This is a genomic window from Shewanella scandinavica (genome assembly GCF_031932065.1).
GTDB classification, from domain to species: domain Bacteria; phylum Pseudomonadota; class Gammaproteobacteria; order Enterobacterales; family Shewanellaceae; genus Shewanella; species Shewanella baltica.
Genome location: NZ_JAUOES010000008.1, coordinates 1 through 115343, shown reverse-complemented (window position 1 = coordinate 115343; position 115343 = coordinate 1). Strand labels below are relative to the sequence as shown.

The window sequence follows — 115343 nt, the reverse complement described above, 5'->3', positions numbered from 1 at the left end:
ATCCAGAGCACCGGCTTGGAATAAGGCATCAAGTTTGTTTTGATCGTCAATCACTACAGCGGGCGCTTCAACGACACGATGTTGTGCTTGTACCGCCGATACTTTGATCACAGCGCGGCCTAAGTTACCTTTCAGTAATTTCAAACCACCATTGCCTTGGAAAGGTGATGCGACAGAAGTTAACACTTCAGTATCTAAACTGGTTGTTGGACCATCGACCCAGCGCAATTCACCGTCGAGCAGTTTTGGCTCTTGGGTATAACGGCGTAAACCAAAGCCCGCAACGGTGTTCACATCTTCATGCAATAGACCCGCATCGAGTAATTCTTTGATTAAGTACGCCATGCCGCCTGCTGCGTGGAAATGGTTGATATCGGCGTGACCGTTTGGATATACGCGCGCCACTAATGGCACGGCATCGGATAATTCAGAAAAATCATCCCAGTTCACGATAATACCGGCAGCGCGAGCCGCGGCGACGATGTGCATGGTCAAGTTAGTAGAACCGCCAGTAGCCAAAAGTGCCACTATGCCGTTCACCACAGACTTTTCGCTGACCACTTCACCGATTGGGGTATATTGAGTACCCATTTCGGTTAAACGACACACTTGCTTAGCCGCCATCTTGTTTAAGGCTTCACGCAGTGGATCATCAGGATTCACAAATGACGAGCCGGGTAACTGCAGGCCCATCACTTCAAGCATCAGTTGATTCGAGTTTGCCGTGCCGTAGAAGGTGCAGGTTCCTGCACTGTGGTAAGACTGGGCCTCGGCTTCTAACAATTGCGCACGATCCACTTTACCTTGGGCAAATTGCTGACGAATACGGGCTTTTTCTTTGTTCGGGATACCTGATTTCATCGGTCCAGCCGGCACGAATAACATCGGTAAGTGACCAAAGCTTAAGGCGCCGATAAGCAAACCAGGAACGATTTTATCGCAAATGCCGAGCAGTAAAGCACCGTCAAACATGTTGTGAGACAAGCCCACAGCCGTTGCCATAGCAATCACTTCACGACTCAGTAAGCTCAATTCCATACCGGGTTGACCTTGAGTCACACCGTCACACATGGCCGGCACACCGCCCGCCACTTGTGCAACACTGCCGACTTCCTGACAGGCTTTTTTAAGCAATTCAGGATAGCTTTCATAGGGTTGGTGCGCAGATAACATATCGTTAAATGCCGTCACTATGCCGATGTTCGCCTTATTCAATTGACGCAATGCATTTTTGTCGTCTGGATTACAGGCGGCAAAACCATGGGCTAAGTTGCCACAGCTCAATGAGCTACGGTGTACACCATGGTTACGGGCATCATTCAATGCGGCGAGATAACCTTCACGTGACGCTTTGCTACGGGCAATAATTCTGTCGGTAACAGCTTGAACTACTGAGTGCATCTTGACTCCTTAAGCGCTCCAGAACACATCAACGGGCGTTTTACGCTGCGCTAATACGGCTCTGATAGGCATAGCATGGACATCATCACTTTCTAACGCTTGACGATATACGGATAATTTCTGTTCCCCGACCAAGTGCAGATAAATTTGTCTGCTGTTCAGAATCGCACTCTTAGAGAGCGTTATTCTGCCGTGGGGCGCTGTGGTGGGGTTAGTCGCCACACACAGGGCTTGGGTTGTGAGCGCATTTTCAAGCTCAGCGCTACAGGGAAACCAAGAACAAGTATGACCATCGTTACCCATGCCTAATACCACCACATCAAAAGGACGTGGGAAATTAGACAAAGACTCGGCGGCCATATCGGCGCCCGCTTCTGCGGTCGAAAACATGTTTTTTAAACCGCGGAATTTGGCATTCGACGCACGGTTTTGTAATAAATGTTCACGCACTAGACGTTCATTAGAAGCATCGGCGTCGGCTTCAACCCAGCGCTCATCGGCGAGAGTGATATAAACATCACTCCAATCGATGGACTTCATGCTCAATAGTTGAAATAACTTAAGCGGCGTCGAACCACCGGAAACCACTAGGCTCGCTTTTCCGCGGGCATCAACGGCTTCCTGTAACTGGCTTGCAATCTTGCTGGCCAGTTGCTGTTCTAACGCACTTGGCGTATCGAAAGATTTGAATACGGTTTCTTTAATCATCAAAGTCTCCTACTCGTCCCACGAACGGCCATCTTTGGTGATCAAAGCAACTGACGCAACTGGACCCCAAGTACCCGCAGGATAAGGTTTTGGTTTTTCGTTGCTTTGTTCCCACGATTGGATAATGCCATCCACCCAAGTCCATGCCTGCTCGACTTCGTCGCGGCGCACGAACAGCGCTTGATTACCGAGCATAGCTTCGAGTAATAGACGCTCGTAGGCATCGGCGATACGTTCATTTTTGAAGGTATCGGAGAAGCTCAAATCGAGTTTAGTGGTTTGTAAACGTTGTTTCTGCTCCAAACCTGGCACTTTGTTCATCATCTGGATTTCAACCCCTTCATGGGGTTGCAGACGAATAGTCAGCTTGTTCGGTGGCAGATTACGGTAGCTTGAGCGATACAAGTTATGTGGTGGGTTTTTGAAATACACCACAATTTCAGAGCTCTTAAACGGCATACGTTTACCGCTACGTAAATAGAAAGGTACGCCCGCCCAACGCCAGTTGTCGATATCCACACGAATAGCCACAAAGGTTTCTGTGTGTGATTGAAGGTTGGCGCCTTCTTCTTCTAAATAACCCGGTACTGGGCTGCCCTTTAAGAAACCGGCACTGTACTGACCGCGCACGGTATTTTCATACACATTGTCTGAATTAATCGGACGCAGTGATTTAAGCACTTTAACTTTTTCATCACGAATGCTGTCAGCGTCTAAGTTGACCGGTGGATCCATAGCAACCAGCGTTAACACTTGCAGCAAATGGTTTTGGATCATGTCGCGCATCTGACCCGCTTTGTCGAAGTAACCCCAACGGCCTTCGATACCCACTTCTTCTGCTACCGTAATTTGGACGTGGTCAATCGTACGGTTGTCCCACTTAGAGGCAAATAAAGAGTTGGCAAAACGCAGGGCAATCAAGTTCTGTACGGTTTCTTTACCTAAGTAATGGTCGATACGGTAAACCTGACGTTCTTTGAAGTAAGCGGAAACTTGATCATTGATAACGCGAGAAGAGTCTAAATCTGAACCGATTGGCTTTTCGAGCACCACACGTGAATCGGGGTGGATAAGATCTTGTTCATGCAAACAACGGCAAATGTCGCCGAATATCGCAGGTGGCGTAGCAAAGTAACTGACCATGACGCGCTCTTCTGGTTTGAGCAGTTCATGGAAGGCACTGTAGCCCGCTGAATCGGTAAAGTTAGTGCCTATATAGTGGCAGCGGGACAGGAAACGTTGGAGAGTCTCTTCGCACAAAGGCTCTTTCACGAAGGTGTTTAATGCAAGCGTGACTAATTCGATAAACTCTTCTTGAGTAAACTCATCTTTCGCGACACCGATCACTTTCGTATCTTTATCGAGAAGTTCAGCTTTATCTAGCTGGTATAAAGAAGGTAACAACTTGCGTCGTGCCAAATCGCCTTTAGTACCAAAGAGTACGAAGTCACAAGCTTTGGCGCCTGATGTTGTTTTGCCCATTGCGTTACGATCTCCTTTGTATGTCGTGTCCCTTCATGTCGATGAAGAAATCCACACTTTTGTTGTAATATAACAACAGAATTTGTTAAATGCATCTATTTTTATAAATATTAACATTCTAGCTAACTAGGCACTTACAGCATTAATCTGATATGCTTTTTGTGCTTAAATTACTGAAGGTAGTAAAGTCTTATTTCAAAATTGTACTGAAAAGTTACTACATAGAGTCTCTTTGTGGGCCGCCAGCCTTGATCTGTCCCCACAAAACAAAAATAAATAAAATTACATTCTCAATTTAGCGGACATACGCGTATGAATACCCTAGAAAAGGTTCAAAAAAGCCTCACCCATTTTAGTAAATCAGAACGCAAAGTTGCAGAGGTGATCTTAGCATCACCACAGACAGCTATACATTCTAGCATCGCCACACTGGCTAAGATGGCAGATGTCAGTGAACCTACTGTGAATCGTTTCTGCCGCCGCTTAGATACTAAAGGCTTCCCTGATTTTAAGTTACATCTAGCGCAAAGTCTTGCGAACGGTACTCCTTATGTGAGCCGCCACGTTGAAGAAGATGATTCGACTGAGTCGTATACGACAAAAATCTTCGAATCTTCAATGGCTTCGCTTGATACCGCACGTCAAAGTTTAGATATTTCAGCCATAAACAAAGCGGTTGATATACTCACTCAAGCTAAGACTATTTCCTTTTTTGGCCTAGGCGCATCCGCTTCTGTTGCCCATGACGCCCAAAACAAATTCTTCCGCTTTAATGTGCCTGTCATTTGTTTTGACGATGTTCTAATGCAACGCATGAGCTGTATAAACAGCAATGAAGGTGATGTTGTTGTATTAATTTCCCACACAGGCCGCACTAAGTCATTGATCGAGATAGCACGTTTAGCGAGAGAAAACGGTGCAGCTGTAATTGGTATTACCGCCCGCAACTCGCCTTTGTCGATGGAATGTACGCTGCCCGTGACAATGGAAGTGCCAGAAGATACCGACATGTATTTACCTATGGCCTCGCGTTTAGCCCAATTAGTCACTATAGATGTATTGGCAACCGGCTTTACCTTACGCAGAGGTCCACGTTTCCGCGATAATTTGAAACGGGTGAAAGAGGTGTTAAAAGAGTCTCGCATCAATAAAGATCCGATACTGTAACTCACTTCCTTTTCTAAAAATGGCTAGTGTTGATCCTTAACCTAGCCATTAATCGTGCAAATATCAGCGATACCTCACAATTTTCATACATAACTTTAGATCAATTTGATTGTAACTTTACTACATAATCTGGAATTGCATGGTAATATAGGCCCAAGATTTTTTTTAACTTTAACGGAGTATCCTTATGTTCCGCAGAACCAAAATCGTCACCACTCTAGGTCCCGCTACCGATCGTGATGATAATCTACGCCGCATCATCGCGGCAGGTGCAAACGTTGTACGTCTTAATTTCTCCCACGGTTCCCCTGAAGATCACTTAAAACGAGCGACTCAAGCGCGTGAAATCGCTAAAGAGTTGGGCGTTCATGTGGCCATTCTTGGTGACTTACAAGGCCCTAAAATCCGTGTTTCTACTTTCAAGGACAATAAGAAAGTACAACTGGTATTAGGTCAAGCCTATGTACTTGATGCCGAGTTAGCCAAAGGTGAAGGCGACGAGACCCAAGTGGGTATCGATTACAAGCAATTGCCAGACGATGTGACTGTTGGTGATATCCTGATGTTAGATGATGGCCGTGTTCAATTACGCGTTGAGCGTGTTGAAGGCCGTAAAGTGCATACCACAGTGACTGTGGCAGGCCCTTTATCTAACAACAAAGGTATTAACAAACAAGGCGGCGGACTTTCTGCTGCTGCGCTGACCGAAAAAGACAAGGCTGACATTCTCACTGCAGCAATGATCCAAGTGGATTATTTAGCCGTGTCTTTCCCGCGCAGTGGTGCTGACTTGGACTATGCACGCGATCTTGCCCGTCAAGCAGGTTGTAATGCGTTGATCGTTGCTAAAGTTGAACGTGCTGAAGCGGTTGCGACCGATGCCGCTATGGATGATGTTATCTTAGCGTCTGACGTTGTTATGGTTGCCCGTGGTGACTTAGGTGTTGAAATTGGTGATGCTGCACTCGTTGCAGTGCAGAAGAAGTTAATCGCCCGTTCACGCCAACTGAATAAAGTCGTCATCACGGCCACTCAGATGATGGAATCGATGATTTCAAGCCCAATGCCAACCCGCGCCGAAGTGATGGACGTGGCGAACGCTGTGCTTGATGGTACCGATGCTGTGATGTTATCTGCTGAAACTGCTGCCGGTGACTTCCCAGAAGAAACCGTTAAGGCAATGGCAAACGTGTGTGTTGGCGCTGAATCTCACCCAAGTGTGATTGTGTCTAAGCATAGATTAGATGTGCGTTTCACTTCAGTTGAAGAAACCATTGCGCTATCAACTATGTATGCAGCAAACCACCTAGAAGGCGTTAAGGCGATTATCGCTCTGACTGAATCGGGTGCAACACCACAGTTGATGTCTCGTATCAGTTCTTCACTGCCAATCCTGGGTTTATCACGTCACGCAACAACCTTAGCCAAAATGGCCTTGTACCGCGGCGTGTTGCCAATTTACTTCGATTCAACTATCCACCCAGCCGATGAGCTAGCGCAAAAAGCGTTAGAAGCATTAACTGCGGCTGGTTATTTGAATAGCGGTGATATGGTATTAATGACCAAAGGCGATGCAATGGAAACGATTGGCGGCACTAACACCTGTAAAGTGTTGATCGTAGCTTAGGTTGCTTAAGTTTCTTCTAACAACTCAAGCGCGTTAGAAAAAAGCCAATAAAAAACCACCTCATGAAGGTGGTTTTTTTATATTGACTGTTTTTTGTAAGTGCAGATTTCTGTTGGTGAAGATTTGTTGGTCTCTCATTTCAGAGGGAAATCCAAACGGCCTAAGCGGCTTAGCTATCGAACTTAACACCGCTTAGACCAAACTGCACTAACATTAAAAGCTAACATTAAACGCTAACATCAAACACTAGCAATCACTATAACGCTTCGAAATCATTCACATTAATTGCCGCTAAGCGCAGCTTATCAGCATGCTGCAATTTCTGCTCTTCATCGGCAGTGATAACGCCTGTCTCGAGTGCTTTTGCAAACAAGACGAGATTAGGCACTTTGGCTGGCAGTTCACCGGCACGCTGCGCTTTCTTCAGCTTTTTATAAATATCTTTACAGGCATATTGCGCAACAAATGCTTGCTCAACTTCTGCAATACCGCCCTTATCCCCTTCAAATTCAGGACATAAGAAAGTAATACGTTCACGAGCAGGGCCAGGCTTCAACATGCCGCCGACTAAATCGGTCGCCATTTTGTCGCTCGGTGCAGTGAAGTGATTACCCAGCGGGAAGATTAAGCCGCGCAGTAACCATGCCACAGGACGGCTCGGGAAGTTACGGATCGTGTATTCCAGAGCTTTCGTCGCTAAGTGCAAACGATTGGCCATTACATAACGTACTGCGGGTAAATCGTCCTGTTGACGGCCATTGTCTTCAAATAGCTTCAAGGTTGCTGAGCCTAAATACAACTGGCTGAGCACATCGCCCATACGTGCCGACAGCATTTCTTTGCGTTTTAAATCGCCGCCCATGATCAGCATGGATAAATCTGTCATTAAGGCTAACGCAGACGAAATACGCGACATATCTTTATAGTACTGCTTAGTTTCACCGCTCACTGGCGCACTGCCAAAACGGCTACCACTTAACGCGCTAAACAAAGCACTGAAAGCATTACGCGTGGCATAACCCATGTGGCCCATTAATAGCGCATCAAAACGCTCTAAGGCTTCATGTTGGTTTTCCATCGCTGCGGCTTCCATTTCGGCAAGCACGTAAGGATGGCAGCGAGTCGCACCTTGACCAAAAATCATCAAGGAGCGGGTTAGAATGTTCGCGCCTTCCACAGTGATCGAAATTGGATTCGACATATAAGGGTGGCCTAAATAGTTTTTAGGTCCTAATTGAATGCCCTTACCCGATTGAATATCCATGGCATCGTTCATCACAGAACGGCCTAGCTCAGTCATGTGGTACTTAGCAATCGCAGTCACAACCGAAGGTTTAACTTTAAGATCGATACCCGTAGTCGTTAAACGACGTGCGGCTTCCAACTGATAAGTGTTGGCAATAATACGTGCCAGCGCTTCTTGCACCCCTTCAAACTGGCCAATCGCCATACCAAACTGATGACGCACATAACTGTAAGCCGTTGTCGTCTTTGTCGCCATGTGACCAGAAGCCGTTGCCAGTGCAGGCAATGAAATACCGCGGCCCGCCGACAAACACTCAACCAGCATACGCCAGCCTTTACCAGCAAACTCAGGGCCACCGATAATCCAATCCAGCGGGATAAACACTTCTTTACCTTGGGTGGTACCGTTCATAAACGCCATACCTAGCGGATTATGACGACGACCAATAACCACACCAGGATGATCCGTTGGGATCAACGCACAGGTAATGCCTAAGTTTTTCTTATCACCAAGCAAGCCTTCAGGATCGCGCATTTGGAACGCTAAACCCAAAACCGTCGCCACTGGCGCCAGCGTGATGTAACGTTTATCCCAAGTCAATTTTAGCCCGAGCATCTCTTCGCCATTGAAGGTATCACGGCACACAATACCCACATCGGGGATAGCGCCGGCATCACTGCCCGCTTCAGGACCGGTTAATGCAAAACAAGGGATTTCATCGCCTTTAGCTAAAGCGGGTAACCAGCGTTCTTTCTGCTCACTCGTACCATAGTGGGTCAGCAGCTCACCCGGGCCTAAAGAGTTTGGTACCATTACTGTAACAGCAGCGCTTACGCTGCGGCTGGCTAATTTGCTGACAATGGTAGAGTTAGCATAGGCAGAGAAAGCTTTACCACCGAATTTCTTCGGAATGATCAGGGCGAAGAAACCTTCTTTCTTGAAGTATTCCCACAACTCTGGTGGTAAATCTTTACGGTTATGCACTATGTCGAAATCATCGATCATCGTCAGTGCTGTCATCACTTGATTATCGATAAAGTCTTTTTCTTCAGCGCTCAGCGTCGGTTTACCGTAGCTGTGCAAGGTATTCCAGTTAGGATTTCCGCGGAATAACTCCCCTTCCCACCAGACATCACCGGCTTCCATCGCTTCGCGCTCGGTATCTGAAAGTGGCGGCAAGACCTTCTTGAAAAAACTAAAAACTGGGCGGGTAATAAACTGCATCCGGATATTTTTCACCGCAAACAACACGACAATGGCTATCAGGGCAAGAATTATAATCGTCAACATTATCAAGACCTTTTAATTAAGAAGAAACAGGGACTGATACGCCAGCCGCCATATATGGGATCACTTTACGGATCACGGCTTCGATGTCGTTATGCTCACCAAACTCAGCAGCAGCGATATCGTTTAGGGCATCGGCGGACGCCATAGTGAATACGATAGTGCCTAAGGTAAAGTGTAAACGCCAAAACATTTCAGCGGGTGGAATATGTGGCGCACTGGCCGACACGGCTTTAACAAAAGCATCGAGATGCTGGCCGTAATGGGTAGTGATAAACCAACGTAAATGCCCTTGGCTTTCGATATAGCCGCGGCCTAAAAGCTGCAGGAAGATCGTAGTGCCTTCGGTACGTAGCGCGTTTAAATCCAATAAAGGATCGACCAGCGAAGACAAAATTTCTTCGAGTGTTGCTTGTGCTGGCGCGGCATTTAAGCGATTAATTTGGTTTGAAGCCGCAGGCATAAACACGTCTAAATAACGCGCTAATACTGCACGGATCAGCTCTTTTTTAGAACCAAAGTGATAATTGACCGATGCTAAATTCACCTCAGCCTTACTGGTGATGAGTCGCAACGAGGTCTCAGAAAAGCCCCGTTCGGCGAACAGTTTTTCTGCGGCATCAAGTATTCTAGTTTTTGTATCGGATCGACTTGCCATTCCGTGACCTTGAATTAATTTAAAACACTCGTTTAAATTAAACATTGGCACCACGGATGTCAAACTAAAATTGGACAAACTCACCGCTTTCTAGCCTGCATACCCACTGCATGTCGAACATCTACGAATTAAGTGTGACTAACAAGCCCATTAACCCTTGTGCAATAAGCCTTAGCTTTAGGTAAACTGTGTAACACAAAAACAACAAGGACAAGTAGACATGGTTATTTCATTGAATCGTCGCAGTAAAATCGCACTTACAGTCGCCTTAGCGCTGGGATTAACGGCCTGTAATGATGCACAAAGCAAAACTGACAAGTCTGCTAGCACTGAAGCGGCTGTCATCAATACCGCCCCAGATAAAGCACAAGCCATTGCTTTTATTAACGATGCTGAAGCCAAAATGGCTGAATTATCAATTGAATCTAATCGCGCCGAGTGGATTTACAGCAACTTTATTACCGATGACACTGCTGCCCTCTCTGCCGCAGTCGGTGAAAAGGTCAGCGCTGCGTCAGTAAAATTTGCAACAGAGGCGGCTAAGTACGCCAATGTGCACCTCGATCCCGTTAATGCTCGCAAACTCAATATATTGCGCAGTGCATTAGTGTTACCCGCCCCGCTCGATCCTGCGAAAAATGCCGAGCTTGCACAAATAAGCTCGGAGTTAAATGGCTTATACGGCAAAGGAAAATACTGTTTTGCCGACGGTAAGTGTATGACCCAGCCTGAGCTATCGAGTTTAATGGCCGAATCACGTGATCCCGTTGCATTACTGGAAGCGTGGAAAGGCTGGCGTGAAATCGCCAAACCTATGCGCCCCTTGTTTCAACGTGAAGTGGAACTGGCCAATGAAGGCGCGAAGGATCTCGGTTATGCAAACCTGTCTGAGCTATGGCGCAGTCAATATGATATGAAACCCGATGATTTTTCACAGGAACTCGATCGTCTTTGGGGCCAAGTCAAACCCCTTTATGAATCATTGCACTGCTACGTACGCGGTGAACTCAATAAAGAATACGGCGATAGCGTCGCACCGACCACAGGACCTATCCCTGCACATTTACTCGGTAATATGTGGGCCCAGCAATGGGGTAATGTGTATGACTTAGTCGCCCCTGACAATGCCGACCCAGGTTATGATGTCACTGAGTTACTGGCAAAAAATGGCTATGACGAGCATAAAATGGTGAAACAAGCCGAAGGCTTTTTCACGTCGCTAGGATTTGCGCCATTGCCTGAGAGTTTTTGGGCTCGTTCACTGTTTGTTCAGCCAAAGGATCGTGATGTGGTTTGCCACGCCTCGGCATGGGATCTCGATAATCTCGACGATATTCGCATAAAAATGTGTATCCAAAAGACCGCCGAAGACTTTAGCGTGATCCATCACGAACTTGGACATAACTTCTATCAACGCGCTTATAAGCAGCAACCATTCCTGTTTAAAAACAGCGCCAACGATGGTTTCCATGAGGCGATTGGTGACACGATTGCGCTGTCGATCACCCCAAGCTACTTAAAGCAGATTGGCTTATTAGATGAAGTGCCTGATGCCTCTAAGGACATTGGCCTCTTACTGAAGCAAGCTTTAGATAAAATTGCCTTCTTGCCCTTTGGTCTGATGATAGATCAGTGGCGCTGGAAAGTGTTTAGCGGCGAAATCACACCTGCCCAATATAACCAAGCATGGTGGGATCTCAGGGAAAAATACCAAGGCGTAAAAGCACCGACGAAGCGCAGCGAAGCTGACTTTGATCCAGGCGCTAAATACCATGTGCCAGGCAATGTGCCATACACCCGTTACTTCCTCGCGCATATTCTGCAATTCCAGTTCCATCAAGCGCTGTGTGAAACTGCGGGCGATAAAGGTCCGGTTCATAGATGCAGTATTTATGGCAATCAAGCTGCGGGAGAGAAACTCAATAAGATGCTCGAGTTAGGTTTAAGTAAGCCATGGCCAGAAGCATTGAAAGAAGTCACTGGCAAAGAAACCATGGATGCCAAAGCTGTGCTCGATTACTTCGCGCCACTTAAAACATGGTTAGATGAGCAAAATACCGTCGCAAATCGCCAATGTGGTTGGTAATGACGCGTTAAGTCATCGCCAAATTGCATAAAGCAAAATGCCCAACGAGATTGGGCATTTTTATTCCATGTTATTTCTTCAATACTTTTTATCAAATACTGGGCCTGTTTTGGTCTAACGCCAGCCCATGCCTTTACGATTGGCTTCACGGTTTTCAAGCTTTAACTGTTCAGACTTAGTTAACATCACATACAGCGCCCCAGTGCCGCCCTGCTCAGTTTTCGCGGAATGATAGGCCAGCACCATATCCAACTGTGATAACCAACAACACACAGCGGATTTGAGTAATCCAGCAAAGGGTTGACTCTGATGACCTTTACCGTGGATCAACATCACACACCGCTCACCGTGCGCCTGCGCTGCCAGTAAATAGTTGAGTACGGCCTCGCGAGCTTGATTAAGCCGATAGGCATGCACATCGAGCTCCATCTTGATACTGTATTGCCCCATGCGTAACCGCTTGAAAACGCCGCCTTGTACCCCCTCACGCTTAAAGCTTACAATGTCATCTGGCGCTTGCTGTGGAAACGCTTTTAAATCCAGCGGCATACACGCTAAATAAGCTTCTCTTTGTAAGGCATCACGTCTGTGGATTTGTTCCGCCGTTAACGCTTTGGGCGCAAAAATCACCACAGGCACCTCGCCTTTCAGTGGCACAACTCCAGCCATTTCCTCAAAAAACAGTGCTGATTCATCATCCAGCATGGCAAGCTCCTTTACTTCACACTCTTGTACAGAAACACACTTTGTAATCATTCAAGGCTTTAGTTCAGCGGGCGGCTCCATTATAGTGACGCCATGATTGCCAGATTAGAATAAAGTAATGAAATTTTTGCCGCTAGTCCTGATGTGCCTATTGTCGCTGCCAAGCTTAGCCAATCCAGCTAAAACGCATACAAAATCCACCGATGATCAATTGATCAACGCTAATTATCCTTTATTTATTAGCGCTTTTAATCAATTGTCCCCTGAAGTGACTCGTGAGATTTATGCCGATGACGCTAGCTACTTGTCTGAGAGTCAAAGTAAAGAAATTTACTATGGCCGAGATAATATCGTCGCGATTTACCAAAAGTTTTTCGATAAAATCCGCGCTAAGAAAGCCACTATCGACGTCGATTTTCGCATCACCAAGCGTAAAATTATCGGCGATGGTGCTATAGATACTGGCTATTATTTGGTTCGATTTTACCCAGCAAAAGAAACGGGCGAACCTGTGAGTGAATTTGCGGGCAAATTTGCTATTGGTACAGAAAAAGTCTCATCCACCCAATGGAAAGTGAGCTTAGATACCAATAACCGCGCAGAACCTAGCTATTATCTGAATGCGAAACCGGTACCTAACTTATATTATGGTCGCCAATTTCCACCTTTACCTGTGGGTAAAAAATTACCCTAATGTTAATACCGATTACGTTTAAATGGACTATCTCACATTTAACTCATTTAGATAGAAATCGAATAAATTTAAACAAATACAATTAAATTAAAGATTTAGCTAACATGACTACAACTAAGCAAACCTGTCCCTGTGGCAGTGGGCTAAGCTATCAAGATTGCTGTGGTCCACTGCATACGCATGTAGACTCTGGGCAAGTGATTGCCCGTACACCTGAACAACTTATGCGCTCACGCTACTGCGCATTTGTATTGAAAAATTTTGATTACATTTTAAAAACACATCATCCAGACTATCTAAATGGCCTTACTCTCACGAGCCTCAATGCTGGTCCTCACCCACATTGGTTAGGATTAGATGTACAGAGCAGCACTGAAACACCAATCCACAATGCTCAAGCGGCGATAGCTGAACAACGACATGGCACTGTTACTTTTAAAGCTTGGTATAAGCTCGATGGTGAAATTGATGCTATCTATGAGCGATCAGAATTTATCTACCAAGCAAGTCGCTGGTATTACAGCCAAGGTCAGCAAATGACGGCTAAATTACCCGGTAGAAATGATCTCTGTATTTGCCATAGTGGCAAAAAATTCAAACAATGCTGCTTAAAATCTCGATAGGTATACAGTGCTGAACTGCACTGGAGAATGACGGTGAAGGTTTATAGTGCTGATTGAACAAGCACAGAGATGAATAATAAAGGCAACCTAGATTACAAACCTAGGTTGCCTTTTTTTTTATCGTGAGCAGCACATTTGAAATAATTGTGACTTAGTGGATTATGTGTAACTTTAGTGGGTTATGACTGAAGCGCTTTTAGCCGACAAGATAAATTGTGCAAACTCAGGCTCCCGTAATGCGGGGCTATAGAGATAGCCCTGCGCCTGATGGCAAAAGCTTTTCGCTAAAAAGGCTTCTTGTTCAAGGGTTTCAACCCCTTCTGCCGTCAAAGAAATATTCAAAGCACTCGCCATGGCGATAATGGCTGAGACTATTTCGCGGCTTTCGCGGCTCACAGTCAGATCTGAAATAAACGACCGATCAATTTTGAGTTTACTGATCGGGAACTGCTTCAAATACCGCATTGAGCTGTAACCCGTACCAAAATCGTCAATCGCAAGCCCCACGCCTAATTCAGCCAACTCTTGGCATAACAGCGTCGCATGGCGAATGTCGCCCATCAACTCAGTTTCAGTGATTTCTAAAATTAACGTTTTAGGTTTCAATCGATAACGAGTTAATAGCTGCCACACCTGCTCGAATAAATTGCCACTGAAAAACTGACGGGCCGACACATTCACGTGCATTGTCATGTCCGCGTTATGGTGTTGCCACAGGTTCAACTGGCGACATGCGGCCTCTAACACCCAGCTGCCGATGGAATTAATCATCCCCGATTGCTCGGCAATATCGATAAAAGATGCGGGAAATAACACGCCTCTTTTAGGGTGATGCCAACGGATTAAAGCTTCAGCGCCAATATAGGTATTCTGCTCCAAATCCCTCAGTGGCTGATAATACAGCTCAAACTGACGGCCACGAATGGCACTGTGTAAATCGCGCTCTATCTGTGCATCTTCTTTAAATGCGCTCAACAAAGTACTGTTAAACACTTGGATTGCAGTGCCTTTTTTCTTTTTAGCATACTGAACAGCAATATCGGCACAGGTTAACGGCGCAAACAAACTCGCCACCGAGGCGATATCAACCACAGCTAAGGCAGGCTTAGGCTCGACTTGCTCGCGACCGATTAAGATAGGCATAGCCAGATGCTGATACAGACGCGTACTAAAATAGTCGAGATCGTATACCGCGTTATCATCGGTCAACAATACGGCAAATTCATCGCTGCCGACACGGGCAATTTCGGTGGCTTTATTGATTTCGGAGAAATGTTTCAAACGGCGGGCGATTTCGATCAATAAGCTATCGCCATTCTCATGACCATAGGTATCGTTAAAACGCTTAAATCCTACTAAATCAACTAATAACAACAGTCCCTTATTGGTACGTTCAAGCACTCGATTAAAGTGGGTGCGGTTATGTAGCCCCGTTAATCCACAGCGCCAAGCGAGGCGTTCAAGCTCTGATTTGTAGTTGTGCTCATCGGTATTTTCTTCACACGAGACCAAGGCATAATGATTGCCGCGATCAGTAATAAATTGACTCAGCACGTATGTCAGCCAATAACGGCTGCCATCGACACGGCTAAACTGCACTTCGCCTTTGGCAATTTCGCCCCTAAAGATTTGCGCTAGGGTTTGCTCGGCTAATTGGGCATGCTGCTTAAAAAAAGCCAATTCACGAATATTCGCGCCGATTATCTGCTCACGGGGCATGCCAGTGATTTCACTGTGCGCCTGATTCACATACTCGACTTTTTCAGTATGCAAATTTATGAGCATACTGATCTGCCGCGATTGCTCCGTCGCGCAGCGAAATAGGCTCAGTCTTTCTTCTTTGTCGTAGCTGTGTTTCGTCGCTAAGGTCAGAGCTAATTGATCTGCCATCTGGCACGCGAGGTGGATTTCGCTGTCGTGCCAGTGAGGGGTGAATTGCGCCCGCTCGATGCAGAGCACACCTTCCAGACGACCATTGATGCGAATGGCGATGTCGAGACTCGAATTGATGTGCCGCGGGATAAAATAGCACTCTGCCAATTCACTTAAACGGGGATCGGTCAGCGTATTGCCAGCATCGATATGGCGCAGGGTTTTAAGCTCGTGCACATAACGGGGACAAGCTTGTAATAGTTTAGGCCTATGAATGTCTTGCAACATCATAGAACCGAATTGTGCAACGAGTGTTTGGGTTTGTTGATCAGCTGAAAACGTCCACACTGACACCAAAGAAACCGCTAAATTCTGGCACAACAACTCTGTGGCTAACTCTGCTGTCTTGGTGAAATCGCCCTGCTGTTTTGCAGTTGACTGAACCAAAGACTCCAATAAATGCTGATGCTGACGTCGCTTCACGCTGATTCCCTACAAAACTTCGTGTTGGGCTAAAGGTCTTTGCTACGCGCAAACGTACCTTGAAATGTGCAATTAAGCTGATTGAATTATTCTTATTTGGAGGCAGATTACACTATCTATTGTAAGTGCAGCAACATGTGGCACAATTTATTACAATTCAGTTAACAACTGCAGCATTTTTAGACAGTTAAAACGATTAAGTTCGAATTCTATCCGCTAAAAGTGCTGCACAAAAACTTATAAACCGTTTTCCAATTGGAAAATCATTTTCTCAGCGCTCACACCAAAGGTCAGCAGTAAATCGATACCCGCCGCCGTGGTCACAAACTCAGTTTGTACTTCAGCAAATCGAGCTTGGGCACGGCTCGCCATACTTTCTGCATCTGTTTGCGCGCTATCGCCAACAAAATTTAACGTCAATAAGGTATCGTGTTCATCAATGACGGCGCCGATATCGACAAAACTGCCACAATCGGTGCAAGTGTCATTCACTGCCGGATTCTGTGCTTCTATTATGCCTTTCATCTGTATTCCTTATTTATAAAGCGACTGATTAACGGCATCACTAAACTATGCTCGCTAATTTATTTGCGCGGTAAGTGGCTAACTCGATAGGTTAATCAGAATTATAGGTAATTAAGCCTCAAGATAACTGGCTTTAGCTCACGCTTATTTACTGAAATGGCGCAGATTGACTCGATTGGCATTGAAGACCACTTACGGGAAGACTGCCCTAGGCTGAAGCGAGCAGAGGCACGAGATTACGTTGGATTGCCAATTGATCGGCAAAATGCATGATTTCAACCTTAGGCGCGCTGAGTTGGCCCCTCTGCCTGAGCTGGGTGACATGATCACAGTTACTCAGGGCCTCGGCCATTGCAACGCTCTCACCGCCTCGGATCACTAACGCTTCCGGTCGCAGTGCCTGCTGTAATTGAAATGCCCGCGGACCTTGAGCCATAAAAATACTGCTGTTATCGACTACAGGTTCGGCACAAGATAAATCCGCCATTAAGCTTTGCTGCGGTGGTAATTCGAACTGACGCTGTAATTTTTGCGCCATATCAAGCTCGTTTTGCCATTGAAATTGCGCCATGTCCCGTGCGTCAACCGACAGTAACGACAGCAACAGGGCGAATTCGCCCCGTCTGTCGTTTTCTATCGCCGCGTTTAAGCGGGTGCCAATTTGGGCTTCGTTGACTAAAGGAACATCAATTTGCATAAAAAAACATCGTCAAAACAATTCGTTGTTAGTTAATCGACCATTTGATGCATAACTTTAGGAAAATTTTTAAATTGGGTATTTACATGCAAAAGGTTTCTGACTACTATGGCGGCCGCAATTGAGGAGGGGTTCCCGAGTGGCCAAAGGGATCAGACTGTAAATCTGACGGCTCAGCCTTCGAAGGTTCGAATCCTTCTCCCTCCACCATTTGCACTGTAAGTTTGTGAGTGTTGTTCGAAAATGATGTAGAGTTTTACAAAAGCGTTAAAGGTATTCGTGGAGGGGTTCCCGAGTGGCCAAAGGGATCAGACTGTAAATCTGACGGCTCAGCCTTCGAAGGTTCGAATCCTTCTCCCTCCACCATCTTTATCTCTAACGCAGATAATCATTTTCAAGTATCAAACATGGCCAATGTTTGGTTCAGCTTTGAAAGTAAAGAAAGTTTGTGGAGGGGTTCCCGAGTGGCCAAAGGGATCAGACTGTAAATCTGACGGCTCAGCCTTCGAAGGTTCGAATCCTTCTCCCTCCACCATTTCTTTCACTCTCGCATATTCTTCTTGTTCCACTTCCGCATAGTCTTTTCCAACTTAATCTGACTGTTCCAGCTTAATCTGATTAAATTCTTGGCATTTCTATGTTAAGTAAACCTCTTGGTTAACGACATTTTTTGATTTCAATTACGTCGTGCTCTACTTTAAGCTAATGCCCCCAAGCAGATCCAATAAAACCGCTTTACCCGTCCCTGTGATATGCTCTAAAAATGATCCCTTTCGAACTAACTATGATGATATCTAACACAATTCAACCGCCAGTGGACTCACACAGCGCTCACAGACTCTGCCCAACGTGGGAAGCCCATGCGATAGGCAAGATTGAAGCGGATTTTCAGCGCAGCGCCGATACCCATTTGATTAAACTTGAATTACCTATGCTCGATGGCATAGATATTTATCTTAAAGATGAAAGTACCCATCCAACAGGCAGTTTAAAACATCGCCTCGCCCGCTCACTTTTCCTCTATGCCCTATGTAACGGCTGGATCAAGCAAGGCACGCCGATTATCGAATCCTCATCGGGCAGCACAGCGATTTCTGAAGCCTATTTTGCCCGCTTACTCGGTTTACCTTTTATTGCCGTGATGCCTAAAAGTACGGCTAAAAAGAAGATTGAGCAGATCACTTTCTATGGCGGCCAATGTCATTTTGTCGATCATTCCAGTGAGATTTATGCCGAATCGGCACGCCTAGCCGCAGAGCTGGGCGGCCATTACATGGATCAATTCACCTACGCCGAGCGCGCAACAGACTGGCGCGGCAATAACAATATTGCCAATTCTATTTTCAATCAGATGGAACGCGAGCCACACACAATCCCGCGTTGGATAGTGATGAGTCCGGGTACAGGCGGCACATCGGCGACCATAGGCCGCTACATCCGCTATCAAAGGTTGGCGACCCAGCTTTGCGTAGTTGATCCGCAAAACTCGGTATTTTTTGATTTTTATCAGAGCGGCGATGCCAGCTTAATCTGTTGCAATGGCAGTAAAATTGAAGGCATAGGTCGACCAAGAGTCGAGCCATCGTTTATTCCTGGCGTTGTGGATTCTATGCTGCAAATCCCCGACGCGGCTTCCGTAGCGACGATTCATTGGTTAGAGCAACTGATTGGCCGTAAAACCGGCGCATCGACAGGCACTAACCTTTACGGCGCATTGCAACTTGCCGTACAAATGCAAGCGCGTGGAGAACAAGGCTCAATCGTGACCCTAATTTGCGACTCGGGTGAACGTTACCTCGATACCTATTACGATGCTGATTGGATTGCAGCTAACGTCGGTGATATTGCCCCCTATCAGCGCCAACTTGCGGCATTCAATCATTTTGGTCAGCTAAGCGAGCTTGATTAATCGACTCGATGAAATCCTTTGAGTTGACGGCTTTAAAGTCCACTGCTAAACGTCAGCCATAAAAAACGCCCCACAATTGTGAGGCGTTTTTTTATCGTTTATAGATTAACTGAAGGGCATTAATCAATATTCAAATACTTATGGGTTTGGATCGATAAACGCCAATTACGGGCAATACACACCTTCATCGCCAGTTCAGTCGCTCTGGGCTTTTGGCTAATCGGTTGCAGGCAAATCGTTTTCGCTGAAATATCGATGCCTTGCAGCAACTCATCCAATTCAGCAATATGATTTTCAGTGGCGATAGGATGCTTAATCTCATTGGCACGGTTCAGCACCTGCGCTAATACCTTATAGCCACCTTTCATGTTCACCTTGGGCGATACCGTCACCCAAGTGTCATCGGCACAGTTGATGTCGAAGGTGCCACTGGTTTCGATTTGGGTCGCAAAGCCTTGGCTGTGCAAGGTTTCAGTTAATTCGCGTAAATCGTACATACAAGGCTCGCCGCCAGTAATCACGATATGGCGCGCAGTAAAACCTTTAGCATCAAAAGCAGCAATAAGACTTTGCGCGCTATGGTTTGCCCAGCGACCAATGGTGCCATCGACGCTAATGACTTGTTCAGGCGAGACCTTATTGGCTTCCAGCACATCCCATGTCTGTTTCGTGTCGCACCAAGCGCATCCCACGGGACAACCTTGCAGGCGGACAAATATGGCGGGCACTCCGGTAAAGACACCTTCACCTTGAATGGTTTCAAATACTTCGTTGACTGGGTAGTTCATGCTGGCGTTCCACTTTTCTGGGGCGGCATTTATAGTGGATTTTAGCTTGAGCTGCAAGTTTTTGCGCCGACAACGCCGATTTGATGTCGTTCGTCAGAGTTTGCAACGCCTATGGCCTGAGTTACACTAACGGCCTATTTATGCGTGTTCTACGGTGAAGTGAAATCTTTTATGTCAACGAGCTTAGTGTCAAAACCCTTAGTGTCCAAAGCAGTGGTAGTATTCAGTGGCGGACAAGATTCGACAACCTGTCTTATCCAAGCCCTAACCCAGTACGATGAAGTACACGGGATCACCTTTGACTACGGTCAACGTCACCGCGAAGAAATTGAAGTCGCCAAATCCTTAGCTAAACGCTTGAAAATCACCAGCCATAAAGTCATGGATGTCACCTTACTCAATGAGTTAGCGATATCGGCGCTTACCCGTGATGCGATTCCCGTTTCACACGAGTTAATGGAAAATGGCCTGCCGAATACTTTTGTCCCAGGGCGTAATATTCTGTTTTTAACGCTTGCGGGGATTTATGCCTATCAATTAGGCGCGCAGGCGATTATCACCGGCGTATGTGAAACCGATTTTTCGGGTTACCCAGATTGCCGTAACGATTTTGTTAAAGCGATGGAGTCTGCCTTAGTTCAAGGTATGGATAAACAACTGAAGATCATCACGCCCTTAATGTGGCTCAATAAGGCACAAACCTGGGCGCTGGCGGATAAATATTCGCAACTCGAACTGGTTCGCCACCATACACTCACTTGCTATAACGGCGTGATTGGCGATGGTTGTGGCGATTGCCCAGCTTGTCATCTGCGTAAACGGGGGTTGGACGATTATCTACAGGATAAAACCGCAGTCATGGCTTCACTCGACGCTAACGAGCCTAAGGCATGACACGCAGTCCCTATTGGGTTGCGCTGATAGTGAGTTTGATATGCGCGGGTTTGTATGTCGCGGGCTTAGCCAGTCCCGCTGTCGACAACCTGCTCGCCTATCGCCGCAGTGCCATTGCTGATGGCGAATGGTGGCGCTTAATCAGCGGTAATTTATTACACACCAATCAGTGGCACCTGTTGATGAACCTTGCAGGTCTGTGGGTTGTGCTGTTTTTGCATCATTTCCACTACCATCTCAAAGGCTTAAGCGCGCTATTTCTTGTGTTATGTCTACTAGAAGGTATAGGTTTATATTTGGGCTATCCGCAATTACTCGGTTATGTCGGCTTAAGCGGTATGTTGCATGGCTTATTCGCCTACGGCGCGGTGCAGGATATCGTCCGCAAGCTGCGCTCGGGCTATCTGCTACTCGTTGGCGTGTTCATCAAGGTTGTCCACGAGCAGCTTTACGGCGCCAGCAATGATATCACCGCCATGATAGGTGCGCGCGTGGCAACCGAAGCGCATTTGGTCGGTTTAATCTGTGGGCTGATTTGCGCTTTAGTGGTGTTCATCACGTTGAAGTTTCGCCCCGTAAAAGTCGCCGCTTAATTCACCAGCACAGATTAAAAAGCCGTCACAGCATAATTGCTGGACGGCTTTTTTTGATCTTGAGTGCCGAGGTCAATCTAGGCCTTGATCAACAGATCCCGCAGATGTTTAACTTCATCACGCATCGCCGCCGCTTGTTCAAACTCTAAGTTGCGCGCATGTTCGTGCATCTTCTTCTCAAGCTTATCGATTTGATGGCTCAACTCAGTTGCATCAACTTTGTGGTAATCGGACTTAGACTCTGCCACTTTGCCATACACAGCTTTAGTGTCACGACCATCATCCACATCCATCACATCTGTAATACGTTTAACCACCCCCTTCGGAATGATCCCATGTTTTAGATTATGAGCCCGCTGTTTTTCGCGGCGCCGCTCAGTTTCACCCATGGCTTTGGCCATCGAATTAGTAATACGGTCAGCATAGAGGATCACTTTACCATTGACGTTTCGCGCGGCTCTGCCGATAGTTTGAATAAGCGAGCGTTCTGAGCGCAGGAAGCCCTCTTTATCCGCATCTAAAATACACACCAATGACACTTCTGGCATGTCCAAGCCTTCGCGCAATAAGTTGATCCCAACCAATACATCAAACTTACCTAAACGCAGATCGCGGATGATCTCCACCCGTTCGACTGTGTCTATGTCCGAGTGCAAATAACGCACTTTTACGCCATGTTCGTCGAGGTATTCAGTCAAATCCTCCGACATACGCTTGGTCAGTGTTGTGACTAATACCCGCTCATTCACCGCCACCCTTTTGGCGATTTCGGACAATAAATCATCCACTTGAATACCGACTGGGCGCACTTCTAATTCAGGATCAAGTAACCCTGTCGGCCGCACGACCTGCTCTGCAATCTCGCCTTCGCTCTTTTCTAACTCGTAGGCACTTGGCGTCGCCGACACATAAATGGTCTGCGGCATCAATTGTTCAAACTCTTCAAACTTGAGCGGGCGGTTATCTAATGCCGACGGTAAGCGGAAACCGTATTCCACGAGCGTGGTTTTACGGGAACGATCACCTTTGTACATAGCGCCGATTTGCGGCACAGTCACATGGGATTCGTCGATAATTAATAAGCCGTCAGCGGGCAAATAATCGAGTAAGGTTGGCGGCCCTTCCCCAGGAGCACGGCCAGACAAATAGCGCGAGTAGTTTTCGATACCGGAGCAGTAACCTAACTCCACCATCATTTCCACATCGTATTGCACTCGCTCATGAATACGCTGCGCTTCGATTAACTTATTGTTATCGAGTAAATATTGTTTTCGCTCACGCAGTTCTTCTTTAATGAACTCAGTGGCGGCGATAATTTTTTCCCGCGGCGTCACATAGTGAGTCTTAGGGTAAACCGTCGTACGTGCTATCCGTTTAATAATATGGCCCGTTAACGGGTCAAACTCACTTAAACGCTCAATCTCATCGTCAAACAATTCAACACGAATGGCATTACGCTCAGAATCGGCGGGGAAAACATCAATCACTTCTCCACGCACGCGATAGGTGCCGCGCTGCAGTTCAATATCATTACGCGTATATTGCAACTCACTGAGACGGATTAAGATATCACGCTGCCCCATCACATCGCCTTGGCGCAGATGCAGCAACATTTTTAAATAGGAATCGGGATCACCCAAACCATAAATGGCCGACACAGAGGCGATGAGCACCACATCTTTGCGCTCTAACAGCGCCTTGGTCGCCGACAGGCGCATTTGCTCAATGTGGGCATTTACTGACGCATCTTTCTCAATAAAGGTGTTAGATGCAGGCACATAGGCTTCTGGCTGATAGTAATCGTAGTAAGAGACAAAATACTCGACCGCATTATGGGGAAAGAACTCTTTCATCTCGCCATAAAGTTGCGCCGCCAAGGTTTTATTCGGCGCCATGATAATTGTCGGGCGACCTAACTTTTGGATCACATTGGCAATCGTAAAGGTTTTACCTGAGCCCGTCACCCCAAGTAAGGTTTGGCAAGCTAAACCCGCTTCGAGTCCATCGACTAATTTGTCTATCGCTGTAGGTTGGTCGCCTGCGGGGGCGAATTGCGATTCAAGCTGAAAAACAGATTCTGACACGCGCACATATCCTTTTAATGAGTCGCCCCATTCTAATCAAGTCACCGACTAAGCTCCACAGTTATCCTTACTGTCGCCGTTCATTACGCAGCAACACCGCCAGATGACAATTTAGTGGAAGAAACATGAAACTTTTACACCAAGTCATTTTCAACGATTTTTGCTTACAAAACACCCGCAAACTAAGCAAAAATGCCAATTTAATACACAAGAAATCAATTTCGTTCGATTACAAAATTGCAACCTGATTTACCCCCTCAACAAAAACCACTTGCTTTTAGTATGCACTTGATAATGCTTACATTTATTTTTGAACCCCAAAATAGTGCATTTTAAGTCCGCCGCCCATACGCCAAGGCTTTGACGGCCGTTTATTAGGACAACTCACAGGGTTATCCACAGATTTTGTTGATAAGTCGAAATAACCTAGAAACCACGCGGGATTGGAGGCTGTCATGCCACTGAATAACAGCCAGTCAACATTTGGTAATTTAATTACATTTGATAAATGTTGCTACTTGTTGTAGCGCGCCACGAGATTTGATAAACGAATTCACCTAAATTGAAAATTAGTGATTAATCAATTACTCGTTGGTTCACTTAGTCTGATAAATATGGGTTCACTCAATTTGATAAACTTCTCAATAAGCCCCCTAAATCGAGGGCTATTGAGTCTTTTCTACTTAGTTAATACGTTGGTCTACCAGTTCCAAATGAGCAGTTCTTGCTGCTCTCCAGAGCGTTTTGAGCCTCCTACCGTGTAACGTATTCCAAGCGTCTTCATTTGTAGTCCAGCAAATGCCTCGCGCATTTCGGGGATGTCATTCACGCTGATCACCATCTTGCCTTTGATTGTCTTCGCAAGCTCGGCCATCAAGGCATATTGCTCTAGTCCAAAATCTACACCATAACCTGCGGTACTCCAGTAAGGCGGGTCTAAATAGAACAAGGTTTCTGGCTTATCGTATCGTCTTACGCACTCAGCCCAGTCCAACCGCTCGATATAGGTTCTTGCCAAGCGTAGGTGAGCAACGCTGAGATCTTCCTCAATCCTTAACAAGTTCAAACCAGCGGGGCGAGACGCTGAACACCCAAAATTCTGACCTGATACTTTCCCGCCAAACGCCAGCTTTTGAAGATAGTAGAAGCGACTCGCTCGCTGAATATCGGTTAGTGTTTCAGGGTTAGTATTCTTCTGCCATAAAAACTCTTCACGGCTAATTAAAGCCCATTTAAAGTGCCTTATAAACTCCTCTAAATGATGTTTAATGACTCGATAAAGATTCACCAAGTCGCCATTCAAATCATTAACGACTTCCACCCGCGCTTCGTCTTTGCTGAAGAACATTGCAGCACCGCCGCAGAAGGGTTCTACATAGGTATGGTGTTCAGGGAATATCGGTAAAATCTGCTTAACTAATCTACGCTTACCGCCCATCCAAGGGATAATCGGTTTTGGCATGTGAGCCTCCTTTTTTAGGATTTTTTATGCTAGGCTCGGTTCGCCGTGTCGACGCGGTGAGGGAGCCTTGGTTGGCTCACAGGGTGCAATCCTGTGTGTTGACGGTCTAGCAGTGTTGGTAGCATTGCTAGACCGCTCTCTTTTATCAAATCTCTAATTCAACATACGTCAGGTCGGCGGCTTGGCCTTGGATCTGACCATCAACGATATACACTTTCCCACTGGTGACTGAGTCACCCAAAACGGTCTGATAACTGCCATCGGCGTGCTGTACTGTCGTGGTGCCATTCGTCACGTTAATCACAGTGGCAACACTTCGCTGGGGCCTAGGGTTTAAGTTCGCTAAGCGTTGATAGATGTTGCTCATGCTGCCACCTCATTTCGCAACAGCGTCACGGTCTGATTCACAGTAACCATCCCCGTTGACTCATTAACGCTGCCGCTTATGCTGAAGCTTTCACACACTGACTTAAACACCTCGGCACCTTTGCGAACTCCAATTAACATGCCTGGGCGCATGGGCGGTAAATCCGCCATTACCTTAGCGCGAATGCTGTTTTGCACCTTATTACCTGCGTTGGCTAATTCGGCCGTTGCGCGCATTCTTGCGGCTTGATTATCAGTGATTAACTTATCCACTATATCAGCAGTAAAGTTGTCACCAGCGGTCCCGAAACGTTTCACTTTCGCCGCCACGCCTTGTTGCTCACCACGCACAAACACCGCATTAGCATCGGGACGAATATCGAGACGCTCGTTAAATTCGAGGATCACTCCATCGTGCAAAATCACATCGGGAATAGCGCTTGAGGTATTCCAAGGCACGACTGGCCACTGAGGGATCACCGTTATAGTCTGAGTTTCATCATTCACATCGAGCATGGCCCCAATGCTATTTGCCATCATGTTAATGGCTTCAGCGGGAGTTTTAGCGGCATAACTAAAGGCGTTTGCAGGTACAGGGTAATCACTAATTTTACTGGCGACAGTCCACCCAGTATTGGCCACAATATCGGCCATTAAGCCAATAAAGCTGCGGGCTACCACGTTCACATAGTTGATGGCCTTTCTGTTCGGGCTGGCGAGTGTGGCTAAGCGACCTCGACCTGTCGCGCTATAACTGGTTTTGCCGAAGGCTTTAGATTCGCTGGGAGACTCACAAAGCAGGTAAAAGTCATAGCCGTTAATGCTTATTTTCAGCAATTCATTAGCGGCACGCTCGGCATCAATACGGGATGAAAACGCTAAGCTTCCGCTACTAGCCCATTGCGAACGGGACTGAGAAATGGATACTGATTTGAGCACCACAGCAACGCCGTCACTCACACGAACACAACTGATTTGAGGCTGCATGAGGTAACTCCTTCTGATTTGCGGTTCGATAGGGATCTTAAAATCAATTGTGGGTAAAGATGGATTTGTGCCTATCAAGCCGCCGCCATCGTCCCAGTAGCAAACGTTCGGTGAGGCCGTAAATCTAAGCTGTATTGGGCTGGTTGAGTTAATCCAAGGCTTACTGAAACGCAGCGTGACCTTACCCACTGGCGGTACGTATTTACTGGAACATACCCAACGCGCTGCATGGGGAGCCCATGCCACAATCTTGTTATCACCTTGGCTTTGAATATTGGTATAGCTAAGCGCTATCTCAGTAGCTAATTGCTCACCGATATGCAGTTTAACGGTAATTTGCTGGCTCTTGGCGGCTGCTTGTAACCACTGCATCTCAAGCATTGTCTGCTGCAGGTTTGGCACTATCCAATTGCTCGTAGCTTGATGGCTATGGGACTGAGGTACCAACCAATTCATATTGAGTAGAAAAGGTACCAACGCATTCCATTGCCACCCGAAGGCAAAAACTTCCCTAGCTAATGGCGGCGTATTCCATAACATTGTGATTTGCTGCTTTAAGCTAATGCCATCCCATACAAAAACGGCATTAGCGGCATGTGATTGACTGCGATTACTAATAGTGATTTGCTGCTCAATACTTTGACCTTGATGAAAAACTATTCCGCAAGCCACACCGATACTGCCAGCCTTAATTGGTATTTCTGGTATTTCAGGATCGGTTTCATCACCAAAGCGTAAGGTAATAGGTGACTTACGGTTGTTCCAATTTTCATCAAACCTTAGAACTATGCCAGCTAAGTCATCAACAAATTGCAACTTAATTGGTGAAACTCTGGCACGCCAAAGCTTGTCAAATTTCATACTATTGACTCATGTTGACAGTATTAGCATCAATCAACTCTGCCATTACACCATCTACAAACTTACAGTCATATACCTGAGAATCATCAAGTATACCGACTAACAGCTTATTAGAATTGGTGTATAAAAAAGGCACTAACAATTTGGCAATACCTGACGATGGACGCAGGGTATTAGTGATAATTTCACCTGTGGTTCGGTTTATAACCATGAGGCGTTCAGCATTAACATCCATGTTAACCTCAACAAGTCCCAATGGTCTGACGCCTATTGGTGGTGGTTTAATGAATAATATTTTAAACATTAGTACCATTCCTCAATATTGAGCCACATATAATTATTGTACCCACGTAACAGTTGATATTTAACACCATTAAATACCCTTTCTGTGGGCCAAGTTGCATTACCATACCCACAGAATGGCATTGCGTATAGGCCGGGAACTGTACCCCTATATGCTGGATTTTTACTGCTATATAGGGCAAGTAGACCATCCACATCAACAGCGGTACTGGGTGATGACATGACAATCATCGCTGGAAGTAATACAGGATTTATACCTTGAGATTCCAGTGTGTAATTCGAATTAGGGATTTGAATTGATAGGGCTTGAACATTAATAGTATGAGGAATTGCAAGGGAATTACCATCAACACCATACATTCTACCTGTGCCGGTATTTGAGCTAATTGCGACTGAATGCGAATAGTTAACTGCGGACATATCAGCTGTAAAATTAGGTGCACAAATGGTAAATCTAGTCACATCATTTGGATAATTACTATCAATATCACCAACGAAATAAACCACTTCGTATTGCGATGAGTTTAAGTAATTTGTATTAGTACTTTCAAATCTAGGTAAAATATAAACTCCCGCTGATGTACCAATTACAACCCACTGGCTATGAGCCGATGAGTTGTAATGCACAAACCTGTAGCTAGGGTGTGTGAAGTTATCCAGTGCCGACATTGCAGAGGCTGCACGAACATACAGCATCGTATTGGCGGTGTTCCCCCCTGTTGTAGACCAGAACTGCACAAAACCACCACTACCCTCTGTGGTAGAATTGCGAAATGCAATCTTGCTCGTTCCTGCATCTTCAAATGCAACAGACCAGCCTAAACCAGCCTTTGCACCGTAACCTGTAACTAAACAGGCTTTTAATACTGCGATGATTTCACTCGGGGTTGGGTTTGCACCTAACTGCGGTGCACCCGCATCATCCCACCTGTAAACTGTAACTGGTAATCCCATTGTAATTGCTCCTATGACTCGTTGCCGAAAAATGACAATACGGCTTTATCTGTAGTGATTTGACTGTGACCAACCTGCACATTGCGCAGCAACATAATTGGGTTTGAAGCCGCGAACGTGGCGAAACGAATCGCTTCGCCTTGCTGCCAACCGCCACCCCATGCACCTGAGCGAATGATGAAATACGGGGAATTAGTCAGTGGGTTAATGGGCGCAAAATCATTGAGTGTGTCACCTGTGGCGATTTGGCCAAGACGGCGGCCAACACAACGAAATGCGCTGGCTGAGGTCATAATCAATACCCAATCTTCATTCACTGCAGTGGTGTTTTTGACTTCAAACGGATAGTCAACCGCATTCACGTTGCCCGTAGCTGGGTCGCCATCGAGGTCCCAATTGTTGGCCCATGCTGTCATATCCCGCACGCTGCCAACACGCGCCTGCAGGTCGCCAAGAATTTGCACACTGGCTAATGTGGTACCTACCGGATATTCACGGGCTAAGGGCTTGGCCAGCACAACGCTATTGCCTGAAAACGATGAAACTAGACCGAGTTCCATAATGGTATCGCTTAGCACAAACGGCGCAGTAAACCCCGTAAAATCACTGTTAATCGTGACCGTTCCGGCCACCTTGTTTACGGTGAAATGGTCATTATTAGTGGTCCATAGGCTGGCACCATTGGCATCGGTGATATTCACAAACTGGGCATTTTCACGAATCGTAAACACAGTGCCGACAGAGCCTGTGACTTGCTGCACTTGAGTATGAGACAGCGCGACAGTGCCCCAGCGTCTGAACATATCGACAATGCCGTCATTGGGGATACGCAGTGGGTTTAGCCCATAAATTTCGGCGGGTGGTAGCTGGCGCAATTGGTCGGTAATGTCATAGCGCAGCGTGGTCAAATCCACCGGATTGGTAAATAACAGTTCAACCAAACCATCTACGATAGTGCCGCTAATGCCACTGCCCGTTATCACGCCTTGGTTGTCAGATGAGGCGCTGATAATGGCATGATCGGATATCCGTTCAACCTGCACGTAAAAGCTCTCTAACAATGGGTTAGCCACACTCAAGGCAAATTTAGCCGTAGTATCGCCTGCAGCCGCTGCAGCGGTTGATTCAACTAAACCTGAATAGGTCAGTGTAAAATCACCACGGCTTACCGTTTGCTTAGTTACCACCCCAGTAAAATAATCAATGGTCGCCAGCAACTCAGTGGTGTCATACAACTTACCGATACCGCTATTCACATTTTCAAATACATCCTGAGGAACATAGTTACTATCGGCAAACACAGCGCGAGCTTTGATACTGCCAACCGTTAGCTGCTTATTCGCTGGGAATGCACTAGCGCTTGAGTAAATGCTGTATTTGTAAGCAGAAACATAATAGAGCGAGACAGTGGGATTATAGGCAAAGCGCACATCAGGCCGTAGCGTAACGGTCACGTTCCCTGTCCCGACAGTAATCGACTGAACTAAAGCACTACTCCCTCCGAAAACGCCATAAGGATCTGTTGATACTGCAGTGACAACATCAGTGTCTATCAGTAAATCCGCTGTGGTGAAGGTATAGCTGTACGTCCCTTGGGCACTTGGCTGACTAATTACTTTGCGGATCACTTGGCTAACAGTGGCATCGCCGTTATCACTGCCACCCGTGATGGTATTGCCGGGCTTTGGCGCTAAAGTGGTGATCGCAGGCAGTAACGATAATTGAGTCGCGCCCACAGCTAAACTTACCCCGCTGGCGGCGGCAGTCAGCTTAGTTACCCCGTGGAATTTCAATGGTGATGCAGTGTTAGATAATCGCAAGCGAGTGCACTTACTCTGGCCATTGATTTGCAAACCTGGTTCTGGTGTCGCAAACGGTATCGGCGGCTCGAATACAACTGTGCCCACTGCGCCAGGCACTATGCTAGTACGAGTGACTTTGCAAAAATGGGTTTTGCGTGGCCATGCCACGTTTTCAATGCCAGGATATTCCACGGTAATACAGATAACTTGACCAACCTGCAAATAAGTGGTTTTCCAATAGTCTCGGTCATTAAAGCGATAAGACGACTGCAGGTAATCTGAGGAAAAGGAGTTTTGATTTACAAGGAATCCTGGACCACCTTCACGGATCAATTCCCCTGCAGTGACTGACGACTCAATGATCTCTTTCATATCTGTCATGCGAGACTCATCATCCAGCGCGGCAGACTCGATCATGAATACGTTAACTAATGGGTCTATCGGTGGCTCACTGATAAACACATGTGCATCAATCAAAGTGCTGGTGTCTGGCGTATCGAGCGCAGGGAACGCTTTTACAATATCGATACTTGATTGGGCATGGTCGATATCGGATATCGCTGAAAATAGCTCGTTAAGCAAGCCTGACTGCACTGCGTTCTTAGTCCGTTGGCCGCCAGCCTCATTACTTGAACCCAGTAACTCTGGCTTAAATACTTTTAAATCTAAACGGGAAATAGTCATATTAAACGGCCTTTAAACGGTGATTAACTTCAAGGTGATAGCCTCGATTTCGTCGGGGTCGGTATCGCTGTAATTGATCGCTGGCGTGCCGCTAATGGGCTGTTCTCTGTAGTCCCACATCACAGTTAATGCAGTGCCATTGATATCCAGGCTAAAGCTGTTCGCGCCCTTTGAGTTGGCGTGGGCCTCAAGGGCGTTAAACACCGCTAATGTTTCTGCATCGCTGAATAACACCACAGGGCGCCCCGCTTGTTTGGCGGCCACTTCAACATGCTGTGAGCCATCGAGAGCAAACTCAGTGCTACTCACAAAGGGCGTATAACCAAAGCGGTTAAGCCAAATAAAATGCGGTAATTGAAGCGTGTCTAAGGTGATCATGAGGTGGCCTTAATCTGTTCTAGTTCGCGCAAAAACAGCTGCTTAAACTCATCAAGCAAATCGGCTTTCACCACATTACCCGACGGCATTGCCAGCTCTAGCCGATAAATTTGTATGCTGCCGCCTGTGTTCTGATTGCTCACCGATGGCGAAGTGGTTTGGCTTGAGGGACTGCGAGTGGAATTCGTCGCGGTGCTTGCACTGCTTGATGCACGCTCGATCGCCTGTGCGTTACGTTCTGCCGATTCAGCTTCGATTTGTTTTAGCTTAGTACTGTAGATTTGCTGACTCAGTTGCAGAGCTTCTTGGGCACTGGCGACGGACTCTTTATCCTGGGCTGTGCGGGCAGCATCGAGCTGCGCCTTAAGCTCAGCCTGTTGCTGTTCATAGCGGCGTTTCTCGATAGCGGCTTGGTTATTGTTGAGCTGATCCATCTCATCTTTGAGACTGCCCAAGGTCGCGTTGATATCGTCACGCAGGCCAAGAATACGATCGCGTGTAGCATCAATGGCCGCTTGCAGTGGCTTAAGATCTTCGTCGCCTAACTCGCGTATATTCCACTTTGCCTCGCGGCTAATTTGATTGACACGAGCTAGGCTAATGCTTGAGCTTTCGAGTTCTTCAGTCCATTTACGGGTCAGTAAGGTTTCATTAATGATCTGCTTTTCGCGGATAAAAGCTTGGTTACTGAGCTGCGCCAGCACACCCCAAAAGCCAGTATTCACCCGCATATTGTTCATGATGCTTTTAGTCAGCTCATTAACTCGGGCGTTAAGTTTTTCGGTGCTATCTTCGTTAAAATTGAACTGTTTGTTTAAGTGAGCATAGGCACCCGCAAATAGGTTTACATACTCAGTGGCGCGGCCAGTGGTTTCCTCTAATTGTTCGAGTTCTTGGCGTTGCTCAATTAAGGTTTTAGTGGTCTTTTTTACCTGTTCATCAGTCTCTTGCTCACCATCTTCCAAACCGCCCATTAAGCGTTGCAATATTCTTAGCACTTCAACTAAGCGTTCTTTTTGTCGCAGGTATTCTTCCGCCGTGATGCCGCCGTCTTTATAGGCTTGTTCGAGCCTTAACATCTCGTCAGATACAGCGGCATACTTACTTTTTATCTGTTCATAATTAGCCGCTTCGAGTGCCTGAACCTCACTGAGCTGCTTAGTTTGGTCACTTAACTTGCCCTGTAAACTAATCAGATCTTGTTGGGCTTTTGCTTTGGCTTTACTCGATACCGTCGAGCTGTTCATCACATCACGGCATTGCTTCAAACGGGCTTCAGTTTCTGCCACTGCGCGGCTTAGCTTGGCTTGCTCGGGTGAAAGTTCCTTCACGCTGTCTGTATAGCCGTATTGCTTCGCAGTCAGCTCGCTCAGTTCCTTGGTTAGTCCAAGGGTGGCGGCTTGCGCTTTCAAGGTTTCTGGTACCGCAGCACCCGTCGCTTCGGCGGCTGTTAATGCCGCTTTCGCCCAGGCTAAAAACGCATCCTTTTGTTGCTCAATCGGTTCACGGTTGTTCTTAATCAGATTAAAGGCCGCTTCGGCTTTCGTATTCACCTGCTCTAAGGCATGGCTACTGGTCAGCCCTAAGTCCTTATAGGCTTGCTCCAATGCCTCGGTGCCCTTAGCCGTGGCATCTAGATAGGTTTGCTGCTCTTCAAACTTGGCGCGCAGTATTGTGAGTAACTTAACGTGGCCTTCGTATTGCTCCCCCGCCGCCTTTAACGGCACTAAGGCGGCGTCAATTTGGCGAATGAAACCGCCCATACCACCTTTAACGCCATCGAGCGTTTTAGTTTGTTCGCTTAAGGTAAAGGTCAGACGCAGCGCTTCTTCAACTGTTAATTTAATCGGCTCAACGACGTCAACGGCAGCCTGTTTGACTTCTTCCATGGCTTTAGCGGCGTTCTTCCACTTACCCGTGGCGTCGTTATAAATCAGTTTGCCTTCGTCTACCGCCTTGTTGAACTCGGCCATAGTGGTAAAGGCAACGCCCGTTTGCTCACTGAGATCCTTAAGTGAGTACTCCAACTGTTTGGCGCTAGACGCGGCAGCGCGTTTAGACTTTGCCAGTGCATCTTCAGCAATCAATAACTCTTGGTATACCCGAGCAACCTCGATCAACTCGCTAATCAGGGCTAAGTACAAACCCGCTTTAGCCGCTGCTGCCAAGGCGGTTTTAAGTTTGCCAGCAGCTAAGGCCGCGCCATCACTCGCCGCAGTGGTACCCATGATCGCGCCAGTGTAAAGACGCATCACGCCGATGGCGGCATTGGCTCCAGTAATCACATCACTAAAATAGCTACCGACTTTTAACGCGAGAAATGCCTTAGCCACAAAACCAATTTCATCACGGAAGTGGTACAGCATAGCCGCGCCATCTTGCACCGCTGAGCCTATGCTCACGATCGTGTCGCTGACTTGCTGCGCCCATTCCTTTAAACGGCCATCGGCGGCCATGGCGGCAAACTCAAGATTCAAATCACTGATCTGGCCCTTAAGCCAATCAAGTGCACCGGACTGAGCCACGAGATCATAGAAGGATGAAAGGTTATCTTTGAGGTTTGATACTTGGCCACTGAGCAAAGCCATCTGCGCCGCTGCGCTGCCATTAGCTGCTCGGCCCATTTCATCAATCAAGCCTTGGATCACATCGCGGCCAAGCTTGCCTTGCTCACTGAGTTTTTGCAGTTCGATGGTGTTCTTGCCCGTGACCTTAGCCAGCATGTCCCATACGGGCACGCCGCGCTCAATCAACTGCAGGATCTCCTCACCCTGTAGCTTTTGTTTTGCCCAGGCTTGGCCGAGTGCCAAGGTGATCCCCTCGACCTCTTGAAAACTGCCACCCAGTTTAAAGGCTTGATCCACAATCGCCTTCATGGTGCCGTTCATAGGATCGAGGCCAAAGGCTTTGGCCTTCACAAACGCTTGATTGACTTCGTTCAGTTGTAGCGGCACATCGATGGCGAATTGCTTTACCCAAGCGGTGGCTTGTTTGCCAGATTCAAAACCGCCCATCACGGCATTCATTTGCACGCCAAGACGTTCGAATTGATCGCCCGTGGCAAAGACATCCTTCACCGCTTGGGCCACGCGGTCAAAGCCCAAATAAGCACCCGCTAAGGCGGTCACTTGGCCGATCACGCCACGCAGGGAACTGGCATGATCACGGGCGCTGGCATTGCCCTTAGCTAACTGATTAGCAAACTTATCGACATTGCGGCCAGTGCCGTCAAATTCGGCGCTTAACTTGCGCTGCGCTGTGGTCAGGTTGTTGTAGTCAATGCCCGATTTCGACAGAGCATTTTGCAGCTTAGTGTGGCTGGATGATTGCTGCGCTAACTCGCGCTGCATTTGCTCCAGCTCTTTTTCGGCCACATCAATAGAGCGTGCCAACTGCACAAAAGGCGCATCCGTTTGGCTGGCACGTTGCTTTAAGTCCTGCAGTGCTAGGGCAGCAGCAGTGACAGCAAGCTCTTGTTGTTCAAGCTCATTGCGTGACCGCTTAAAGGTGTTGATCAGGTCTTGCTGGTTAGCCAGTTCATCGAGCTTATTGGCTAAGGTATTGGCTTTTTGGCTGGTCGATTGGCTGCTATCGCCTACGTCATCAAGCCCAGTTGCTAAAGGCTTGAGGTCATTAGTGAGCTGCTCTGTTTGGTTGCTGGTATTACGGCCGCTTTGGGCCACTTGCTCTAACTGCTCGCTTAACGGATCAAGGCTGTTTTTAAGTTCATCAACTTGATTCGCACCCGCTTGGCTGGCATCACTCACGCCATCGAGTTCATCAGCGAGCGCCTGCGTCTTAGGATTCGCCGCATCCGACTCGGTGCCGATGCGCTTAAGCTCATCGACTAAAGCCGCAATGTGTTGCTTGCCCGTGGCTTCTGCCACGATCCGCAAGGCGAGTTCTAAGGTTTTATCAGCCATGGCTATCTCGTTAATGCTCTCGTTAGTATCTAAATAATCGGTGTTTAAACGGCGGTTAAATGGGGATTAAAGGGCATGGCAATTGAGTACGGCCATGCCCTTGGGTTAAGCAAAACCGCTTACGCATCCAGCTCTAGGTACTCGAACGGATGATCCTTACCCGCGACTAACTGGGCTTTACCCGCAAGGGTGGCGCTCACAAACTCGCTGGCGGCAAAATCGAGCGCCGCTGTTGGCGATAAGCTGGCGTCGAAAATTTCGAGCTTAATCGGCTTGCCTGTTTCGAGGTTTTTACCTTCACCGAAGAGCCGCGCGCGGGTTTGGGCACTAATGCCACCACGAACTAGCGTGCCGGAAATGGCGTTATGTTGGCCTGTCACCGTCACCGCGCCGCCCGCTTCAATTGCGCCGCCTTTTACGGCACGCACTAGCCCTAGGGCATAGTTCACCTCATAGTCAGTGCCCAGCACTAAGGTGGTAGCGTCTTTCTTCACCACAAAACCGAGGGCGGCAAAGTTACTTTCAGGTAGCTGTATCCAACGTTGATTGGTTGGTAAGGTCACGGCTTCATCAGTTAGGGTGCCGCTGCCTGTATTCAGCACTTGGGTATCACCCAGCAGTGCCATGGCAATCAATTCGGCGGGTTGATCGTCGAATGACCATTCCACCTCAACAGGCTTGGCAATTTTCACCACGCTTAAGGCTTGGCCGTAGCTGTCTTTCTTTTTACTGCCACGTACCTTTTCATCGGCATCGGTTTTAATGGCGAGCTTAGTGGTGTTGATGGGACCAATGATCCCCGTTGATTGCCCTTGGGCATTTAAGCGGTCAACAAAGAAGTTGCCTGCGACTAATAATCCACTCATGGTGAGTTCCTCTTAGGTTGTTAAGGTTTGAATCTCAAAATCACACTTAAAGCCACGGGGTAATAACCGTGGCTTTTAGTGAAACGGGGTTTAACGGGACTGTTAACGCGCACAAAGGGGCCAAGCATCTGACCATCCACCGCAATGGACTTACCCACAATCGCGTTTAACAGGCTGACTAATAGCTCACCTGCTTGGCCTTCGTGAATAGATAAACGGCAAGCCAATACCACAAGCCAAGTCTGCTTAATTTGGCTGGTGTTGCCGCCTTGTGCGGTATCCGCCAGCGTATCGCCCATATACAGCACATGGGTGGCGGGGGTGATTTGGCTGCGCTCATCCACTTCACTTAGCTCATTAGCTTGATAGACCTTTTTCAGCTTCTGGCTCGTCACTAATGGCTCAAGCAGTTGAGTCAACGCATCACCTGCAGCAAGGTAGTTATCTTTAATCTCAAACATCAGATAAACCCCTTAGACGATGCACGGCCAAACACGCTGCCTGCACTTTCGATACTAACCACTAACTCACTTTGGTTAGCGACTTCACCCGTATCAGCTAGCCCCAAACTGATATCGCCTTTGCTCACTGCGGTTAAAAATTTCACCACAGCGGTATAGCGTTTCTCGACTTGTTCAGGGGCTTTATCGCCATACAAGAAGTAACGGGCGATATCGCAGCAGTTACGCTCCAATACGGCGGGAACAGTGGTTAACGGCAAGGTGTAACGGCCCACGATATAGCCATCAATTTCAGCCGCAGCATCACGCAATGCTTGCTCAAGCATGACGGTATTGATTTCCCCAGGCACACTGTCTTCGCGCTCGGTGAGCAGCATTAAATCCTGTGCACCAAAGCGACTCAGCATGTTGTCAGAGGTGGCGTACATGGCTCTTGTGATGGCTAAGTCGGCCATGGCTATTCACCTGCTGTGTTAGTTGCGGTGCCCGATTTATCAGTGTTTTCCGTTTCAGTGCTAGGCATTTCAGCGCTTGGATTAGCCGTTTCGTTTTCACTTGGCACAGTGACTTTTACTGCCTGAATCGCACTAACTAAGTCAGTTTTATTCATCGAGTTAACACCCGTGATCGCCAAGTCTTTTGCCAGTTCTTTCAGCTCTTTTGCTGTCAGCTCACCCAAGGCTTTCTCTTCACCATTGGGCTCTTTCACGCCTGTGAGCGTGCCTGTGATATCGGTACCTAATGTCTGATCACCGTCTGGAATGTCCACACTCCCCGACGCTGGTGCCATATCACGCACGGATACCTTAAGGCGCTGGTCAGCTTCAAACGCTGCGACTTGCTCATCCGACAACTCGGCCAGCGGTATAAGGTTTTCGCCTTTGGTAAGCGCCATGCCCGCACGGCGATAGCCAGTATGCGCAAGACAGATAACCAACAGGACTTGAATGTTCTTAGAAGGATTCGCCATTTCATTGTTACCTCACTCGATGTTGGGGTGCAGGCGCATCCTTGTGCCTGCGATTCGCTGCTCAAACTTAGGGGTGAACACCTAAAGCTGCGGCACCACTAAGATTTCAAACTTGCCCTTAAGCTCGTTGTTCACTGTGGTTCCGCCTTCATCAATCAGCTCACGCTCAAGTAGCTTGCGGGCAGCTTGTTCGAGTGATGCGGGCACCACCAACAAGTTCGGGCGAATTTTGAGCTTCTTACCGCCATCACGGGTGAAGGCCGTCATCTTCTCGTAGCTGTCCCACAGGTTGGTTGCGTTAAGGGCACGCTTGTTAGCAAAGGCCATCTGCCAGAAACCAAAGCCCGCTTCACAGCGCATATCGGTACCGAACTGGAACTCGTTATTGGTCCATACCGCTGGGTCGGTTGGATTAAACAGGGTGTTTAAATCCAGCTTGCGGCGCTCTTGGAAGATGAGTGGCTTTAATGGGCGCGTGGTATCGAGCAAGAACCATGGCTCACCCGTATAGGCACCATCAGCCACCATGTTGGCCACAGAAACATCGGCACCCGTGCCATCGTGCTTGGCATTCACAGGGTGGTCGGTGTCGAAGAAGTTTTGGCTGTCATAACAGGCAGTGGTAAAACCATCAGCTAACAGAGCAAACACCAGATCATCGGGGAACTCTTCACCTTCCTGCGCCAATGCCTGCACCATAGGTTTGTAAGTGCCAATGGTGTCGTCTTCAACATCATCACGACTAATGCCAATCGTGGTTTCAAACGTCTTGTTGGTGATTGAATAACCATGCTCTTTGATGGAGTTGATCACCCGCGCACCAATCCATTCGCGCATAGTCGGCATTGAGCCTAACCAGCCATAGGTATTGGACTTAGTATTGCTTGGCACGACTGAGGCAATTTTTAAATACAGTGGATCAGTCTTAGCTAAAGCATTTTGAAACTCGCTACGCACCATAGTGCGCAGAGCTTGTAATACTGGGGCGTTAATAGCAGCCATTATTTGTGCTCCTGATCAGCGGCGATAGCTTTAGCAAAGTCAGCGTGCGACATGCCCCAAGAATCGGCCATTTTGATTTCGTCGGCAGTCAGTGCCGCGAGTTTGGTTTCCTTGTCCTTGATAGGATCGGGAACTGTGGTGGTTTGCTTGGCCGTTAATGCGGCAATAGCCACACGCTCACCCAAGTTGGCTGTAAGCGCCGCCATGGATTGCTTGCCTAACTTGGTTAGGTAATCACGTTCGCACTCAAAGGCTTTGCCTTCATCTATCGCCGCCTTCACGGTTTGCTCAACGGTAAGCACACCGTTTTCAGCAGTTAGCGCAACCAGCTGCGCGCGCAGGGCCGCGACCGTGGCCACAGGAACGTACTGGCTTAGATCAACCGAGGGCGATGTAGCACTCAGCGCGGTAAGCTGTTGCTTTAAGCCATCAACGCTATTTGCTGCCGTGGTTAGCGTATTTAGTGCAGATAGCGCCGCGACCTCTTGCTCAGCGGTTAAAGCTGTCACGTCATCGGGAATTTCAACGCCCAAGGCAGCTAAGATTTTTTTAAGTAATGGGTTCACATGGAGTTCCTCCGTGTCGGTGGATTGGATAGGTTCGTGTGGATTGAGGCTTGTATTAAGTGCAGCCAGAGCAGCCAATGATGCGAGTGGCAACATGCCATCGACACCAGGGCGGTTAGTTAACGCGGCTGAGTGGATAAATTGCGGGCGGCCAGTGCTGGTGTCATAACCGAACACTAGGCTGAAGTACTTGTATTCTTTGGCAGTGAGATAAGCGATGGCGTTATCGGTAAAGCGCGGCTTAATAAACAAGCCCTGCCCTTGTCGATATTGCACGTCATCGATGTTGAACCAACCCGCAGCGGGTGCAGGCTGGCCATTCTTCTCTTTGTTGAGGGTTTGGTGTTCGTAGTCAATAACCAGATCACCAGTTTTATGGGGGGTATTTGCTTGCAGGGCCGCGAACGCAACGCTATCCATCAACCACTTGCCACCAGCCACATCATCAGGGCGACCATCTACGCTGGCAAAGTGGCCATCAGGCAGCGCCTGAATGTAGCCATCTTCACCAACCACAAAGGCGGCTTCTGGATTGACATTTAACTGGCTGCTTAAGGCGGCAAAGCCCAAAGCGATGGATGTTGCAGGCATAAAAAAGGCACTCTCAATTACATTGGAGTGCCTATGATGATCTCGCTTGACTCGCTAGCGGATTGGAAAGGTTTCGGGATTAGACTTATTTAACTTCATTTACAGCATTTAAGACAACTGTGGCTACAATTTTTTCTTGTTTTTGCACTTTTATCAGAAGCAACATCATGAAGTGATACAGTCAAATGCTTAACTTTGAATAGCTGCCCAGAACTCTTATGTCTATGAACTGTATAGAAGTATCGTGCACCTTCTTCTAGCGGGTCTTCGAGAAACCTTATACTGTATTCAGATTCTTCAGTCTCCTTTTGTAGAAGATAATCTCTCCATTTTTGCAGTACTTCAGTGGGATTAGACAAGCGACAATATATAAGTAATGCACCTTCTTTCTGAACTTTGGAGCCTGTTACATACCTATCAACAAGTTGCCTAAAGCCTTCCATAATATGTGTATTACTATTATCTAACTTAGCTTCTCCCAGCCAAACGAAATTATCTCTAAAATTTATCGAGAAATCACAATTCCCATTATAATATGCATCTTGCTCGGCAAGAATACCAGTAAACCGAAATGCATTAACCATTTCTAATGTAGTTCTATCTTCCGAGTCACGAGCTCTTAAGTGGGGATGCATATCAATTCTACTTATTATCAAGTCTAATGTTTCATATATACAATTTATGAATGAATCATAATCCCTTCCATATAAATCTCGCTGAAGTCCTAAAGTACAATTTGGAAGCCAAAGGTTTAAGCTACCATTTTCCACTTGTTCCAACGTCATTTGTTCAAGGCCATTCATGCTATTTCACCTCAACATCTAACTGATGAAATCTATTAAGAGAAAACAAGATGCAAACCTTACTCTCATAGTCATAAATTAACTCGCCTGTATTTGGATGTACAATTGAACCATGTAATTTAGCATCTAACAATTCTTCTACGCTCAATGGGTGCCACAAACCATTATCTACAAGAAAATAATTTACCTTTAAAAATTCAATGTGTTTATCAAGTAGGTAGTTTATTATTATTTTAACCTCATCCTCACATCCTAGTTTAACTACACCGCTTTTTATTGCTTCATGATAAATCTGATGAAAACCTATGTTGCTATAATCATTTCTTAACGCACGTTTTTTGAAATACTCAAAAACAAGCAAGACAATTTTCAGAGAGTTATCACCTCTCCAGTCATTTTTTATCAATGCTTCTATCTGACTAAAGTACATCTACACATGACTTCCAAAATATGATGACTTACAATCCTTTATCGATTGAATAAAATAATCGTAATCATTTTTAGAACAGCAATCTGATAATACCACATAACTTAGATATGGTGATGCATCACCAGTCATCCTGGAAACTCCTGGGAAATATAATTCAGAATTATATTGTTCACTTCCGATTTTATTAACTTTTTTTACGGCTATTCTAAATAATTGAATATCAGAAACCTTCTCAACTCCGGCTTTATGAAACAACTGTTGCCTAAGATCATGATGACCCAACCTCAATCGCTCATGATGAATTACATCACCTACACAAAAACCAAGTTCACATGCACGATCTTGATGGTTATGGTAAATTGCAGGGATTAAAGTGAAAAAATTTAATCTAGCGAAATTTTTAGCATCTAATTCAACTACTGTTCTCAGGTCTTTATAAAATACGTCTCTTAGTAAATTAAATGAATTGTCAGTGTCGTCCTTAGATAAATAAGCTGCAGTATCTAATTTTAGTTCAATAGTAGAATCAGATTTTCTCAAATAGACTGAATCATAATAACGTCTAGTTATTCGTCTTTTTGCTCTTATGTCAAAAACACCATCCAATGAATCAAAGACATCAGTATCTTTTAAACTAGAGACGCTGATTGGAAATGTTTCTACCATGCTTTTTACAGATGCATATACAAAGTTAATACCATCAGCATCTTCTGAAACATGTGTTAAACAAGGAAGTTCACTCAACAGTAAGTCAGTATTTTCATCAATGTAAGGATAGTTTATTGCAACAGCATCAATTGATGGTTTTACCATGGTTGCATTCTTATATATGAAAAGGAAGGCTTTATGATCTACTTCATCTACAGATACCGTTTTATTAAAGTACAAGAAGTGGTTTTTGTAGAACTCATCTAATTTTAAAAAAGAGTCCCTAACAATATCATTCATCTCGTACTCACGCCATTTATTAGCAGTAGCGGCAAGCCCTCTAGCAAAATCGAGCTTGGCATTAGTACCTAAAACTCTAAAAATACCCCATGACACTCTTTTTTCTAAAGAGTTAATAATTATATTTCTTTTAACTTCATCCATCCCTAGCTCCAAAGTCATAATTCACTTTATTTTTATAAATCACATCACTTTTTAAATGTTAAACAAAAAAATGATTACGATGCAGAATTTTTATCTTAGTTATGTTCAATAAATACGATCAGACCAATCATACCCTACTTTAAAACCCATTTAAATCCTTTGTAAAGCGTTTAAGTGGTTTAGCGATAAGCCGTTGTACCAAGTTGAGAACTAAGACGCTTAAATCGCGTTTTAGAGCTTTGCGCTTAAAGCCCTTCCACTTAGAATGGTGGCCTCACTTTGACCTCCAAGGACGGCATATGACCACCAATCCACCTAAGCTATCCCAAGCCGAACAGACTCAAACCGACAAAACTGCAATCCCCTTTAAGAAAATCATTGTTCCACTTGCAATTTTCGCAGCTTGTTTACTCGTTCCATACTTTTGGAACTTTCATGGAGCTTGGGGGAATCAAGGGGATTTTGGCGCGTTTGGGGATTTCTTTGGGGGCATACTCAATCCAATTTTAGGCTTTGCAACCGTTACTCTACTTATCTGGTCACTAAATATTCAATTAAATGAGTTGTCATTATCACGGAAAGAGCTATCTCTCAGCCGCAAAGAACTCGCCCTTACCCGCCAAGAACTAGCAGAAACCAAAGAAGAGACGGCTCTAAGTCGTAGGGCAATGGAAGCACAAGTTGAACACTTACAGAAAGAAGCAAAACTAAATGAGATAACTCGCCTTATCAACGACCTCAAAATCAAAATTAATGTACAACTTTCAGCGAAATTTGTACCCCATGCATTCCGATTAGATTCTCACATCCAAAATATACATGAAGATTTTTCTACCTTCGCGAGCATAATAAATGATCCAATTGAGCACAGTTATTTTCGGATTTGGTATATACGAAAAGCACAGCGTGAAATTCAAGTAGATAATTTTGGTCAAACTATGCCCAATCCTAATGCTAAAGGTTGGTGTGAACTTGAACGGCTAGTCACCTGCTTTTGCAGATTAATAATTAAATACGATGAAATAAGCCCAAGCGATGAATTTAATTCTGTTTACATTTATGAGGCTTACAACTATCTAGCCCCTCTTTGTGAGACATTAAGAAGTGAACAACTAATTAAAACAATGAAGGATCTTAATTTCGAATTTATAGCAATACCTAAACCACGACTCGATTTTTGAGAATCCCACGTCCATCTCAAACAGCCTGATTAGTGCCTGCGCTAAACCAAATAATCCCCCAAGATCCCTAACATAGACTGCTCATCCTCACGGCTTACGCCGAGGTATGGTCGTGCCGGAATACCCGCTGGGCCTGCAGGCATATCATCGGTGCCACCAAACTGGTGAATAGCGGCATAGATTTTATTGCTACCAATCGCTGCCCAAAAGTCGCCGCTGTCGGCAGTCACGCTGGCAGCTAGCCCGCCAGCACTGGCCTGCAGTATCTTACCGCCCTGGCGTTTAGGGTTAGCCTTAAGGTAAGCATCACTTAAGGATGCCCAAGCTTGACCTGTCGTGGGATCGGCTTCTGCTGCAAACGCTGATTCGGTGGCAGACTCTAGAACGGCGGCGATATCGTTCATTGGCTCGCTTAAGTCGTCGAGCTTATCCATCAAGCTAGTCAGCACCTGCATTACAGTGTCATTGCTGAGGGTGATATCAATCTTGCTCATGTCCCTATCCTCTTAACTTGCCTTCAAGCACTTGGTATTGGGCTTGCTGTAATTGTGCCAGTGATAACGTCAGTAGTTGCACTTCGCCCTCATTAGGCTGGCGCGTTAGCTGCCATGCGCTATTGATGATTACTTTATTCTTGCTGCCATTGCTCTCACCCGCAGCAGGATACACATACAGTAAGTGTTGATTTTCGCTGTCCCATATTACTGCCTCAGGTGTTGTCAACATCAAAGGTAATCGCTTTACCACACTAGGTTGAAGCCCGTTTTTTGCTGTAAGCTCATGCGCCCTTATCGCAAGTAAGGTTGTCGGCTCGCGCCCTAAACGCGCTGTCACTGCGGTTTGAATCGAGGGCGTCATAAAACCTAAAGCCTGTACGCCTAAGCCTGGTCGTCGTTTCTGCCCTGGATTGGCGGCAAGGACTTCATCCGTCCATTGGGCAAACTGGGCGTGGCGCAGTGGGCTATTATTGAGTGCTTGAATAAACTGCGCGCGGGTATCGAGGGATTGAATAGTGCCAAGCTTTTTAGCGACGGCCACGTCGGTACCAAAGGCGGCTTCGCCTGGACTATAGGCCCAGCCTAAATCGGGGCTCATGCTGCTGCCATCGGGCAGATCGATACGCGCATGGGGCACGGTCAATACTTCACCCGTTCCGCGCGCGACAGTCTCAGTATCAAAGCGCTGGATATAACCTTCGCCATTTTCGACAGTGATCCCCATCGCCTTAACCTGCGCTTCAGTTAACGCCCGAACGCGGCAACGACAGCCCCAACCATTGGGCGGATAGATGATGTCCCATATTGGATCGTCAAAGCGGAACACTTTACCCCTAAGCCGCGCATGGGCTGGCCGTGTCTGGCCGTCATCTATCGCCACATACTGCCAATAGGGGTGGGTTTTGCTGCGCGATAACATGCGCCGATAGCGCCCAGCCATGTAAGCGGTTTGCAGGTTTTGACGATAGATAGTGTTTAAGCGGTAGGGACTACCCAGCTGTACCTCGCGGCCATCGACTTCCTTTTTACCCCACCATCCGAGCTTTTCGAGTTGAGGTTTAAGGTTGGCCTGAAACTGCTTAGCGGTTAACCCTTGGCTTAGGGCTGCATCCACTTCATTACGGATCGCCGTGAGCACATCCATCTGTGCCGCCTTGGCCACAGTAAACGCACGGGCGTGGGCGCGGGTCCACACGTCTTGCCAATCGTCACTTATAGCAAAGCCTTTGGCACGGAAATAGGCCACCGCATCGGCGGGGGCTTGGTTAATGGCAATGCTTAAATCAACGGTTTTAGGCACTCTTGGTTTAGGCATTGGCCATGCCCCACAGTTCGGCCACAAACATTAACCGCGCTAAGGTTTCGGTAAGCTGCTCGGTATCCATGGCGGGATAGTCCTTTTCCAGTTGCGCCCGCAGCTGCTCCGGCTCGCTCTGCAGTTGTGCCAGTAATGGCTCTACCATCACCATATAGGTTTCGCTCATTTGCCCTTGAGTGAGCGCGTCCAAAGCTTTATCTAAGGCGGTTTGGCTCGGTTCACTCAACGGGGCATCTGACTGCTTAGCCGCCCCCTCTGTCGCAGAGAGTGCGGCCAAGGCCGTCTGCTGATTGTCATTACCGCCTGCAGCGCTGGCATTGGGGTCTTCTTGCTGGATCACCAGCACGGCTTCGCCATTAGCGGGCTTAGGGATACGGGTCTTTTCATGCAGCCAGTTTTGTGGGATCTGCATGCCCATGCTGACGAACGCACGCAGCGGGTAAGCCAAGGCACGTAAATCTTCGGCCTCCGTGGTATCAAATACTAAACGAGGATGACGACGATGGCTTTGATAACTCTTGCAGTTGAGCGCATATAAGGGGGCCACTAAGTCGCGGGTTAAGGTTTCGGCAATCAGGCTAAGGTCTGCATCACGCAGCTCTTGGCGTACTTCGTTATGCACGTTACCGAGCGCATTAGTTGAACTTTTACCGTCGGCTTGGCTGGTCAAGGTGCCGCCTAAAATCACCTTGCTCATGGTCTTTTCAGCCCAGCTAATCATCAAATCAAAGGGATCAGCTTGACCTGTGGCTGCACTCTCAAAATCCATCACCATGCCCTTGGGCATAATGCCACCCGCGTTATGGCCAATGCTCATCACTGCATTTAACAGGGCGCGCTTTTCCTCATCGTTGGCACCCGCAGGATACTGACCAATACGCAGCGGCAAACCGTAGATCTCTAGGAACTCGGCTAAGTCGCGCACACTGTAGTTTTTAAAAATGAACGGCCAGATTAACTGACGCACTAAACCACTGCGGCTGACATAGCCCGACTTGGCTGGGTGAATATGTTTGATCCAACCAAAGGGCCACAGGTCAGCGCCATTAACCGTGGCATCACGCAGGCGCAGTTCGTTGCGCCGCTCAGGGTGAGTCATAAACCAAGACGGATCGCGATACTCTGGCACTTCAATAAACCATTCGCCTAGCTCTCGCGCCCAGGCCAACTCGTGCATGCTAAAGCCCTTGAGAATGGCATCACTCATTGACTTAATGAGCGTCTTTATCCAGTTACCTTCTTCGAGCATTTCTTGCAGATACTCAGTGTCAGCCTTTTCCTGTGGCGTCGGGTTACGGGGTGGAATTAAATAGTAATCCACGCCGATCAGTGCCCGTTTGCGTTTGTCTAACTCGGCATATAGGTGGCCGTCTTTCTCTTCGATATCTTCGGCCAGTTCACATTGAGCAATGAGATCGCCTTGCTCGGCGGCCTGCAAAATATTGGCTGCACTGGCGGGCGTTAAGCCACTACTCGGGTGCTGGCTAAAGGTACGTTGCAAGCCAATTAAACGCACATCGTCGGTCTGCAGTACTTTGGCTTCACGCTGCTTAAACGGCCGACCACTGGCGTCCAAAATACGTGATTCAGTTGTTTTTTCTTGCATTACCAGCAACCTCGCTGCGTTTGATGATCATCATCCTCATGGGCACTTGCTGCGGCATTCGGATTACGGTGATCACTCCTAGGAATGGGGGTGAACTCTATGGGGGCACCGTCTAAGGTGGAGGCGTATACCATCAAGAACAGGCTGATTGCGGCATCACCGTGGCGTTCTTTTTCTTGACCTGTTCGCACATCGCCAAGGCATGGTGTACCTCGACGGTTAATGCTCAAGGCCCGCAGATCAGTACTGGTGTCATCGTCCCTTGGAATAGTGATAAGCCCATCTTCAAAGTGACTTTTAAAACGTGGCATTTGCTCGCGGTAAAAGGACTCAGATAGCATCACACAGGCGATCACTTCACTGCCGTATTTATCCTGGGCGTATTCCGCTAACGCTTGGCCATTCCCGCGCGCATCCATCGCGCCGCCCCTCAGCCGTGGTAAGCGGTCCACAATGTAAAACAGGATCTGCTCTTGCTGGCGAAAGGGAATGTTTTTAAGCTCGACCTGTAACTTGGTTTTGATGTGAAGATCTTGAGCGATTTCCCCCACGTCAATCACAGTTAAGTCACCACTACGGGCAAAGTCTTCACCAAAGCAATGGGGGCGTGCAGGGTCTAAGCTATCGAGAACCGGCTTGAGTTCATCCTCACACCACTTAAGGATCTCCGCCGCCCGTAAACCCTCTGGCCATTGTCCAAAAGCGTCGTCTTTTTTAAGGCGAACAACGGGGCCGCTATCTGTCACGCTGGCCATGCGGGCTTCGATTAACGCGCGGTTAAGATAGGCACCACCGCCAGACTTTGGCACGCAGAAATATTCCTCTAACGCATCCTCTTCGGTGGCCGTGGCTTTGAGTAATTTCGCTTTCCAGTCATCCTCGGCCGCTTGGCTCCATTCGATGCCGCGCACTTGGCAAATACGCTTATACAGCCCCTCATTACAGGCATCATCTAAGGTGACACGGTGAATGGAGTAATCTTTTTTACCCGCACGGGAATCGTTAATCAGCTCATTGAACTGGTTATCAATGCCATTATGGGTGGAGATCAAGCGTACCTTCGCGCCCCACATGGTCAGCGCCAATGCCGCTTTTAACACTTCGGCCAAGCGTTCGTGGAACGCCGCTTCGTCTATGGTCACATTGCCTTGCATACCACGCAGGTTTGAGGGATTACTCGATAGCGCCTGCACCTTAAAACCTGAGGCAAAGTAAATGGCAAAGGTCAGGATTTCTTTACCGTCTTGGCCTTCATCAACAAACACTTCTTCTTGGATTTCGCCTGCGGCTTTATCAAATACCTTAGCCCACATGGCCGCAGCGTCGATAAATTCCCGCGCCATCTCCTTGTTACTGCCCACATAAAAATGGTTAGTCCCGCCTTGGCCACGGGCAGCGCCTGCAGTTAAAGAAGCATCGGCAGCTTCGGCCCAAGTGAGTCCAGTTCGGCGCGACTTTTCGGCAATTTTCAGCGGTGACTCGTCGGCTATCCAGCGTTTCTGATAACCGAGCAGCACCTCTTTAGGATCAAAGCGACTTAGGCAACTTGCCTCATACGTGGGATCAAAGCTGCTTGCCGTTGGCGTGATGGCTAGCGCTACCGCAGTCGCGGCCGCTAACACCTTTTTTTTAATGGTCATCAGGCAATCCCCAGTATTTCACGCTTAAGCAAGGCAACGGCATCACTGGTTAAGCCAGCGGTTTTCGCAACCTTCTCGGCGGCATTAGCCGCTTCGGCCGCGAACGCGGTGCGGATCTCTTTCTCACGTTTATGGCTGGCCATGGCGGCAGACTCCAAACGTTGCACCGCTAACATGGCATCTTTAATCATGCCCACGTCGGCACCTTCGCCCGTTTCATCTTGGTTTAATAGGGCTTTAAACAGCTGCGAACGCGCCATTTCGAGGATGAGTTTGGTCACTTCACCCGTCGGTTTATCGCCTAGCTCTGCCGTCCACACTTGGGTGATCTCACGCATTTCACGCAGGGATTTACCCACGGCCTCCATCTTGGTGGCATAGCGGTTAATACCTGCGCGGGAAAGCTGCTGTTCTTCTGGTAGCCCTGCGGCTTTAATCAGCGCATTGATTTCATCGAGCAAATCAATCTGCTGAATCGAGCCATTACGCAGCCCCGCATCGAGCTTCTTGCGGATAGGATCAGGCAGTAAATCCACCTTAGAGCGTCGGCCTCGGGTTTCACTCGCCATGGCTACTCTCCCGCCCGCGGGCGTTTAACCCCTGGCACAATCGCGCGGCCTGTCGCCACATCTTGGCCACGACCTGTTAGCGTAGCCGTGGTCACTTTGCCAACCAGTTCGGTTTTAATCAGCCCTTGCTCGTTAAGCCAAGCGAGCTGCACCAGCAAGGCATCGCGGCTAATGTCGAGGCCGTAGGCATTTAAGCCATCTTGTAAGATGGACTCATTGAGTGCGAAGGCTCCCGCCTCGATCAGTAATCGAAGCACCACAAGGCGTTGGTGCTCATTGATAATTTGCTGCATCGCCATTATTGGTGGCCTCCTTTAAGTTCGTTTTCGAGAAGCATGTCGGTCTTGGTTTCTAAGCGCCTAATGCCTTGTTCCATTGCGCCAAAGCGCTCACCTAAACCTGTGAGGGTTTTATCGAGCGCATGCAGTTCGTCACGGGTCGGCATGTACTCCAATTGCATTTCAGTTTCGCTAAGGCGCTTGTCGATTTCAGCCACCTTTTGGATCACCTTTTCATGCTCAATCCGTGGGGTAAATCGCGTGCTAAACCACGCCATCAGCAGTGCACAGAAAACGCTAATGACGCTGCCAATGAAGCCCCAATATTTACCGAAATATTCAAATAGCGATTCGATCATAAACGCTTCCCATAGCGCATCTTCTGGCGCTTATCTTCATCCTGTTGGCAACTGATACAGCGCAACTCGTTAAGCCGCTGTGGCTCATTTGGCTCTAAGCAATCAATACAGATACCATTGCCAGTGCTGTGTTGTTTGTGCCTGGCGGCATCCCTTACTGCATCAACGCAGGCAGCTCGCTCGCGGGTTTCCATATTGCTAGCCCAATCGGTTTCGTCCATGCCTATCCCTTATTTTTGGCTTATTTTGTTTGGTCTGTTTGATGGCGTTGCCGCCAATCATGCAGGGCTTGCCAGTCGAGGTTGCATTGCCCAAGGTCAGTGAGTAGCGAGAGCATTAGCCCCGCTGACTTTGGGTTGGATAGGCACTGTTCCTTCTGGGTTTGCAGGCACTGCAATACCTGTAGTGGAACCTGAGTGACGTTGCACTCGCGCATCAGTACTTCGGGCGGCAACACATATTGGGTCTTGTAAATAGGCACGTAACGCACAGCGGGCGGCGTTGTCGAACACGCGCACAACATCGTTAGGCACACTAGCCACACGCCATGTTTGTGTTTGTTCATCCTGGGCGTCCTCAAGTAACTGGGTGAGTTGATGGTTAAGATCTTGATTGCGGTTGGCTAACGCGGCCTTTTGCAGCTCAACGGTTTGCACCTGTAGGGCGAGGGTTTCGCCTTCGTCTTTTAGGGCAATGCGTTCAACGTTGGCGTCTTGTAGCCATACCGCTAGCGTGTCTGCACTCTGTTTTAGGGCGGCATTGTCAGTTAACGCTTGGGTGAGCTGGCTCTTAGTGCTCTGCTGTTGGTGGTACATCAGCCCAATGGTGACTAATGCCAGTGACAAAAATAGCCACTGCACAGTGCTAATGATTTGTGAGGGATTCATTGCGCGCCCCCCTTTGATTGCGAGAGGCCCAGTTCGCTTAAGCAAATGGTCTGCTCTTCGGCGCGGCGTTTAATCAGCCCATTTAGGCGCACCTTGACACCTAGGCGGGTGCCATAGGTCCAACCATTGCAGATGCGCTCACCCGTTTGAGGATTGGTGGAACAGGCCTGCGTTAGCTCCTTGCAGGCACCCACACGATCCCCTACAAGCAGCTTTTTACGCAGGGTTGAGCTGGCAAAATTGCCATAGCCCGCCCAATGCATAAACGACAGATAGGCCGCATGCTCGCCATCAGTAAGTGCTACAGGGGCCGTGAGTTGCAGCAACTGCTTATCAGCGCGAGCGATATCCTTGGCAAAAATCTCCATGCATTGCTGTTCGGTGAAGATTTGATCAAGCTTTAAGTCTTTGCTCGTATGGCCACGACAGGCGGTCAGTACACCCACCGCATCGACATAGACGCTCAGGCTATTGCCTTCCCATTTATCGGTAAGCTGTGCGCCAGTGATAGCCGCCGAACTTAAGCCAGCGGCCAGTAAAATCGCCTTGAGTTTACTGTTCATTAGGCACCGCCATAGCTTGTGCCTTGCGTTGCTCGCGGGCTTTTAAAATATGGAGGTGAGTGACGGCATGCCAGCCTTGTTCAAAGTAGCTTTGACGGGTGAGACTGTGGCTGTACAAGGGTACGGTGGCGGGCACAACGCCTGCTAACTCCGCCTTGATGCGGGCATTAAAACCGTCCTTAGCGCACTGGCGATAGACTCGGCTTTGTATGCGTTTGGGCTGCACATTCGCAATCGGCATACTGTTAACGCCGCTGCGATAGTTGTTGTGGGTGACAAAGGCCATAAAAAAACCGAGACAGTGAACATGGGTTCATTGTCTCGGCTTAAGTGTTTGGAGCGGATTGGAAAGGTTTCGGGATTAGTTAATAAAAACCCCAATGGAATTCTCATAAACTATTTTGCCATTCGCATCTTCTAGAACACATCTCATAGTATGCAAGCCTCGATAGGCAGTCTTTTCAGGAACCAAAAATGAGTAAGGTTCATTGTTCCCAACTAAGCTAGGCATTGATTTATAAATAATTTTTGACAATGACACGGTTTCAGCTTCCACTTTCTCACTTCGTGGAACATATGGGCCATTATTTTGTTTATAAAGAGATAGTTTAATTGGAAAAATGAACGGCGCCGCTTTTGATATTGAAACAGAAAACTCTAAATCTAAGCCTTTATTCAAACAGCGTGAGGCTGAAATATATTCTTTTCTATCATTGTTTTCTTGCACAAAGCATTTATAGTCTATGTGGTCAGAACCTTGAACAGCTTTACAGTCTCTTGAGCGTTCCCCAATCGGTAAAGCACTAAGAATTAATGCTTTCTCGTAATCCAGCATTTTCATTCGATAATTGAGTGGTTTTTTATCTGGATGGGTAATATTAGGTGTAACATACTTGACTTCATCATTCGAAGACATTTTTGGCCGAGAGTATCTTTCCGGCCAAACAATAAAATCTAATAACCCTTGACCTAACATTACAGAATTTTTATCTGCTAAACCTTGGAGTTTTGAGGCCATATCAACTGGCAAGCCTGTTGGTGAAATCTCACCAACAGAATCAAATCCATAGGCGCCCCATAACACATCGTCATCCCCACCGAAATCGCAACCAACTCTAAATCCAAAATCAATAGTATCAAATCCCATGCTTTCCAAATGCGGCTTAACACTCTGGTCCATAAACATTTTCAATGCCATACTGCAATTAAGTGCATCTATAACGGCATCTTCTTTAGTCTTAAAACTTGAACCAAAAAATGCCATTACTGCATCTCCCATCAAGCGATGCACATAGCCATCGAAAGCCCTGATAATTTCAATGGTCGTTTTGAGAATGGAGTTTTTTATGAAAAAAACTTGTTCTAAATCATAAAGTAACGACAACCTCGTTGAGCCTTTTATGTCAAAAAAAATCGTACATATATACTGCCTGACAGTCGAATCATTATACTCAATCGCAGAAAAGTCTGGATGCGAACCAATTCCTACACAATTGACGTCTTCTTTACCGAACAACTCGCGTATAAATCGTTGTATAACAAACTCCTCTTGGATCTCTAGGGGTAAAGATTCAAGCCCCTCGGTAGTTAAGACTCCTTTTTCTAAGCCTACATTAATCGCACTATCTTCACTGATGGACTCAAAATATTTTCTAGTATTGTAAGCAACATTGTTATCAGTATGCCTATTTGCCCGACTATATTTAGACTTAGTGCGATTTAACTCATTCTCAAATAGATATTTAAATTGTTTATCTCTCATACACTACCAATCCATAACATAGTAAAAACATAAGTAAAGAAGCTTGGGAGCATAACGAACTTCAACCAGTTAACTGCTTGTTTTTGTCTTGAAAACTTTTCTAACAGGATATTAGATATATCGTACGCCTGGCCTGCCAAATCATCTAAAACATCGTCTACAGAAGCAGCATTTACTTCTTTGATGTATTCTTTCTTATCAGCATATTTTTTACTTACATCACCATAGAAGATTAAAGATCGTTTATACGAACTACTGCTTAAGTTAGGAAAAATCGACGATAGTAAGTAGTAAGTGGATAAAATACCTGACAAAATAACAACAAAAGCCAAGACAAACAAAAACTTGGTTAAGCACCCTGAAGCAGTAATTTCGGCTGTATATTTTGTTACGTTCCAAATAACCACAACAATAAATGAGAATAGTAATCCTGCTTTAACATTAATAGTTCCAATGTAATGGTCATATCTTTTGATCACATCAAGCATAAAAGTTACTTTTTTTAACTCCTCAGTTTTAACACTTTGCTCATTTGGCAACTCATTACTTTGCTTGTCCATAATTCCTCTTTTTCATTCTCACCACTACGATTAAACACATATTAAAACAGTTACTTAAATATCAACCTTTGATGGTCACTCAATTTCGTCCCGTTATAGTTTAAAAAACAAGGACGATACTCTCCACCTGCATATGCCCCATAGCTGTTTTTGGCATTGACCTTTATCTGTAGCACCCTGCGAGCACCGCTATCGTCCTGTAACCAATCGAAGTAATGGCCTTCGATCTTGATAGAGTCGGGATCTTTAAAATCACCACCACGTTTCAAGTAAGCAACGCATTGCTCGATAAGTTCAGAGTTGTTTACAGGGGCTGATGAAATTTTTGTGGGAGGGATAACACTTATAGGCTGAGCATCTTCAGCGCATGGAACTTGGCTGAATGTCTCCACCCCATTTACAGTGCATTTATAAATGCTGGCTTGCAAAGAAAACGTAGCTACACCAATAAAAATGGCTAGTAGCGATGTCCGTATCTGCATGGTTCAACATCCTAATTGTTAAAATTTTGCTTAACTTTGACGAGTTTATCTTCATTATACGCAAATAAAAAGGGCTACATTTTGGTAACCCTGTGATATAGATTGGATTTCAAAACAATCTCCTCTGCTTCCTCGCCACAAATGCTGCCCTTTGCTCTGCCACTATCTGGCTGATCCGGCGCTCGGTGAGTCCATAGTCGCGGCTTAACTGCTCTAGGTTATTGCCCTTAAACTCGCGCCAAATGCGGATATCCCGCAGCGCATCCTTGAGGCGCTCACCATTGGGGATGTAGATATCACGCCCACCGAGATAGGCGCTTAGGCTGGTGGCTAAGGCTTCACTCACATTATCCGCATTATCAATATCGTATTGTTTTAGGGTTTGGCGCATCACATCGCACAGGCTTTGCAGGGTTGAGGGCCAGCGGCGAATGAAGTCCTCACGCTCATCAGGCTTTAGTGTGGCTAATGTTTCGAGGGCTTGTTCCAGTTCGGCGGCGCTGGTGGACAATAAATCCAACTGATTTTCGGGAATGCTAACCGCGTTTAGGATGTGCTTACTCATGTCCATGCCCCTCGTATTGCGCGACGATCACTTCATAGTTTGCGGGGCGTGTACCTGCTTCATTCATCTTTAGCCGCTCACCACGGACGGTAATGCGCTCAATCAACACCCGCTTGTGCCAGTTTTTAAGGCTTTCTAATACCTTGTAGGCTTGCTGTTCTGTCATCCAAGCGGTGGCATCCACGCCTTCACTTTTACTACGTAGCGTCATGCGGCGCACATAGACATCAAGCGCTGACTCACTGTTATCCTGGATAACTAAGTGATGGCCCATGGTGATCCAAATGGCACGTATTTTATCTATGCTGGCCAATTTACTTTTACCCGCAGCAGGACTTAAACGGCGTTTAACCGCTGTTTTTCTATTGGTTACAGTTGGTTTAAAGCCCTTTTGTTTAAACACTTCTAGTGCCTGTTCAAGCTCTGGCAAGTTCATTGCCCGCAAGGAATCTTTACCCGTGGCATTTTTCAGCATGGCGCGGTAGATGACTTCATCGAGCAGCAATGATCCCTTAGCCACATTGATTAAAGTGATCAGGCGCTTCTTGTGTTGAGCGACTGGGTGCGCCTGCGTTTTAGTATGCACAGGGGCTTTTTGATTAGTTTCTAACATTCGTCATCCTCATCGGTTGTCGCACTGGATACTATCTTGATGGCTTTAGGCTGACTCTTAATCTGCTGCCAATTCGGTGTTGCTGCATTTAAAAAGTTAACAGCCCAAAGCTCACGATCGGCGAGCAGTTCTGCCTTAGTTTTCCCCTTACGAACGGGCCTAACTGGGCAGTTCGCAATGGCATATTTGAGTAAGCGTTTAGCATAGGGTGTCATTCATCTTTGCTCTTTTTGTTAGCTGCTCATCAGTGCCTAATCACTACATTAGACAGACCTCGCTCCAATGACTGGAGCGGGTTTCGCAGGGTTAACGCATTACTGGTTTTGGTTCTAGCAGTTCTAAATTATTGAGTGACTTCTCCATAAAAAAGGCGATCACAGCGCGGCGTTCGCCCGCAAACTCTTTGCTTAACTCCTTAAGCGCATTGAGTAGCGCGGCGCACATCATCAAGCAGTAATGAGGCCTTTCAGCAGCTAGGCCACTCAGTTCGCTGCGCAGATTATCAAAGCTAGCTTCAAGCAAGGTCGCTTGGCGTAATTGAAACGCCACCCGATCGAGTGCGGCTTGGTTGTCATCGAATAGGTGTTGAATGCCCGATTGTGTGCTGAGTTTCATGATGTGCTCCTTGCCCACCCTAAAGGGTGCTGATATCCAGTGGTAGTTGGGTATATTTGCCATTAGGCTGACGCTCATATAAACGCAGATACTGACTAGTGCCTGTGATTTGAATCGCGTCGGCTATGGCGTCCATGGCCCGTTTCCAGTTGGCATCGTCGATATCCAGCTGGCGCAGACTGAGCACTTGGTTAACGTCGATACGACCTTGTTGATTTACCCGAAACGCATGTTCAACCATCGCCATCAGGCGGGTATCCGCGCCACCGCTCCAGCTTTTAATGCAGTCATCAATCAAGTTTTTAGCGGTTTGAATGCGTTCATCAAATACGCGGTGTTCACCCACCGCACGGCGCACTTGGTACTTACCATCAAAGCTAGTAAGCAAAATATTGCCCTTGCTGCCACCGACCTTAACGCCATATTCACTGGCCGATAGTTCGGCAAAGCCATCAATTTGCGCCATCGTCATCAGTTTGAAATTAAGCATCTGTTCACGCAGTTCTTTGGCTGAACCGACAATAGCTAGCACCACTTCATCGCGCAGTTTGTCCACGGCTTTAATACGATCTTCATGCACCAAATCGCCTACCGCGTTTTTGCGGTAGCCCTGCGGAATAGCAGCTTGGTTGTGGGTTTGTACTTGTGTGTTCATCTTATTTGTCCTCATTCCAGCGCACTGTCACGCCATGAAATTGCACCGCCATACAACGGCGACGAATGCCTTTTATATTCTCGATAATCTCAACTGCCATGCGTTTAAAATCACGGCTTGGAACGTCAATTTGGATAACACCGCGATGCTGGCTAACGACCTTCATCCCACGAAGCCTTAAGGCGGCAATCACATTGATAGCTTTTGTTTGCATGTTATTTACCTTTCCATTTGTTATCCCAAAGGGCGCTATTTAGGCGGTTAGCCACCTTTTGCAACTCCCTTTCGAGTAGTTCGATATGCTGTAGTTGATCGCCCTGGGCGAGTCGGCGACAGAACGCGAGCTGTTCCTCTACGTTGTAACGACTGTCTGTCGCTGATTGCACATCGATCCTCTGTGTTACTGCCGACTGCTTTAACTGCGAATGTGGGCAGCCACCGCGACAGGCGCGATAGAGTCGGACGCGTTGTGGGTTAGTAGAGCTAAAAGGCCGTTCTTGATTGTCTTTGCAGGTATCAACGCTGATTTGTCCTGCAACGGGGCACTGTACGTGGTGACGTAAGTAGCGCCCTTCGACACGATTTTTAATGGTGTCGATATTGCCTTTGTATTTGTTCAGCAGGACCTGATTAAGCATGGTCGGACTGACACCTAGCTCTCTGGCAATCTGCGCTTGGCTGCTCTCACTGACTTTTAACTCAAGCACTTGGAACCAATTGTCCTTGTTCATAGCGCCTCCCTATAGGGATAAAACTTCGATTTGGTTGGTGCATAAATACCGTCATCGATTAGCTCTGGTGCTAAAGCACCACAGTCAACGTTGAGGTGATAAATGATCATTTCCTCTTCGATAGCTCTGATGCGGATCAAGCCTGCCCGTTGCAGGGCATTGAGGTAACGCTTTACCGTTGAGCGCGCCACCCTGGCTGTGACCATGATTTCTTCAATCGAGAAATTGCGCATGATGCGGCAGCTGTTCCAGATCCGCTGATTCGCTTTAATCTTGGCGAACTGAGACTGGCGCTTTAACGGGCTGTCATCGTTTAACCAGTAGCGGTTGGTCAGCCCTGTACGCCCTTTCCATTCGAGTGTTAAGCGCCCTTCTCGATACAAATCACGTAAAAAGCGATTTGCGAGGCACTTGGGCATTCCCGATGCATCGGCAACTTGTTCAGCACTAAAGCTGACTTTTCGATTGCGACAACAGCACATAAACAACCATGCGCTGTGCCTTAACGGGGTTGAGCGTTTGACTTGTGCCATAACGCTTAACCCACAAGACTTGGACGTCGAACACCATGGAATGGCTGTGCCCCCCAGTGTTCTGCTGTGACGTAATCAAGTTCGTTCATTTTGGCGAGACGTTCGATTTGATTAAGCCCAATGACAATGCGACGAGCCTCACCACTGCTGGCTTTACGCAGTTCATCAAGGAGTTCAGGTTCGACTTTGATGTCGTTGTCTAAGAGGGAATCCGCCATCACCATGACGTCATCTAAGTCGGCTGGTCGAAACTCAACCCACTCTGAAATACGGTTAAAGAACTGTTTGCGTGTACTGATACGGCGGGCGATTTGGTCCATACCAATGAGGATCACAGGGACTTCGGTGTTGTCGTAGAGATCACGCACCGTTTCAAGCATACGAACGTCCGACATCAGGTAGTCTGCTTCATCGATGAACAGTGGGCGTTCGTACATGCTCATTTGCTCGATAGTGAAATCGACCATCTTATTGATGCGCCACATGCCACTCGATCCGAGTTCGCCGACAATGCGGTTCATAAGCGTACTGGCACTGTCTGTTGCCATGGCTCGAACATAGATACCGTTCACTTGGTTAAACAGATAAGTGGTTGCAGTTGTTTTACCAAAGCCACTTGGGCCATGGTACAAACCGAGACCTGGTACACCTATGCCTCGGGTACAAAGGTTGTCGAAGGCGTCTTGGGCTGTCAGAACATTTTTTACAGGTGCGATCACTGCTTTCATTTTGTATACTCCATTTGCTTTAGTTTTATGGCCTTCATGGCCGTTATGGGTCATAAGTGCTCAGTTGGTCGCTCTGCGCTTATGGCCCATGATTTCATCAATGCGTTTTGCCCCTAACTTGTTGTGCTTTTTGTAATCCTTTAGGAATGCATCCTCCTTTGGCGTTAATTCACGGTTGAGAGATTCAGCGGCAAGCAAACGTGCCTTTTCGTGCTCATTACGCACTAAGGTTGCATGCTGTTGATTAATGGTGTTTTTACGTTCTTCAATCGCTTTACGCTTCTGGCGTAAATGCTCAATTTGTTGGTCGCTATAAGCAGGCTTATTGGTTTTAACGAGCTGCTCTGCAGCCTCAGTTAATGCTATTAAACTGGGGTTTTGGTGGGCTATTGGCTGGGTTGGAAACTCGACTAGTGACTTAGCCTGCTTGGCATAGTGCTCGATAACGGTTTGATGGATCTCGCCTATGTTGAACGTTTTAGCGAGTTGCTTCATTTCGGCCCTGAAACTACGCAGTGCCTTAGCTTCTTCTTTTTTGGTTTGACGATAAGCCGTAGGGCTGATCTCTTGACCTAAAAGACGGCTATCAACTGCTTCGATTCGGGTTTCCCAATTATTGATCGGGTAAATAAACGCACGAGCGACATCCGTTGGATCGAGAAATACTCGAACTCGCTGCCCTTTCCACTCATGCTCCAACATTTCCGGTGCCGTATAACGCAATCCTCCCGCTTTAATAAAGCCCTTAAGGATGGTGTACTCGCCAACGTGGTTAAGCAGGAGATCTAAGGCTTCTGGATGTTCGACTGCCCGCACTTGATATTGAGCTGCGCGATAGACTTCATTGGGTGTTTTACCCTTTAAGCCATCGTGTGCGCGGAGGTGATAATAGGCATCAACCCAATTATCAAGCAGTTGCTGTAATTCCGGTTGCGTCAAACGGAGATCGTAATCCGCTTTCTCATTTTCTTTCTTGTTGCGCTCTTTAAGGCGTACCGCAAATTCTTTTCGAGCCTCGATAGCTTCGCGATCATTGACGTTATGGCCTATGTAGCCTGGCAGTAACTCAATCAGATCATGGCTGAGTGTCTTAAAGAAACGTTCGATAAAGGGCTTTTCCCAACCTGAGTATGGGTTAGCTCGGCTTTGTTCTAAGTCGAGTAAGTGATAGATGCTCGTGGTTCGCTGGCTGACATAATCGCTGCCGTTATCGGTACGCATTAAGCCGCCTTGGTTTGGAACTCCCCAAGCCAGTAAGGTCTTGCGCATTAACAGGCAAATGCCTTCGCTTGATGAAGTGGGCGAAACAAGCAGTTTGACGCGACGTGTGAAGCAGTCGATCACCGCAATAATGGTGTGTCGGCCTTCTTTCAACATGGCATCGACTGGGGTTGAGTCAAATTCCCATACATCGTTTGGCGCAGCCATCCAAGAATAGGTTTGCTCAACCGCTGTCCGGTATTTATCGTTGAATTTTTTAGGGTTTGTAGTGAAAGTAAAGGCTGCTTGATTCTGGCTTATCCATTTATTCACCCAGCGGCGAATGCTGGAGATACTTGGGATCTGCCAAGGCATGTCGGTTTTTATTGCATAGATCTCGGCTAGCTTTCTAAGCTGCTTTGCCTTGCCAGCTAGATGCGGTTTGGCAGTGATCAGCCCCTTTAAGAAGTCGGCTAAATCGGGCTCGTCATTCAATAAACATGGACGCTCGACTTTGTATTTACCTGCGAGTGCGCTAACGCCCTCTTTTGTTAATACGTTTTCCCAACGGCGGATCGTGACAACTGAAACGCTGCTAATAACTGAGAATACCCACTCAGGTAGTGCAATCGAACGTTTGGCATACGCTTCGCAGAATGCTTTTTCACCATCAACGAGCTTACGCACCTCAAGGTAAGGCATGCAGAATTTTGCCTTGGCATTGACGATAAGCATCTTTGCATCAGCCCGCTTTTGCGCTTTATCAGGTAGATTTATAAACTGCTGAATGCTCTTGGCTTTTTCTGTTTGACTCACTGCAGGCATTTGCAGTTTGGCAACAGCAGATCCCGCACGCATCAGGGACGATGGAGATTTGGCTATCTGCTCCGCTTCCTGTTTTGCCAGCTTCTGACGAGCCTCAAGGGGCAGACTATTTAGGTGATATTCAAATCCCCCACCTAGCCCTTGTCGCCTTTGCTTTTGCCAGTTTTCATGTTTTGCCCTATCACGGACGCGTCTATCCCCGACATCCAATAGCTCTGCAATTTCTACAGTGCTAAACCATTCCTTAGTCATGGTGCTCTCCCACTAAATCAACACCAAGGTATTCAGATAAAGCAGCCATGATCTTGATGGCTTTTAAGCGTTTAGGTTTACGACCTGTATTGGGTGCAAACCATTGAACGCACTTCTGAACCGTCCTTGGGTTATATCCATGCGTAATCGCCCACGCACGGCAGCTTTGTCCATTTGCGAGCAAGGCTGCATGTATATGACGAGCGCTTTCTATCTTCATAAGAATTACCGTGCTAATATTTTGATTACGTTCGCATTGCGAACGAACGCAGTTTAACTACAATACGTTACGCAGTGCGTAACGTATTGCGAATATAGATCCGAGTTAGGCACAAATCAACAGCTTTTTGCTTTTTTGCGCAGAAAATTACGCAATAAAGTTATTTTAGTGCGCAAAAGATTGATGTAGTTTCGGTTGAATATTCAGTAAACCATTACTTATTCGGTAGTTTTTAAGTAATAACTATTGCTCTCTTGAGCGTTAAATAGATTTTGGTTCGAGGAAAATAATGAAGTCGGAAGCCTTACACTCAGATCCAACTTTAGATCCGACTTCCACAACTGAAGTCGGCACTCTTGCTGACCGTATTTCGGAAGCAATTGGAAAAAACAGTATTAGAGAGTTCGCCATTAAAATTGGCGTATCTGAAGGTACCCTACGTAATCTAATCAAAGGTGGTGAACCTAAGTTAGATACAGCAATACGTATAGCAGAAGAAGCTGGCGTGAGCATTCGTTGGCTTGCAACTGGCAATGGCCCTAAATACCCGAATCGCCAACGCGATGAAATTTCCCAGGAAGGTATTGTTTACGTCCACCAAGACCAATTCAATGAAGAGTATTTCTTGATTGAAGGCTATGACGTGGTGGTAAGCACTGGGCATGGTGCGTTTAATGATGAAACAGGTGTACGCAGACGGCTGCCGTTTAGAAAGAACTGGCTTAAATACCGTAGTTTAAAGCCCGAGAATCTTAAAGTCGTATATGCCAAAGGCAATTCGATGGAGCCCGCCATACACAGCGGAGATAGCTTACTGGTTGATATCAGTAAGACGACCCTAGAAGACGGCTGTATCTTCGTATTACGCCTGGGCGACGATCTTTACGCCAAGCGCTTACAGAAACTATTTGATGGCGGCATAGAGATACTCAGTGACAACAAAGAGTATAAATCTCAGATTGTCTCGGCGGGTGAACTGCCAATGCTGCAAATTATTGGCAAAGTCGTGTGGATGGGTAAAAACCTCGATTAAATTTTTAAAAGTTCCGAGTTTATCAATCTTGATGAACTGTGATTATTTTTCAAAGCTGGCGAACCATTTTGGCGCCAGCTTTGTTTTTATCAATCCTAGTGAATCACTTCCGACTTAACTCTCCACTCGCACAACTCTTGTACACCAAGGCCTCCCGCCTAGTTTCAACTAATCTCGGCTGTTCTCACTTATTGTCAATCCATTTGACTGGTTACACTTGTATCAATTTCACTAATTGCAACTACCCTTACTCTTCACTGCGTTGTAAGCCATTCGACTTGAGTAACAGATACGGCTAATTTGATGAAAGCTAAATTAAAATCAGTCACATATTGCGTGTTGAATTGGACACTTTAACGTTTAAAAAGCAATGAACGGCGATCAAATCTCGTTGAATAACTTGTTGGCGCTAAGCTAAAACCTAGCATAGACCAGTGATTAATACTCTAGCACTCCTTAATTATCCTACTTTCGAAGCTAAGATACGCTTCAACGCCATTAATAGTTCACTTTTACAGTAAATGCCTTCTATATACGACATACGACGTATAGACAGCTTAACCTTTAACTTGCTTACGGTGCATACTTGCTAGCCAATCTTTAGTCGGACATGGTGACGTATGCCATACCGAAGAAAGAAGCGTTCGTTAATCGCCGACCATACAGTAATGTGCCTCACGGTTTAAGCCTTGAGGTTTACCAAAGCTCCATATCCCTCTTTATGCTGCGATAACTTAACACTGCACCACTATGTTGGCTTACCAAACTAACCCAATGCTTATCAATCAGTAGAAAAGAGGAATTAAACCCGCAGCAATATTTGGTAGCGCTTTATATTTAAATTGTTTAAGTCTATTTATTGACTCTGAGCTCAACTGATTTCCCAAAAGTGCTTATTTTTTAACGAGTGATTTCAATTTTATAGCAATTTCACCCTGCGAACGGTAGCGGCGTTCAAAGCTATATTGCGAATTGTTAAGTGGTTTTTCACTAAAAATGTCGAATTCTGCACCACGATGCACATTAGATGAGCACTTAACAGCATAATTACACTTTTTTTAGTAACTCGAGTTGACTCATCCCACAGAGCGTTTTACTATGCGCTCCGTTCTCAACGAGTCGCTACGACTGTGTGAAACGATTCCCCTGTAGTTCAGTCGGTAGAACGGCGGACTGTTAATCCGTATGTCACTGGTTCAAGTCCAGTCAGGGGAGCCAATTTAACGCAGAGTAAAAGCAAGTAAGAACAAGCAGTAACAATATGTAATCGATTCCCCTGTAGTTCAGTCGGTAGAACGGCGGACTGTTAATCCGTATGTCACTGGTTCAAGTCCAGTCAGGGGAGCCAATTACATTATGACACTGCTGGTTTAAAACGATTCCCCTGTAGTTCAGTCGGTAGAACGGCGGACTGTTAATCCGTATGTCACTGGTTCAAGTCCAGTCAGGGGAGCCAATTTAAAACACAGAATAAAGTCGATAGTCATATCGCACCCGATTCCCCTGTAGTTCAGTCGGTAGAACGGCGGACTGTTAATCCGTATGTCACTGGTTCAAGTCCAGTCAGGGGAGCCATATTCAAAGTGTTATTTCTTAAAAGTCGATAGCAATATCGCACCCTCTACTCCCCTGTAGTTCAGTCGGTAGAACGGCGGACTGTTAATCCGTATGTCACTGGTTCAAGTCCAGTCAGGGGAGCCATATTTTCTAATTCAACAACCCATTCCTCAGTTTCACTCCTGCTTGGCAACTTATTCTTTTCGTTTTGTTTTTAAGCAAATGCAGTTACACTGTTACCAGCTTATTAAACAAATTTCTGAGTATCTTCACACAGATAGCGGTTTTTAAGCATTCTTGACTTAAACTTATCCTGTTCGTACTCACCAAAATCTAGAGCGGATTTTTATGGCCATGTCAAAATCATATCCAATTTTTTTACTGCTTATTTTTTTAGGTCTTTTTGCTTGGGTGTATCAAAGTGAAAACAGTCAATTGCAAGTCCAACAGCAGCAAGAACTCGATAGTTTTAAATCCAGCTTAATCCGCTACCAAGAATGGCAAGGTAACGGTGTAGAACTCTTTAAAAAACTTTCTGAAAACTACTCATTCCAGTTCTTCCAATATATTGATGATACCGACGGCCAACTGAGCCATACCGAAGGAAGCTTAGACAGTCAACATCCCCACCCTTTAGCGAGTTTATTTTCCATCGAGCTCAGCCACACACAAAAATTGGCATCGGGTCGTTTACAGGTCAAGCTCAGTGCAAACCAAGCCATTGATACTGCAATTAGTAACACTGAAAAACTCGGTGCCATGTTGCTAGCGACTTACCTTATTTTGCTGTTAGTGTTTATCCTATTAATGTCGAAGCTTAGGGCTGCAGTACGTTATGCTGCTGATTATATTTCAAAAATACCAGAGTTAGGCTTTTCTGCCGTCGCAGCATCGAAACTGACTGGCGAGCTCACCCCTATTGGTATTTCCCTTGAAGAATGTCGCCTGCAACTTAAAACTCAAATCGATAAGCTCAATCAAGAAAACGAAAAGCTACATAAAGCCGCCTATCAAGACACAGTGACAGGTTTTAGCACCCGCCCAGGATTTACAAAAAAACTAGAAACCATTAGTAATCCAAATATTCCTCAATTGGGCTTGATGGCTATGGTTAAAGCGACCGAGTTGGCGCAAATAAACCAGAAACAAGGGCGAACTGCGGGAGATGATTATCTCGCAAGAGTCGCCAATTGCATCCGTAAAGCCTGTAGCAGCTATCCTGATGCCGAATATTTTCGAGTAGCGAGTGCTGATTTTGCAGTGTTTATTCCCGAAGTTATGCTCAAAGATGCACCGAAATTTTTAGACCAGCTAAAAATTTACCTCGATGAATATCAGCAGATGACAAAAGCGGAATCCGTTGCCCATATAGGCTTAGTCCCCTACAACCAAGGAGTGGAAGCGGCTAATTTACTGACCATTGCCGATACTGCGGTCAGCATAGCGCAAACCCTTGGGCCCAATAGCTATCATATCCAAGAAAAACTCAATGGGGATGAACAATTTGGAGACGATCGCTGGAAGATGGCGATCAATGATTTAGTCACTCGCCAAGCATTGAAATTTTACCAGCAACCTATTCAGCCGTGTCGTACTGATGTCGAAGTTTACCGCGAATTATTAGCCCGTTTTTATAATAGCGAAGGCAAATTCTTACCTACCACCACAGTGATTGCCATGGCTGAACGTCACGGCATGAGCACTGAGTTAGATAAACTGGTGGTGATCAGTGCATTAAGAATACTTAAGGAAAACCCGACCATTACCGGTAACTTTGGTATCAATATCAGCGCATTTTCGGCCCATCAAGACATGTTTGTCGCTTGGTTGAAGGACATATTAGGTAAGCAAAAATACATCGCCTCGCGCTTAGTATTTGAGATCAACGAGTCCGGCATGCAGTCTAACTTAGGGGCGAGTTATAAGTTTGTCCGCGAAGTGCACAGTGTCGGTTCGCGGGTGTCGATTGAGCGTTTTGGTATGAGCTTTACCTCCTTCAAATTCTTCAGCGAAGTGCGGCCCGACTTCATCAAGCTCGATGGTAGTTACACTTCTAATATCGATGAAGACAGCAACAATAAGTTCTTCGTGCGTATGATGGTGGATGTCGCAAGGCGGATTGGCATCCGGGTCATCGCTACCAGCGTCGAACGCCAAGAAGAAAAATTAACCCTCGAAAAACTCCTCATCGATGGATTACAGGGCTATTACATCGCACAGCCACAAGCTATGGCCATTACAGATCAGATTTAATACTTTAACGGGTTAATTCGTCGCCAAAATTTACAGTAAAGATGGTTAACCCTGCATTCTATATGTTGTTTATGCATACGGAAAAGTCGATAATACGGCCAAGATCCGTTTAGAAAAGTATTAGGATGACTGAATATCTCCTCCTGTTGATCAGTACAGTGCTGGTCAACAATTTCGTTTTAGTGAAATTCTTAGGCCTGTGCCCTTTTATGGGGGTCTCCAGCAAACTGGAGTCCGCTATTGGCATGTCTATGGCGACCACTTTTGTGCTGACGTTAGCCTCTATTCTCAGTTATCTCGTCAACCAGTATCTGTTATTACCCTTTGACCTGAGTTATCTGCGAACCATGAGCTTTATTTTAGTGATTGCCGTTGTGGTGCAATTTACTGAAATGGTCGTGCAAAAGACCAGTGCCGCTCTGCACCGTGCCTTAGGGATTTACCTGCCGCTGATCACCACCAACTGCGCGGTATTGGGCGTTGCCTTATTAAACGTGAACGAGAAGCACGATTTTATCCAATCGGCTATCTATGGCTTTGGTGCTGCGTTAGGCTTCTCATTAGTGTTAATTCTCTTCTCGGCGATGCGCGAGCGTTTAGCGGCCGCCGATGTCCCCCTACCTTTCAAAGGCGGCGCGATTGCGATGATCACCGCAGGTCTTATGTCCCTCGCCTTTATGGGATTCACAGGATTGGTTAAGTAAGATGTCCGGAATTTTAATTGCAGTCATATTGTTGACCCTATTGGCATTAGTCTTTGGGGTGTTACTCGGTTTTGCCGCCCTTAAATTCAAGGTTGAAGGCAACCCGATTGTCGATGAGCTCGAAGCTATTCTGCCACAAACCCAATGCGGTCAATGTGGTTACCCAGGTTGTCGTCCCTACGCTGAAGCCATTGCCAATGGTGATAAAGTCAATAAATGCCCCCCTGGCGGCACAGCCACCATGGAAAAGCTGGCGACCCTAATGGGCGTCGAGCCAGAGCCACTGAATGCCGAAGCACAATCTCAAGTAAAAAAAGTCGCCTACATTCGCGAAGATGAATGTATTGGCTGCACTAAATGTATTCAAGCCTGCCCTGTGGATGCGATTATCGGTGCAGGAAAGCTCATGCATACCGTGCTTACAACCGACTGCACGGGCTGCGATCTCTGCGTTGAGCCTTGTCCTGTCGATTGTATTGATATGATCCCAGTCACCCCAAATCTTAAAAATTGGAACTGGCGCTTAAATGCTATCCCAGTGACGCTCATCCAAGAAAACATTATTCAAGAAACCAATATTCAAGAGACAAAGTCTGAAGAGGAAAAGCGGTGTTAACTTTATTAGATCAATTAGATAAAGGAACCCTTTGGCGATCACCCGGTGGAATACATCCTCCTGAAGTCAAATTCCTCTCCAACGCGACGCCTATTGGCCAACTGCCATTAGCCTCGACGTACTTAGTGCCCGTCCCTCAAGTCGGTGAAAACTGTACGCTTGCGGTGAAGGTTGGCGATAGCGTCTTAAAAGGCACGCCATTAACGCAAGGTACCTCGATTTGGCATTTACCGGTACATGCGCCAACATCGGGCACTATTGTTGCTATCGAACCAAGGGCGAGCAACCATGCCTCTGCATTGCCGGTTAACACTTGCGTTATTGCAGCCGATGGCAAAGACACCTGGTGCGAGTTGGTACAACATCAACTTGATGACTTAAGCCATCAGCAAATCGTTGATAAGGTTCGCTCAGCCGGTATTGCGGGTATGGGCGGCGCAGCGTTTCCGACTCATATTAAGCTTAATCCGGTCAGTGAAATCGATTTAGTCATCATCAACGGCGTCGAGTGCGAACCTTATATCAGCGCCGATGACAGATTAATGCGCGAATATAGCCAAGATATCCTCGCGGGTATTGGCATAATTCATCGGCTATTAACGCCAAAACGGATTGTTATCGCCATTGAAGACAATAAACCTGAAGCGGCTAAAGCCATGCAAGCAGCTGTCAGCCAATGCGGACTCCCAGCGGGCAGCATTCGGGTCACGGTTATCCCGACAAAATACCCTTCTGGCGGTGAAAAGCAGTTAATTCAAATCATTACTGGCCGCGAAGTGCCCTCGGGCGCCATTCCCGCCAAACTCGGTATTGTGGTACATAACGTCGGTACTGCCTATGCAATTCATCAAGCCGTCACTCTAGGCAAGCCGCTGATTGAACGCGTTGTGACTGTGACAGGCAAAAATGTCAGCAAACCGGGGAACTACTGGTTACCGATAGGCACGCCCGTTGATCACGTACTGACTGCAACTGAATTCACGCCAGAGCCTGACCAAAAGGTGATTATTGGCGGGCCTATGATGGGCCATGCGTTAGCGAATATCCAAGTGCCTATTTTAAAAGGTACCAACTGTATTCTGGTGCCAAGCAGCCAAGAAATTGGTAGCACGCCCGAAGAAAAAGCCTGTATCCGCTGCGGCGAATGCGCCACAGCCTGCCCTGCACTCTTGTTGCCACAACAACTCTTTTGGCATGCCAAGGCCGAAGAATATGATAAAGCAGCCAGCTACAATCTAAAGGATTGTATTGAATGCGGTTGTTGCAGTTACGTTTGCCCGAGTGATATTCCATTAGTCGAGTATTACCGCATTGCCAAATCTGCACTCAAACAAGCCGCCGATGAGAAGCAGCAAGCGGAGCGCGCTAAACAACGCTTCGATGCCCGCTTAGCGCGTCTCGAAGAAGAAAAACTGGCCCGTGAAGCTAAAGCGAAAGAAGCCGCAGAGCGCCGACAAGCGACGATGACAGGCACAGATAAAAATGCCGTTGCTGAGGCCATGGCACGCATCGCCGCGAAAAAAGCCGCAGCGGCACAAGCAGCCACTGGCGAATCAATTACCGAAGAGGCAAGCGCCACAACAACTGACACTACAGCAGCACCAAAGGGTAAGGCCGCCGTTGCCGCCGCCATCGCCCGTGCGAAGGCGAAAAAAGCCGCTCAAGCAAATACCGAGAGTACTAAAACACATAGTGTGGAAACAGATAGCGCTCAAATAGACAGTTCGGCGAATGTTGATGAGACTGAATCAGCCACTGATGTGATAGCGCAGGAAGCGCCGTTATCCCAGAAAGATAAAGTCGCGGCGGCGATTGCCCGCGCTAAAGCTAAAAAAGCGGCGCAGCAAACCGATACCGCAGCGCTAGAGCATGTTGATATCGCTGACAGCACATCAGAGTTAAACGCTGCTGATGATAAAAAGGCCAAAGTGGCTGCGGCCGTAGCCCGTGCCAAGGCAAAGAAAGCGGCGCAGCAAGCTGAGACAAATGCTGAAAACGATTTAAGCCAGACCGCGACTCCAGCAGTTGATTCCACAGCTAGCGTTCAAGCAGATGTGAATGATGATACAGAAGCAGCCGCTACTGACATTAACGACGCTGAAGCGATTAAAAAGGCCAAAGTGGCTGCCGCAGTTGCTCGTGCTAAAGCGAAGAAAATAGCGGCTGCATCAGCAGAGTCTAAAACTGAGTCTGAAATAGAGTCCGTTGACGAGATCCAAACTGAAGCTAACATGGCATCGCCCTCGATAGCAGCAACGCTTGATACTGCAACAACTGAAGCTGATGCCGTTTTGCCATCGGTGGGATCCACTGCAGAGCCCATTGAAACGGCGCCTTTATCAAGTGATGAACTGAAAAAAGCGCGGATTGCTGCGACCATCGCCAAGGCAAAAGCCAAAAAAGCGGCACTCGCCCAAGAAGCCAACGCTTCGAGCGACTCAAGTGTGACTAATGATTAAGAACAGAATGATTAAAAGGGAACACAATGGCGTTTAAAATAGCCTCATCACCCCATGTAACGCGTAACTTGCATACCTCAACGGTCATGCAAAGGGTGATTTTATGTTTACTGCCGGGCCTTGTCGTGCAATGTGCCTTTTTTGGCTGGGGCACACTTGTGCAAGTCCTGCTGGCGATCCTCGTAGCCTTAAGCTGCGAAGCCGCCGTGATGAAACTTCGCAATCGCAATATCAAAGCAAGCCTTAGCGATAACAGCGCCATGCTGACCGCCATCTTAATTGGTGTCGCCATTCCGCCCCTCGCCCCTTGGTGGATGATCGTCATGGGCACCGCCTTTGCGATCGTCATAGTTAAGCACCTCTACGGTGGCTTAGGCCATAACCTGTTTAACCCTGCGATGGCGGCATATGTATTGCTGTTAGTCTCGTTCCCTGTGCAAATGACCACCTGGATAGCACCGAGCACAGTTGCACTGCATTCACCCAGCCTTGTTGAAAGCTTGCAACTTATCTTTAATGTTGGCGCGCACGTGAATATGGAGCAGTTCCGTTTAGGCATTGATGGCATGACAATGGCGACGCCACTCGATACCCTCAAAACCGATTTATCCATGGGATTAACCACCACAGAAAGTCTCACCAAAGCCATTTTTGATGGCAGTACAGGCGTAGGTTGGTTCTGGGTGAACTTGGCCTATCTTGCTGGCGGGTTAGTGTTACTTAAACTAAAAGCCATTCGCTGGCACATCAGCACTGGCGTGTTATTAGGGCTCTTTGTGGCATCGAGTATCGGTTTCTTACTGTCACCCGATACCCAAGCCAGTCCACTGATGCATCTGTTTTCTGGCGCGACCATGTTAGCGGCGTTTTTTATCGCCACCGATCCCGTTACAGCCGCAACCAGCCCCCGTGGCCGTATTATCTTCGGCGCGTTAATTGGTGTGTTGGTGTATATCATCCGCACGAAAGGCGGTTACCCTGACGCCTTCGCCTTTGCCGTGTTACTGGCCAACCTCTGTGCGCCCTTTATTGACTATTACGTGCGTCCACGCACCTATGGCCATTCAACGAGCTAAGGTCATGCTAAGCGATAACATCATTCTGCGGGCAACGAGAGCTTAAGGATAAAAAGTTGAAAAATCCGATGATTAAAAATGGTTTTTTATTGGCATTGTTTGCCTTGATTTGCACTGGGCTCGTCGCCGCAGTCAATCAACAAACTGTTGATAAAATTAAGCAGCAAGAACAGCAGGAATTAATGCGAGTGTTACATCAATTAATCCCTGATGAGATGCACGATAACGAGCTAACGGCTCAATGTACTTTGCTGCTGGATAAAGACGCATTAGGAACCGACAGCCCAATGCCCGCCTATATAGCCACCAGTGCAGGCAAACCTGTGGCCATCGCCATTGAAGCTATTGCGCCCGATGGCTATAACGGCAACATCAAATTGATTGTGGGTATTAGCACTAAAGGCGAAGTCCTAGGCGTTCGCACCTTAGCTCACCAAGAGACACCTGGGCTCGGTGATAAAATCGATCTGCGTAAATCCAATTGGGTCTCTCAGTTTGTCGGTAAAGTGTTAGACTCGGCAGATGACAAACAATGGTTGGTTAAAAAAGACGGTGGCGATTTTGATCAATTTACCGGCGCGACTATCACCCCGCGTGCTTATGTCAAAGCAGTCAAAAACGCAGTATGGTATTTCAACAATAACCAAGCGCAAATTTTCAGTCTGCCGCTAAATTGTGAGGCCAACAATGACTAATTATCGCGAAATTGCTTGGCAAGGTCTGTGGAAGAATAACCCTGGCCTAGTGCAACTGTTAGGCTTGTGCCCTCTGCTTGCGGTCACAGCGACGATCACGAACGCCCTTGGCCTTGGTCTAGCGACTATGTTAGTGCTGATTGGCTCTAACATTTTGGTGTCGCTGGTGCGCGACTATGTGCCCAAAGAAATTCGTATTCCGGTATTTGTGATGATCATCGCCGCGCTGGTGACCACAGTGCAACTGCTTATCAATGCCTATGCCTACGGTCTGTATTTATCCCTTGGGATCTTCCTGCCGTTGATTGTGACCAACTGCATCATTATCGGTCGCGCCGAAGCCTTCGCCTCTCGCAATAACGCCTTTAGCGCCGCCTTTGATGGCTTAATGATGGGACTCGGTTTTACCTTAGTGCTCACAGTGCTCGGCGCAACGCGGGAAATATTAGGTCAAGGCACACTGTTTGATGGCGCCGATCAACTGCTCGGACCTTGGGCAAAATCCTTAACCATCCATTTATGGCAAGTCGATACTCCCTTCCTCCTTGCTATGCTGCCACCTGGCGCATTTATCGTCATGGGACTATTGATTGCATTGAAAAATGTGATTGATAAAAAAGTGAAAGAACGCCAACCTCAAGTCGCCGCAGAGCCAAGTGTCACCCGCGCGCGCATCACTAAGGTTGGTTAGGCTTTCGACATAAAGACCTAATTCCAGCATAGTACAGAGTATGGTGTTCAACGCTTAATGTGCGCCTAGCGCACTTAAGCGACTGGAATTAAAACATAATATATCAAAGCATAAGCACTCTGCATAAGAACTCAAAGCATAGGAAATCAGCAGGTCTAGGTTTCAAGCTCGTTCAATCATCATTAATACCCTATTGATAATGGCTAGTTGAACCCAACAACCGCGCAGGAATCGTACATGAATCAAGAAAAACGCATCCAGATCCTCACCCGTCTTCGCGATAACAATCCGAAACCTGAAACCGAACTCAATTTTTCCAGTCCTTTTGAACTCTTAGTCGCGGTGACCTTATCCGCCCAAGCGACGGATGTGAGCGTCAACAAGGCAACGGACAAACTCTTTCCTGTGGCGAACACGGCCCAAAGCATTTATGCTCTTGGCGTCGATGGTTTAAAACAATACATAAAAACCATCGGCTTATATAACAACAAAGCCATCAATGTGATCAAAGCCTGTGAGATCTTAATTGAGAAATACAATGGCGAAGTGCCAGAAAACCGCGAAGCCCTAGAGTCTCTGCCAGGCGTTGGCCGCAAAACGGCTAACGTGGTACTTAATACTGCGTTTGGTTGGCCAACCATCGCCGTCGACACCCATATTTTCCGCCTCGCTAATCGCACTAAATTCGCGCCCGGCAAGAACGTGGTCGAAGTCGAGGAGAAAATGCTGAAAGTCGTGCCTGCGGAATTTAAAGTCGATGTGCACCACTGGTTTATCCTGCACGGACGCTACACTTGCCTTGCGCGTAAACCCCGCTGTGGCAGCTGTATCATTGAAGACTTGTGCGAATTTAAAGAAAAAATTTATCCTGAAGAGTAAACCCAAGCGAGTTAGCCTTGGCTTTTCTTCTCGAGCAAACTGACTAACTCTTCATATTTCGGCCCTTGCCCGAATTGCGGTAAGGCCACTGCAAAGACCACGAGTCCAAAGGCCATATAAATGGCGAACTCATTGACCCACAAACCAGATATCGTCAGTCCAGTACCCAGCACGACTAATGCAATCACAGCTAACCGCACTTTCTGCGCCATCTGTACTTTTCGCTTAGCCGATGCAATGAATGCTATTTCAGTTTCGCTAAACAACATCTTCAAATCCTTGTTAAGTTTTACGTGCATTAAATCACAGACAAACAAAAAGCCGCAATAGCGGCTTTTTTGCTTAACTTGGAACTGGGTTAACTCAAACTTGTATTGCTAGTTAAAAGATTGAAACAAAGAACGCGCTGAAAAATAAAGCAATTACAAGTGTAGTGCCTAAGGCCATTTTAAGTTCGGTGTTCATCATTCACTCTCCTAGTTGGTATGGCCATATTATCGTCAACCCTGCGGTAAAAACCCATGTTTGTATCTGTGTTTTGTGAGCAACAGCCAATTTATCGGCAATTTTCTTTTCAAAATTCGCAAAATCGTCCGTCGACAGCAAGCACTTCCCTATCCTAGCCAGCTATGTTGGTCAAGTTCGATAAAAACACAATGGATGACATTTGTAGTCATACGCACATACATTTTTGATATACTCCTCGCCGTAATCTATTTATAGAGAGGACCTATGTCGCAACTATTACACACTATGATCCGCGTCGGTAACTTAGAACGCAGTATAGCTTTTTATACTGAAGTACTCGGCATGAAACTCCTTCGCACCTCTGAAAACCCAGAATACAAATATTCTTTAGCTTTCGTAGGTTACGGTGAAGAGTCCACAGGCCAAGCCGTGGTTGAACTGACCTATAACTGGGGCACAGACAAATACGATTTAGGCACAGGCTTTGGCCACTTAGCCATTGGCGATGAAGATATTTACGCCCGTTGTGCTGCAATTGCTGCAGCCGGTGGCAAAGTAACACGCGCCCCAGGTCCTGTCGCAGGCGGCACCACTGAGATTGCCTTTGTTGAAGATCCAGACGGTTATAAAATTGAGTTCATCCAAATGAAATCGGCGACTCAAGGTTTAGGTTAAGTCTTGCCACCTGAGCAAGAAGATTAACTGAGCAGAACAGTTCGCTAAATGTGAAATGCCGAATCTTGATTCGGCATTTTTTTTTTATAATTTATATCTTGCGTTAGGCACAAAGAAACGGAAACAAGCTAACGATTCACCGCTCGCACTATGCGTTCAAGCTGATTTTATCGACGTTTTATCTTGTCCACTGGTCGTCTTTTTCACGGTTTTACTCGTCCCTTTGCGGCTGAGGATGCGCTTAAGCCAAGTCGTGCGCCATAGCAATAACACGCTAAAACCTAAGATATACAGACTCGGCTCGATGATTTCCGATTTTACCGACCAGTAAAAATGGATTGGCGCTAAAATCGCGACTAAATACACCCCATTGTGCAAGGTCTGCCAACGACGTCCCATCTTACGCATCAAGGCTTTAAACGAAGTTATCGCCAAAGCAGTGACGATAAGATAAGCCACAGCGCCGACAAAAATGTACGGTCGTTTTACCACTTCGCTAAACAGTAATTCCCAAGCAAACAACAGATCTAAACTAAAGAATGCCAGAATATGTAAAGTGGCATAGGCGAACACATACAACCCCACCAAGCGGCGGGTCTGCATTAATAGCCCTTGCTTTGTCAGCTTGGCAATCGGTGAGATCAATAAGGTCGCCGCTAAGGCATTTAACGCGCCTATACCTGTGTAGTGAATAATGTGCTGCACGGGATCGCCGCCCGCACGGCCTAACACTACGGTGAGCACCAGGTAGACGATGGGCACTAACCCCAGCAAATGAAATAACACTTTTAGCCAAAACAAATGCTTAGCGGTTAATCTCAACATAAGTCATCCCCGCTTAATGGCGTATTTCCAAACAGCAAACCAAGCATCAATAGTTTTTCCTCAGATCCATACCGTCATAGAGGGAAGCCACAAACTCGCCGTAACCGTTGAACGGCTGGGTATCAATACGGGTTGCTGAGAATAGTCCGCCCTCGCCAATACGACGTTCACTGGCCTGTGACCAACGAGGATGATCCACCGCCGGATTCACGTTGGCATAGAATCCATACTCGTGTGAGGCAAGCTGATTCCAACTGGTGGGCGGCTGTTTATCCATGACGCGAATTCGCACTATCGATTTAATGCTCTTAAAGCCATATTTCCACGGCACCACTAAGCGAATGGGCGCGCCGTTCTGCGGTGGCAGGGTTTTGCCGTACAAACCGACCGACATTAAGGTTAAATCGTTCATGGCTTCGGCTATCGTCAGACCTTCAACATAGGGATAATGAATGCCACCGCCCATTAATCGACTCTTCTGCCCCGGCATTTGCTCAGGATCAAAAGCGGTTTCGAAGGCGACATATTTGCCCTTGCTAGTTACACCCACTTTTTTCAATAATGCCGCCAGCGGGAACCCCACCCAAGGGATCACCATGGACCAAGCTTCAACGCAGCGCAGACGATAATTACGCTCCTCAAGCGGGAACATTTTAGTCAGATCATTAAAATCTAAAGTCATGGGCCGTTCGACTTCACCTTCGATACGCAGTTGCCAAGGATCGACTTTAAAACCTTGGGCATTATTGAAGGGATCTTGCTTGTCCGTACCAAACTCGTAAAAGTTATTGTGCTGCGTCACCTTATCCAGCGGAGTTAACACATCAGCATCACCGTATTGCTTATTGGTTTGAAAGGTCAGTGGCGTGGTGATAAATGAGGACTTAGGCTGATCGCCAAATAGATCGAACAATCCGGCCTGCACGTAACCTGGCACACTGGCGCCGATAGCACCAAGCCCCATAGCTTTCACAATCTGCCGGCGCGAGCGAAACACTGCTTCGGGCGTCACTTGGTTATCTTGCATGTGCCACTGCGCTTTTTTAAGAATACCTGGGGTAAAACGGGAATGTTTAGCCAATTGACACCTCTACCATCTAATGATTAACGCCACCGAGTCGCGATAAAAGCTTATCTGGCGCTCGTCTGTATCGCTCACTTCTATGCTCACTTTAATATAGACAGGTAAAATCCAGAAAAACTTTCCACCCGTGAATAAATTCACCTTAAACGTATAAGACTTGCTCATTCAAGCATTAAGCGCAGATATAGTTGATTAAAGGGCTTGAAGCCTATTGGGCGGCATGCGAACCTAAGCGCCAAAGCTAAAGGAGTGCTATTGATCATGCCATTTTCTCAATCTTTTTCCGTCGCCGAAATCATCGGCCTTCTCGCCATAGCCTTCTTAGGCCTATTGATCGGTGCTCTGCTCAACCAAAGACTCACCCGCCAACGTTGGCAACAACACAAAGATCAACTTGAGCAAGAGATGCGTCAAGTGAATGAAGATGCTGAATTATCCTTAGCACAACAGCAGATTTTGGTTGATGACAAAGAGGCGCAACTGCGCCAATACCAGCAGCGCCTTGAGCTCAAAATTGAACAATTAGGTAAAGCCGAGGCCTTAGCCGAACGTGTACCCACCTTAGAGCAACAATTAAATGACAGCCAGCGCCGTCAGTTAGAAATTCAATTGGCGCTGTCGAAATCCAATGCCATGCAGCAAACCATTCAAGCCAAGGCCGATGCCCAGCAAGAATCACTGCAGGATAAAATCGCTAGCCTAGAATCGGCCGAAGTGCGCTTACAAACCCAATTTGAAAACCTCGCCAATCGAATCTTTGAAGAACGTAGCGAAAACTTTAAGCATCAAAATGCCAGTCAACTCGAAGGCGTGCTTGGACCATTGAAACAACAGCTTGAAGGATTCAGACAACAAATTCGTGAATCCTACACCCACGAACAGTCCGAGCGCAGCGCCCTTAAACATCAACTTGAGCACCTGCGAGATCTCAATCTGAAGATGAGCCAAGATGCAATCAACCTGACCAAAGCGCTCAAGGGTGATAACAAGCAGCAAGGTAACTGGGGTGAAGTGATCCTCGATCGCGTGCTGCAGGAAAGCGGTCTACGTGAAGGCCACGAATACCATACCCAGCAAGATCTCAAGGACGACAACGGTAAGCGCTTTAAGCCGGATGTGATTGTGCATCTGCCAGAAAATAAAGACGTGGTCATCGATGCTAAAATGTCCTTAGTCAGTTATGAGCGTTACTTCAACAGTGAAGATCCTGCCCTACGCCAACAGGCGATTAATGAGCATGTGATCTCGATTCGCAGTCACATTAAGGGCTTGAGTCAAAAGGATTATCAAAATCTGCACGGGCTTAAGAGCCTCGATTATGTGTTGATGTTTATTCCTATTGAACCGGCATTTTTACTGGCGTTAGAGCATGATCCTAGCCTAGTCAATTTTGCTCTTGAGCAGAATATCATGTTGGTAAGCCCGACGAATTTACTGGTAGCCCTGCGCACCATTAACAATATTTGGCGCTACGAATATCAAAACCAACACGCGCAAACCATAGCAAAACAAGCGGGTCGTATTTACGACAAGTTATGTGGTTATATTGAAGACATGGAAAAACTCGGTCGTGCCTTAGATAACGCCGAAAAAACCTATCACAGCGCCATGAACAAGCTGTCATCGGGCAAGGGCAACCTAGTGCGTCAAGCCCACTTAATGCAGCAACTCGGGGTCGATACCAGTAAACAGCTGGATAAAATGCTGCTAGAAAAAGCACTCAATGAAGCCCAAGACGACAACGACACACAGGATGATGACGCTGAGCTAACGCTGCCGCCAACGCGCGATCCTAAGGACACAGAACTCGAATCCGCATAATGCCCAAATTGATAAACTGAGTTGATAAGTTGAGTTAATAGACTGATTTGATAAACAAAGTTAATAGACCTAATTGATTGATAGAGTTGAACACTCGCCAATAACCTTGAATCGATACGGACATGTCGATTGATACCTTGATGCCCGGAGGCAAACGCTCCATGTGCAAAGCCGTGATGAATGTGGTTATATCCAGCGCAATATTGCTCGCAGGCGCCTTGAATGCCCCTTCTGCATTCGCGTTAACGCCAACGCAGAAAACTTTCCTTGAGGCCGAAAAAGCCTTAAAGAAACAAGACTATGAAGTCTATAAACCCCTACGGGCAAAATTGGGCGATTATCCGCTGGCGATTTACTTAGACCATGATATCGACATCGGCGATCTCAATGGTTTGCATGGCGCTGCGGCAAAAAATCTGATTGATAAGTATCAAACCACGCCTATGTACAACAGGTTAAGGTCTAAATACTTAAACAATGCGGGAACCCAAAAACGCTGGAGTGATTATCTTGCGATAAGCCCCGATGTCCCTACCGACATCCGCCTGCAATGTTATTACTACGAAGCAAAACTTGCCAAGGGCGAGATAAAAACCGCCTATGCGGCGGCGCAATCACTCTGGGTCTTTGGTAGTTCACGGCCAAAAGAATGTGATCCCCTGTTCAACGCTTGGACCAAAGCGGGTAAACGCACTCAAGATGTGATCTGGGCGCGGATGATGCTGAGTTTTGAGACTAGCGAAACCAGTCTGCTGAGCTATTTATCCCAGAAAATCACCACCCATAATAACGAAGCGAAGCGCTTAGTCGCCGTGTATAAAGATCCAAACAGCCTGCGCCATACCGAAAAGTTTAAGGATAAAAATCCGATTGTGGGTGACATAGTCGCGGCGGGATTAAAACGCCTTGCCCGCAAGGATCTCGACCAAGCGATTAATTTGTATGAACGGTATCAAAAAGCTAATCGTTTCACGCCAGCACAAGCCCAACAGCTGGATAAATACTTAGTTCGCCGCATCTTAATCGAACAAGATGATAGCCATAAAAGCTATGTTGATAATGTGCTGGCCGAGCTAAAAAGTGACGACTTATTTGAACGCCGCTTAAGATGGGCCATTCGCGATCACGACATGCGCAGCATTGCCCGTTACTTGAACTTGCTGCAACCAGAAACCTTAGCTAAGGAACGTTGGCAATATTGGCTCTATCGCACCAATGCCAAAGATGCGCCTGAAAGTGCCACTAAGGCTCTTGCGACAATCAGCAATGAACGTAATTTTTACGGTTTTGCCGCCGCACAATTTTTAAATAAACCCGTCTCGCTGAATCAAAGCCCAGAGCCTATCGTCGACGCCAGCAGCCAAAAATTAACCGATGATCTGGGTTTTGTGCGCGTGCAAGAGCTGATGGCGCTGGACCGTTATTTCGATGCACGTTACGAATGGATGTCGCTACTAAAACGCAGTGACAATACGATGCGAGCCCGTTACGGCCGTTATGCCCATGAGCAAGGCTGGTATGATTTCGGCGTCGAAGCCAGCATACAAGGTAAGTTGTGGGATGACATTCCCCTGCGCTTCCCGATGGCGCACCAAGAAGGTTTTGAGCACGCCAGTAAAAAGCACAAAGTCAACATAGATGAGATTCGCGCGATCAGTCGCCGCGAGAGCGCGTTTTATCTGTACGCGACCTCAGGCGTGGGTGCCCGCGGCTTAATGCAAATTATGCCAGCAACCGCTAAAGCAACCGCCAAGAAACATGGGGCTAAATATAGCGATCCTAAGGATCTTTACAGCGCAGAGCTTAACCTCAATCTTGGCAGTGCTTACTATGCCCAGTTGTTAAAAGAGTTTAACCAGAACCGTATCCTCGCCACAGCCGCCTATAACGCGGGCCCATCACGGGTGCGTCGCTGGTTGGCAAACTCGGATGGAAAACTCGATGCCATGGGCTTTATCGAAGCCATTCCCTTCACTGAGACCCGTGAATATGTGCAAGCCGTCTTCAGCTATCGATTGATTTATGAGGCGCAGGAGCAAAAAGCGCATCCATTATTCAGCGAAGCCGAACTGAAGTTTGCTTACTAACTCGCGACATAAAAAGGAACTCGATGCTCAGCAGTATCGAGTTCCTACTTTTCAGCATACCCTAAGATAATGCTCATGCTTTAACCGCCTAAAATTCTTAATGATATTCTCTAAATTCAAATCATTAGCAAAGCGAATAATTATTCAGCAGTCACGCCGTTTTATCGTAAACTTGTTTGCACTGCGAGTGATTAAATGCGAATAATTAGTATTAATGCATTAAGACTCCCATTAGGCCCATGATTAACCTTAGCTCGTTAACACTTAGCTGCGAATACCAACCCTTTGTCGATCCCCATACGTTAGCCATCGACGGCTATGAAGCCTTAGCGCGTTTTTATCTACCTGATGGCGATGCGGTTGCACCTAATATCGTGTTCGAGCAATTGCATGAATCCACAGAATTACTCGCCGCCGTTGAATATCAAGCCAAAGCATTTCAACTCGCTCACGCGCCCAGCCAGCTGCGCATTTTTATCAATGTCGATCCCCACGCTGTCGATGGGCCACATACTGCCAAGCTTATAAAGCTGTTATCGCAGTACCAGCAAGTCACGGTCGAGATCATTGAAAATACCTGCATTAACGATGCCCAGCTTGCCAATCAGTTATTCAGCCAATTTAAACAAGCAAATATCAAGGTAGCGCTGGACGATATTGGTGCGCCCCACTCCATGCTTTGTGTCGATTTGATGATGAATGTAGATTATCTCAAGTTCGATCGCCATTGGTTAACCCACATCACACATCCCGAAGGAGTCCAGTTACTCATAGCGCTGATTAACTTTGCCAAGCAAACCAACAAACAGTGCATTCTAGAAGGCATAGAAACCGAAGCCCACTTGGCGTTTGCGCGAGACATAGGCGTCGACTTAGTCCAAGGCTTTCTGTTTAAATCTTGGTTTATTCGCCCCACCCGCACTCAAGCGCTGTGTCTTGCATAGATCCACGCGCCGCCCTTTGACTTTGCGCCACCAGCACACGCAAGCCTAAACGTCATTCAGTCGAGTAATTGATTTCGCACTAGAAATGCTACTGGATAAGCAGGCTATGATCCGCCATAGTGGTAAAGCTTGTCTGCTTTCGCAAGCACTTTCAGTTACGCTTTTAAATGTATTAGGAGTCGCCCGTGGCACAATCTGGGATCAGCGAATTACTGCAACAACTCGAACAAGTGTTGCTGGGCAAACCTAGGCAAATTCGGCTTGCTTTGGCCTGCATTCTCGCCCGCGGCCACCTGCTGATTGAAGATTTACCCGGCATGGGTAAAACCAGTATTTCCCATGGCATAGCCCAAAGCTTGGGCTTGAGTTACCAAAGAATTCAATTTACCAGCGACATGCTGCCCGCTGATATTCTTGGTGTGTCGATTTTTGATAAACATCAGGCGCAATTTATCTTCCATCCAGGACCGATTTTTAAGCAGATGATCTTGGCCGATGAAATTAACCGCGCTAGCCCTAAGACCCAAAGCGCCTTGCTTGAAGCGATGGCCGAACAACAAATCTCCGTCGATGGCATCACCCACAGATTACCCAATCCTTTCTTTGTGATCGCGACCCAAAATCCCACAGATCAATCCGGCACATTTCCGCTACCAGAATCGCAGCTCGACCGGTTTATGATGCGTCTGTCAATTGGTTATCCAAGCCACGACGCCGAACTTGCGATGCTGAAGAGCAATCATAACCACTTAACCTTAGATCAACTGCCCCAATGCCTGACACCACTGGCCTTGATGCAACTGCAAGAACAGTGCGACAAGGTGAGCGCTTCCGATGCCTTACTCAATTACATTCTGGCCTTAGTGAGTTTTTCTCGCAGCCAAAGTGATAGCGTGGGTTTATCGCCCCGCGCCACCAAAGCCCTATTGCAAGCCGCTAAGGCATGGGCTTTTTTAGCGGGGCGACATTATTTAGTCCCTGAAGATGTACAAGCGGTCTTTTGCTGCGTGGCGGAGCACAGACTCAGAACCAGTAGCCAATTACAGGGTGAAGCCTTATCCGAGCGAATTCTGGCGAGCGTTAACCCCATCATGTGATGAACCGCTGTCATGAACAATATTGCTAAGGCATGCAGTTAATCGAGCAGTTAACCTAGGCATTAAAGCAAGCCATTCAACCATGGAAGTGATGCAGAAGTGAAACGACTGATACGCCCTACTTTCGTTCCGACTCTAGTACCGATTTGGCAGCGTTGGTTAGCAAGGCGTTTACCACCGAGTCCTGAAATCACCTTAAGCCATCGCAGCATTTTTATTTTGCCGAGCGGTTTTGGCTTAGTTTGGCTCGGGTTGGTTTTACTCTTATATCTATTTGGCACTAACTATCAAAATAACTTAGTCATTGGCCTTAGCATCTTATTATTAAGCCTGTTTAATACCTGTATTCTCTACAGTTACAAAAATCTGGCGGGTCTACATTTACGCGCCATGACGCCGCCCGAAGTCTATGCGGGAGAGACCTTAACCTTTCCGGTCCTCATCAGCACCCATCACAGTGGCCATAATATTCAGCTTAACTATCCGCATAATCGCACTTATACAGTGCAGAACGTCGGTACAGATGAACAGCAAGCGCTCGTGCCCTTCGAATATCATCAGCGGGGCCAAGTGTCACCGGGTCGGCTCAAAATTGAATCCTTCTATCCCTTAGGGCTTTGCCGCGCATGGTCCCATGTGGATTTGGCCATTAGTCACTTAGTCTTTGCCCAACCAATTGAAGCACAGTTGCAGCTTGAGGCTGATCATACTCAGTCGGAGCAAGATCCTCTGTTACTGGCGGGTAAACATGTGTCGGGTATCGATGAGTTTAAAGGTCTTAAACCCCATGTGCTCGGCGAGTCCCTCAAGCAAGTGGCGTGGAAACAGTGGGCGCAGGGTCGCGGTATGTTGAGTAAAGAGTTTCAGCAGCCCCAAGGCGATCCCGTTTGGTTAAGACTCAGACCCGATGCTAAACGGCTCGAAACCCAATTGAGTCAGCTAAGCTGGCAAATCAATAAACTCACGCAACTTGAGCAGTATTTTGGCTTACATCTGCAAAACCCAATGGGAGACGATGTCCTGGTCGCGCCCGCGATAGGCAATAACCACAGGATCGCCTGTCAAAAAGCCATTGCCTTATATCCACAATTAGCGCCTTCAGCGGCGAAGTCCCAATATCAGTCATCAGACGCTAATCAGCCACAAAAAACGAATCAAGCTCCCCGCAAGCAGCATCATATCCCTACTTCGAGGGAGCAAGTATGAAGTTAGCGGCCAATAGCACGACACCGCAAATCGGCGACAATATTAGCCGCCAGACACTTTTTTGGTTATTGATCACCAATATTGCGGTATTAAGCCCGCTATTTGATAAGACCACGCCTTGGACCTTAGGCATTTGCGCAATTTGTTTGCTGTGGCGTGTGGGGATTTATGTCGGCAAAGTTGCAAAGCCGCCGCGTTTTTTGGTGACCAGTCTTGCGATCGGCGCCGCAACCACACTGGCACTCGTTTCAAAGGAAATAGGCTTACTCAATGCGCTAGTGAACCTGCTGCTGTTAGGTTATGCCTTAAAATACATTGAAATGCGTAATCAAAGGGATGTGCGCGTTGTCGTCCTCGCGGGCTATTTTATTATCGCGCTGACCTTTATTGATCACCAATCCTTACTCAATACCGCGCATTTACTCGTGGTGACGCTGATCAACACCTGCGTGCTCGTGACCCTGTATCAAGATAAACACTCCCTAAAACACACGGCGTGGCTCGGTGGTAAATTTTTACTCCAGAGTGTGCCCCTCGCGCTGCTGTTGTTTTTGGTGTTACCGCGTTTTGCGCCGCTCTGGTTAGTGCCCAACATGAAAGAAGCCCAAACGGGCTTGTCCGATAGTCTGGCCATTGGTGATATCGGTAAGCTCACCCGTTCGACCGAGCTGGCCTTTAGGGCGAGTTTTACCAATGCGGCGCCCATTAATGCTGAGTTATATTGGCGCGCTCTGGTGATGGAAAACTATGACGGTATGACTTGGCGTCAGGAGGAAGGCATTAAAAAGCTGCAAAAAGATGCGCTGCTGTTTCCGCCCTCTCGGCCCAGCCCCGCTTTGATGCTTAATAGTCCAGCTTCAACAATCACCAGTCCTGACGCTGTGACCAATAACCCTGATTTAATGACCAATGATCCTGATTTAACAAAAAGCCCCGCTTCGATAAGTCGCGAAGGTCAAGATACTGCAAAACAAGGCAAGCAAAACAATAAGCTGAGTCTTCGTTACCAAGTGATTGCTGAGCCGAGCCACCAGCCGTGGTTATTTGGTCTTGATGTCGCCTACAGCCAAGATGATAGTGTGGTCAATATGCCCGACTATCGACTGTTAGCGCTGCGCAATGTCGATCAGCGAATGAGTTATCAAGTGGAGTCTTGGCCCAAAGCTAAGATGGATCTCAGGCTCTCGGCGCGGCAAAGACAGATTAACCTCGAACTGCCGAGTAACAGTAATCCACGAACTTGGGCGCTGGCCGAGCAATTTAAGACTCAATATCCCGAGCCTAAGCCACGACTCTGGGCCATGATGCGCCACTTTAATACCGAGCCTTTTTTCTACACACTCACGCCGCCTCCCCTTGGGCCGCAGCAAGTGGATGATTTTCTATTTGAAAACAAAGCCGGATTTTGTGTGCACTATGCCGCCGCCTTCATTGTTATGGCGCGGGCCACAGGTTTACCCGCACGTATGGTTACAGGTTATCAGGGCGGCGAATTTAATCCGCAAGCGGGTTACTACAGCGTGTATCAATATATGGCCCACGCATGGGCAGAGGTTTGGCTCGAAGGTGAAGGTTGGGTGCGTTTCGACCCGACCGCTATGGTGGCGCCCGATCGTATCGAACAAGGATTCGACGCCCAGTTTGATCCCGCGCTGAGTTATCTGCAGGAAAGCCCTTTTAGTAGCTTACGCTTTAAATCCATGCCTTGGCTCAATGAGTTAAGGCAACGTTTTGCCAGCATAGATTATTACTGGAGCGTGTGGGTATTGGGTTTCAATCAAGATAGGCAGAATCAAGTGCTCAGCGGCATTTTAGGTGATGTGACTAACACTAAAATCGCGGTATTTATGGGGCTGTGTATCAGCCTTACTGTGCTCTATATCGCCTACAGTGCGGGGCTTTTACATTTTAGCACTCAGGGCGATCCCATCAGCGCCCGCTATCAACAGATCTGCAATCGCCTCGCCCGCCATGGTATTAAGCGTAATGACAGTGATGGGCCAAACCAATTTGCACAGCAGATTATCGAGCAATACCAACACTGTGCACCACAGCTTTGCACGCTGATGCACACCTTGACCCAAAGTTATGTGGCGCTGAAGTATCAAGATTTACCGGCTGATGACTATCAAGCGCATTTAACAAAATTTAAAGCGGCGGCGAAGCAACTGAATTGGTTATTGCTCAGAGCCAAAGTGAAAGATAAGTTCAATTTAGCCTAGCATTCGTCAACTGAGCTGTAACTGGCGATACATCATCGGAGCAAGCACCAATAAACACCTAAAATTGCGGGTTAATTCCACAGAAGCAGCAATAGTGTTGAATCTTATAAATCAAACACATAGAATTGTTTTATTGTCACCATGCCGAGTTGCACATGCTAAAGTTAATCCAGTCCAATCAGATGGAAGTGCTCTGCGCCCATTTAGCCGCTTACCTGACCCAACCCCTTGCTTTTGCACGTCTACTGAGTAACGAGCATATTCTGGTGCAGAGCCCTGGCATGTCGACTTGGCTGCGCCTCGAAATCGCCAAACAAAATGGGATTGCCGCCGCATTGGAATTTCCGCTGCCATCGAGCTTTACTTGGCAGTTGTGCCATGACTTATTGCCCGATGTGCCCAAGGACAACGCCTTCACTAAGGCGGCGATGACGTGGAAGCTGATGCAACTCTTGCCGCGCATGTTGCAAGATAACGCCTTTGGGCCATTGAGACACTATCTAGGCCATGTGCAAGGTAATAGCCTAGACAATATGCTAGACAGCACGTCCACCACAAATAGCGCCGATACGAGTGAACATCTCAACACCAGTGATATGACGGCTGACGACATTAAGCTGTACCAACTCTGTGGCCGTATCGCCGATATCTTCGACCAATACTTAGTGTATCGCCCCGATTGGATTTTAGCGTGGGAGCAAAACGAGCATCCCGAATCACTCACCAAGCCGCTGAATGATGACCAACGCTGGCAACCCATTTTATGGCGCGCACTGATTGCCTTTAACCGTGATGAGCTTAATCAAAGCCATTACCATAGAGCCAACTTACACAGTGACTTGATTGCCGCGCTGAATAATCCCGACACATCACTCGCCAAATTGCCACAACGCCTATTTGTGTTTGGCATTTCCTCGATGGCGCCGCAAACCCTTGAAGTGCTTTACCATCTGGCAGGCCGCATTGATGTGATCGTACTGGGCTTAAGCCCGTGTCAGCACTATTGGGGTGACATTGTTGATCCCCGTAATCGTGCCCGTATGGCTGTGCAATATGTGGGTAAACGCCAATTAGCCGAACTGTGGGAAGATAAACTCGAAGTGGGCAATCCGCTGCTTGCCAATAACGGCAAGATGGGCCGTGAATTACTCGATATGCTGCTTGAACTTCCCGCCGAACACTGCGACTTTGGCGACGATGTGTATTGTGATCCCTGTGACGATCCCAACGATCCACACAGTCATGCCAGCATGCTCCACGGGGTGCAATACGATATTTTGGAGATGCAAACCTTAGACAGAGTGCTAGGGCCTGATGCAGAGCTGTATCAGAATGTCGAGAACAGACGCCTGCTTAAGCGCGACGATGAATCCATTCGAGTCAAGAGTTGTCACAGTCCACTGCGGGAAGTTGAAACCCTGCACGATCACTTGCTTGAGTTACTCAGCAACCATGACGACCTGACACCCAAAGACATAGTGGTCATGATGCCCGATGTGGCCGCTTACGCACCCTATATCGATGCTGTCTTCTCGGCGAAGCAAGGCCTACATTACATTCCCTACGCAATTGCCGACCGCGGCGCGGCGCAAGAATCACCGCTCATCAATAGCTTTTTGAATTTACTCGGGATTAATCAAAGTCGTTTTGGTCTGACCGATATTCTAAGCATACTCGAAGTGCCCGCCATTTTACGCCGTTTCCAACTCGATGACGATGAATTGCAACTCATCCGCCGCTGGTTAGATGAAGCTGGCGTGCGCTGGGGCCGCGATGAACAAAGCCGCCTTAAGCAAGGTGTGCCAGCGTTTGAGCAAAACTCCTGGGCCTTTGGTATTAAAAGGCTGATTTTAGGCTACGCCTTGAGTGACGATGCGCCGCTGTACCAAGACCATCTAATCGTGACTGGCATCGAAGGCCAATCGGCGCAGGCGCTGGGTAAGTTACTCAATTTTATTGAAGTACTCGATAAAACGGCGCAAATACTCGCCCTGCCGCAAGTGGGCGCCCTGCGTTTGGCTGAATTAACTGAGCTGCTGGATGCCTTCTACGACACAGATGAAGACGAGCGCGAACAGTTACAGGAAATCCGCGATGCCATTGCCGCCCTAGAGCAAGAGTTACTATCGGCGGGCAAGCCCTTAGATTCAAACTCGTTAGATACAAGTATGTTCGAGACGCTAGCCCAACAGAGTATAAGCGGACTGAGCCTCAGTATTGAAGTGCTGCAACAGTGGTTTAATCAACGCTTAACCGAATCTCGGGTCGGCCAGCGTTATCTTGCGGGGAGCGTGAACTTTTGTACCTTGATGCCGATGCGCTCGATCCCCTTTAAGGTCGTGTGTTTACTCGGCATGAATGATGGGGTTTATCCTAGGGTTCAACATCCCGTCGGCTTTGATTTAATGGCGCATTTCGGCGCCCGTAAAGGCGATCGTTCCCGCCGTCTCGATGACAGATATTTGTTTTTAGAAGCCTTATTGTCGGCGCGCGAGCAACTGTACATCAGCTACATCGGTCGCAGCGAACGGGATAACTCTGAACGTATCGCCTCTATGCTCGTCTCTGAACTGATTGAATATTGTCAGCTGTGCTATTTGCCTGAAACGCTATTGGCTCAATCGCAGAAAGCTTCAAGCCCCATAGACCCAGAAGATGCTGAAAAAGCCCTCTATAACGCGATCGTCAGCCACCAGCCGCTGCAACCCTTCGATCCTAAGTTATATCAAGTCGCAGTAAAAAATAGCGACGAAGATGGCTCAAGCATAGGCCAAAGTTACAGCCAGCAATGGTGTCCACCCAATGCCGACGCAGCGGGCACACATGCGGGCCGCTTTATCGACGTGCAAACGCGCATCATGCTCGAAGCAGATGAACCAGACTCAATGCCAGATACAGAAGCACAGCCAGCTTCTGTGCACGCAACGCAAAGCAAGCAAGTGGATATGTCTGCCCTGATCCGTTTCTTTCGAAATCCGGCGCAGTACTTCTTCAACCGAACGCTTAAAGTCGATCTTAGCCTTAATATTCAGGCCGATGATAATGACGAGCCCTTTAGCTTAAATGCACTAGAGCGCTATATGTTGCAGGCCCAGTTACTCGACGATGCCATAGGCCAAGGTCTGACTGAGCCCGATATCGAGCTGATTAAACGCCTCAAAGCCAGCGGCAGTTTGCCCATGCAGCCCTTCGATGATTTACTGCTACGCCAATATCAGCACGATATTAAGCCTTTGATTGGCAGAACCTTGTTCCTTAAGGGAGAACAAGCCAGCAGTCATGCGGATATTAAACTCCTGTTTGACTTACCCATCACGGCGGGTAAATCCCAGCAAGTGTTACTGCAAGGCCGTATCGATGACTTAAGCCCTAAGGGATTAGTCAATTACCGTCCCGGTAGCGCCCACGGCCGCGATGTGCTGAGGTTATACCTTCGCCACCTGTGTTTAATGGCAATGGGGCACACACATGCAAGCTATCTACTCGATATGGGGCATTTTCACGCCTTAGCGCCAATTACTGCTGAGCGCGCCCATGCGTTACTGGCCGATTTGCTGGTACTGTTTTATCAAGGTCAGCAATATCCACTGTGTTTTATGCCGCGCACCTCACTGGCCTACGTCAGCTGCGAGGGTGAGCACGATGAGCGTTTGCAGCAAGCGTTACCTGAATGGCTGGATGAGCAGAGTCAATTAGGAGAAGGGAACGAGCCCCATTATCAGCGCTTATTCAGCTTCCCGCGGGATTTCGCTGAGGATAGCTTTGGCGCATTAGCCGAGCGCATCTATCGCCCTATGGTGAGTTTATATCTCAAAGACACACTGGCTCAGCTTGAGGAGTTTGCGCTGAACGATGGCATGACCCAAGGCCAAACACCCGATGTACAAGCGACTGACACACGAGCGACTACAGCACATTTGAACCGCGATAGCGCACAGGGAGAGCAAGCATGAGTGAACCGATGCAGTTAAACGCAGCAGCGTTACATTCAGCACCACAGGCGCTTGATCCTCTCACTCTGCCCTTTGGCGGTAGTCGTTTGATTGAGGCCAGCGCTGGCACTGGTAAAACCTACACGATTTCAGGTCTTTACTTACGCTTATTGCTTGGTGATGGTATAGCAGCGCCGCTCACCTGCGAGCAGATTCTCGTGGTTACCTTCACCAATGCGGCCACCGAAGAGCTAAGGGATCGTATTCGCCGGCGTATTCAAGTCGCCTTTAAGTGCTTCTTAGGGCTAACGATTGCCGATCCCTTTGTGCAGGCGTTGTATGACAACACTCCTGAGAGTGAACGCGCCATTGCCCTGCGGCGTTTCGATCTCGCCCTTAAATCCCTCGATGAAGCGGCGATTTTTACCATCCACGGTTTCTGTCAGCGAATTTTATCGGATCTCGCCTTTGAGTCCTCCTTGCTGTTCGAATCGGACTTTACCTTGGACGACAGCGAATTTTTACACCATGCCGTGCGGGATTTTTGGCGTGAGGCCTGTTATCCGCTGCCCGATTACTTAGCGCAAATCATTGCTAAGGAATTTGGCGAGCCCGATGGTTTGGTCAAACAATTGCGACCGCTCCTTGGCGCCAGTCAAGCAAAGCCTCTGAAACCCGCGCTTAAGTTTGATGCCTTAGCCCTATCACTGCGCCAAAGTTTAGAGCGCTTTAAATTAGCTTGGCCAAGGGGGCGTGATGGCTTATTGGCATTGCTACACAGTTTGCCACTCAATGGCACCCGCTTTGGCAAGGCAACGGATAAGTACCCTAAGCTCGCCGCCATGTTCGATGCGCTGGATAACTGGCTCGCCTTCGGTCATGGGTTGCCGCCGCTGAAAGAGTTAGAAGCCTTGTCCTTGTCTGAGTTAAAGCTCAACAAGGGCGGCGTGATCCCAAGTGTGAGCGAAGCACCACTGATGGATCATATGGAGCAACTTGCCACATTAATTGCCGCCATTAAACCGGCATTTTTGTATAGCGCGAAACTCGGCATAAGCGAGCGATTTGCCCAGCAAAAGCAGCAAAAAAACGTGCTGACCCCAGATGATTTGCTCACGACATTAGCAAGCGCGCTACATGCCAATAATGAAACCTTGCCCAAAGCCGTGGCAACACGTTTCCCCGTCGCGCTTATTGATGAATTCCAAGATACCGATCCGCTGCAATTTGCGATCTTCTCTGGCATCTACCAAGGCCGCTACTCGTTTGAACAGCAAGGTGTAGACGCTACCGAAAATAAGCTCAGTCTGTTGATGATAGGCGATCCTAAGCAAGCCATTTATGCCTTTCGCGGCGCCGATATCCATACCTATATTGAGGCCCGTCATCATACGCAGGCCCACTATCATCTGGATACAAACTACCGCTCAAGCGCAAACATGGTCGCTGGGGTTAACCATCTCTTTAGCCAGCATCACGATCCTTTTATCAGTCAGTCGATCCCCTTTGATAGCGTGAAAACGCCCAGCAGTGCCAAGGGGAAAATCCTCACTGAAAAAACCGTCAATCCAGCTGCCTTAAGATTAAGACTCTTAAGCGAAAGCGCAGAAAACGGCCTCAACAAAACCACCGCCAGACACTTGCTCGCCGAAGATGCAGCAGCGGAGATCACCCGTTTACTGACAGATGCGGCCAATGGCGAATGCCACAGTCCAAACGGACCTTTGATCGCTAAAGACATCGCTATCTTAGTGCGGGATCGCAACGAAGCGGCGGTGATGAAAACCGCATTGAGTAAACGCCACATAGGCGCGGTGTTTTTAAGTCGTGACAGTGTATTCGATACCCTTGAAGCGCGGGAAATGGCGTTAATTTTGCGTTCTCTGGCGAATCCTAAGGATGAGCGAGCACTGCGCAGCGCCCTAGCCACGGCATTATTGGGCTACAGCGCCGAGCAAGTTCATGCCTTCAACCAAGATGAAGAGCACAGACAGCTGTTATTAGAGCAGTTTTTTAACTTGCACCAAGTGTGGCAAAAACGCGGCATCATGCCCGCGCTACTAAGCCTTGCCAATAGCACTAAGCTGATTGACCGTTTACTGCACACCGCCAGTACGCAAACCGATGCACAGGAGCAAGATGCCACGAATGGCGAGCGCCGTTTGACGGATTTTCGTCACCTTGCCGAGCTATTACAGCAAAAAGCCACCGAGCTTGATGGTATTAGCGCCCTGCTTAATTGGTATGAACAGCAACTGATCGATAACACGGGCACCGATGAACAGCAGCTGCGCCTCGAGAGCGAGCAGAATCTGGTGCAGATCGTTACTATCCATAAGAGTAAGGGCCTTGAGTATCCCGTGTGCTTTGTGCCCTTTGTCAGCCTAGCCCGCGACAATCGCCGTCGCCCGACGCCTATGCTGTACCACAGAACCAACGATGCAGGTGAGCAAGAGCTAGTATGGGATATCGAAGGCACGGATGAGGGTTGGGATCGCGCCAAACAAGAAACCTTGGCCGAAGACTTGCGCTTGCTATATGTGGCGCTCACTCGCCCTGTGTATTTGTGTTACTTGTATATCGCCAATCACAGTCGTCAGCTTAAAAATGGCCTTAAAAGTCAGCTGCATGAAACCGCCATCGGCTATCTGCTCGGCATAGGCGACTCAGAATGTGACTTTGCCCGTATCTGCAATGCAGCGCAGCAGCTCGCCCAAGATGTGGAAGCCATAAGTATTGATAAGGTGCCCGATGACATAGACGAGCGGCCATTGCCCTCAAGCCAAGACATAGCACAACTACTGAGCGCGAAAACCTTAACCCGCCAATACAGCACGCCGTGGCGAGTCGGCAGTTATTCAGGCCTAGTTAAAAATACCAGCCATGGTAAAACCGCGCCGGGTGCCGACGATGAAATATTAGGTACGCTTGAATATATGGCTGCGCAAACACTCTCTATCCCTGATGAGCCAAGCCATGATCTGCAGGATGGCATGCTCAATCGCTTTAACTTTGAGCGCGGCGCCAATGCCGGTAGCTTTATGCATTTAGTGTTAGAAGAAATTGATTTTACACAGGCAGAAATCGACTTACCGCTGCAATTGCCTAAAGCCATGCTGCAATACGGTATCGCGCCCGAATGGCAAACAGTATTACATACTTGGTATTTGGATGTGCTGCATGCACCGCTCGGCGCTATGCCGCACGCCTTAGAGTCGCAAGTCACGGGGCATGTAAGCGCCGTCAAACCGACTCATCCAGATCTGTGCTTAGCCAAGTTATCGCCGCAGAATACCTTAGTCGAAATGGAGTTTTATTTACCCTTAAGCGAACTTAAAGATGCTGAGCTCAATGCGCTACTGCTGCAATTTGGCTATGAGTCGACACTTAAGTTTGATGATCTCAAGGGCATGCTCAAAGGCTTTATCGACTTAACCTTTGAATACCAAGGTCAATATTATATCGCCGACTATAAGTCGAATCATTTAGGCGACAACATCAATGCCTATCATCAGAGCGCGCTGCAAAGCGCAATAACCGATCACAGGTACGATTTGCAGTACATTCTCTACTCATTGGCGCTACACAGGTATTTGAGTTTACGCCTGCCAAGTTATGACTACGATAGCCACATAGGCGGTTGTTATTACTTGTTCTTACGGGGAATGTCAGCTCAATATCCCGGCTATGGTATTTACTACGACAAGCCGCCGAAGGCACTTATTCTCGCGCTAGATTCACTTTTTAATGACAATTTATTTCACAGCAGATTGGCTCGTGCAATCGATACAGGAGTCACGGCATGATGCGCTCAACTCAAGGGCTAAATGCACATTCACTCACAGCCGCGAAATGGATAGACCATGGCGCAATCCAGCTTAGCGCGCCGCTACCAGAGCTGTTGAAACTGTGGGAGCAGGAACGACTGCTCACACCGCTCGACCGACATTTCGCGCTCGAGATGAGCCACTTACATCCAAGTGACAGCCAACACCCCTTGTTTATGTTGCTATGTGCGCTGTTAAGCCAGCAATTATCTTCACAGCACAGTTGCCTAGTGCTCGCCCATATCGTGCCGCTTAATCCTATGGCCGAGCAAAATAGCCATTGTAAAATCAGTTTAAGTCTCGAAGCGCTAACAGAGACCTTGCAAAGCTTTGATGCCGTTGGCCAAGCTGGCAGTAACAAACCACTTATTTTGGATAATGGCAGACTCTATCTACAACGTTATCATCAATTTGAAACCTCAGTGGCCGCTTCTTTAATCCGCCTATCAGGCAGCGTATCTAAGCACTCTGAAGACGCAAGCCACCAAGAGCAAACTCAAACCGCTAAATTGAGGTCACTGTTAGATCAACTGTTCCCTGCCAATGTGAGCGATCCCCATTCACTCACTCGCAATGCAATCACTACCAATGTAATCACTAAAAGTGAAGGCACACAAAGCGCAGCGACCATTGATTGGCAAAAGGTCGCCACGGCCACAGCGCTAGGTAAAAAACTGTCAGTGATCACTGGCGGCCCAGGTACGGGCAAAACCACCACTGTGACTAAGCTTTTGTTATTGTTGCAAATGGAATCACAACAGGAAATCCGTTTAGTCGCCCCCACGGGAAAAGCTGCGGCTCGCTTAAGCGAATCGATCAAAGCCTCAAAAGCCCGTCTGGCGAAGGAACTCAGCGCCCATGCTGATGTTGTTGATGAAACTCGCAATAGAAATAACCAAGACTTTTTAACGGCATTGGGGCGTATTCCAGAAGAGGCATCAACCCTACACAGACTGCTCGGAGTGATCCCCAATTCGCCGCACTTTCGCCACCATCAAGGTAATCCGCTGCGGCTCGACTTATTGATCGTCGACGAAGCCTCTATGGTTGATTTACCCATGATATATAAATTGCTCAGCGCCTTGCCCGAGCACGCCAGTTTGATTTTACTCGGCGATCAGGATCAACTCGCCTCGGTTGAAGCCGGCGCTGTGCTCGCCGATATTTGTGCTGGCCTGAAAATGCCAGTAGCTCCCAATAACCTTGCGCAAAACAACATAGCATCTAACAACCAAGCTCTGTGGCAAATGCGCTATTCCAAGGAGCAAGCCGAGCGCCTGAGCGCTTTAACGGGTTTTGAGTTAACACCCTATATCAGCGATAGCCCTAAACTTGGCGATAGCTTGTGTATGCTGATGCACAGTCACAGATTTAAAGGCGATGCAGGGATTGGACTGCTCGCTAGCGCCGTCAATCGCGCGGATCTTCAAGGCATATTGCAAGTATGGCAACAAGGACCTGCTGAATTGAACTGGCTAGAACACAGCATGGTCATAAGCCAAACCCAAGCCAAAGTAAGCGAGCCTGCTAATAATGTGGGACTCAATTTACTGTTAGAGCAAGCCTGCCAACAATATGGCGCCTATCTCAGTGCCTTGAATAGCCATGCAAGTAACAATGATGCAGGTAATAGTGATCTAGGCACACGTCCAAGCACGGCTGACATCATAGATAGCTTTAACCAGTACCGCATTTTATGCGCTATGCGCTCGGGCGATTATGGGGTCGAAGGTATCAATCAGTTTGTGACTCAAGCACTGGCCAATGCCAAGCTGATTAAACCGCTGCAGGAGTTTTATCTGGGTCGGCCGATTATCATCCAAAGCAATGACTATAACTTAGGCCTGTTTAACGGTGATATCGGATTGATTTTGCAGGATGAAGATAAACCCGAACGCTTAATGGCGCACTTTATCAAGGCCGATGGCAGCCTGTTAAAAGTCTTGCCAGCCCGTTTGCCCAGCCATGAAACCTGTTACGCCATGACAGTCCACAAAAGCCAAGGCAGTGAATTTAGCCGTGTAGCCTTAGTGCTGCCACCGAACCCCAGCTTAGCCCAATGGCAACTGCTGACCAAAGAGTTGGTCTACACCGCCATCACCCGCGCTAAAGTGCATTTTACCTGCTTAGGCACCCAACACGTATTCGAGCGGGCCAGCAGCCAAGCGACTCAGCGTGCATCGGGTCTTGCAGACAGGCTTTGGGGTTAAGTTAGGTTCGTTTAGCTCAAGACTAAGCTATAACGGAAGGAGGTTTTGGTAAACCCTATGCTTTCATAGTATTGCTGAGTGGCGATGCGCTGGGTCGATGTGGTGAGTTCGAGTAACTGACAGGCTTCTTGCCTTCCGCGCGCTTTAGCAAAATCGATCAGCTGAGTGCCTATGCCCTGACCCCGCATGTCGGCATTCACCACAATCGCCGTTATACGACAAATACGACTCAAGGCGGGGAAATAATCAAAGAACATTAAGGCCATCACAGCGACAACTTGCGGCTCACCCTGTGCATTGGGTTGCTCACATACTAATAGCTCATCACTGCGGGACTGGGGATTATCTTGGTACTCGGTTAATGTCTGGGCTAACGCGGCGACAGGCAAAGCATAACCTAGCTGCTCAAGTAGCAACTGAATACTCTCTGCATCGTGTAACTGAGCTAACCGAATGTTTTTACTCTCCATATCTATACTCGCCATATCGCCCGTTCTCCGTATATTAATTCGTCCTTAGTCTGTTTCGCATTTTGAGTCGCTACAAGTTTTAGTAAAAACTGCCATTATATGCTCTGTAATAATGACTTGTGAGCTAAACTAGCCTCATCAATGCTTACTAACGGTAGTAAAGATGGAACTAAAGGAACAGTATTCTATTCCTCGTATCCCAGCGATACTTTTTATGCTTGCCGCAATACTGACACTGTGTACCTTCGTTATTTACCGTTACATCCACCAAGACTACATCCTTACTTTTGTCTTTGGCATAGCCTTATTACCCTTATGCATTACATTAATCTTAGAGATAAGGCGTAAATCGAATTTATTCCAGAAGCAACTGACGCTACTCATAATCTGTGGGGCAATCATTTTTAGCTGTTATGAAATAGGCTACAAAGGATTAATTTATATTTCCCCAACAGTATTTATCTTCTTTTTCCTTTTCAATCTAAAATCAAGCCTAATATTGAGCACCCTCTATGCCTGTATCAGTTTAGTGAGTGCATTACAGGTAGAGTCAGTCGAGTTAGTTCTAAGGTTCTCAGTCGCCACCTTTGATTGCATTATCTTTGCCGCTATTTTTGCGCATATCATCAATAAACAGAGACAAGCCCTAGTCCATTTAGCCAATACGGATGAGCTCACAGGAGCACTCAACCGCAAACAACTCAAAACTAAGCTTGAACTGAGCGTCTATGAGTATCAGCAACAGCAAATCCCTGCTAGTTTACTCTTGATCGATATCGATTTTTTCAAAATGGTGAACGATAATTTTGGTCATATCATGGGCGACCAATTACTCAATAAATTCAGTCAACACATCCAAAAAAAGATCAGAAAAGACGACTTATTATTTCGTTTCGGCGGAGAAGAATTTCTGATCTTGCTACCCAATACTCAATTCGAGTCGGCTGCCATTGTCGCCGAAGACCTTAGACGAAGTATTGAAGAACAACACTTTCTCGACCAACACACCCAAGTCACTTGCAGTATTGGAGTTGCTGATTTACGTCAAGCTGACACCTTAGACACTTGGCTTAAAACCTGCGATAACCTGCTGTATACCGCTAAAAATGCAGGACGCAATTGTGTTGTGGCTCGCGCGTAATCATCCGTCTGACTATAGCGACGAATGAGTGATGCAAAGAATCACTATCTAACCCCACAAAAATCAAAATAAATTCGCCAAATGCACAAGCCCTTATTTGCAATGCGATTAAATGCGTTAAAATTCACCACTTAATAGCCATCAGTCAGCAAAACCTTGCACTCATAGGGACAAGAAAACTAAGATGACAGCGGTTGTACTATAGGATGATGTTCGTATTGCCACAGGCCGATATCATCCGATTTTGCTCACTTTGAGGAATCACAATGTCTAAGATCAATCTACTTTTGCTGTGCGGCGGCGGAAGTGCCGAACACGATATTTCGTTAATGTCGGCCAACTATTTTGAAACCTCACTGGCAAAATCTGAGCAGTTTTCCGTGTTGCGAGTCGAGCTGGATAAATTCGGCCAGTACCGCACTGCCGCTGGTGACGACTGTGAGCTGACCAATAGCCGCGAGATTCGCTTCCGTGATGAAAGCAAAACGCCATGGCCAGTCGATTACGTCATTCCTTGCATTCATGGCTATCCCGGCGAGACTGGCGACATTCAATCCTATTTTAATCTGATCCAACTGCCCTATTTTGGCTGTGAATCCGAAGCGAGCAGCAACTGCTTCAATAAGATCACCGCTAAAATGTGGTTCTCGGCCTTAGGTATTCCTAATACGCCGTATATTTTCCTGAATAAGTTCGATGATGCGGCGATTGAGCAAACCCAAGCAACATTGGCACAATGGGGATCGATCTTCGTCAAAGCAGCATCACAGGGTTCCTCTGTTGGTTGTTACAAAGTGGATGACAGCGATAAAGTTGCAGACGTGCTTAAGGATGCATTCGGCTATGCACCCTATGTGATAGTTGAAAAAACCATTAAAGCCCGCGAGTTAGAAGTGGCAGTCTACGAGTACAATGGTGAAGTGGTGGCGACAGTACCAGGTGAAATCATCTGTGATACCAACACCTTCTACACCTTCGATGAGAAATACGCCAAAAACAGTAAAGCGCGCACCGATGTGGTCGCGCAGCATGTGTCAGCTGAGATCAGTGAACAAATCCGCGCCTATGCAATCAAGGCATTTAAAGGAATGAAGCTGCGTCACTTATCGCGCATCGACTTTTTCTTAACCGCGGACAATGAAATTCTATTGAATGAAATCAATACTTTCCCAGGTTCTACGCCGATTTCTATGTTCCCTAAAATGCTGCAAAATCACGGTCACGACTTTACTGAATACTTGAGTCTAGTGATTAACGGTCAGCTAACCGCTAAATCTTAGGTCTCGCCACCTGACTCAATGTGAACGCAGATACTGTGTGCAGCACCCGTTTTCAGTAATAAAAAGAGCGCCTCGGCGCTCTTTTTATTTTTACATTTCAATCTTTTATATCTAAACCTTGGATTATGACTTACATCTAAATCCGATGTCTAAATCAGGCTGTCGCTGATTAAACCGCCCTCACATCAAGGTCAAATATCAAGGTCCAACGTTAAAACCCTAATGCAGCTCAGCTTGCTTTGCCAACAGCGCAAAGAAAGCGGCTTTAGGCATAGGTTTATAGAAAAGATAGCCTTGAATTTCTTGAATATGATTCGACATCACAAACTTAAGTTGGGACTCAGTTTCCACCCCTTCTGCCGTCACGGTCAAATCTAACGCATGGCTTAACCGCACTATGGCCTCCACCAACGCTTCGTGACGCTTGCCTTCATCTAATCGGTCGATAAAGCTCTTGTCGATTTTAATTTGATCGATAGGGAAATTAGCCAAATAGGACAAGGACGAGTAGCCAGTACCAAAGTCATCCAAGGAAATTTTAATCCCCTTAATCCGTAAACCATTTAGCACATCAATAAGATGTGTATGTTGCTTCATTAGCAAAGACTCGGTGATCTCAAGGGTTAACCTGTCGTAGGGGAAATCTGTTACCTCAAGTTGCTCGGTAATCGCGGCAAAGGAATCCACAAAGGCATCTTGCAGTTCATGGGACCAAAACTCAAAGGTCGACACATTCACCGATAAGTTAATCGGCCAATTGTGAGCCTGCATTTCTAAGATGGTTTGCATAGCGCCAAGGCGCACATCTCGACCAATATCAACAATTAAGCCGCTGTTCTCCGCGATGGGAATAAACTCATAGGGCGGAATGAATTGCCCATCATGCTGCCAGCGCAGCAGCACTTCGGCGCGAACAATCAAACCTGTGGTCGCATTCACTATGGGCTGGTAATAAAGCTCGAAGGTCTGTTGATCGAGTGCCTGCTTAAGTTGATTATGAAGGCTAGCAATGCGCTCGGCATTAAGCTGCATTTGCTCAGTAAAAAAATGATAACGATTACGACCATTAGCCTTTGAAATATACATGGCCTGATCGGCGCAATTTAACAACTGCTCGAGATCGAGGGCATCTTCAGGAAAACGCGCAATCCCTATACTTACCGAACTATAAACGCCTTTACCATCGGCAAGTACATAACGTTTAGCAACATGCTTATTAATTGTTTCAGCGAGTTGCGCCAACTCTTTCTGGTTGACTATCCCAGGTAACAGCAAGGCAAACTCATCACCGCCGAGGCGCGCAAACACCATAGTGTCATTCAGGCACTCGCAAATCTGCCGCACCACTTGCACTAATAACGCATCACCTTTGTCGTGGCCATGGGTGTCGTTAACTTGTTTAAAGTTATCTAAATCCATCAGCATAAAACTAAAACCGGGCGTCAGACTGTCGGAGGTAATTAAGGATTGGATCTGTTTAAACAAGGCATTACGGTTAGCAAGCCCAGTCAGCGAGTCATTATTAGCCTGATACTTAATCAGCTGCGCCGCTTTTTTACGTTCGCTAATATCAGAAAATAACCACGCAAAACAAGGTTGTAATCCATTGGGCTCTCGAAACGTGGTGACGATAAGGTCTAGATAAAACTCCTCACCATTGCCCCTTAAGCCAACCAATTCCCCCTGCCACATTTTATCCTGCGCTAAATGCTCAAATAGGCCGACTAACTCATTCGATTGAGACGCAGATAAAAACATCTTGGGGTTAAAGTTCGCAATATCAATATCTTGTGGAAGAACGATGTGTTTAAAAGCGGGGTTAGCATAGAGAACGGAATCATCGGAATTGGAGATAACCAGTGCCAAAGGTAAGCGGTCAAAAATTTTCACTGCTAAACGCTGAAACTCCATTGCCCGACTGCGTTCAATGGCCAAACTGGCTAATCGTGCAGCCTCTGAAATCAGCTCCAAATCAAGCTCTGTTGGGGACTTTATCGTATCGTAGTACATGGCAAATGTGCCGAGCACTTTGCCTTGAGTATCTTTGATAGGTTCAGACCAACAAGATTTAAGACCGGCGCGTAATGGCAGTTCTTTATAATTTTCCCAATAAGGATGTGTAGCGATATCTTCAACGATAACCCGCTTTGCGAAATACGCCGCTGTTCCGCAGGAGCCAACATTGGGGCCAATTTCGACCCCATTAATCGCTTGGTTGTAACTGTCGGGCAAATGGGGCGCAGCACCTAACAACAAACGTTTGCCATCACCGCTGAGCAGTAATATAGATCCACGAGTGCCTATCTTTTGCGCTTCGATTTTTAGCACTAAGGCGTGCAAGATTTCATGTAGCGGTGCGCCATTAAGCAGCATAGAGAGAATACTGCTATAGCAAGCTATGCTGACATTGTGGGCGAGTTTAACGTCAGCATGGTCGAGCAGATCTGGAAGATTAACGCCGTACGCCATAATTCCCTTAGAAACAAAGTTGCAATATAAATACACATTCACAATGTTAAAATATTTATAACTTATAGGAAATTCTAGGCACTAATGTTAACTAAGTAAACCCTGTATCAATTCAATAAAGGGCTTACTTTAGTCTTAACTGCAAGGCTTTATTCTTGAATACGTTCAAGTTTTGCAAGGTAAAAACCATCAAATCCGCTATCGGCTGGGCTGATACTTTCATCCTCAATCAGACGGAAATTAGGATTCTCGGCTAAAAACGCATCGACTTGACCGCGGTTCTCGCAGGGGAAGATAGAACAGGTCGCATAAACCACTATGCCACCAACCTTCACCATGCGGCTGTAGCTGGTCAAAATGTGCTTTTGAAGCTCCATTAGCACGGGCAAACGCTCAACAGTATCGCGCCATTTTGCATCTGGATTACGCTTTAATACGCCCAAACCTGAGCATGGCACATCGAGTAATACCCGATCGGCACTCAGTTTTAAGCGTTTAATGGTTTTACTGCTGGCGATAACGCGGGTTTCGACATTGTGCGCGCCATTGCGACGGGCACGCTCTTTGAGTTTGTCGAGTTTCCATTGCTCCACATCCATGGCCAACAAGCGCCCTTTACCCTGCATTTGCGCGGCTATGTGTAAAGTTTTGCCACCCGCGCCTGCGCAAGCATCAATAACTTTCATGCCTGGCTTGGCATCAAGCGCTGCCGCCACGCGCTGAGAGCCCGCATCTTGCTGCTCGAATAAGCCATCTTTAAAGCTTTGGGTACGGAACAAGGCAGAATCGGAGGTCACTTCAAGGGCAGAATCGACCCCATCAACGCTCAGCGTGCTCACAAACTCAGCGGCAAGCTTAGCGGCCAATTCATCACGCGTCACTTTAAGGCCATTTGCGCGTAAAAAACGCTTCGGCGCTGTGCTTAACGCGGCGCGCTCCTTTTCCCAAGACTCACCTAATTGCTCACGGCCCATCGCATCGAGCCACTCAGGGCAACCATCCCACAATACTGGCTTAGTTTTCGCCAGCTCGGTACGCTCAGCTAAACGCGCCTCATCGACTTGCAGCGAATATTGCATTTTAGGCAGTTCAAGCCCGTGGAATAAATGCCATGCATTAAGTAATTTAGAGCCGAAACGCTCCATCTCATCTGGACTGATTTCCGCCAGATAACAATATAAATTTAAGCGACGTAGGATATCACCCGTCGTTAATGCGATACGCGCCTGTTCGGCGGGTACCAATTGCAACCCAGAAAAATGCTGAGAATAGGCCCGATCTAAGGGTTTTCCTTGGCTCAGCACCATAGTTAAGATACTGATCACTAATTCGTTCGAGCTGGCAGAAAGCGGAGAATTCAACATTTAAAAGGTCACCATGAATGATAAAACCGGAGGATCATAGGAGGTCAGGCCCTAATACGCAAGCACGCTGGCGCTGAGTTAAGGTTAAAGCCATAAAAAAAGCGATCCAAAGGGATCGCTTTTTAGTTTAAGCCAGTTAACCCGTTACATTTTTGAGCCTTTAGAGCCATAGAACAAGATAAAGCCATAACAAATCACGGGCAGAATAAAGGCGAGTTGCACGCCGAGGTTATCCGCTAACATGCCTTGGAATAAAGGTAGAATCGCACCACCCACAATTGCCAGACACAGAATGCCACTGCCCTGTGAAGTGTGTGGACCTAAATCACGCAGCGCTAAGCTGAAGATCGTTGGGAACATAATCGAGTTAAATAACCCCACACCAAGGATTGCCCACATAGCAATGCTGCCACTGGTTGTCATCGCCACAACCACAAGTAGCGCCGCCATAAAGGCATTAAAGGCAAGCACTGAGCCAGCAGGCACTTTTTGCATCACCACAGAGCCAATGAAACGTCCCACCATAGCGCCGCCCCAGTAATAGGCGATGTAATGGGCGGCTTCGGCTTCTGGCATACCGGCAATATGGCTTTCACCTAAGAAGCTGACCAAGAAGCTACCGATAGACACTTCGGCACCGACATACACGAAAATACCCACAGCGCCGAGCACTAAGTGCTTGCTTTGCAAGGCACTGGTTTTACCTAGATGGGTTTGGACTTCACCTTGAACACTTTCATCATGCTCACGGATCACAGGTAAATCTAATTTCGCAAAAATCAGCGCTAAAATAGCCAAGGCGCCAGAAAGTAACAGGTATGGCAGTTTTACCACTTCGGCTTCGGCGCTTGCGTGGGCTAAATCGCTTGATACAGAACTGGCGACAGAAAGAATTAACATAGCACCAAAGAATGGTGCGACTGTTGTACCTAACGCATTGAAAGCTTGTGTTAAATTTAAACGGCTCGAGGCAGTTTCGCTACTGCCTAAGGCGTTAACATAGGGGTTGGCTGCCACTTGTAGGATAGTGATGCCCGATGCTAAAACGAATAACGCGCCAAGGAACAGATTATAGGTCGCTAGCGTGGCCGCAGGATAAAACAGCGCACAGCCAATACTCGCAATCACAAGACCAGTAACAATCCCCTTTTGATAACCCAGTTTTTTCACTAAATTACCGGCAGGGATCGACACTAAGAAGTAAGCACCGAAGAAACAAAACTGGATCAACATGGCTTGAGTGTAATTCAGCGAAAAAACCGCTTTAAGATGCGGGATCAGAATATCGTTCAAGCAAGTGATAAAACCCCACATAAAAAACAGTGAAGTCAATGAGATCAAGGCAAAACGATAACTGCCCGACCCATTTTCGCCAGTGCTGCTCGTGTAGCTACCGGTATTAATTGATGACGCCATAGTTATTCTCTCTGTATGTTTTTATTATCAGGAACTCAGTAAGGTTACATTCCCCAGTGTGCCCGTGGGCGGCTTTACGTCGAATAGTGGGCTTGGGTATATAACACCTCAGCCGAATAAAAATGAATCATTTTCAGTTTAAAACTGCATAAAAGCTGGTAAATGCCGAAAACTTCAGCTGATTGTGTTCTATTTGTGCGGTTTTCAGGCCATGTCCCGTTAATATTTCACCCAATTCCAACTGTGATAAATCCAACTCAACATTAGTACCGCCTAAGTTGAATCCGACGAATATTTTGAGCTCTCCTAAGGTGCGGATAAAGGCCAAGATGGGCTCGTTGGTATCCACAAACTGGATATCGCCTTCAATCAGCACTGGGTGTAATTTACGCCAAGCAAGAAAACGTCGATAACCATTAAGCATGGAATCAGCATCTGATTCTTGTACATCCACCGCTAACGCTTGATGTGCAGGTGCTATCGGTAGCCAAGGCGATACCTCACTAAAACCACTAAAATCGGCGCCTTGCTGCCATGGCATTGGCGTACGGCAACCATCACGGCCTTTGAACATAGGCCAGAAGGTTTTGCCAAAGGGATCTTGCAACTCATGGTATTCAATCGGCGCTTCGGTTAAACCGAGTTCTTCACCTTGATAACTACACACACTACCGCGCAGTGAACTTAGCATGGCATTGAGCATTTTGACCATGTCTGAATTCTGTTTGCCCTGCCCCCAACGGCTCGCCACGCGCTGCACATCATGATTACCGATAGCCCAACAAGGCCACCCATCACCTATGCTCGCTTCTAATGCTTCTACGGTTTGGCGAATATAAGCAGCACTGTAATCGTCGGTTAATAGCTCAAAACTGTAGGCCATGTGCAGGCGATCTTCACCCTTAGTGTAAGCCGCCATCACAGCTAAAGAGTCTTCGGCCGACACTTCACCTAAGGTCACCGCACCTGGATAACGATTGATAAGCTTTCGTAAATCTTCGATAAACGCGATAGTTTGCGGACGGTCATTATTGTAGTAATGATATTGATAGGCGTAGGGGTTATCTTCGCTGAAACCTCGGCCCTGACGTTTATCCTTAGGTTTTGCCGGATTGTCCCTGAGCTGTTCATCGTGATAACAGAAGGTAATCGCATCTAAGCGAAAGCCATCAACGCCTTTTTTAAGCCAGAATTCAACATTATCCAGCACAGCTTGGCGCACGTCAGGATTATGGAAATTGATATCTGGCTGGCTACGCAGGAAGTTATGTAAATAGTATTGTTGTCTGCGCGGTTCCCATTCCCAAGCACAACCGCCAAAAATCGCGAGCCAGTTGTTAGGCGCTGTGCCATCTTCCTTAGGATCGGCCCACACGTACCAATCCGCTTTGGGATTCGTTCGGCTCTCGCGGCTTTCAACAAACCACGCATGCTGATCAGAGGTATGACTTAATACTTGATCGATAATGACCTTAATGCCTAAGCCGTGGGCTTTTTCAATCAATTCATCGAAATCATGCATAGTGCCAAAAAGAGGGTCAACTTCGCGGTAGTCACTGATGTCGTAGCCAAAATCTGCCATGGGCGATTTAAAGAAAGGTGAAATCCAGATGGCATCGACATTGAGGCTCGCAATGTAGTCAAGCTTAGTGATAATGCCACGTAAATCACCAACGCCATCACCATTCGTATCTAAAAGGCTACGCGGATAAATTTGGTAAATCACCGCACCACGCCACCAAGTTAACTCACTCATTGTTGCCCCTCTATCGTTATTCTACAGCGATCTTCCCTAACACACTCACGCAAACAGTTATCGTTTTGTTACTGCAGAGTAAAGGTATCGCGGCTTATTTTGTGTCACCGAGCATACGTGAAGAGGGAAATAAGGTTCAATACACCTGCATACGTATGCAGAAGACCTCTCCATAAATCACATTGAGATGTAACTCACTTTACCATTTACTAACAAACACTTAATTGCAAAACAAAATCATTTTACTCCATGAGATTTCCCTCAGTTAACGGCTATTCTTAACTCAACGAGGCATTGAATACGTATGCACTCTGTTGTTCCGCCAAGAAGCTCGGGAGTAGTATCTTCACCGTTGCATAACAATTTGGTCATAAACGCAGCACTTATGCAGTCAATTAAGCGCCCAGATACCAAAAAAAAAGGCCGCAAACATAACGCGGTGATAACGATAAAACGCTCTACAAAGCGATAAAGCGACTCCAAGGGGAAGAGAGATATGATGCGATTTAAACCCAGTTTGCTAACCTTAGCGCTCATTGCCGCAGGTGCGAGTATGCACTCCTATGCGGCAGATGAAGCGGCGACAGATAAGACAGCTAAAGATGAAAATATTGAAGTGATTCAAGTCACTGGTATTCGTCGTAGCTTGCAAGAATCCCAATCACTTAAGATGTCATCTTCTTCTATCGTTGAAGCCATTTCAGCGGAAGACATAGGTAAATTACCTGATGTCAGTATTGCAGAATCTCTAGCACGATTACCTGGCGTATCGGCACAACGACTCGATGGTCGCGCCAACGTAATTTCTATCCGCGGTATGGGCCCTGACTTCACTACCGCCACATTAAATGGTCGCGAACAAGCCTCTGTAAACGATAACCGCAGTGTGGAATTCGACCAATATCCATCTGAGTTATTAAATCGCGTTGTGGTTTACAAGACACCCGATGCCTCTGTGATGGCGCAAGCCATCGGCGGTACGGTTGATATGCAAACAATCAGTCCTTTAGCCCACGGTGAACAAACGATTGCCGTTTCGCTACGCGGCGAAATGAACGATTTAGGTTCATTAAACAGCGGCTCAAGTGACACAGGCTACCGCGGCAGTATCTCTTATATTGACCAATTCGCCGATGACACTATTGGTGTCGCCATTGGTTATGCTCGCATGATGTCACCTAACCAAGAAGAACGTTGGCAAGCTTGGGGTTACCCAGATTTATATAAGCACATTGATAATGGCCAAGAGTTTTATAACGCCAATGCCGATTATAATGGTGTACCTGGCGAAGCTGCTGGATTTAAAGGTTTAGGTGGAGCCAAGCCCTTCGTTCGCTCAAGTGAATTAGAACGTGATGGTGTGCTCGCCGTATTTGAATATGCACCAAATACCACTTTCCACTCAACCTTAGACATTTACTACTCTAAATTTACCGATGATCAACGCCTACGAGGCATTGAAATCCCTGGTGCATGGGGTACTAATGGTGGACTAGTTTCTCCTACAGTGAGTGATGGATTAATGACAGCTGGTGCCATTAATGGCGCTGAAGTCGTTATCCGTAACGACGTGAACAAACGTGATGCGGATTCTCTTTCTATTGGCTGGAATAACAAATTCAACATCAATGATAACTGGAATGTTGAAGCCGATATCTCCATGTCTAGAGCTAACCGTACTGACATAGGTATGGAAAGTTACTCAGGAACTGGCCGCGGTACAGGTGTGGGTGCGGTTGACGATTTAGGCTTTGCTTACAATGGTAAAGGCGGTTATGTATTTGACCATAACCTCGATTATTCTGATAAAAACCTGATCAAACTTGGCGATCCACTCGGTTGGGGTAGCCCGCTAGGCGCTAACACTCAAGACGGCTTTATCAACAAGCCTGAAATTGAGGATGAGCTAAAATCCTTCCGTTTAAGCGCTGAATATGTGCTCGATGGCGGTGCCGTTCGTAGCGTTGAGTTTGGTGTGAATCGTACTAATCGCGATAAAACCAAATTAGATAAAGGTTATTACCTGACACTCAAAGGTTATGACGGTTCTGCCAATTACACTATGGCAGTACCAGATCAATACTTACTTGCACCAACGTCACTCGACTTCTTTGGCATGGGCAATGTATTAAGTTACGACTCGTTGGCTTTCTACAATGACGGTAACTATACAGAAACTGACGTCGCTGATGTGGATCTTTCTCGCGCCACTAACTCTTGGGCTGTACAGGAAAAAGTGACAACGGGCTATGTGATGGCCAACCTTGAATCCGAAGTATTTGGTATTCCTTTGACTGGTAACGCAGGCTTACAAGCGGTTCATACCGATCAGTCCTCTGACGGTACAGTGGCAACGGTTGAAAATGGCTTAGTGGTGTTAACACCGCGCACTGCGGGTGATTCCTATGTTGAATGGCTGCCAAGCGTTAACTTAAGTTTCGAAGTCGCCGATAGCCAAGTGGTTCGTTTAGCCGCAGCGCGCACGTTAACCCGTTCACGTATGGACAAAATGAATGCCAACCTAAACTACACTTATTCAGCTAACCCAAGCGGTGGCATGGTTAATTGGAGTGGTAACGCAGGTAATCCTGAGTTACGCCCATGGTTGGCCCGTCAATATGACTTAAGCTATGAAAACTATTTCAGCGACCAAGGTTATTTCTCGGTAGCGGTATTCTATAAAGATCTTGAAAACTTCGTTTACGATCAACATACAGACTTTGATTTCAGCACCCTATTCCCACAAGGGCCTACTGATAACCCGATTGGCGATGTCACCCAACCTCAAAACGGTGAAGGTGGTTATGTTCAAGGTGTTGAAGCCTCTGTATCTGTCGACTTTGGTATGTTTGCCGATGTGTTAAGTGGCTTTGGTACTGTTATTAGCGGCTCGTACAACGACAGTGAAGTGAAGGAAACCCCGACCAGCAATCCAACAACCTTGCCAGGTCTGTCAGAAAAAACCTTAAACGCGACGATCTACTATGAAAACTCAGGCTTTGAAGCACGCATTAGCTCACGCTACCGCAGCGACTTCCTAGGTGAAGTCACAAAGATCAGCCTGCAACGCGAAAACGTGAACATCAAAGCGGAAACTGTGGTTGATGCACAAATCGGTTATGACTTTAGCGAAAGTGGTATTGAGTCCCTGTATGGTTTATCTGTTCAGTTCCAAGTGAACAACTTAACCAACGAGCCTTTCACCTCTTACACTAGCGATGATCAACGTTTAGTCCGTGATTACCAAAACTATGGCCGTAACTTTATGTTAGGCGCGAACTATAAGTTCTAATCCTGCACGGCTTAAAGCCTCTGTAACCTGTTACAGAGGCTTTTTTACTTTATCATTTCAAGCCACTAGGCTAGTCATTCATCTGCGTTAATTGATCACCACTAATCATAAAATGAAAGGCTTATATCATGAATAAAATCAAAGATATCGTCATTGTCGGTGGCGGTTCTTCAGGTTGGATGACGGCGGCCATGTTGGCAAGATTGTTTAAATCAACACTGAATATCACCCTGATTGAATCTGAAGATATAGGCACAGTGGGCGTAGGTGAAGCCACCATTCCACCACTGCAAATATTCAATAACGTCCTTGGGATTTCCGAAGCCGATTTTATCAATGCCACCCAAGCAACGTTTAAATTGGGTATTCAATTCGAAAATTGGGGCAAACCGGATGAAGCCTATATGCATGCTTTTGGCAATATAGGTAAAGATATAGGTTTTACTCAATTTCATCATTACTGGCTCAGCACCTCCCCAAAAGAGGTCAATTCGTTTTGGGATTATTCGGTTAATTACCAAGCGGCAAAACACAATAAGTTTCAAGTACTCCAGCAGATCCCAAACTCTCCCCTTGCCGGCTTAACTCATGCTTATCATTTCGATGCAGCGCTCTATGCCCAATTTTTACGACGTTTCAGTGAGCAACTCGGAGTAAAGCGTATCGAAGGCAAAATTACGGCGGTTGAACTCACGCCAAACGGCGATATTGAAAGTGTAATCTTAGGAACAGGACAAACCGTAAAAGCCGATTTCTTTATAGATTGCTCGGGCTTTGCCGCGCTACTGATAGAAAAAGCGCTCAAGGTTGGCTTCGATAGCTACCAACACTGGCTCCCCTGCGACAGCGCCTATGCCGTACCCTGCGAAAAAACGCCAGCAATAACGCCTTATACACGTTCTATCGCCCATGATGCGGGTTGGCAATGGCGGATCCCGCTGCAACACCGCACAGGCAATGGGTTAGTCTATTGCAGTCGCTATATCAGTGATGACGCTGCCAAACAGCTTTTACTCAGTAATTTAGATGGTAAGCCTTTGGCTGAACCTAAGAAAATCAATTTCACGACCGGACGACGAATCAAACAGTGGCATAAAAATTGTGTCGCCATCGGCCTTTCGAGTGGATTCTTAGAGCCTTTAGAATCCACCAGCTTGCATTTAGTCCAATCAGCGATTATTCGCTTAAGTAAACTCTTTCCACATCAAGGAATTGCACAAGCGAATGTCGATGAATTTAATCGCCAGTCCCAACTTGAATTTGAACAAATCCGCGATTTTATTATCTTGCACTATCATTTAAACCAAAGGGAAGATGCTCAGGAAAATGGGTTTTGGCATCAATGCCGAACCATGGTTCTGCCAGAGAGTTTACAGCAAAAAATGGCCCTATTTCGTGCCACAGGCACAGTGTTTAGACATCAAGATGAACTCTTTACCGAAGCCGCATGGATTCAAGTCATGTTGGGGCAAGGCATTAGGCCTCGGGATTTCAATCCATTAGCGGCAACCATTCAACCGCAAGCATTGAGTGAATTTCTGCGCAATATGCGCACCATTATTGATAATACCGTCACTAAGCTACCTACCCATGATCAGTATTTAGCGCACTTATCGACACATAAAGCATAAATGCGGCTTAAGAGTTACGACTGACGTTAAGAGTGTACTAACTCATCGATTTATAAATTGAATTTGCAGTTTAAATTTGAATCAACAAGGAAAGAATATGATATTAAACCTGCGGACTCTCACCACTTCCTTAGTGATTATGCTTAGCCTAGGCGCCTCTGCCAGCACAGCGCAGGCAAGTTCAAGCAGTCTCTCTTTACCACTTCAAAGCACATCAAGCCAGCGTCAAGACCTGACACTTGAACCCGCTTTTTGGTGGGCGGGGATGCACAATCCTGAGTTACAGTTGATGCTGTATAGCCGCGATTTTCCTAGCTTACCGCAGCAGCTTAAGGTTGATATCCAAGGGCAAGGCATTACGCTAAAAAGCCTTGAATACACTGATAACCCTCACTATCTGTTTATCAATTTAGATCTGAGCCAAGCTGCGCCGCAAACCTTTGAGCTAATAATTTCCAGCACTGACTTGGCTTCAAAAACCAGCGCTTCAAAAACCAACACGCCTCTTTATCGCCTGCCCTATACGTTGCAAGGGCGCGCTAAAGGTAGCAGTGAGCGCCAAGGGTTTAGCAATAAGGATGTGATTTACCTTATCACCCCGGACAGATTCGCCAATGGCGACACGAGCAATGACAATCAAGCCGATATGTTAGAGCAAGTCGCAACGAACTCTCCTAGCAATTCCAACCAACCCTATTATCCCGATGCTCGCCATGGCGGTGATATCGCCGGGATCAGCCAGCACTTAGCGTATCTGGCGAAACTCGGGGTGACTCAGTTATGGATCAATCCGCTGCTTGAGAATAATCAAGCCCAATATTCATACCACGGTTACTCAATTACCAATTTGTACCGCGTCGATCCCCGCTTTGGCAGCAATAAGGATTATAAAGCCTTAGTCGCTAAGGCAAACAAGCTTGGCCTTGGGGTGATTAAAGATGTTGTCGTGAATCATATCGGCTCTAATCATTGGTGGCTCAACGATTTACCTAGCCAAGACTGGCTCAATAACGCCACAAAAACGCCGCTAAACAATCACGAATCCAAGCCTGACTTAACTCAGTCTGCCGATACCAAATCCAGCGTTACCAGCCCCCGTTTTACCAGTCATAGGCGCACTACAGTGCAAGATCCCTACGCGGCAGCGCAAGATCATATTGATTTTGTCGACGGCTGGTTTACCGACACTATGCCGGATCTGAATCAAAGCAATCCCAAACTGGCAACCTATCTTATCCAAAACAGCATTTGGTGGGTCGAGTACGCCGGGCTTTCAGGAATACGCGAAGACACTTATTCCTACGCCGACAAAGCATTTCTCGCTAAATGGTCTAAGGCCGTAATGAGTGAGTACCCGAATTTTAATATTGTGGGCGAAGAATGGACCGCAAACCCCATCACAGTGTCCTATTGGCAAAAGGGCAAAATCAATGCCGATGGTTATACCTCAGATTTACCCAGTTTGATGGACTTCCCGCTATATGAAAAATTAATTGCCAGCCTCAATGAGCCAGAAAGCTGGGACACAGGTTTTATCAAGCTTTACGAGATGTTAGCCAACGATCTTGTGTATGCCGATCCCAGTCAGCTCGTGCTATTTGAGGGTAATCACGACACCAATCGTATCTTCAGTTTAGTGAAAGAAAATATCGACTTATACAAGATGGCCCTCACCTATGTGCTGACCGCCAAACGCATTCCGCAGCTGTTCTACGGCACAGAAGTATTAATGACCAGCCCGACAAAAGGCCGTCACGATGGCGTTGTACGCAGTGATTTCCCCGGTGGATTTGCCAACAGTGTCACTAACGCCTTTACCGGCCAAGGACTGAGTGAACCCCAGCGACAAGCACAACAATTTGTCCGTACCCTACTGAATTACCGTAAACAATCCCCTGCGCTGCAGTCGGGCGATTTACTGCACTTTGTGCCGCAGGATGGCGTCTATGTACAATTTCGTTGTGTATTAAATACGCCATTATCATCTGAACAGAATGCCGAGGCGCTTAAGTCACTAATACAAAACAATTCTCAAACCCGACACAATGCCTGCACTCAGCCCTCGGCCGATAAAGTCATGGTGATTTACAATAAAAATGACAAGGCAGTCACGCTAGATATAAACCGCTTTGCCAGTGTACTTGGCGATAGCGGCGCCGCTACTGACATCATCAGTGGCAAAACAGTTTCACTCAATCAAGTGATAACCTTGTCCCACGCAGGGGTCACTATCCTTGAGCTTAAGCCTAATTCTAAGTCTAAGACTAAGTCGCCGCAGAATGCTGGCTTGCCGAGCAGCCAAGATTCAATGCTCACGAGGAATCAGGCTAACGCTTTAACGCGCGCTCATACTAACAACTGTACAAACAACAGCGCTAATAACCTAGCGAAAAACTCAACTCAAAAAGGAACTCAGTCTTGAGCTTTTTATCGCCTATCGATTCCAGAGTGACTCAGAGCCCCCAAGCGGCTAAATTTTACATCGCAGCTTTACGGACCAAAGCAGCGAAAGCCCCGCAGCGCCGACAGTCGCGGCATTCATCACTCAATTTATGTCTACAGTCTTTGTTTAATGCCTCTTTATCTAGTGCAGCTTTATTAACTGCCTCGCTTTTTTGCTTATCGGCAAATGCATCGGCGCAGGCGCTTGATAATGAGTTACAGCCAAAGTCTGAGAGTGAGGTTATGACGCTAAAACCTGTGGTATATCAGATTTTTACTCGCCTTTATGGCAATAAAAACCCAACGAATAAACCTTGGGGAACAATTGCCGACAACGGTGTCGGCAAATTTAATGATATCGACGATGTTGCATTCAATAGCATCAAGGGCCTAGGCGTCACCCATGTGTGGTACACGGGCGTTCCGCACCATGCCTTGATTGGTGATTACAGTGAGATTGGCGTAAGCGCGGATGATCCCGATGTGGTCAAAGGCCGCGCAGGATCACCCTACGCAGTCAAAGATTACTACAACGTCAACCCCGATCTGGCGGTCAATCCTGTCAACCGTTTAGCCGAGTTTGAAGCGCTGATTGCCCGTACCCATCAACACGGCTTAAAGGTGATTATTGATATCGTGCCAAACCATGTGGCGCGCCATTATCAATCGGTCAGTAAACCCCAAGGCGTGCGCGATTTTGGCGAAGATGATGATACCAGTCTGGAGTACAGCAAAAACAACAACTTCTATTACGTCGTTGATAACAGTGTGAAGGGAACGAAAGGACAAGCGCATACCTTTGAGGTGCCAAGCTTACCCGCAGAGCTTAAACCGCTGGGCGGAGAAACTCACCCCTTAAGTGACGGTAAATTCGACGAATTTCCCGCAAAGTGGACTGGAAATGGCTCACGCTTAGCCAAGCCCGATGCTAATGATTGGTACGAGACAGTTAAAATCAATTACGGCGTACGCCCAGATGGCACCTATGACTTCCCTCGCCTGCCAGCCAAATTCGCCACTTTTACTGAGGCGCAGCATTACGCTTTCTGGCAACAACATTTAGCCGAGATCCCAAGCTCTTGGATTAAATTCAATCAGATTGCCCAATATTGGCTTGCAAAAGGAGTCGATGGGTTTCGATACGATATGGCCGAAATGGTGCCAGTGGAGTTTTGGAGTTACCTCAACAGCCAGATAAAACACACTAATCCCGATGCCTTTATCTTGGCCGAGGTCTATAACCCTAAGTTATACCGAGATTATATCCAGCTTGGAAAAATGGATTATCTGTACGATAAGGTCGATCTTTACGACACCCTAAAAGCCGTGATGGCGGGTAAAACCAGCACAGCTAATATCGCGGCGGATCAGGCAAAAGTGCACGATGTTGAATCCCACATGCTGCACTTTTTAGAGAACCACGACGAGCAACGTATTGGTAATGCATCATTTTTAGCGTCGCTACAAACAAATAGACCAACGAATAGCTCCCTAGAAACCCAAGCCGTAAATCCAAACTATGCCCTGCCAGCCATGGTAGTGTCGGCAACGATAGGTACTTCACCGACGTTAGTGTATTTTGGCCAAGAAGTGGGAGAAGCCGCCATCGACAATCCAGGCTTTGGTCATGCATCACGCACCAGTATTTTTGACTATGTTGGTGTCCCCGCCCATCAGCGCTGGATGAACAATGGCAAGTTTGATGGTGGACAATCGACACAGCAAGAAACATCACTGCGAGCTTACTATCAAAAGCTATTAACGTTAAGCACTGGCAGAACGACGCCCGCACTGTTAGGACAATACTATTCACTCGATGCTGCAAATCGCAGCAAGGGTGATACGACTGAAAATAACAGCACTCAAAATATAAATACTCAAAAGAGTGCCGTGCACGAAACTGGCTATGACGACAGCACCTTCGCTTTTGCCCGCTTCGAGGCGATATCTGGGACCTCAAAGCAGACTCAAAAGCTGATTATTGTCAGTAACTTCAGTCAGACCAAATCAAAAACCTTACAGCTCAAGCTACCCAAAGAGCTTATCCGTCAGTGGCAATTAAAGGACGGCGTGTTTCCGCTTATGGATTTACTCGAAGATCATGCGGCGAAGTTAGTCATTAAGGAAGCTGAAGGTCTAGTTCAGATGCAACTTGCACCGTTGTCTTCAGCCATATTCGAGCTGGAAGATTAAACGAGCAACAAGCCAAGGTGAGCTAAAAATTGAAATCGACCGATAGCGTCACGCTAAACTGTGACGCTATATTTTTTAACCGTTATACTCTCAAACCTTTCTATCTTATTTGATTACCCTTTAAAAATCACAAAGGAAAGCGATGTTACTCGGCATTCACCATGTTGCGATTATTTGCAGCGACTATCAAAAGTCAAAACATTTTTATGTGACTATTCTTGGTCTTAGCGTACTCGCAGAGCATTACCGTGAGGCACGTAATTCCTATAAACTCGATTTACAGCTCGGGGATAAGAGTCAAATCGAGTTGTTTTCATTCGACACTCCCCCCAAGCGCCCCAGCTATCCCGAAGCCTGTGGACTGAGGCATCTTGCCTTTCGCGTCGCATCGATTGAAACCGCCATCGAACATCTTCATAGCCATCACATCTTCGTTGAACCCGTCCGCATTGACGAATACACAGGCAGAAAATTCACCTTCTTTAGCGATCCCGACGGCCTACCCTTAGAGTTATATGAGCTATAGCGCGAATCAAGCTGAGCCTCAGAGCAGAGAATGAGATGAACAAAGCTTAATTACCAATGATTTAGGATTAGACTGAACCAAGCGACACGCCGATTAACCAATTTGACGCTAGGATAAGGTCAAAGCCTAGCTAGGTTAGCCACTGAGGAACTCAAGGTGTTTGATAATCCCGTATTATTACTATGGAGTTTGGTCTTTACCCTTATTTTGTCACCAATCTCGCATTACTTATCGCCATAGGCATCGCCCTCATCGCACTCCCCTATTTTGTTCGGATATGATTTTTAGTCCTTGTTTAACCATTAAAGTCTTTTTTCAAGAGGTCTTTTTTAC

Annotated in this window: 96 protein-coding genes, 8 tRNA genes and 1 other RNA gene (1 of these 105 running past the window's edge); 43 read left to right on the top strand and 62 right to left on the bottom strand. The window is 47.0% G+C overall.

All coding sequences use genetic code 11. The features are described 5' to 3' along the window. The 3 genes in view from edd to zwf are tightly spaced (at most 9 nt apart) and all read right to left on the bottom strand, a layout consistent with a single transcriptional unit that may run on beyond the window. A protein-coding gene (gene edd, locus Q4Q50_RS08995) for a phosphogluconate dehydratase (protein ID WP_012587716.1) crosses the window boundary here: on the bottom strand, window positions 1–1401 show its 5' portion. Its footprint begins 426 nt before the window's first position; only the first 1401 of its 1827 coding nucleotides appear in the window; its start codon is at window positions 1399–1401; its stop codon lies beyond the left edge, outside the window. A gap of 9 nt (window positions 1402–1410) precedes the next feature. Further along, on the bottom strand, window positions 1411–2109 hold the full coding sequence (gene pgl / locus Q4Q50_RS08990) for a 6-phosphogluconolactonase (RefSeq protein ID WP_006081565.1): 699 nt from the start codon (window positions 2107–2109) through the stop codon (window positions 1411–1413). 9 nt (window positions 2110–2118) lie between these two features. Beyond that, complete coding sequence (gene zwf, locus Q4Q50_RS08985; protein WP_106650437.1) at window positions 2119–3591, bottom strand: glucose-6-phosphate dehydrogenase; 1473 nt, start codon at window positions 3589–3591, stop codon at window positions 2119–2121. Window positions 3592–3903: 312 nt separating this feature from the next. On the opposite strand from zwf, the gene Q4Q50_RS08980 reads away from it, so the two are divergent. Then, window positions 3904–4758 carry a MurR/RpiR family transcriptional regulator gene (locus tag Q4Q50_RS08980; protein WP_006081563.1) on the top strand — a complete coding sequence of 285 codons (855 nt, stop codon included), beginning with the start codon at window positions 3904–3906 and terminating at the stop codon, window positions 4756–4758. Window positions 4759–4945: 187 nt separating this feature from the next. Continuing rightward, window positions 4946–6385 (top strand): pyruvate kinase, encoded by a 1440-nt coding sequence (pyk, locus tag Q4Q50_RS08975; RefSeq protein WP_105252459.1) that lies wholly within the window; start codon window positions 4946–4948, stop codon window positions 6383–6385. 256 nt (window positions 6386–6641) lie between these two features. On the opposite strand, the gene Q4Q50_RS08970 is transcribed toward pyk, so the two are convergent. Both Q4Q50_RS08970 and psrA read right to left on the bottom strand, forming a co-directional pair. Then, a complete protein-coding gene (locus Q4Q50_RS08970) occupies window positions 6642–8921 on the bottom strand; it encodes an acyl-CoA dehydrogenase (RefSeq protein ID WP_311899101.1) in 2280 nt (759 codons plus the stop codon). A gap of 16 nt (window positions 8922–8937) precedes the next feature. Beyond that, window positions 8938–9576, bottom strand: coding sequence for a TetR family transcriptional repressor PsrA (gene psrA / locus Q4Q50_RS08965; protein WP_006081559.1), 639 nt, complete (start codon window positions 9574–9576; stop codon window positions 8938–8940). 220 nt (window positions 9577–9796) lie between these two features. Here psrA and Q4Q50_RS08960 point away from each other — a divergent pair, with 220 nt between their 5' ends. Beyond that, entirely contained in the window at window positions 9797–11662 is a 1866-nt protein-coding gene (locus Q4Q50_RS08960) for a M2 family metallopeptidase (protein WP_311899100.1), read from the top strand. 114 nt (window positions 11663–11776) lie between these two features. On the opposite strand, the gene smrA is transcribed toward Q4Q50_RS08960, so the two are convergent. Continuing rightward, window positions 11777–12367, bottom strand: a complete 591-nt coding sequence (smrA, locus tag Q4Q50_RS08955) for a DNA endonuclease SmrA (RefSeq protein ID WP_311899099.1) — start codon at window positions 12365–12367, stop codon at window positions 11777–11779. Window positions 12368–12485: 118 nt separating this feature from the next. Between smrA and Q4Q50_RS08950 the strand changes: the two genes are divergently transcribed. Next, entirely contained in the window at window positions 12486–13061 is a 576-nt protein-coding gene (locus Q4Q50_RS08950; protein ID WP_311899098.1) for a YybH family protein, read from the top strand. A gap of 104 nt (window positions 13062–13165) precedes the next feature. Next, window positions 13166–13684, top strand: coding sequence for a YchJ family protein (locus Q4Q50_RS08945; protein ID WP_198573476.1), 519 nt, complete (start codon window positions 13166–13168; stop codon window positions 13682–13684). 171 nt (window positions 13685–13855) lie between these two features. Here Q4Q50_RS08945 and Q4Q50_RS08940 read toward each other — a convergent pair whose 3' ends face one another. From Q4Q50_RS08940 to Q4Q50_RS08930, 3 genes are all read right to left on the bottom strand, one after another. Next, the gene (locus Q4Q50_RS08940) at window positions 13856–16039 is read right to left on the bottom strand and encodes a putative bifunctional diguanylate cyclase/phosphodiesterase (RefSeq protein ID WP_311899097.1); all 2184 of its coding nucleotides are present in this window, start codon (window positions 16037–16039) and stop codon (window positions 13856–13858) included. Window positions 16040–16276: 237 nt separating this feature from the next. Beyond that, window positions 16277–16564: a DUF406 family protein gene (locus Q4Q50_RS08935; protein WP_006081553.1), complete on the bottom strand. Its 288-nt coding sequence runs from the start codon at window positions 16562–16564 to the stop codon at window positions 16277–16279. 208 nt (window positions 16565–16772) lie between these two features. After that, window positions 16773–17261: a VC2046/SO_2500 family protein gene (locus Q4Q50_RS08930; RefSeq protein WP_006087195.1), complete on the bottom strand. Its 489-nt coding sequence runs from the start codon at window positions 17259–17261 to the stop codon at window positions 16773–16775. Window positions 17262–17386: 125 nt separating this feature from the next. On the opposite strand from Q4Q50_RS08930, the gene Q4Q50_RS08925 reads away from it, so the two are divergent. The 4 genes from Q4Q50_RS08925 to Q4Q50_RS08910 all read left to right on the top strand — a co-directional run bounded on the left by Q4Q50_RS08925 (window position 17387) and on the right by Q4Q50_RS08910 (window position 19170). Then, window positions 17387–17471: transfer RNA gene (locus tag Q4Q50_RS08925), tRNA-Tyr, on the top strand. Window positions 17472–17542: 71 nt separating this feature from the next. Next, window positions 17543–17627 (top strand) — tRNA-Tyr (locus Q4Q50_RS08920). Window positions 17628–17711: 84 nt separating this feature from the next. Next, window positions 17712–17796, top strand: a tRNA-Tyr gene (locus tag Q4Q50_RS08915). 228 nt (window positions 17797–18024) lie between these two features. Then, window positions 18025–19170, top strand: coding sequence for a PLP-dependent cysteine synthase family protein (locus tag Q4Q50_RS08910; protein ID WP_311899096.1), 1146 nt, complete (start codon window positions 18025–18027; stop codon window positions 19168–19170). Between the two features lie 119 nt (window positions 19171–19289). Here Q4Q50_RS08910 and queE read toward each other — a convergent pair whose 3' ends face one another. Then, window positions 19290–19958 carry a 7-carboxy-7-deazaguanine synthase QueE gene (queE, locus tag Q4Q50_RS08905; RefSeq protein ID WP_311899095.1) on the bottom strand — a complete coding sequence of 223 codons (669 nt, stop codon included), beginning with the start codon at window positions 19956–19958 and terminating at the stop codon, window positions 19290–19292. Window positions 19959–20129: 171 nt separating this feature from the next. Here queE and queC point away from each other — a divergent pair, with 171 nt between their 5' ends. Then, window positions 20130–20852: a 7-cyano-7-deazaguanine synthase QueC gene (queC, locus tag Q4Q50_RS08900; protein ID WP_311899094.1), complete on the top strand. Its 723-nt coding sequence runs from the start codon at window positions 20130–20132 to the stop codon at window positions 20850–20852. Continuing rightward, window positions 20849–21445: a rhombosortase gene (gene rrtA / locus Q4Q50_RS08895; protein WP_311899093.1), complete on the top strand. Its 597-nt coding sequence runs from the start codon at window positions 20849–20851 to the stop codon at window positions 21443–21445. The genes queC and rrtA overlap by 4 nt, the downstream gene beginning before the upstream one ends. Before the next feature lie 77 nt (window positions 21446–21522). On the opposite strand, the gene uvrB is transcribed toward rrtA, so the two are convergent. The 18 genes from uvrB to Q4Q50_RS08805 all read right to left on the bottom strand — a co-directional run bounded on the left by uvrB (window position 21523) and on the right by Q4Q50_RS08805 (window position 42030). Then, window positions 21523–23529: an excinuclease ABC subunit UvrB gene (gene uvrB, locus Q4Q50_RS08890; protein WP_311899092.1), complete on the bottom strand. Its 2007-nt coding sequence runs from the start codon at window positions 23527–23529 to the stop codon at window positions 21523–21525. 700 nt (window positions 23530–24229) lie between these two features. After that, on the bottom strand, window positions 24230–24991 hold the full coding sequence (locus tag Q4Q50_RS08885) for a DNA adenine methylase (RefSeq protein ID WP_311899091.1): 762 nt from the start codon (window positions 24989–24991) through the stop codon (window positions 24230–24232). Between the two features lie 145 nt (window positions 24992–25136). Next, entirely contained in the window at window positions 25137–25358 is a 222-nt protein-coding gene (locus tag Q4Q50_RS08880; RefSeq protein ID WP_311899090.1) for a hypothetical protein, read from the bottom strand. Then, window positions 25355–27205: a hypothetical protein gene (locus tag Q4Q50_RS08875; protein WP_311899089.1), complete on the bottom strand. Its 1851-nt coding sequence runs from the start codon at window positions 27203–27205 to the stop codon at window positions 25355–25357. Before Q4Q50_RS08875 ends, Q4Q50_RS08880 begins: the two co-directional genes overlap by 4 nt. A 1-nt stretch (window position 27206) precedes the next feature. After that, window positions 27207–27509 carry a hypothetical protein gene (locus tag Q4Q50_RS08870; protein ID WP_311899088.1) on the bottom strand — a complete coding sequence of 101 codons (303 nt, stop codon included), beginning with the start codon at window positions 27507–27509 and terminating at the stop codon, window positions 27207–27209. After that, on the bottom strand, window positions 27509–28462 hold the full coding sequence (locus Q4Q50_RS08865) for a hypothetical protein (protein WP_311899087.1): 954 nt from the start codon (window positions 28460–28462) through the stop codon (window positions 27509–27511). The genes Q4Q50_RS08870 and Q4Q50_RS08865 overlap by 1 nt, the downstream gene beginning before the upstream one ends. 11 nt (window positions 28463–28473) lie before the next feature. Next, window positions 28474–30948 (bottom strand): hypothetical protein, encoded by a 2475-nt coding sequence (locus tag Q4Q50_RS08860; RefSeq protein WP_311899086.1) that lies wholly within the window; start codon window positions 30946–30948, stop codon window positions 28474–28476. Between the two features lie 12 nt (window positions 30949–30960). Next, window positions 30961–31326, bottom strand: coding sequence for a hypothetical protein (locus Q4Q50_RS08855; RefSeq protein WP_311899085.1), 366 nt, complete (start codon window positions 31324–31326; stop codon window positions 30961–30963). Next, window positions 31323–35249, bottom strand: coding sequence for a tape measure protein (locus Q4Q50_RS08850; RefSeq protein WP_311899084.1), 3927 nt, complete (start codon window positions 35247–35249; stop codon window positions 31323–31325). The genes Q4Q50_RS08855 and Q4Q50_RS08850 overlap by 4 nt, the downstream gene beginning before the upstream one ends. Before the next feature lie 119 nt (window positions 35250–35368). Next, window positions 35369–36115 carry a phage tail tube protein gene (locus Q4Q50_RS08845; RefSeq protein ID WP_311899083.1) on the bottom strand — a complete coding sequence of 249 codons (747 nt, stop codon included), beginning with the start codon at window positions 36113–36115 and terminating at the stop codon, window positions 35369–35371. Window positions 36116–36135: 20 nt separating this feature from the next. Then, window positions 36136–36576: a phage tail terminator protein gene (locus tag Q4Q50_RS08840; protein WP_263178239.1), complete on the bottom strand. Its 441-nt coding sequence runs from the start codon at window positions 36574–36576 to the stop codon at window positions 36136–36138. Next, window positions 36576–37031: a gp436 family protein gene (locus tag Q4Q50_RS08835; RefSeq protein WP_311899082.1), complete on the bottom strand. Its 456-nt coding sequence runs from the start codon at window positions 37029–37031 to the stop codon at window positions 36576–36578. The genes Q4Q50_RS08840 and Q4Q50_RS08835 overlap by 1 nt, the downstream gene beginning before the upstream one ends. Before the next feature lie 2 nt (window positions 37032–37033). After that, on the bottom strand, window positions 37034–37546 hold the full coding sequence (locus tag Q4Q50_RS08830; RefSeq protein ID WP_311899081.1) for an HI1506-related protein: 513 nt from the start codon (window positions 37544–37546) through the stop codon (window positions 37034–37036). A gap of 81 nt (window positions 37547–37627) precedes the next feature. Further along, entirely contained in the window at window positions 37628–38548 is a 921-nt protein-coding gene (locus Q4Q50_RS08825; protein ID WP_063884385.1) for a Mu-like prophage major head subunit gpT family protein, read from the bottom strand. After that, window positions 38548–39705: a phage protease gene (locus Q4Q50_RS08820; protein ID WP_311899080.1), complete on the bottom strand. Its 1158-nt coding sequence runs from the start codon at window positions 39703–39705 to the stop codon at window positions 38548–38550. Before Q4Q50_RS08820 ends, Q4Q50_RS08825 begins: the two co-directional genes overlap by 1 nt. Before the next feature lie 95 nt (window positions 39706–39800). After that, window positions 39801–40508, bottom strand: coding sequence for a hypothetical protein (locus tag Q4Q50_RS08815; RefSeq protein ID WP_012089159.1), 708 nt, complete (start codon window positions 40506–40508; stop codon window positions 39801–39803). A gap of 1 nt (window position 40509) precedes the next feature. Continuing rightward, complete coding sequence (locus Q4Q50_RS08810) at window positions 40510–40938, bottom strand: hypothetical protein (protein ID WP_311899079.1); 429 nt, start codon at window positions 40936–40938, stop codon at window positions 40510–40512. Continuing rightward, on the bottom strand, window positions 40939–42030 hold the full coding sequence (locus Q4Q50_RS08805; protein ID WP_311899078.1) for a hypothetical protein: 1092 nt from the start codon (window positions 42028–42030) through the stop codon (window positions 40939–40941). A gap of 299 nt (window positions 42031–42329) precedes the next feature. Between Q4Q50_RS08805 and Q4Q50_RS08800 the strand changes: the two genes are divergently transcribed. Next, window positions 42330–43211 carry a hypothetical protein gene (locus tag Q4Q50_RS08800; protein ID WP_311899077.1) on the top strand — a complete coding sequence of 294 codons (882 nt, stop codon included), beginning with the start codon at window positions 42330–42332 and terminating at the stop codon, window positions 43209–43211. A gap of 41 nt (window positions 43212–43252) precedes the next feature. Here Q4Q50_RS08800 and Q4Q50_RS08795 read toward each other — a convergent pair whose 3' ends face one another. The 26 genes from Q4Q50_RS08795 to Q4Q50_RS08670 form a co-directional block, all read right to left on the bottom strand. Further along, entirely contained in the window at window positions 43253–43705 is a 453-nt protein-coding gene (locus Q4Q50_RS08795; protein WP_012089155.1) for a phage virion morphogenesis protein, read from the bottom strand. A gap of 4 nt (window positions 43706–43709) precedes the next feature. Next, entirely contained in the window at window positions 43710–45023 is a 1314-nt protein-coding gene (locus tag Q4Q50_RS08790) for a phage head morphogenesis protein (protein WP_311899076.1), read from the bottom strand. After that, window positions 45016–46632: a DUF935 domain-containing protein gene (locus tag Q4Q50_RS08785; RefSeq protein ID WP_012197076.1), complete on the bottom strand. Its 1617-nt coding sequence runs from the start codon at window positions 46630–46632 to the stop codon at window positions 45016–45018. The genes Q4Q50_RS08790 and Q4Q50_RS08785 overlap by 8 nt, the downstream gene beginning before the upstream one ends. Further along, window positions 46632–48272 (bottom strand): hypothetical protein, encoded by a 1641-nt coding sequence (locus tag Q4Q50_RS08780; protein ID WP_012197075.1) that lies wholly within the window; start codon window positions 48270–48272, stop codon window positions 46632–46634. Before Q4Q50_RS08780 ends, Q4Q50_RS08785 begins: the two co-directional genes overlap by 1 nt. Further along, on the bottom strand, window positions 48272–48841 hold the full coding sequence (locus Q4Q50_RS08775) for a DUF3486 family protein (protein ID WP_006087223.1): 570 nt from the start codon (window positions 48839–48841) through the stop codon (window positions 48272–48274). The genes Q4Q50_RS08780 and Q4Q50_RS08775 overlap by 1 nt, the downstream gene beginning before the upstream one ends. Window positions 48842–48843: 2 nt before the next feature. Next, entirely contained in the window at window positions 48844–49140 is a 297-nt protein-coding gene (locus Q4Q50_RS08770; protein WP_012197074.1) for a VpaChn25_0724 family phage protein, read from the bottom strand. Then, window positions 49140–49478, bottom strand: a complete 339-nt coding sequence (locus Q4Q50_RS08765; RefSeq protein ID WP_012197073.1) for a DUF2730 domain-containing protein — start codon at window positions 49476–49478, stop codon at window positions 49140–49142. The genes Q4Q50_RS08770 and Q4Q50_RS08765 overlap by 1 nt, the downstream gene beginning before the upstream one ends. After that, a complete protein-coding gene (locus Q4Q50_RS08760; RefSeq protein WP_028760753.1) occupies window positions 49475–49699 on the bottom strand; it encodes a hypothetical protein in 225 nt (74 codons plus the stop codon). The genes Q4Q50_RS08765 and Q4Q50_RS08760 overlap by 4 nt, the downstream gene beginning before the upstream one ends. A gap of 96 nt (window positions 49700–49795) precedes the next feature. Next, window positions 49796–50365, bottom strand: a complete 570-nt coding sequence (locus tag Q4Q50_RS08755) for a hypothetical protein (RefSeq protein WP_012197071.1) — start codon at window positions 50363–50365, stop codon at window positions 49796–49798. Beyond that, the gene (locus Q4Q50_RS08750) at window positions 50362–50928 is read right to left on the bottom strand and encodes a lysozyme (protein WP_311899075.1); all 567 of its coding nucleotides are present in this window, start codon (window positions 50926–50928) and stop codon (window positions 50362–50364) included. The genes Q4Q50_RS08755 and Q4Q50_RS08750 overlap by 4 nt, the downstream gene beginning before the upstream one ends. Further along, complete coding sequence (locus Q4Q50_RS08745) at window positions 50918–51214, bottom strand: hypothetical protein (RefSeq protein ID WP_311899074.1); 297 nt, start codon at window positions 51212–51214, stop codon at window positions 50918–50920. The genes Q4Q50_RS08750 and Q4Q50_RS08745 overlap by 11 nt, the downstream gene beginning before the upstream one ends. 75 nt (window positions 51215–51289) lie before the next feature. Further along, complete coding sequence (locus Q4Q50_RS08740; protein ID WP_311899073.1) at window positions 51290–52690, bottom strand: nucleotide-binding domain-containing protein; 1401 nt, start codon at window positions 52688–52690, stop codon at window positions 51290–51292. Next, window positions 52687–53250, bottom strand: a complete 564-nt coding sequence (locus Q4Q50_RS08735; protein ID WP_311899072.1) for a Pycsar system effector family protein — start codon at window positions 53248–53250, stop codon at window positions 52687–52689. The genes Q4Q50_RS08740 and Q4Q50_RS08735 overlap by 4 nt, the downstream gene beginning before the upstream one ends. Before the next feature lie 50 nt (window positions 53251–53300). Next, complete coding sequence (locus Q4Q50_RS08730) at window positions 53301–53732, bottom strand: hypothetical protein (protein ID WP_311899071.1); 432 nt, start codon at window positions 53730–53732, stop codon at window positions 53301–53303. Between the two features lie 109 nt (window positions 53733–53841). Further along, complete coding sequence (locus Q4Q50_RS08725) at window positions 53842–54297, bottom strand: Mor transcription activator family protein (RefSeq protein ID WP_219233598.1); 456 nt, start codon at window positions 54295–54297, stop codon at window positions 53842–53844. Next, window positions 54290–54910, bottom strand: a complete 621-nt coding sequence (locus tag Q4Q50_RS08720; protein WP_311899070.1) for a gp16 family protein — start codon at window positions 54908–54910, stop codon at window positions 54290–54292. The genes Q4Q50_RS08725 and Q4Q50_RS08720 overlap by 8 nt, the downstream gene beginning before the upstream one ends. Continuing rightward, on the bottom strand, window positions 54904–55125 hold the full coding sequence (locus Q4Q50_RS08715) for a hypothetical protein (RefSeq protein ID WP_311899069.1): 222 nt from the start codon (window positions 55123–55125) through the stop codon (window positions 54904–54906). The genes Q4Q50_RS08720 and Q4Q50_RS08715 overlap by 7 nt, the downstream gene beginning before the upstream one ends. A gap of 16 nt (window positions 55126–55141) precedes the next feature. Continuing rightward, window positions 55142–55214: hammerhead ribozyme type II (locus tag Q4Q50_RS08710), an RNA gene on the bottom strand. 2 nt (window positions 55215–55216) lie between these two features. Beyond that, the gene (locus Q4Q50_RS08705) at window positions 55217–55525 is read right to left on the bottom strand and encodes a hypothetical protein (RefSeq protein WP_168825160.1); all 309 of its coding nucleotides are present in this window, start codon (window positions 55523–55525) and stop codon (window positions 55217–55219) included. A gap of 19 nt (window positions 55526–55544) precedes the next feature. Next, window positions 55545–56180 carry a DUF3164 family protein gene (locus Q4Q50_RS08700; protein ID WP_311899068.1) on the bottom strand — a complete coding sequence of 212 codons (636 nt, stop codon included), beginning with the start codon at window positions 56178–56180 and terminating at the stop codon, window positions 55545–55547. Window position 56181: 1 nt separating this feature from the next. After that, complete coding sequence (locus Q4Q50_RS08695; protein ID WP_063884365.1) at window positions 56182–56394, bottom strand: Kil protein family; 213 nt, start codon at window positions 56392–56394, stop codon at window positions 56182–56184. Window position 56395: 1 nt separating this feature from the next. Continuing rightward, entirely contained in the window at window positions 56396–56911 is a 516-nt protein-coding gene (locus tag Q4Q50_RS08690; protein WP_131524989.1) for a hypothetical protein, read from the bottom strand. Next, window positions 56908–57444, bottom strand: a complete 537-nt coding sequence (locus tag Q4Q50_RS08685; RefSeq protein WP_076500566.1) for a hypothetical protein — start codon at window positions 57442–57444, stop codon at window positions 56908–56910. Before Q4Q50_RS08685 ends, Q4Q50_RS08690 begins: the two co-directional genes overlap by 4 nt. A 5-nt stretch (window positions 57445–57449) precedes the next feature. Then, window positions 57450–58172 (bottom strand): AAA family ATPase, encoded by a 723-nt coding sequence (locus Q4Q50_RS08680; RefSeq protein WP_012089134.1) that lies wholly within the window; start codon window positions 58170–58172, stop codon window positions 57450–57452. Between the two features lie 60 nt (window positions 58173–58232). Next, a complete protein-coding gene (locus Q4Q50_RS08675; RefSeq protein WP_311899067.1) occupies window positions 58233–60449 on the bottom strand; it encodes a DNA-binding protein in 2217 nt (738 codons plus the stop codon). Beyond that, on the bottom strand, window positions 60442–60669 hold the full coding sequence (locus tag Q4Q50_RS08670; RefSeq protein WP_041411143.1) for a helix-turn-helix domain-containing protein: 228 nt from the start codon (window positions 60667–60669) through the stop codon (window positions 60442–60444). The genes Q4Q50_RS08675 and Q4Q50_RS08670 overlap by 8 nt, the downstream gene beginning before the upstream one ends. 289 nt (window positions 60670–60958) lie before the next feature. Between Q4Q50_RS08670 and Q4Q50_RS08665 the strand changes: the two genes are divergently transcribed. From Q4Q50_RS08665 to nth, 14 genes are all read left to right on the top strand, one after another. After that, window positions 60959–61702: a LexA family transcriptional regulator gene (locus Q4Q50_RS08665; RefSeq protein WP_063884362.1), complete on the top strand. Its 744-nt coding sequence runs from the start codon at window positions 60959–60961 to the stop codon at window positions 61700–61702. A gap of 1142 nt (window positions 61703–62844) precedes the next feature. Beyond that, a tRNA-Asn gene (locus Q4Q50_RS08660) sits at window positions 62845–62920 on the top strand. Window positions 62921–62974: 54 nt separating this feature from the next. Then, window positions 62975–63050: transfer RNA gene (locus tag Q4Q50_RS08655), tRNA-Asn, on the top strand. A 32-nt stretch (window positions 63051–63082) separates the two neighbouring features. After that, window positions 63083–63158: transfer RNA gene (locus Q4Q50_RS08650), tRNA-Asn, on the top strand. A 43-nt stretch (window positions 63159–63201) separates the two neighbouring features. Then, window positions 63202–63277: transfer RNA gene (locus Q4Q50_RS08645), tRNA-Asn, on the top strand. Between the two features lie 50 nt (window positions 63278–63327). Further along, a tRNA-Asn gene (locus tag Q4Q50_RS08640) sits at window positions 63328–63403 on the top strand. Window positions 63404–63607: 204 nt separating this feature from the next. Beyond that, the gene (locus Q4Q50_RS08635) at window positions 63608–65512 is read left to right on the top strand and encodes an EAL domain-containing protein (protein WP_311899066.1); all 1905 of its coding nucleotides are present in this window, start codon (window positions 63608–63610) and stop codon (window positions 65510–65512) included. A 125-nt stretch (window positions 65513–65637) separates the two neighbouring features. After that, window positions 65638–66216 carry an electron transport complex subunit RsxA gene (gene rsxA / locus Q4Q50_RS08630; RefSeq protein WP_006081543.1) on the top strand — a complete coding sequence of 193 codons (579 nt, stop codon included), beginning with the start codon at window positions 65638–65640 and terminating at the stop codon, window positions 66214–66216. A 1-nt stretch (window position 66217) separates the two neighbouring features. After that, complete coding sequence (rsxB, locus tag Q4Q50_RS08625; RefSeq protein WP_311899065.1) at window positions 66218–66832, top strand: electron transport complex subunit RsxB; 615 nt, start codon at window positions 66218–66220, stop codon at window positions 66830–66832. Continuing rightward, entirely contained in the window at window positions 66826–69291 is a 2466-nt protein-coding gene (rsxC, locus tag Q4Q50_RS08620) for an electron transport complex subunit RsxC (protein WP_311899064.1), read from the top strand. Before rsxB ends, rsxC begins: the two co-directional genes overlap by 7 nt. 26 nt (window positions 69292–69317) lie before the next feature. Continuing rightward, complete coding sequence (rsxD, locus tag Q4Q50_RS08615; protein ID WP_006081540.1) at window positions 69318–70367, top strand: electron transport complex subunit RsxD; 1050 nt, start codon at window positions 69318–69320, stop codon at window positions 70365–70367. A 56-nt stretch (window positions 70368–70423) separates the two neighbouring features. Further along, complete coding sequence (gene rsxG, locus Q4Q50_RS08610) at window positions 70424–71062, top strand: electron transport complex subunit RsxG (protein ID WP_311899063.1); 639 nt, start codon at window positions 70424–70426, stop codon at window positions 71060–71062. Next, window positions 71055–71753 carry an electron transport complex subunit E gene (locus tag Q4Q50_RS08605; protein WP_006081538.1) on the top strand — a complete coding sequence of 233 codons (699 nt, stop codon included), beginning with the start codon at window positions 71055–71057 and terminating at the stop codon, window positions 71751–71753. Before rsxG ends, Q4Q50_RS08605 begins: the two co-directional genes overlap by 8 nt. A 237-nt stretch (window positions 71754–71990) precedes the next feature. After that, window positions 71991–72632: an endonuclease III gene (gene nth / locus Q4Q50_RS08600; protein ID WP_311899062.1), complete on the top strand. Its 642-nt coding sequence runs from the start codon at window positions 71991–71993 to the stop codon at window positions 72630–72632. 11 nt (window positions 72633–72643) lie between these two features. Here nth and Q4Q50_RS08595 read toward each other — a convergent pair whose 3' ends face one another. After that, complete coding sequence (locus tag Q4Q50_RS08595) at window positions 72644–72901, bottom strand: hypothetical protein (RefSeq protein WP_006087316.1); 258 nt, start codon at window positions 72899–72901, stop codon at window positions 72644–72646. Between the two features lie 463 nt (window positions 72902–73364). Between Q4Q50_RS08595 and gloA the strand changes: the two genes are divergently transcribed. After that, complete coding sequence (gene gloA, locus Q4Q50_RS08590; RefSeq protein WP_006087315.1) at window positions 73365–73775, top strand: lactoylglutathione lyase; 411 nt, start codon at window positions 73365–73367, stop codon at window positions 73773–73775. 156 nt (window positions 73776–73931) lie between these two features. Here the strand turns inward: gloA and msrQ are convergent, their stop codons facing one another. Both msrQ and msrP read right to left on the bottom strand, forming a co-directional pair. Next, window positions 73932–74600: a protein-methionine-sulfoxide reductase heme-binding subunit MsrQ gene (gene msrQ / locus Q4Q50_RS08585; protein ID WP_311899061.1), complete on the bottom strand. Its 669-nt coding sequence runs from the start codon at window positions 74598–74600 to the stop codon at window positions 73932–73934. Window positions 74601–74646: 46 nt separating this feature from the next. Next, window positions 74647–75681: a protein-methionine-sulfoxide reductase catalytic subunit MsrP gene (gene msrP / locus Q4Q50_RS08580; protein WP_006081531.1), complete on the bottom strand. Its 1035-nt coding sequence runs from the start codon at window positions 75679–75681 to the stop codon at window positions 74647–74649. A gap of 264 nt (window positions 75682–75945) precedes the next feature. Between msrP and rmuC the strand changes: the two genes are divergently transcribed. The 9 genes from rmuC (at window position 75946) to recD (ending at window position 95030) form a co-directional block, all read left to right on the top strand. Beyond that, on the top strand, window positions 75946–77505 hold the full coding sequence (rmuC, locus tag Q4Q50_RS08575) for a DNA recombination protein RmuC (RefSeq protein ID WP_311891053.1): 1560 nt from the start codon (window positions 75946–75948) through the stop codon (window positions 77503–77505). A 161-nt stretch (window positions 77506–77666) separates the two neighbouring features. Continuing rightward, window positions 77667–79592: a transglycosylase SLT domain-containing protein gene (locus Q4Q50_RS08570; protein ID WP_311899157.1), complete on the top strand. Its 1926-nt coding sequence runs from the start codon at window positions 77667–77669 to the stop codon at window positions 79590–79592. A 239-nt stretch (window positions 79593–79831) separates the two neighbouring features. Beyond that, window positions 79832–80536: an EAL domain-containing protein gene (locus tag Q4Q50_RS08565; protein ID WP_311899060.1), complete on the top strand. Its 705-nt coding sequence runs from the start codon at window positions 79832–79834 to the stop codon at window positions 80534–80536. A 185-nt stretch (window positions 80537–80721) separates the two neighbouring features. Next, window positions 80722–81633, top strand: coding sequence for an AAA family ATPase (locus Q4Q50_RS08560; protein ID WP_011839940.1), 912 nt, complete (start codon window positions 80722–80724; stop codon window positions 81631–81633). Window positions 81634–81732: 99 nt separating this feature from the next. Continuing rightward, complete coding sequence (locus Q4Q50_RS08555; RefSeq protein WP_311899059.1) at window positions 81733–82839, top strand: DUF58 domain-containing protein; 1107 nt, start codon at window positions 81733–81735, stop codon at window positions 82837–82839. Next, window positions 82836–85061: a transglutaminase TgpA family protein gene (locus Q4Q50_RS08550; RefSeq protein ID WP_311899058.1), complete on the top strand. Its 2226-nt coding sequence runs from the start codon at window positions 82836–82838 to the stop codon at window positions 85059–85061. Before Q4Q50_RS08555 ends, Q4Q50_RS08550 begins: the two co-directional genes overlap by 4 nt. Window positions 85062–85216: 155 nt before the next feature. Then, complete coding sequence (gene recC, locus Q4Q50_RS08545) at window positions 85217–89014, top strand: exodeoxyribonuclease V subunit gamma (protein ID WP_311899057.1); 3798 nt, start codon at window positions 85217–85219, stop codon at window positions 89012–89014. Beyond that, complete coding sequence (recB, locus tag Q4Q50_RS08540) at window positions 89011–92799, top strand: exodeoxyribonuclease V subunit beta (RefSeq protein WP_311899056.1); 3789 nt, start codon at window positions 89011–89013, stop codon at window positions 92797–92799. The genes recC and recB overlap by 4 nt, the downstream gene beginning before the upstream one ends. Then, window positions 92796–95030 (top strand): exodeoxyribonuclease V subunit alpha, encoded by a 2235-nt coding sequence (recD, locus tag Q4Q50_RS08535; protein ID WP_311899055.1) that lies wholly within the window; start codon window positions 92796–92798, stop codon window positions 95028–95030. The genes recB and recD overlap by 4 nt, the downstream gene beginning before the upstream one ends. A gap of 11 nt (window positions 95031–95041) precedes the next feature. Here the strand turns inward: recD and Q4Q50_RS08530 are convergent, their stop codons facing one another. Beyond that, a complete protein-coding gene (locus tag Q4Q50_RS08530) occupies window positions 95042–95515 on the bottom strand; it encodes a GNAT family N-acetyltransferase (protein ID WP_259569803.1) in 474 nt (157 codons plus the stop codon). Between the two features lie 484 nt (window positions 95516–95999). On the opposite strand from Q4Q50_RS08530, the gene Q4Q50_RS08525 reads away from it, so the two are divergent. Together Q4Q50_RS08525 and Q4Q50_RS08520 are read left to right on the top strand one after the other, a co-directional pair. Further along, window positions 96000–96641: a GGDEF domain-containing protein gene (locus Q4Q50_RS08525; protein WP_234371304.1), complete on the top strand. Its 642-nt coding sequence runs from the start codon at window positions 96000–96002 to the stop codon at window positions 96639–96641. Window positions 96642–96907: 266 nt separating this feature from the next. Continuing rightward, a complete protein-coding gene (locus Q4Q50_RS08520) occupies window positions 96908–97921 on the top strand; it encodes a D-alanine--D-alanine ligase (RefSeq protein ID WP_311899054.1) in 1014 nt (337 codons plus the stop codon). 219 nt (window positions 97922–98140) lie between these two features. Here the strand turns inward: Q4Q50_RS08520 and Q4Q50_RS08515 are convergent, their stop codons facing one another. The 4 genes from Q4Q50_RS08515 to Q4Q50_RS08500 all read right to left on the bottom strand — a co-directional run bounded on the left by Q4Q50_RS08515 (window position 98141) and on the right by Q4Q50_RS08500 (window position 104926). Beyond that, window positions 98141–100390: a sensor domain-containing phosphodiesterase gene (locus tag Q4Q50_RS08515; RefSeq protein WP_311899053.1), complete on the bottom strand. Its 2250-nt coding sequence runs from the start codon at window positions 100388–100390 to the stop codon at window positions 98141–98143. A 149-nt stretch (window positions 100391–100539) separates the two neighbouring features. Next, window positions 100540–101754: an RsmB/NOP family class I SAM-dependent RNA methyltransferase gene (locus Q4Q50_RS08510; protein ID WP_311899052.1), complete on the bottom strand. Its 1215-nt coding sequence runs from the start codon at window positions 101752–101754 to the stop codon at window positions 100540–100542. 144 nt (window positions 101755–101898) lie between these two features. Next, window positions 101899–103170 (bottom strand): sugar MFS transporter, encoded by a 1272-nt coding sequence (locus Q4Q50_RS08505; protein ID WP_006087299.1) that lies wholly within the window; start codon window positions 103168–103170, stop codon window positions 101899–101901. A 133-nt stretch (window positions 103171–103303) separates the two neighbouring features. Continuing rightward, window positions 103304–104926 (bottom strand): alpha-glucosidase, encoded by a 1623-nt coding sequence (locus Q4Q50_RS08500; protein WP_311899051.1) that lies wholly within the window; start codon window positions 104924–104926, stop codon window positions 103304–103306. 496 nt (window positions 104927–105422) lie between these two features. Between Q4Q50_RS08500 and Q4Q50_RS08495 the strand changes: the two genes are divergently transcribed. The 5 genes from Q4Q50_RS08495 (at window position 105423) to gloA2 (ending at window position 115010) form a co-directional block, all read left to right on the top strand. Continuing rightward, entirely contained in the window at window positions 105423–108218 is a 2796-nt protein-coding gene (locus Q4Q50_RS08495) for a TonB-dependent receptor (protein WP_311899050.1), read from the top strand. A 128-nt stretch (window positions 108219–108346) separates the two neighbouring features. After that, window positions 108347–109849: a tryptophan halogenase family protein gene (locus Q4Q50_RS08490; RefSeq protein WP_311899049.1), complete on the top strand. Its 1503-nt coding sequence runs from the start codon at window positions 108347–108349 to the stop codon at window positions 109847–109849. Between the two features lie 97 nt (window positions 109850–109946). Further along, window positions 109947–112271: a glycoside hydrolase family 13 protein gene (locus Q4Q50_RS08485; RefSeq protein ID WP_311899048.1), complete on the top strand. Its 2325-nt coding sequence runs from the start codon at window positions 109947–109949 to the stop codon at window positions 112269–112271. Further along, complete coding sequence (locus tag Q4Q50_RS08480; RefSeq protein ID WP_311899047.1) at window positions 112268–114484, top strand: alpha-amylase family protein; 2217 nt, start codon at window positions 112268–112270, stop codon at window positions 114482–114484. The genes Q4Q50_RS08485 and Q4Q50_RS08480 overlap by 4 nt, the downstream gene beginning before the upstream one ends. Window positions 114485–114626: 142 nt before the next feature. Beyond that, entirely contained in the window at window positions 114627–115010 is a 384-nt protein-coding gene (gene gloA2 / locus Q4Q50_RS08475) for an SMU1112c/YaeR family gloxylase I-like metalloprotein (RefSeq protein WP_311899046.1), read from the top strand. Window positions 115011–115343 lie beyond the last annotated feature (333 nt).

Coding starts and splice junctions, on each gene's coding strand:
- pgl (WP_006081565.1), bottom strand. CDS start 2,109: ATGATTAAAGAAACCGTATTCAAATCTTTCGATACGCCAAGTGCGTTA.
- zwf (WP_106650437.1), bottom strand. CDS start 3,591: ATGGGCAAAACAACATCAGGCGCCAAAGCTTGTGACTTCGTACTCTTT.
- Q4Q50_RS08980 (WP_006081563.1), top strand. CDS start 3,904: ATGAATACCCTAGAAAAGGTTCAAAAAAGCCTCACCCATTTTAGTAAA.
- pyk (WP_105252459.1), top strand. CDS start 4,946: ATGTTCCGCAGAACCAAAATCGTCACCACTCTAGGTCCCGCTACCGAT.
- Q4Q50_RS08970 (WP_311899101.1), bottom strand. CDS start 8,921: ATGTTGACGATTATAATTCTTGCCCTGATAGCCATTGTCGTGTTGTTT.
- psrA (WP_006081559.1), bottom strand. CDS start 9,576: ATGGCAAGTCGATCCGATACAAAAACTAGAATACTTGATGCCGCAGAA.
- Q4Q50_RS08960 (WP_311899100.1), top strand. CDS start 9,797: ATGGTTATTTCATTGAATCGTCGCAGTAAAATCGCACTTACAGTCGCC.
- smrA (WP_311899099.1), bottom strand. CDS start 12,367: ATGCTGGATGATGAATCAGCACTGTTTTTTGAGGAAATGGCTGGAGTT.
- Q4Q50_RS08950 (WP_311899098.1), top strand. CDS start 12,486: ATGAAATTTTTGCCGCTAGTCCTGATGTGCCTATTGTCGCTGCCAAGC.
- Q4Q50_RS08945 (WP_198573476.1), top strand. CDS start 13,166: ATGACTACAACTAAGCAAACCTGTCCCTGTGGCAGTGGGCTAAGCTAT.
- Q4Q50_RS08935 (WP_006081553.1), bottom strand. CDS start 16,564: ATGAAAGGCATAATAGAAGCACAGAATCCGGCAGTGAATGACACTTGC.
- Q4Q50_RS08930 (WP_006087195.1), bottom strand. CDS start 17,261: ATGCAAATTGATGTTCCTTTAGTCAACGAAGCCCAAATTGGCACCCGC.
- Q4Q50_RS08910 (WP_311899096.1), top strand. CDS start 18,025: ATGATCCCTTTCGAACTAACTATGATGATATCTAACACAATTCAACCG.
- queE (WP_311899095.1), bottom strand. CDS start 19,958: ATGAACTACCCAGTCAACGAAGTATTTGAAACCATTCAAGGTGAAGGT.
- queC (WP_311899094.1), top strand. CDS start 20,130: ATGTCAACGAGCTTAGTGTCAAAACCCTTAGTGTCCAAAGCAGTGGTA.
- rrtA (WP_311899093.1), top strand. CDS start 20,849: ATGACACGCAGTCCCTATTGGGTTGCGCTGATAGTGAGTTTGATATGC.
- Q4Q50_RS08885 (WP_311899091.1), bottom strand. CDS start 24,991: ATGCCAAAACCGATTATCCCTTGGATGGGCGGTAAGCGTAGATTAGTT.
- Q4Q50_RS08880 (WP_311899090.1), bottom strand. CDS start 25,358: ATGAGCAACATCTATCAACGCTTAGCGAACTTAAACCCTAGGCCCCAG.
- Q4Q50_RS08875 (WP_311899089.1), bottom strand. CDS start 27,205: ATGAAATTTGACAAGCTTTGGCGTGCCAGAGTTTCACCAATTAAGTTG.
- Q4Q50_RS08870 (WP_311899088.1), bottom strand. CDS start 27,509: ATGTTTAAAATATTATTCATTAAACCACCACCAATAGGCGTCAGACCA.
- Q4Q50_RS08865 (WP_311899087.1), bottom strand. CDS start 28,462: ATGGGATTACCAGTTACAGTTTACAGGTGGGATGATGCGGGTGCACCG.
- Q4Q50_RS08860 (WP_311899086.1), bottom strand. CDS start 30,948: ATGACTATTTCCCGTTTAGATTTAAAAGTATTTAAGCCAGAGTTACTG.
- Q4Q50_RS08855 (WP_311899085.1), bottom strand. CDS start 31,326: ATGATCACCTTAGACACGCTTCAATTACCGCATTTTATTTGGCTTAAC.
- Q4Q50_RS08850 (WP_311899084.1), bottom strand. CDS start 35,249: ATGGCTGATAAAACCTTAGAACTCGCCTTGCGGATCGTGGCAGAAGCC.
- Q4Q50_RS08845 (WP_311899083.1), bottom strand. CDS start 36,115: ATGAGTGGATTATTAGTCGCAGGCAACTTCTTTGTTGACCGCTTAAAT.
- Q4Q50_RS08840 (WP_263178239.1), bottom strand. CDS start 36,576: ATGTTTGAGATTAAAGATAACTACCTTGCTGCAGGTGATGCGTTGACT.
- Q4Q50_RS08835 (WP_311899082.1), bottom strand. CDS start 37,031: ATGGCCGACTTAGCCATCACAAGAGCCATGTACGCCACCTCTGACAAC.
- Q4Q50_RS08830 (WP_311899081.1), bottom strand. CDS start 37,546: ATGGCGAATCCTTCTAAGAACATTCAAGTCCTGTTGGTTATCTGTCTT.
- Q4Q50_RS08825 (WP_063884385.1), bottom strand. CDS start 38,548: ATGGCTGCTATTAACGCCCCAGTATTACAAGCTCTGCGCACTATGGTG.
- Q4Q50_RS08820 (WP_311899080.1), bottom strand. CDS start 39,705: ATGCCTGCAACATCCATCGCTTTGGGCTTTGCCGCCTTAAGCAGCCAG.
- Q4Q50_RS08815 (WP_012089159.1), bottom strand. CDS start 40,508: ATGAATGGCCTTGAACAAATGACGTTGGAACAAGTGGAAAATGGTAGC.
- Q4Q50_RS08810 (WP_311899079.1), bottom strand. CDS start 40,938: ATGTACTTTAGTCAGATAGAAGCATTGATAAAAAATGACTGGAGAGGT.
- Q4Q50_RS08805 (WP_311899078.1), bottom strand. CDS start 42,030: ATGGATGAAGTTAAAAGAAATATAATTATTAACTCTTTAGAAAAAAGA.
- Q4Q50_RS08800 (WP_311899077.1), top strand. CDS start 42,330: ATGACCACCAATCCACCTAAGCTATCCCAAGCCGAACAGACTCAAACC.
- Q4Q50_RS08795 (WP_012089155.1), bottom strand. CDS start 43,705: ATGAGCAAGATTGATATCACCCTCAGCAATGACACTGTAATGCAGGTG.
- Q4Q50_RS08790 (WP_311899076.1), bottom strand. CDS start 45,023: ATGCCTAAACCAAGAGTGCCTAAAACCGTTGATTTAAGCATTGCCATT.
- Q4Q50_RS08785 (WP_012197076.1), bottom strand. CDS start 46,632: ATGCAAGAAAAAACAACTGAATCACGTATTTTGGACGCCAGTGGTCGG.
- Q4Q50_RS08780 (WP_012197075.1), bottom strand. CDS start 48,272: ATGACCATTAAAAAAAAGGTGTTAGCGGCCGCGACTGCGGTAGCGCTA.
- Q4Q50_RS08775 (WP_006087223.1), bottom strand. CDS start 48,841: ATGGCGAGTGAAACCCGAGGCCGACGCTCTAAGGTGGATTTACTGCCT.
- Q4Q50_RS08770 (WP_012197074.1), bottom strand. CDS start 49,140: ATGGCGATGCAGCAAATTATCAATGAGCACCAACGCCTTGTGGTGCTT.
- Q4Q50_RS08765 (WP_012197073.1), bottom strand. CDS start 49,478: ATGATCGAATCGCTATTTGAATATTTCGGTAAATATTGGGGCTTCATT.
- Q4Q50_RS08760 (WP_028760753.1), bottom strand. CDS start 49,699: ATGGACGAAACCGATTGGGCTAGCAATATGGAAACCCGCGAGCGAGCT.
- Q4Q50_RS08755 (WP_012197071.1), bottom strand. CDS start 50,365: ATGAATCCCTCACAAATCATTAGCACTGTGCAGTGGCTATTTTTGTCA.
- Q4Q50_RS08750 (WP_311899075.1), bottom strand. CDS start 50,928: ATGAACAGTAAACTCAAGGCGATTTTACTGGCCGCTGGCTTAAGTTCG.
- Q4Q50_RS08745 (WP_311899074.1), bottom strand. CDS start 51,214: ATGGCCTTTGTCACCCACAACAACTATCGCAGCGGCGTTAACAGTATG.
- Q4Q50_RS08740 (WP_311899073.1), bottom strand. CDS start 52,690: ATGAGAGATAAACAATTTAAATATCTATTTGAGAATGAGTTAAATCGC.
- Q4Q50_RS08735 (WP_311899072.1), bottom strand. CDS start 53,250: ATGGACAAGCAAAGTAATGAGTTGCCAAATGAGCAAAGTGTTAAAACT.
- Q4Q50_RS08730 (WP_311899071.1), bottom strand. CDS start 53,732: ATGCAGATACGGACATCGCTACTAGCCATTTTTATTGGTGTAGCTACG.
- Q4Q50_RS08725 (WP_219233598.1), bottom strand. CDS start 54,297: ATGAGTAAGCACATCCTAAACGCGGTTAGCATTCCCGAAAATCAGTTG.
- Q4Q50_RS08720 (WP_311899070.1), bottom strand. CDS start 54,910: ATGTTAGAAACTAATCAAAAAGCCCCTGTGCATACTAAAACGCAGGCG.
- Q4Q50_RS08715 (WP_311899069.1), bottom strand. CDS start 55,125: ATGACACCCTATGCTAAACGCTTACTCAAATATGCCATTGCGAACTGC.
- Q4Q50_RS08705 (WP_168825160.1), bottom strand. CDS start 55,525: ATGAAACTCAGCACACAATCGGGCATTCAACACCTATTCGATGACAAC.
- Q4Q50_RS08700 (WP_311899068.1), bottom strand. CDS start 56,180: ATGAACACACAAGTACAAACCCACAACCAAGCTGCTATTCCGCAGGGC.
- Q4Q50_RS08695 (WP_063884365.1), bottom strand. CDS start 56,394: ATGCAAACAAAAGCTATCAATGTGATTGCCGCCTTAAGGCTTCGTGGG.
- Q4Q50_RS08690 (WP_131524989.1), bottom strand. CDS start 56,911: ATGAACAAGGACAATTGGTTCCAAGTGCTTGAGTTAAAAGTCAGTGAG.
- Q4Q50_RS08685 (WP_076500566.1), bottom strand. CDS start 57,444: ATGGCACAAGTCAAACGCTCAACCCCGTTAAGGCACAGCGCATGGTTG.
- Q4Q50_RS08680 (WP_012089134.1), bottom strand. CDS start 58,172: ATGAAAGCAGTGATCGCACCTGTAAAAAATGTTCTGACAGCCCAAGAC.
- Q4Q50_RS08675 (WP_311899067.1), bottom strand. CDS start 60,449: ATGACTAAGGAATGGTTTAGCACTGTAGAAATTGCAGAGCTATTGGAT.
- Q4Q50_RS08670 (WP_041411143.1), bottom strand. CDS start 60,669: ATGAAGATAGAAAGCGCTCGTCATATACATGCAGCCTTGCTCGCAAAT.
- Q4Q50_RS08665 (WP_063884362.1), top strand. CDS start 60,959: ATGAAGTCGGAAGCCTTACACTCAGATCCAACTTTAGATCCGACTTCC.
- Q4Q50_RS08635 (WP_311899066.1), top strand. CDS start 63,608: ATGGCCATGTCAAAATCATATCCAATTTTTTTACTGCTTATTTTTTTA.
- rsxA (WP_006081543.1), top strand. CDS start 65,638: ATGACTGAATATCTCCTCCTGTTGATCAGTACAGTGCTGGTCAACAAT.
- rsxB (WP_311899065.1), top strand. CDS start 66,218: ATGTCCGGAATTTTAATTGCAGTCATATTGTTGACCCTATTGGCATTA.
- rsxD (WP_006081540.1), top strand. CDS start 69,318: ATGGCGTTTAAAATAGCCTCATCACCCCATGTAACGCGTAACTTGCAT.
- Q4Q50_RS08605 (WP_006081538.1), top strand. CDS start 71,055: ATGACTAATTATCGCGAAATTGCTTGGCAAGGTCTGTGGAAGAATAAC.
- nth (WP_311899062.1), top strand. CDS start 71,991: ATGAATCAAGAAAAACGCATCCAGATCCTCACCCGTCTTCGCGATAAC.
- Q4Q50_RS08595 (WP_006087316.1), bottom strand. CDS start 72,901: ATGTTGTTTAGCGAAACTGAAATAGCATTCATTGCATCGGCTAAGCGA.
- gloA (WP_006087315.1), top strand. CDS start 73,365: ATGTCGCAACTATTACACACTATGATCCGCGTCGGTAACTTAGAACGC.
- msrQ (WP_311899061.1), bottom strand. CDS start 74,600: ATGTTGAGATTAACCGCTAAGCATTTGTTTTGGCTAAAAGTGTTATTT.
- rmuC (WP_311891053.1), top strand. CDS start 75,946: ATGCCATTTTCTCAATCTTTTTCCGTCGCCGAAATCATCGGCCTTCTC.
- Q4Q50_RS08570 (WP_311899157.1), top strand. CDS start 77,667: ATGTGCAAAGCCGTGATGAATGTGGTTATATCCAGCGCAATATTGCTC.
- Q4Q50_RS08565 (WP_311899060.1), top strand. CDS start 79,832: ATGATTAACCTTAGCTCGTTAACACTTAGCTGCGAATACCAACCCTTT.
- Q4Q50_RS08550 (WP_311899058.1), top strand. CDS start 82,836: ATGAAGTTAGCGGCCAATAGCACGACACCGCAAATCGGCGACAATATT.
- recC (WP_311899057.1), top strand. CDS start 85,217: ATGCTAAAGTTAATCCAGTCCAATCAGATGGAAGTGCTCTGCGCCCAT.
- recB (WP_311899056.1), top strand. CDS start 89,011: ATGAGTGAACCGATGCAGTTAAACGCAGCAGCGTTACATTCAGCACCA.
- recD (WP_311899055.1), top strand. CDS start 92,796: ATGATGCGCTCAACTCAAGGGCTAAATGCACATTCACTCACAGCCGCG.
- Q4Q50_RS08530 (WP_259569803.1), bottom strand. CDS start 95,515: ATGGCGAGTATAGATATGGAGAGTAAAAACATTCGGTTAGCTCAGTTA.
- Q4Q50_RS08520 (WP_311899054.1), top strand. CDS start 96,908: ATGTCTAAGATCAATCTACTTTTGCTGTGCGGCGGCGGAAGTGCCGAA.
- Q4Q50_RS08515 (WP_311899053.1), bottom strand. CDS start 100,390: ATGGCGTACGGCGTTAATCTTCCAGATCTGCTCGACCATGCTGACGTT.
- Q4Q50_RS08510 (WP_311899052.1), bottom strand. CDS start 101,754: ATGTTGAATTCTCCGCTTTCTGCCAGCTCGAACGAATTAGTGATCAGT.
- Q4Q50_RS08505 (WP_006087299.1), bottom strand. CDS start 103,170: ATGGCGTCATCAATTAATACCGGTAGCTACACGAGCAGCACTGGCGAA.
- Q4Q50_RS08500 (WP_311899051.1), bottom strand. CDS start 104,926: ATGAGTGAGTTAACTTGGTGGCGTGGTGCGGTGATTTACCAAATTTAT.
- Q4Q50_RS08495 (WP_311899050.1), top strand. CDS start 105,423: ATGATGCGATTTAAACCCAGTTTGCTAACCTTAGCGCTCATTGCCGCA.
- Q4Q50_RS08490 (WP_311899049.1), top strand. CDS start 108,347: ATGAATAAAATCAAAGATATCGTCATTGTCGGTGGCGGTTCTTCAGGT.
- Q4Q50_RS08485 (WP_311899048.1), top strand. CDS start 109,947: ATGATATTAAACCTGCGGACTCTCACCACTTCCTTAGTGATTATGCTT.
- gloA2 (WP_311899046.1), top strand. CDS start 114,627: ATGTTACTCGGCATTCACCATGTTGCGATTATTTGCAGCGACTATCAA.